At 66.8% G+C, this 115,343-nt stretch carries 103 protein-coding genes, 1 tRNA gene and 3 pseudogenes (2 of these 107 cut by a window edge); 46 read left to right on the top strand and 61 right to left on the bottom strand.

Features of this window, described 5'->3' with window-relative positions; genetic code table 11:
- Both ACWETB_RS07295 and ACWETB_RS07290 read right to left on the bottom strand, forming a co-directional pair.
- Positions 1-1,553, bottom strand: the 5' portion of a protein-coding gene (locus ACWETB_RS07295; RefSeq protein ID WP_449742676.1) for a 3-hydroxyacyl-CoA dehydrogenase NAD-binding domain-containing protein. Its footprint begins 619 nt before the window's first position; the window shows 1,553 of its 2,172 coding nt (coding positions 1-1,553); its start codon is at positions 1,551-1,553; its stop codon lies beyond the left edge, outside the window.
- Positions 1,554-1,658: 105 nt separating this feature from the next.
- Complete coding sequence (locus ACWETB_RS07290) at positions 1,659-2,870, bottom strand: acetyl-CoA C-acetyltransferase (protein WP_449742675.1); 1,212 nt, start codon at positions 2,868-2,870, stop codon at positions 1,659-1,661.
- Positions 2,871-2,999: 129 nt separating this feature from the next.
- On the opposite strand from ACWETB_RS07290, the gene ACWETB_RS07285 reads away from it, so the two are divergent.
- A complete protein-coding gene (locus tag ACWETB_RS07285) occupies positions 3,000-4,172 on the top strand; it encodes a TetR/AcrR family transcriptional regulator (RefSeq protein ID WP_452210247.1) in 1,173 nt (390 codons plus the stop codon).
- An 80-nt stretch (positions 4,173-4,252) separates the two neighbouring features.
- Positions 4,253-5,212, top strand: coding sequence for an adenylate/guanylate cyclase domain-containing protein (locus ACWETB_RS07280; RefSeq protein WP_452210245.1), 960 nt, complete (start codon positions 4,253-4,255; stop codon positions 5,210-5,212).
- Here ACWETB_RS07280 and ACWETB_RS07275 read toward each other — a convergent pair.
- The 4 genes from ACWETB_RS07275 to ACWETB_RS07260 are packed head-to-tail and all read right to left on the bottom strand — an operon-like array spanning position 5,149 to position 8,322.
- Positions 5,149-6,240 (bottom strand): sulfate/molybdate ABC transporter ATP-binding protein, encoded by a 1,092-nt coding sequence (locus ACWETB_RS07275; RefSeq protein WP_452210243.1) that lies wholly within the window; start codon positions 6,238-6,240, stop codon positions 5,149-5,151. The genes ACWETB_RS07280 and ACWETB_RS07275 overlap by 64 nt on opposite strands.
- A gap of 59 nt (positions 6,241-6,299) precedes the next feature.
- Entirely contained in the window at positions 6,300-7,082 is a 783-nt protein-coding gene (locus ACWETB_RS07270) for an ABC transporter permease (RefSeq protein ID WP_452210241.1), read from the bottom strand.
- 17 nt (positions 7,083-7,099) lie between these two features.
- The gene (gene modA / locus ACWETB_RS07265) at positions 7,100-7,873 is read right to left on the bottom strand and encodes a molybdate ABC transporter substrate-binding protein (protein ID WP_449742671.1); all 774 of its coding nucleotides are present in this window, start codon (positions 7,871-7,873) and stop codon (positions 7,100-7,102) included.
- A 32-nt stretch (positions 7,874-7,905) separates the two neighbouring features.
- Complete coding sequence (locus tag ACWETB_RS07260; protein WP_449742670.1) at positions 7,906-8,322, bottom strand: TOBE domain-containing protein; 417 nt, start codon at positions 8,320-8,322, stop codon at positions 7,906-7,908.
- Between the two features lie 184 nt (positions 8,323-8,506).
- Between ACWETB_RS07260 and ACWETB_RS07255 the strand changes: the two genes are divergently transcribed.
- Genes ACWETB_RS07255 through ACWETB_RS07245 form a run of 3 tightly spaced genes read left to right on the top strand, consistent with a single transcriptional unit; the run spans position 8,507 to position 11,117 of the window.
- Entirely contained in the window at positions 8,507-9,505 is a 999-nt protein-coding gene (locus tag ACWETB_RS07255; RefSeq protein ID WP_348806493.1) for an ATP-binding cassette domain-containing protein, read from the top strand.
- Positions 9,502-10,365, top strand: a complete 864-nt coding sequence (locus ACWETB_RS07250; RefSeq protein ID WP_348806494.1) for an ABC transporter permease — start codon at positions 9,502-9,504, stop codon at positions 10,363-10,365. Before ACWETB_RS07255 ends, ACWETB_RS07250 begins: the two co-directional genes overlap by 4 nt.
- Positions 10,366-10,373: 8 nt before the next feature.
- Positions 10,374-11,117, top strand: coding sequence for a hypothetical protein (locus tag ACWETB_RS07245; RefSeq protein WP_452210238.1), 744 nt, complete (start codon positions 10,374-10,376; stop codon positions 11,115-11,117).
- 86 nt (positions 11,118-11,203) lie between these two features.
- Here ACWETB_RS07245 and ACWETB_RS07240 read toward each other — a convergent pair whose 3' ends face one another.
- Together ACWETB_RS07240 and ACWETB_RS07235 are read right to left on the bottom strand one after the other, a co-directional pair.
- A complete protein-coding gene (locus tag ACWETB_RS07240; protein WP_348806496.1) occupies positions 11,204-11,749 on the bottom strand; it encodes an NUDIX hydrolase in 546 nt (181 codons plus the stop codon).
- Positions 11,750-11,785: 36 nt separating this feature from the next.
- Positions 11,786-13,078, bottom strand: a complete 1,293-nt coding sequence (locus ACWETB_RS07235) for an ROK family protein (RefSeq protein ID WP_348806497.1) — start codon at positions 13,076-13,078, stop codon at positions 11,786-11,788.
- 482 nt (positions 13,079-13,560) lie between these two features.
- Here ACWETB_RS07235 and ACWETB_RS07230 point away from each other — a divergent pair, with 482 nt between their 5' ends.
- Positions 13,561-14,637 (top strand): sigma-70 family RNA polymerase sigma factor, encoded by a 1,077-nt coding sequence (locus tag ACWETB_RS07230; protein ID WP_348806498.1) that lies wholly within the window; start codon positions 13,561-13,563, stop codon positions 14,635-14,637.
- A gap of 24 nt (positions 14,638-14,661) precedes the next feature.
- On the opposite strand, the gene ACWETB_RS07225 is transcribed toward ACWETB_RS07230, so the two are convergent.
- A complete protein-coding gene (locus ACWETB_RS07225) occupies positions 14,662-15,069 on the bottom strand; it encodes a VOC family protein (protein ID WP_452210235.1) in 408 nt (135 codons plus the stop codon).
- Positions 15,070-15,152: 83 nt separating this feature from the next.
- Here ACWETB_RS07225 and ACWETB_RS07220 point away from each other — a divergent pair, with 83 nt between their 5' ends.
- Positions 15,153-15,884 carry a histidine phosphatase family protein gene (locus ACWETB_RS07220; protein WP_452210233.1) on the top strand — a complete coding sequence of 244 codons (732 nt, stop codon included), beginning with the start codon at positions 15,153-15,155 and terminating at the stop codon, positions 15,882-15,884.
- Positions 15,885-15,905: 21 nt separating this feature from the next.
- Here the strand turns inward: ACWETB_RS07220 and ACWETB_RS07215 are convergent, their stop codons facing one another.
- From ACWETB_RS07215 to ACWETB_RS07200, 4 genes are all read right to left on the bottom strand, one after another.
- A complete protein-coding gene (locus ACWETB_RS07215) occupies positions 15,906-16,934 on the bottom strand; it encodes a phosphotransferase family protein (protein ID WP_449742664.1) in 1,029 nt (342 codons plus the stop codon).
- A complete protein-coding gene (locus ACWETB_RS07210; protein ID WP_452210231.1) occupies positions 16,931-18,148 on the bottom strand; it encodes an acyl-CoA dehydrogenase family protein in 1,218 nt (405 codons plus the stop codon). The genes ACWETB_RS07215 and ACWETB_RS07210 overlap by 4 nt, the downstream gene beginning before the upstream one ends.
- A gap of 139 nt (positions 18,149-18,287) precedes the next feature.
- Positions 18,288-18,926, bottom strand: a complete 639-nt coding sequence (locus tag ACWETB_RS07205; RefSeq protein ID WP_452210229.1) for a TetR/AcrR family transcriptional regulator — start codon at positions 18,924-18,926, stop codon at positions 18,288-18,290.
- Positions 18,923-19,645, bottom strand: a complete 723-nt coding sequence (locus ACWETB_RS07200; protein ID WP_449742662.1) for a TetR/AcrR family transcriptional regulator — start codon at positions 19,643-19,645, stop codon at positions 18,923-18,925. Before ACWETB_RS07200 ends, ACWETB_RS07205 begins: the two co-directional genes overlap by 4 nt.
- Positions 19,646-19,762: 117 nt before the next feature.
- On the opposite strand from ACWETB_RS07200, the gene ACWETB_RS07195 reads away from it, so the two are divergent.
- On the top strand, positions 19,763-20,695 hold the full coding sequence (locus ACWETB_RS07195; RefSeq protein WP_452210227.1) for an oxygenase MpaB family protein: 933 nt from the start codon (positions 19,763-19,765) through the stop codon (positions 20,693-20,695).
- Between the two features lie 56 nt (positions 20,696-20,751).
- Here the strand turns inward: ACWETB_RS07195 and ACWETB_RS07190 are convergent, their stop codons facing one another.
- Positions 20,752-22,029 (bottom strand): alpha-hydroxy-acid oxidizing protein, encoded by a 1,278-nt coding sequence (locus tag ACWETB_RS07190; RefSeq protein ID WP_452210225.1) that lies wholly within the window; start codon positions 22,027-22,029, stop codon positions 20,752-20,754.
- Between the two features lie 162 nt (positions 22,030-22,191).
- Positions 22,192-22,812: a LysE/ArgO family amino acid transporter gene (locus ACWETB_RS07185; protein ID WP_449742659.1), complete on the bottom strand. Its 621-nt coding sequence runs from the start codon at positions 22,810-22,812 to the stop codon at positions 22,192-22,194.
- 71 nt (positions 22,813-22,883) lie between these two features.
- Here ACWETB_RS07185 and ACWETB_RS07180 point away from each other — a divergent pair, with 71 nt between their 5' ends.
- A complete protein-coding gene (locus tag ACWETB_RS07180) occupies positions 22,884-23,807 on the top strand; it encodes a LysR family transcriptional regulator ArgP (protein WP_452210223.1) in 924 nt (307 codons plus the stop codon).
- Between the two features lie 19 nt (positions 23,808-23,826).
- Here ACWETB_RS07180 and ACWETB_RS07175 read toward each other — a convergent pair whose 3' ends face one another.
- Positions 23,827-25,233: an MFS transporter gene (locus ACWETB_RS07175; protein ID WP_449742657.1), complete on the bottom strand. Its 1,407-nt coding sequence runs from the start codon at positions 25,231-25,233 to the stop codon at positions 23,827-23,829.
- A gap of 103 nt (positions 25,234-25,336) precedes the next feature.
- Positions 25,337-26,263 (bottom strand): non-homologous end joining protein Ku, encoded by a 927-nt coding sequence (gene ku, locus ACWETB_RS07170; protein WP_452210221.1) that lies wholly within the window; start codon positions 26,261-26,263, stop codon positions 25,337-25,339.
- A 75-nt stretch (positions 26,264-26,338) separates the two neighbouring features.
- Here ku and ACWETB_RS07165 point away from each other — a divergent pair, with 75 nt between their 5' ends.
- Together ACWETB_RS07165 and ACWETB_RS07160 are read left to right on the top strand one after the other, a co-directional pair.
- On the top strand, positions 26,339-28,759 hold the full coding sequence (locus ACWETB_RS07165) for an ATP-dependent DNA ligase (RefSeq protein WP_449742655.1): 2,421 nt from the start codon (positions 26,339-26,341) through the stop codon (positions 28,757-28,759).
- A gap of 37 nt (positions 28,760-28,796) precedes the next feature.
- Entirely contained in the window at positions 28,797-29,567 is a 771-nt protein-coding gene (locus tag ACWETB_RS07160; protein WP_452210218.1) for a dienelactone hydrolase family protein, read from the top strand.
- A 5-nt stretch (positions 29,568-29,572) separates the two neighbouring features.
- Here ACWETB_RS07160 and ACWETB_RS07155 read toward each other — a convergent pair whose 3' ends face one another.
- Positions 29,573-30,745, bottom strand: coding sequence for a Fic family protein (locus ACWETB_RS07155; protein ID WP_452210216.1), 1,173 nt, complete (start codon positions 30,743-30,745; stop codon positions 29,573-29,575).
- Positions 30,746-30,822: 77 nt separating this feature from the next.
- Positions 30,823-31,668, bottom strand: a complete 846-nt coding sequence (locus ACWETB_RS07150) for an SDR family NAD(P)-dependent oxidoreductase (RefSeq protein WP_452210214.1) — start codon at positions 31,666-31,668, stop codon at positions 30,823-30,825.
- Positions 31,669-31,809: 141 nt separating this feature from the next.
- On the opposite strand from ACWETB_RS07150, the gene ACWETB_RS07145 reads away from it, so the two are divergent.
- Complete coding sequence (locus ACWETB_RS07145; protein ID WP_449742652.1) at positions 31,810-32,547, top strand: metallophosphoesterase; 738 nt, start codon at positions 31,810-31,812, stop codon at positions 32,545-32,547.
- A gap of 11 nt (positions 32,548-32,558) precedes the next feature.
- Here ACWETB_RS07145 and ACWETB_RS07140 read toward each other — a convergent pair whose 3' ends face one another.
- From ACWETB_RS07140 to ACWETB_RS07090, 11 genes and pseudogenes are all read right to left on the bottom strand, one after another.
- The gene (locus tag ACWETB_RS07140; RefSeq protein ID WP_452210212.1) at positions 32,559-35,357 is read right to left on the bottom strand and encodes a hypothetical protein; all 2,799 of its coding nucleotides are present in this window, start codon (positions 35,355-35,357) and stop codon (positions 32,559-32,561) included.
- The gene (locus ACWETB_RS07135; protein ID WP_452210210.1) at positions 35,354-37,123 is read right to left on the bottom strand and encodes an HSP90 family protein; all 1,770 of its coding nucleotides are present in this window, start codon (positions 37,121-37,123) and stop codon (positions 35,354-35,356) included. Before ACWETB_RS07135 ends, ACWETB_RS07140 begins: the two co-directional genes overlap by 4 nt.
- Before the next feature lie 590 nt (positions 37,124-37,713).
- Positions 37,714-39,270 carry an HNH endonuclease signature motif containing protein gene (locus ACWETB_RS07130; protein WP_348809673.1) on the bottom strand — a complete coding sequence of 519 codons (1,557 nt, stop codon included), beginning with the start codon at positions 39,268-39,270 and terminating at the stop codon, positions 37,714-37,716.
- 601 nt (positions 39,271-39,871) lie between these two features.
- A pseudogene (locus ACWETB_RS07125) lies at positions 39,872-42,133 on the bottom strand (SulP family inorganic anion transporter).
- A gap of 124 nt (positions 42,134-42,257) precedes the next feature.
- Positions 42,258-43,268, bottom strand: coding sequence for a YdcF family protein (locus tag ACWETB_RS07120; protein ID WP_452210324.1), 1,011 nt, complete (start codon positions 43,266-43,268; stop codon positions 42,258-42,260).
- Between the two features lie 143 nt (positions 43,269-43,411).
- Complete coding sequence (locus tag ACWETB_RS07115; protein WP_452210208.1) at positions 43,412-44,914, bottom strand: NAD(P)(+) transhydrogenase (Re/Si-specific) subunit beta; 1,503 nt, start codon at positions 44,912-44,914, stop codon at positions 43,412-43,414.
- Positions 44,911-45,216 carry an NAD(P) transhydrogenase subunit alpha gene (locus tag ACWETB_RS07110; protein WP_452210206.1) on the bottom strand — a complete coding sequence of 102 codons (306 nt, stop codon included), beginning with the start codon at positions 45,214-45,216 and terminating at the stop codon, positions 44,911-44,913. Before ACWETB_RS07110 ends, ACWETB_RS07115 begins: the two co-directional genes overlap by 4 nt.
- Entirely contained in the window at positions 45,216-46,295 is a 1,080-nt protein-coding gene (locus tag ACWETB_RS07105; RefSeq protein ID WP_348806522.1) for an NAD(P) transhydrogenase subunit alpha, read from the bottom strand. The genes ACWETB_RS07110 and ACWETB_RS07105 overlap by 1 nt, the downstream gene beginning before the upstream one ends.
- 265 nt (positions 46,296-46,560) lie before the next feature.
- Positions 46,561-47,976, bottom strand: coding sequence for a hypothetical protein (locus ACWETB_RS07100; RefSeq protein WP_452210204.1), 1,416 nt, complete (start codon positions 47,974-47,976; stop codon positions 46,561-46,563).
- An 81-nt stretch (positions 47,977-48,057) separates the two neighbouring features.
- Positions 48,058-49,578, bottom strand: a complete 1,521-nt coding sequence (locus ACWETB_RS07095; RefSeq protein ID WP_452210202.1) for a cutinase family protein — start codon at positions 49,576-49,578, stop codon at positions 48,058-48,060.
- A 149-nt stretch (positions 49,579-49,727) separates the two neighbouring features.
- Positions 49,728-51,299: a molybdopterin-dependent oxidoreductase gene (locus ACWETB_RS07090; protein ID WP_452210322.1), complete on the bottom strand. Its 1,572-nt coding sequence runs from the start codon at positions 51,297-51,299 to the stop codon at positions 49,728-49,730.
- A gap of 205 nt (positions 51,300-51,504) precedes the next feature.
- Here ACWETB_RS07090 and ACWETB_RS07085 point away from each other — a divergent pair, with 205 nt between their 5' ends.
- Positions 51,505-52,968, top strand: a complete 1,464-nt coding sequence (locus tag ACWETB_RS07085; RefSeq protein WP_449742645.1) for an FAD-binding protein — start codon at positions 51,505-51,507, stop codon at positions 52,966-52,968.
- 1 nt (position 52,969) lies between these two features.
- Here ACWETB_RS07085 and ACWETB_RS07080 read toward each other — a convergent pair whose 3' ends face one another.
- From ACWETB_RS07080 to nadB, 6 genes are all read right to left on the bottom strand, one after another.
- On the bottom strand, positions 52,970-55,249 hold the full coding sequence (locus tag ACWETB_RS07080) for a heavy metal translocating P-type ATPase (RefSeq protein WP_452210200.1): 2,280 nt from the start codon (positions 55,247-55,249) through the stop codon (positions 52,970-52,972).
- On the bottom strand, positions 55,249-55,422 hold the full coding sequence (locus tag ACWETB_RS07075) for a hypothetical protein (protein WP_452210198.1): 174 nt from the start codon (positions 55,420-55,422) through the stop codon (positions 55,249-55,251). Before ACWETB_RS07075 ends, ACWETB_RS07080 begins: the two co-directional genes overlap by 1 nt.
- Positions 55,419-55,622, bottom strand: a complete 204-nt coding sequence (locus ACWETB_RS07070; RefSeq protein WP_348806528.1) for a heavy-metal-associated domain-containing protein — start codon at positions 55,620-55,622, stop codon at positions 55,419-55,421. Before ACWETB_RS07070 ends, ACWETB_RS07075 begins: the two co-directional genes overlap by 4 nt.
- Before the next feature lie 34 nt (positions 55,623-55,656).
- Positions 55,657-55,950 carry a metal-sensitive transcriptional regulator gene (locus ACWETB_RS07065; RefSeq protein WP_348806529.1) on the bottom strand — a complete coding sequence of 98 codons (294 nt, stop codon included), beginning with the start codon at positions 55,948-55,950 and terminating at the stop codon, positions 55,657-55,659.
- Positions 55,951-56,087: 137 nt separating this feature from the next.
- The gene (locus tag ACWETB_RS07060) at positions 56,088-57,038 is read right to left on the bottom strand and encodes a hypothetical protein (RefSeq protein WP_452210195.1); all 951 of its coding nucleotides are present in this window, start codon (positions 57,036-57,038) and stop codon (positions 56,088-56,090) included.
- Between the two features lie 110 nt (positions 57,039-57,148).
- On the bottom strand, positions 57,149-58,816 hold the full coding sequence (gene nadB / locus ACWETB_RS07055) for an L-aspartate oxidase (RefSeq protein ID WP_452210193.1): 1,668 nt from the start codon (positions 58,814-58,816) through the stop codon (positions 57,149-57,151).
- A gap of 187 nt (positions 58,817-59,003) precedes the next feature.
- Between nadB and ACWETB_RS07050 the strand changes: the two genes are divergently transcribed.
- Both ACWETB_RS07050 and ACWETB_RS07045 read left to right on the top strand, forming a co-directional pair.
- Complete coding sequence (locus tag ACWETB_RS07050) at positions 59,004-60,401, top strand: ABC1 kinase family protein (RefSeq protein WP_348806532.1); 1,398 nt, start codon at positions 59,004-59,006, stop codon at positions 60,399-60,401.
- A 102-nt stretch (positions 60,402-60,503) separates the two neighbouring features.
- On the top strand, positions 60,504-62,024 hold the full coding sequence (locus ACWETB_RS07045) for a DUF3068 domain-containing protein (protein ID WP_452210191.1): 1,521 nt from the start codon (positions 60,504-60,506) through the stop codon (positions 62,022-62,024).
- Positions 62,025-62,299: 275 nt separating this feature from the next.
- On the opposite strand, the gene ACWETB_RS07040 is transcribed toward ACWETB_RS07045, so the two are convergent.
- Positions 62,300-63,256, bottom strand: coding sequence for an alpha/beta hydrolase (locus ACWETB_RS07040; protein ID WP_348806534.1), 957 nt, complete (start codon positions 63,254-63,256; stop codon positions 62,300-62,302).
- A 285-nt stretch (positions 63,257-63,541) separates the two neighbouring features.
- Between ACWETB_RS07040 and ACWETB_RS07035 the strand changes: the two genes are divergently transcribed.
- From ACWETB_RS07035 to ACWETB_RS07010, 6 genes are all read left to right on the top strand, one after another.
- Positions 63,542-65,200 carry an FAD-binding dehydrogenase gene (locus tag ACWETB_RS07035; RefSeq protein ID WP_348806535.1) on the top strand — a complete coding sequence of 553 codons (1,659 nt, stop codon included), beginning with the start codon at positions 63,542-63,544 and terminating at the stop codon, positions 65,198-65,200.
- A gap of 99 nt (positions 65,201-65,299) precedes the next feature.
- Positions 65,300-66,349 carry a Dyp-type peroxidase gene (locus tag ACWETB_RS07030; RefSeq protein WP_452210188.1) on the top strand — a complete coding sequence of 350 codons (1,050 nt, stop codon included), beginning with the start codon at positions 65,300-65,302 and terminating at the stop codon, positions 66,347-66,349.
- A gap of 89 nt (positions 66,350-66,438) precedes the next feature.
- On the top strand, positions 66,439-67,236 hold the full coding sequence (locus tag ACWETB_RS07025; protein ID WP_452210186.1) for a family 1 encapsulin nanocompartment shell protein: 798 nt from the start codon (positions 66,439-66,441) through the stop codon (positions 67,234-67,236).
- A gap of 14 nt (positions 67,237-67,250) precedes the next feature.
- A complete protein-coding gene (locus tag ACWETB_RS07020) occupies positions 67,251-68,534 on the top strand; it encodes an acetyl-CoA hydrolase/transferase family protein (protein ID WP_452210184.1) in 1,284 nt (427 codons plus the stop codon).
- A gap of 66 nt (positions 68,535-68,600) precedes the next feature.
- Entirely contained in the window at positions 68,601-70,334 is a 1,734-nt protein-coding gene (locus tag ACWETB_RS07015; protein ID WP_452210182.1) for an ABC transporter ATP-binding protein, read from the top strand.
- A complete protein-coding gene (locus ACWETB_RS07010) occupies positions 70,331-72,289 on the top strand; it encodes an ABC transporter ATP-binding protein (protein ID WP_452210180.1) in 1,959 nt (652 codons plus the stop codon). The genes ACWETB_RS07015 and ACWETB_RS07010 overlap by 4 nt, the downstream gene beginning before the upstream one ends.
- Before the next feature lie 90 nt (positions 72,290-72,379).
- Here the strand turns inward: ACWETB_RS07010 and ACWETB_RS07005 are convergent, their stop codons facing one another.
- On the bottom strand, positions 72,380-73,330 hold the full coding sequence (locus ACWETB_RS07005; protein WP_452210179.1) for a type IV toxin-antitoxin system AbiEi family antitoxin domain-containing protein: 951 nt from the start codon (positions 73,328-73,330) through the stop codon (positions 72,380-72,382).
- Positions 73,331-73,446: 116 nt separating this feature from the next.
- Positions 73,447-74,124: a hypothetical protein gene (locus tag ACWETB_RS07000; protein WP_452210177.1), complete on the bottom strand. Its 678-nt coding sequence runs from the start codon at positions 74,122-74,124 to the stop codon at positions 73,447-73,449.
- A gap of 38 nt (positions 74,125-74,162) precedes the next feature.
- On the opposite strand from ACWETB_RS07000, the pseudogene ACWETB_RS06995 reads away from it, so the two are divergent.
- A pseudogene (locus tag ACWETB_RS06995) lies at positions 74,163-74,399 on the top strand (YdeI/OmpD-associated family protein); the annotation flags it as partial.
- 10 nt (positions 74,400-74,409) lie between these two features.
- Here ACWETB_RS06995 and ACWETB_RS06990 read toward each other — a convergent pair.
- The 5 genes from ACWETB_RS06990 to rnhA form a co-directional block, all read right to left on the bottom strand.
- Positions 74,410-75,216: an SDR family oxidoreductase gene (locus ACWETB_RS06990; RefSeq protein ID WP_452210175.1), complete on the bottom strand. Its 807-nt coding sequence runs from the start codon at positions 75,214-75,216 to the stop codon at positions 74,410-74,412.
- A 75-nt stretch (positions 75,217-75,291) separates the two neighbouring features.
- Positions 75,292-76,281, bottom strand: a complete 990-nt coding sequence (locus ACWETB_RS06985) for an aldo/keto reductase (RefSeq protein ID WP_452210173.1) — start codon at positions 76,279-76,281, stop codon at positions 75,292-75,294.
- Positions 76,278-76,745: a MerR family transcriptional regulator gene (locus ACWETB_RS06980; RefSeq protein WP_452210171.1), complete on the bottom strand. Its 468-nt coding sequence runs from the start codon at positions 76,743-76,745 to the stop codon at positions 76,278-76,280. The genes ACWETB_RS06985 and ACWETB_RS06980 overlap by 4 nt, the downstream gene beginning before the upstream one ends.
- A gap of 57 nt (positions 76,746-76,802) precedes the next feature.
- Entirely contained in the window at positions 76,803-77,714 is a 912-nt protein-coding gene (locus ACWETB_RS06975; protein WP_452210169.1) for a D-isomer specific 2-hydroxyacid dehydrogenase family protein, read from the bottom strand.
- Positions 77,711-78,202 carry a ribonuclease HI gene (gene rnhA, locus ACWETB_RS06970; protein ID WP_452210167.1) on the bottom strand — a complete coding sequence of 164 codons (492 nt, stop codon included), beginning with the start codon at positions 78,200-78,202 and terminating at the stop codon, positions 77,711-77,713. The genes ACWETB_RS06975 and rnhA overlap by 4 nt, the downstream gene beginning before the upstream one ends.
- Positions 78,203-78,238: 36 nt before the next feature.
- Between rnhA and ACWETB_RS06965 the strand changes: the two genes are divergently transcribed.
- Positions 78,239-79,006 (top strand): methyltransferase domain-containing protein, encoded by a 768-nt coding sequence (locus ACWETB_RS06965; RefSeq protein WP_452210165.1) that lies wholly within the window; start codon positions 78,239-78,241, stop codon positions 79,004-79,006.
- Here ACWETB_RS06965 and ACWETB_RS06960 read toward each other — a convergent pair.
- On the bottom strand, positions 78,965-80,221 hold the full coding sequence (locus tag ACWETB_RS06960) for a citrate synthase (protein WP_449742631.1): 1,257 nt from the start codon (positions 80,219-80,221) through the stop codon (positions 78,965-78,967). The genes ACWETB_RS06965 and ACWETB_RS06960 overlap by 42 nt on opposite strands.
- 55 nt (positions 80,222-80,276) lie before the next feature.
- Here ACWETB_RS06960 and ACWETB_RS06955 point away from each other — a divergent pair, with 55 nt between their 5' ends.
- Both ACWETB_RS06955 and ACWETB_RS06950 read left to right on the top strand, forming a co-directional pair.
- Positions 80,277-81,416 (top strand): citrate/2-methylcitrate synthase, encoded by a 1,140-nt coding sequence (locus tag ACWETB_RS06955; RefSeq protein ID WP_452210163.1) that lies wholly within the window; start codon positions 80,277-80,279, stop codon positions 81,414-81,416.
- A 16-nt stretch (positions 81,417-81,432) separates the two neighbouring features.
- On the top strand, positions 81,433-81,972 hold the full coding sequence (locus ACWETB_RS06950) for a DUF1697 domain-containing protein (protein ID WP_449742629.1): 540 nt from the start codon (positions 81,433-81,435) through the stop codon (positions 81,970-81,972).
- 14 nt (positions 81,973-81,986) lie between these two features.
- Here the strand turns inward: ACWETB_RS06950 and ACWETB_RS06945 are convergent, their stop codons facing one another.
- From ACWETB_RS06945 to ACWETB_RS06930, 4 genes and pseudogenes are all read right to left on the bottom strand, one after another.
- Positions 81,987-82,475, bottom strand: coding sequence for a hypothetical protein (locus ACWETB_RS06945; protein ID WP_449742628.1), 489 nt, complete (start codon positions 82,473-82,475; stop codon positions 81,987-81,989).
- Positions 82,476-82,485: 10 nt separating this feature from the next.
- Positions 82,486-82,953, bottom strand: coding sequence for a MarR family winged helix-turn-helix transcriptional regulator (locus tag ACWETB_RS06940; protein ID WP_449742627.1), 468 nt, complete (start codon positions 82,951-82,953; stop codon positions 82,486-82,488).
- Positions 82,950-83,663: pseudogene (locus ACWETB_RS06935) on the bottom strand (hypothetical protein). The gene ACWETB_RS06940 and the pseudogene ACWETB_RS06935 overlap by 4 nt, the downstream one beginning before the upstream one ends.
- A gap of 23 nt (positions 83,664-83,686) precedes the next feature.
- Positions 83,687-84,103: a CoA-binding protein gene (locus tag ACWETB_RS06930; RefSeq protein ID WP_452210160.1), complete on the bottom strand. Its 417-nt coding sequence runs from the start codon at positions 84,101-84,103 to the stop codon at positions 83,687-83,689.
- Positions 84,104-84,127: 24 nt separating this feature from the next.
- Here ACWETB_RS06930 and ACWETB_RS06925 point away from each other — a divergent pair, with 24 nt between their 5' ends.
- A complete protein-coding gene (locus ACWETB_RS06925) occupies positions 84,128-85,024 on the top strand; it encodes an SDR family NAD(P)-dependent oxidoreductase (RefSeq protein WP_452210158.1) in 897 nt (298 codons plus the stop codon).
- A 6-nt stretch (positions 85,025-85,030) separates the two neighbouring features.
- Positions 85,031-85,627, top strand: coding sequence for a dihydrofolate reductase family protein (locus ACWETB_RS06920; RefSeq protein ID WP_452210157.1), 597 nt, complete (start codon positions 85,031-85,033; stop codon positions 85,625-85,627).
- A gap of 13 nt (positions 85,628-85,640) precedes the next feature.
- Here ACWETB_RS06920 and ACWETB_RS06915 read toward each other — a convergent pair whose 3' ends face one another.
- Both ACWETB_RS06915 and ACWETB_RS06910 read right to left on the bottom strand, forming a co-directional pair.
- Positions 85,641-86,060 (bottom strand): DUF2628 domain-containing protein, encoded by a 420-nt coding sequence (locus tag ACWETB_RS06915; RefSeq protein WP_452210155.1) that lies wholly within the window; start codon positions 86,058-86,060, stop codon positions 85,641-85,643.
- A gap of 134 nt (positions 86,061-86,194) precedes the next feature.
- On the bottom strand, positions 86,195-86,968 hold the full coding sequence (locus ACWETB_RS06910) for a LysR family transcriptional regulator substrate-binding protein (RefSeq protein ID WP_452210153.1): 774 nt from the start codon (positions 86,966-86,968) through the stop codon (positions 86,195-86,197).
- Positions 86,969-87,048: 80 nt separating this feature from the next.
- On the opposite strand from ACWETB_RS06910, the gene ACWETB_RS06905 reads away from it, so the two are divergent.
- From ACWETB_RS06905 to ACWETB_RS06885, 5 genes are all read left to right on the top strand, one after another.
- A complete protein-coding gene (locus ACWETB_RS06905) occupies positions 87,049-87,438 on the top strand; it encodes a DUF5997 family protein (protein ID WP_452210320.1) in 390 nt (129 codons plus the stop codon).
- A 133-nt stretch (positions 87,439-87,571) separates the two neighbouring features.
- Positions 87,572-88,129 (top strand): hypothetical protein, encoded by a 558-nt coding sequence (locus tag ACWETB_RS06900; RefSeq protein ID WP_452210151.1) that lies wholly within the window; start codon positions 87,572-87,574, stop codon positions 88,127-88,129.
- A 130-nt stretch (positions 88,130-88,259) separates the two neighbouring features.
- Entirely contained in the window at positions 88,260-89,666 is a 1,407-nt protein-coding gene (locus ACWETB_RS06895; protein ID WP_452210149.1) for a flotillin family protein, read from the top strand.
- A gap of 431 nt (positions 89,667-90,097) precedes the next feature.
- Positions 90,098-90,781 carry an alpha/beta hydrolase gene (locus tag ACWETB_RS06890; RefSeq protein ID WP_452210147.1) on the top strand — a complete coding sequence of 228 codons (684 nt, stop codon included), beginning with the start codon at positions 90,098-90,100 and terminating at the stop codon, positions 90,779-90,781.
- 310 nt (positions 90,782-91,091) lie between these two features.
- The gene (locus ACWETB_RS06885; protein ID WP_452210145.1) at positions 91,092-91,373 is read left to right on the top strand and encodes a transposase; all 282 of its coding nucleotides are present in this window, start codon (positions 91,092-91,094) and stop codon (positions 91,371-91,373) included.
- 287 nt (positions 91,374-91,660) lie between these two features.
- Here the strand turns inward: ACWETB_RS06885 and ACWETB_RS06880 are convergent, their stop codons facing one another.
- Positions 91,661-92,092: a MarR family winged helix-turn-helix transcriptional regulator gene (locus ACWETB_RS06880; protein ID WP_452210143.1), complete on the bottom strand. Its 432-nt coding sequence runs from the start codon at positions 92,090-92,092 to the stop codon at positions 91,661-91,663.
- Positions 92,093-92,145: 53 nt separating this feature from the next.
- Here ACWETB_RS06880 and ACWETB_RS06875 point away from each other — a divergent pair, with 53 nt between their 5' ends.
- Entirely contained in the window at positions 92,146-92,940 is a 795-nt protein-coding gene (locus tag ACWETB_RS06875) for an SDR family NAD(P)-dependent oxidoreductase (RefSeq protein ID WP_452210141.1), read from the top strand.
- A gap of 393 nt (positions 92,941-93,333) precedes the next feature.
- Here the strand turns inward: ACWETB_RS06875 and ACWETB_RS06870 are convergent.
- Positions 93,334-93,419 (bottom strand) — tRNA-Ser (locus tag ACWETB_RS06870).
- A 271-nt stretch (positions 93,420-93,690) separates the two neighbouring features.
- Here ACWETB_RS06870 and ACWETB_RS06865 point away from each other — a divergent pair.
- Complete coding sequence (locus ACWETB_RS06865; protein ID WP_452210139.1) at positions 93,691-94,665, top strand: NAD(P)H-quinone oxidoreductase; 975 nt, start codon at positions 93,691-93,693, stop codon at positions 94,663-94,665.
- Between the two features lie 4 nt (positions 94,666-94,669).
- On the opposite strand, the gene ACWETB_RS06860 is transcribed toward ACWETB_RS06865, so the two are convergent.
- Together ACWETB_RS06860 and ACWETB_RS06855 are read right to left on the bottom strand one after the other, a co-directional pair.
- Positions 94,670-95,149 carry a MarR family winged helix-turn-helix transcriptional regulator gene (locus ACWETB_RS06860; protein ID WP_449742734.1) on the bottom strand — a complete coding sequence of 160 codons (480 nt, stop codon included), beginning with the start codon at positions 95,147-95,149 and terminating at the stop codon, positions 94,670-94,672.
- Between the two features lie 89 nt (positions 95,150-95,238).
- On the bottom strand, positions 95,239-96,435 hold the full coding sequence (locus ACWETB_RS06855) for an aminotransferase class V-fold PLP-dependent enzyme (RefSeq protein WP_452210137.1): 1,197 nt from the start codon (positions 96,433-96,435) through the stop codon (positions 95,239-95,241).
- A gap of 92 nt (positions 96,436-96,527) precedes the next feature.
- Between ACWETB_RS06855 and ACWETB_RS06850 the strand changes: the two genes are divergently transcribed.
- From ACWETB_RS06850 to ACWETB_RS06830, 5 genes are all read left to right on the top strand, one after another.
- Complete coding sequence (locus tag ACWETB_RS06850; RefSeq protein ID WP_452210135.1) at positions 96,528-97,100, top strand: bacterial proteasome activator family protein; 573 nt, start codon at positions 96,528-96,530, stop codon at positions 97,098-97,100.
- Positions 97,101-97,171: 71 nt separating this feature from the next.
- Positions 97,172-98,032 (top strand): galactan export ABC transporter permease subunit Wzm/RfbD, encoded by an 861-nt coding sequence (wzm, locus tag ACWETB_RS06845; RefSeq protein WP_449742614.1) that lies wholly within the window; start codon positions 97,172-97,174, stop codon positions 98,030-98,032.
- A 7-nt stretch (positions 98,033-98,039) separates the two neighbouring features.
- Positions 98,040-98,882, top strand: coding sequence for a galactan export ABC transporter ATP-binding subunit Wzt/RfbE (gene wzt, locus ACWETB_RS06840; protein ID WP_449742613.1), 843 nt, complete (start codon positions 98,040-98,042; stop codon positions 98,880-98,882).
- Complete coding sequence (gene glfT1 / locus ACWETB_RS06835; protein ID WP_449742612.1) at positions 98,879-99,793, top strand: galactofuranosyltransferase GlfT1; 915 nt, start codon at positions 98,879-98,881, stop codon at positions 99,791-99,793. The genes wzt and glfT1 overlap by 4 nt, the downstream gene beginning before the upstream one ends.
- 140 nt (positions 99,794-99,933) lie before the next feature.
- Complete coding sequence (locus ACWETB_RS06830) at positions 99,934-100,812, top strand: TIGR03619 family F420-dependent LLM class oxidoreductase (protein WP_452210133.1); 879 nt, start codon at positions 99,934-99,936, stop codon at positions 100,810-100,812.
- Between the two features lie 24 nt (positions 100,813-100,836).
- On the opposite strand, the gene ACWETB_RS06825 is transcribed toward ACWETB_RS06830, so the two are convergent.
- The 5 genes from ACWETB_RS06825 to ACWETB_RS06805 form a co-directional block, all read right to left on the bottom strand.
- Positions 100,837-102,345 carry a glycosyltransferase family 39 protein gene (locus tag ACWETB_RS06825; protein WP_452210131.1) on the bottom strand — a complete coding sequence of 503 codons (1,509 nt, stop codon included), beginning with the start codon at positions 102,343-102,345 and terminating at the stop codon, positions 100,837-100,839.
- Between the two features lie 22 nt (positions 102,346-102,367).
- Positions 102,368-104,191 (bottom strand): glycosyltransferase, encoded by a 1,824-nt coding sequence (locus ACWETB_RS06820; RefSeq protein ID WP_452210129.1) that lies wholly within the window; start codon positions 104,189-104,191, stop codon positions 102,368-102,370.
- Positions 104,192-104,277: 86 nt separating this feature from the next.
- Positions 104,278-105,699, bottom strand: coding sequence for a phytoene desaturase family protein (locus tag ACWETB_RS06815; protein ID WP_452210127.1), 1,422 nt, complete (start codon positions 105,697-105,699; stop codon positions 104,278-104,280).
- 47 nt (positions 105,700-105,746) lie between these two features.
- Positions 105,747-106,250, bottom strand: a complete 504-nt coding sequence (locus tag ACWETB_RS06810) for a GtrA family protein (RefSeq protein WP_452210125.1) — start codon at positions 106,248-106,250, stop codon at positions 105,747-105,749.
- 41 nt (positions 106,251-106,291) lie between these two features.
- On the bottom strand, positions 106,292-107,122 hold the full coding sequence (locus tag ACWETB_RS06805) for an aldo/keto reductase (protein ID WP_452210123.1): 831 nt from the start codon (positions 107,120-107,122) through the stop codon (positions 106,292-106,294).
- Positions 107,123-107,260: 138 nt separating this feature from the next.
- On the opposite strand from ACWETB_RS06805, the gene ACWETB_RS06800 reads away from it, so the two are divergent.
- From ACWETB_RS06800 to ACWETB_RS06775, 6 genes are all read left to right on the top strand, one after another.
- Positions 107,261-108,493: an alpha/beta hydrolase family protein gene (locus ACWETB_RS06800; RefSeq protein WP_452210121.1), complete on the top strand. Its 1,233-nt coding sequence runs from the start codon at positions 107,261-107,263 to the stop codon at positions 108,491-108,493.
- A 48-nt stretch (positions 108,494-108,541) separates the two neighbouring features.
- Positions 108,542-109,765 (top strand): alpha/beta hydrolase family protein, encoded by a 1,224-nt coding sequence (locus ACWETB_RS06795; protein ID WP_452210119.1) that lies wholly within the window; start codon positions 108,542-108,544, stop codon positions 109,763-109,765.
- A 13-nt stretch (positions 109,766-109,778) separates the two neighbouring features.
- A complete protein-coding gene (locus ACWETB_RS06790) occupies positions 109,779-111,347 on the top strand; it encodes a phytoene desaturase family protein (protein ID WP_449742604.1) in 1,569 nt (522 codons plus the stop codon).
- A gap of 42 nt (positions 111,348-111,389) precedes the next feature.
- A complete protein-coding gene (locus ACWETB_RS06785; protein WP_452210117.1) occupies positions 111,390-112,814 on the top strand; it encodes an FAD-binding protein in 1,425 nt (474 codons plus the stop codon).
- A 28-nt stretch (positions 112,815-112,842) separates the two neighbouring features.
- On the top strand, positions 112,843-113,604 hold the full coding sequence (locus ACWETB_RS06780; protein ID WP_348807374.1) for a decaprenylphospho-beta-D-erythro-pentofuranosid-2-ulose 2-reductase: 762 nt from the start codon (positions 112,843-112,845) through the stop codon (positions 113,602-113,604).
- A gap of 173 nt (positions 113,605-113,777) precedes the next feature.
- Positions 113,778-114,245, top strand: a complete 468-nt coding sequence (locus ACWETB_RS06775) for a hypothetical protein (protein WP_348807373.1) — start codon at positions 113,778-113,780, stop codon at positions 114,243-114,245.
- Positions 114,246-114,411: 166 nt separating this feature from the next.
- Here ACWETB_RS06775 and ACWETB_RS06770 read toward each other — a convergent pair whose 3' ends face one another.
- Positions 114,412-115,071, bottom strand: coding sequence for a hypothetical protein (locus tag ACWETB_RS06770; protein ID WP_452210114.1), 660 nt, complete (start codon positions 115,069-115,071; stop codon positions 114,412-114,414).
- A gap of 98 nt (positions 115,072-115,169) precedes the next feature.
- Here ACWETB_RS06770 and ACWETB_RS06765 point away from each other — a divergent pair, with 98 nt between their 5' ends.
- On the top strand, positions 115,170-115,343 hold the 5' portion of the coding sequence (locus ACWETB_RS06765) for a galactan 5-O-arabinofuranosyltransferase (RefSeq protein ID WP_348809723.1). 1,767 nt of this gene lie beyond the right edge of the window; 174 of the gene's 1,941 nt are visible here — the first part of the coding sequence; it begins with the start codon at positions 115,170-115,172; the stop codon falls past the right edge of the window.

The raw sequence follows: 115,343 nt of genomic DNA, 5'->3' as shown, positions 1-115,343 counted from the left end.
TTGATGAAGGTGCCGATGACACGGCTGGTGAAGAAGCCACGGCTGTCGTTGACGACGATCGGGGTCTTGCGGATCTGCAACGTGTAGTCGATCACCTTGGCCAGCACCTCATCGGAGGTCTTCTCACCACGGATGATCTCGACCAGCGGCATCTTGTCGACCGGCGAGAAGAAGTGGATTCCGATGAAATCTTCCTGCCGCTTCACACCCTGAGCCAGGATCGTGATCGGCAGCGTCGAGGTATTGGAACCGAGGATCGCATTCGGCTCGACGATGTCCTCGATCTCCTGGAACACCTTGTTCTTGACCTCAACCGACTCGAACGCGGCCTCGATCACCAGGTCGACGCCCTTGAAGTCGGCGGCGTCGACGGTCGGATGAATCCGGCCCAGCAGCGCGTCGCTCTTCTCCTTGGTGGTCTTGCCACGCGAGAGAGCCTTCTCCTCGAGCTTCTCCGAGTAACCCTTGCCCCGCTTGGCGGCGTCGAGGTCGATGTCCTTGAGGACGACCTCCATGCCGGCCTTGGCCGAGACGTAGGCGATGGCCGCACCCATCATGCCGGCACCGATGACGCCGACCTTCTTGGCGGTGTACTTCGGGATGCCCTCGGGACGCGAGCCACCGTTGTTGATGTGCTGCAGATCAAAGAAGAACGCCTTGATCATGTTCTGCGCGACCTGACCGGTCACCAGATCCACGAAGTAGCGGGTCTCGATGATGTCGGCGGTGTCGACGTCGACGTAGGCACCCTCGACCGCGGCCGCGAGGATGTTGCGCGGTGCCGGCATGTTGGCGCCCTTGATCTGCTTGCGCAGCAACGACGGCAGGGCCGGCAGGTTTGCGGCGAACTTCGGGTTCTTCGGGTCACCACCGGGGATCTTGTAGCCCTTGACATCCCACGGCTGCACGGCCTCGGGGTTGGCCTTGATCCACACCTTGGCGGCGGGCACGAGCTCGTCGACCGATGCGACGACCTCGTCGACGAGGCCGATCTCCTTGGCCTTGGTCGGGTTCAGGCGCGGGCCCTGCAGCAGCACACCCATCAGGGCGTTCTGGATACCGAGCAGACGGACGGTACGGACCACGCCGCCACCGCCGGGGAGCAGGCCGAGGGTGACCTCGGGCAGACCGAGGACGTTACCCTTGACGTCGGCCGCGATGCGGTGGTGGGTGTGCAGCGCCAGTTCCAGGCCGCCACCGAGGGCGGCACCGTTGATGGCCGCCACGACTGGGCGACCCAGCGTCTCGAGGCGACGCAGCACCTTCTTCATCCCGTTGGTGCGCTCGGTGATCGCGGTGGCGATCTCCTCACGGGTCTGGGTGCGCTCGGCCGTCATGTCCTTGAGGTCGCCGCCGGCGAAGAAGGTCTTCTTCGCCGAGGTGATGACGACACCGGTGATGTCGTCGCGCTCCGCCTCGAGGCGGTCGACGATGGCCGCGACCGATTCCATGAACAGATCGTTCATGGTGTTGGCGCCCTGGTTGGGGTCGTCCATGGTGAGGACGACGATTCCGTCGCCGTCCTTCTCCCAGTTGAACATGTTGTCACTCATTGTTTTTCGAATGTCTTTCTGTAAGGAGGTTCGGTCCCTGAGGTGCGCCCTTCGATACGCTCGCAGGCTCGCTACTTCAGGACCTGCGGAGCGATCCTCGAAGGGTCAGACGCGCTCGATGACGGTGGCGATGCCCATGCCGCCGCCGATGCACAGGGTCACCAGGCCGTAGCGGCCGCCGGTGCGCTCGAGCTCGTCGAGGCAGGTACCGAGGATCATCGCGCCGGTCGCGCCGAGCGGGTGGCCCATCGCGATGGCGCCGCCGTTGACGTTGACCTTCTCGTGCGGAACCTTGAGGTCCTTCATCCACTTCATGACGACCGACGCGAACGCCTCATTCAGCTCGAAGACGTCGATGTCGTCGACGGTCAGGCCGGCACGCTTGAGGGCCAGTTCGGTGGCCGGGGTCGGGCCGGTGAGCATGATCGACGGCTCGGAACCGACCTGCGCGAACGACACGAAGCGGGCGCGCGGGGTCAGGCCGTTGCGCTTGCCCGCCTCCTCGCTACCGATCAGGACCGCAGCGGCACCGTCGACGATGCCGGAGCTGTTACCACCGGTGTGCACGTGGTTGACGCGCTCGACCTCGGGGTAGCGCTGCAGGATGACGTCGTCGAAGCCGGCCATCTCGGCCAGCCCGGCGAACGCCGGCTTGAGCTTGCCGAGCTGTTCGGCGGAGGTGCCGGGGCGGCGGTGCTCGTCGTGGTCGAGCACGATGACGCCGTTCATGTCCCGGACCGGAACCACGGACTTGGCGAAGAATCCACTGGTCCAAGCCTTTTCGGCGCGGGCCTGCGACTCGGCGGCGTAGGTGTCGACGTCCTCGCGGGAGAATCCCTCCATGGTGGCGATCAGGTCGGCGCCGATGCCCTGCGGGACGATGTAGTTCTCGTAGGCGGTCATCGGGTCGGTGAACAGTGCGCCGCCGTCGGAGCCCATCGGCACGCGCGACATCGACTCGACACCACCGGCGATCACCAGGTCGTCGAAGCCGGAGGCGACCTTCGCCGCGGCCAGGTTGGTGGCCTCCAGGCCCGACGCGCAGAAGCGGTCGATCTGGGTGCCGGGGACGTTTTCGGGCAGGCCGCTGTTGAGGGCTGCGGTGCGGGCGATCACGCCGCCCTGCTCGCCGACCGGCGAGACGACACCCAGGATGACGTCGTTGACCTGCGAGGCATCGAGGCTGCCGTGACGCGACAGGACCTCATTGATGATGCCGCTGGCCAAGTCGACCGGCTTGACACTGTGCAGCGCTCCACCGCGCTGCTTACCACGGGGCGTACGCAGCGCCTCGTAGATGAATGCTTGATCGGCCACGAGTGTGTTCCTTTCACATGAACCATCAGACGGTTACCCAGACAGGCTAACGCGGAATAACTTGTTTGACCATACCCCGAGGTCAAGACTTGATCTGATCCGGGGAACGTGCGCTATGGTCGATTCACCATGTCACCCTCCAGATCACCCCGACGCGCCCGCCCGGCCGATCGTAAGCAGCAGCTGGTCGACCACGCGGCGACGCTGTTCACCGAGCGCGGCTACGCCCAGGTCGCGCTGGCCGACATCTCGCGCGCGGCCGGGGTGACCGCGCCGAGCGTGTACCGGCACTTCGCCGACAAACACGCGCTGCTTGCGGCCGCGGTGATGGGCGGGGTCGACGAACTCGAATCCTGCACCGACCGCGTCCTGGTCGACGACACCGCGACCCTCGACGATCTGATCTCAACGGTCTGCGCCCTCGGCGTGCGCAATCCCGCCTCGACATCGCTGTGGCGTTCGGCGAGCCAGCATCTCGACGACGACGAGAACCGTGAGGTGGTGCTGCGGATCCGCGGCGTGGTGCACCGATGGGCCGGTGTCCTCGCCACCACCACCGCGATACCCGACCGCGACGCCGTCGAGGTGTGCTGGGCGACACTGTCGATCGTGGGCAGCCTCGGTGTGCACAGAACCCGGCTGTCCACCACCCGCGCCCTGGCGAGCATCAAATCCCTTGTGCACCAACTGATCACCCTGCGTCCGGATACCGCACCGCCGCTGGCGCCGACACCCTCGATGGGCATCGGCGAGCGAACCCGACGCGACGAGATCCTCGACGCCGCGGCCGATCTGTTCGCCCGGCGGGGTTACACCGGAGTCGGCGTCGACGACATCGGCGCGGCCGTGGGGATCACCGGCCCGAGCGTGTACCGGCATTTCAGCTCCAAACTCGCCATCCTGCTCGGCATAGGTCAGCGCAGCGCCACCCGGCTGGAGGCCGGTGCCATGGCGGCGTACGGCACCACCTCCGACCCGGCCAAAATACTTGCACTGCTGGTGGATTCGTACGTCGGCGTGATCACCTCCAGCCCGGATCTGTCGGTCGCGTTCAACACCTCCGCCGTCCTCGCCGGCCAATCGAGCGCCAACGACCTCCTCGATGTGCAACGCCGCTACGTCGCGCGCTGGGTGGAACTGATGACCCAAACCCATCCCGACATCCCCCGCGAACAGGCCACGGTCGCCGTGCATGCCGCGTTGTCGATCGTCAACGACGCCGTACGCGTCCGCCGCGGCACGTCGCGGCCCGAATTCCCGGGCCGGATGGCGTATCTGATGAAGGGCGTGTTGGGGATCTGAGGCTCGGCGCGAGTCCCACATGCCGTCCCCGTGGGCTTGCTAAACTCACCCGCGACCACGACGACGGGAGACCGCCCACGATGAGTACCGAGGACGACGAGCCCCGCTACTCCCGCGACGAGCTGATCGACTACCTCGGCGTCTCCCCCGAGTACGCACAGAAACTGTGGAACGCTTTCGGTTTCGCTCATCGTCACACCGACGACAAGATCTTCACCGAGAACGAGGCCGCGGCGCTACGGCTGTTCGCGAGCTCCGAGGAGACCCTGCCCGAGGGTGCCCAGATCGCCACCGCGCGAGCGATCGGCCAGACGATGGCGCGCCTGACCGATTGGCAGGCCGATCAACTCCTCGAACTCGACCGCAACCCCGGCGTCCCATGGTCGCAGGAGCAAATGATCATGGCGATGGACGTGATCCAGCGCCTCATCTGGCGACGCCATCTCAAGCTCGCGCTCGATGCCGACATCGCGCGGGAGTCCGACGAGGAACTCGATCTGGTCATCGGCTTCGTCGACATCGTCGGATACACCAGCCTGTCCCGCCGCATCGGGATGAGTGAGCTCGAGAAGCTCCTCGAGACCTTCGAGTCCCGAGTGTTCGACATCGTCACCGATCGTGACGGTCACGTCATCAAGACCCTCGGGGACGCGGTGATGTTCAGCTTCGTCGGCGGCGTCGACGCCGCCGACGCCGCGCTGGAGATCCAGAAGCTCAGTGACCACGACCCCATCCCCCCGTTGCGGGTCGGGTTGGCGAAGGGTGCGGTGCTGACACGTCTCGGCGATCTGTTCGGCGAGCCGGTGAACATCGCTGCGCGGCTGTGTGGTTCGGCCCGCCCGGGTACGATCCTGGTCGACGAGGCACTCGCCGGGGAACTCGTCGACGCTGAACCGTTCTATCTGAAATCCATGTCGTCGCTGTCGGTCCGCGGGTACCGTCGCCTCAAGGCATATGTGTTGGAGGCCAACAAGTATTACTCACCGGGCGGCGGCTCGGAGCCCGGCCCGGTCGCCGGTGACGCACCCGCCGCACCGTAGACCCGCACCTCGGTCGCCTTCACCGTCAGGTACACCGGCGCGCCGGGGCCGAGGCCCAGTTCGGCAACCGACTCCCAGGTGACCTCCGCGGCGATGACATGCCCGCCGCGGCGCGCACGGACCACCGCCCGATCACCACGCGGCAGGACCTCGTCGATCTCCGCGCGCCAGGTGTTGCGCGGGCTCCCGTGTGGTTGTTGCGGATACAGCGCCACCGCACGCGAGGAGAACGCGGCGGCGGCAGGAGAACCGACGTCGACGTCACCGATCCCGGTGCCGACCACTCGCAAACCATCTGCGCCGACGACCGTGGCCGGCTCGGCATACCGTCCGGTCACCAGGTTGACGCCGGACAGGGTTGCGGCGAAATGCGTTTCGGGATGCGCGAGAACCGTCGTCGTCGGTCCGGACTGCACGATCCTGCCGTGATCGATGACCGCCAGCCGATCGGCCAGACCGACGGCATCGACGAGGTCATGGGTGACCAGCAGCGTCGCACCCGCCCGTTCGGCGATCAGCCCCCGCATGAGTGATCGCATCTGTTGGGCCACATCCACATCCAATGCGGCGAACGGCTCGTCGAGGAGGAGCACATCGGGTTCGGTGGCCAGTGCTCGCGCGATCGCGACGCGTTGTGCCTGCCCCCCGGACAATCCGGCGGGCATGCGGTCGGCAAGGTCGGCGACGCCGACCGCTGTCATCCACCGCGCTGCCCGCTCCCGCACCGTTGGTTTCGGCAATCCCCGTGCTGCCGGGCCGAATTCGACGTTGCGACGCACCGACAGGTGCGGGAACAGCCGGGCTTTCTGCTCCAGCAGCACCACGTTACGACGGTGCGGCGCGACAAACACACCGTCGCCCTGCAGGATTCGATCGCCGAAGTACACCGTGGAGCCGGGGGTGCGACGCAATCCGGCCAGCACCGACAGCAACGTCGACTTCCCGGCGCCATTCGGCCCGAGGATACCGAGCGTGGTTCCGGGAGCCACCTCGATGTCGGCGGTCAGGTGTGGGACATCGCAGCGCACCCGAGCCCGGAGTACAGGCCCGCCACCTTCGGGATCAACTGATCCGTAATCCTTCTCACTCACGCGAATCGACCCGATCCGCGTTGCAGGTGAACCCCGATCACCACCAGCAGTGCCACCACCATCAGCACCAGTGCCAGCGGTAGGGCCTCGAGTGGGTCGTTGATCGAGTCGAGGTAGATCTTCAGCGGCGCGGTCTGCGTGGTACCCGGAAGGTTGCCCGCGAAGGTGATGGTGGCGCCGAACTCACCGAGCGCGCGGGCGAAGGCCAGTACGCCGCCGGCAATGAGCGCCGGCACCACCAGCGGCAGCGTCACCCGCCACAGAGTCCGCGTCGGCGATGACCCCAGCGTGGCGGCAACCTTCTCGAAATCGTCTCCGGCACTGCGTAGTGCACCTTCCACGCTGATCACCAGAAAGGGCAGCGAAACGAAGGTCTGGGCGATGACGACGGCGGGTGTGGTGAAGGCGATGGTGATCCCCGCCCGGTCGAGGTATTGCCCAACGATTCCGTACCGGCCGAGTGCGTAGAGCAGCGCGATACCGCCGACCACCGGCGGCAACACCAGCGGCAGCAGCACGAGGGCGCGGACGATGCGCACCGCCATCGAGTCATACCGGGCGAAGACGATGGCCATCGGCACCCCGAGGCAGACACAGATGATCGTGCTGATCACCGCGGTGACCAAGCCGAGCCGCAGCGCCGCAAGCGAATCCGGCGAGGTGGCCGACTCCCAAAAGATCCCCCACGGCATGCGCACGAGGATCGCGATCGGTCCGATGAGGATCAATCCGACACCGATGAGGGCGGGAATGTGGATCCAGACGGGAACGCGACGCACGAACGACCGGGGCCGACTCAGGCCGGTGAAGCGAAGCCGGCGTCGGTGAGGATCTTCTGCCCGGTGTCTCCGAGTACCAACTGGACGAACTCCTCGGCCAACTGCTGATGGGTGCTCGCCTTCAGTGTGGCGATCGGATAGTTGTTGACCACGTTGGTGAATGCGGGATCGCCGACCGCGGTGACCTTGGCGCCGGCGGCCTTGGCGTCGGTGACGTACACCAACCCGGCGTCGGCCTCACCGGAGGTCACCTTGGTCAGAACCGCGGTGACCGACGACTCCTCGCTGACCGGCGTGATGTCGACGCCGGTGTCGCGTTCCACCTGGGCGGTCGCCGCACCGCAGGGCACCTCGACCGCGCACACCACCGTCTTGATCGCCGGATTGGTCAGGCTCGCAAAGTTTTCCACGTGTGTGGGGTTCCCGGGCGCGGTGACGATCACCAGGGTGTTGCGGGCGAAGACCTGCGGTGAGTTCACCTTGCCGCCGAGCTTGGTCATCGTGGCCTCGTCCGCGGTGGCGATCACGTCGACATCGGCGCCCTGATTGATCTGGTTGACCAAGGCCGACGACCCGGCAAAGTTGAGTTTCACGTCGACATCGGGATGCTGCTGCTCGTAGGCCTTCTCGATCTCGGTGAAGGTCTGTTTGAGGGATGCCGCCGCATACACATTCAGCGAGGTCGTCGAACTGCTGTCGTCATTCGACGAGCATCCGGCGGCCGCGATGGTGACCGCGGCAATCGCGACCAGTACACCGATGACTCGACGCGTTTCTCCGAACCTGGACATGCACTCTCCTGTCATGATTGCCGACCGCCTCCTCAGAGGTCGGCCGCGTTGCGTTCGACGATGACCGTGGTGGCCTTGACGACGGCGGTCGCCACCACCCCGGGCTCGAGTCCGAGTTCGCGGGCGGCCTCGGCACTCATCAGCGAGGTCACCGAGAACGGACCGCATTGCATGCCGACCTTGGCCATCACGCCGTCCATCTCGACATCGGTGACCAGACCGGTGAATCGGTTGCGGGCCGATCGCAGCACCGGCGAGTCGTCGGCGGCCGTCCGCGCGCGCTCCACGGCGAGTTCGGCGAGGCGTGCGCCGTCGACCGTCGTCACCGAACCGTCGGCGGAGGACTTGTCGGTGGTCGTCGGTAACCTTCCGGCCGCAATCCATCGACGCACGGTGTCATCACTTACCCCGAGCAATGCGGCGGCGTCACGGATCCGAATGGAGGACATGCGCTCACCCTATCCGCAACTGAGAGATAAGTGGGGCTCACGGCACGCAGATGCGGCTAGATCACGCGATTCGCGCCGTCACCGATGAGTTCGGGCACCGGCCCGAGTCGGTCTCTGCGGATTGCACGACAACCGAAAAATTCACTGGCCAAACCACCCCTACCGTCGATTAGCGTGGAGACTCATGAGCGCACACCCCACACCTTCCGCCTCGCCCGCGATCGAGGCGATCGATCTCGTCAAGACGTTCGGTGATTTCACGGCCGTCGACGGGGTGTCATTCTCGGTGCCCACCGGCACGGTCCTGGGCCTGCTCGGCCCCAACGGCGCCGGCAAGACCACCATCGTCCGGATGATGACGACGCTGTCGCTGCCCACCAGCGGCACCGCCCGGATCGCCGGGTACGACGTCGTCGACTCGCCAGAAGCGGTGCGGCGCAACATGGGCCTCACCGGGCAGGCCGCCACGGTCGACGAGATCCTCACCGGCCGTGAGAACCTCAAGATGATCGGTGGTCTGTACGGCATCGGTCGGCGTGACCTGACGCGGCGCAGTGAGCGACTCCTCGAGCAGTTCTCACTCACCGAGGCCGGCGACAAGCAGGTGCGGTCGTATTCCGGCGGTATGCGCCGCCGCCTCGACCTCGCCGTCTCACTGCTGGCCGCACCCCCGGTGCTGTTCCTCGACGAACCCACCACCGGGCTCGATCCCCGCAGTCGCAACGAGCTGTGGGATGTGTTGCGCGAGTTGGTCGATGCGGGCACCACCCTGTTGTTGACCACGCAGTACCTGGAGGAGGCCGACCAGCTCGCCGACGACATCGTCGTCATCGACCGCGGTTCGGTGATCGCGCACGGCACGCCGATGCAGCTCAAGGAGCAGGCCGGCGCCGCCAGCGTCGTCATCACCCTGTCCGACGAGGACGCCCTCCCGCAGGCCCGAGAGTTGCTGGCCCGCACCGGCAACGAGGTGTTCGTCGACGCCGGCGCACGCACCGTCACCACCGCCGCGTCGGGGCTGTCGGATCTGACGCGCATCGCCGGCTGGTTCGACGAGTCGCAGATCGCCGTCGACGACCTCGGCCTGGTCCGCCCCAGCCTCGACGACGTCTTCCTGACCCTGACCGGCCACCGTGCCGAAGACACCGCCGACGACGCGTCGGAAACCGAAGGAGCAGCATGACCACCACCGCCTCCACCTCATCCACCGCGCCGTCGGCCACCGTCGACCGACCGGCCGTGCACCAGACCAATCTCGCACAGCAGTCATGGATCATGGTGCGCCGCAATCTGATCCACACTCGACGCATGCCGGAGATGCTGTCGGACGTGACGATCCAGCCGATCATGTTCGTGGTGCTGTTCGCCTACGTCTTCGGCCCGGCGATCAGCCTCGGCGTACCGGGCGTCAGCTACAAGGAGTATCTGCTGCCCGGCATCATGGGGCAGACCATCGTATTCACCGCGTTCATCGTCGCCACCGGCATCACCGCCGACCTCGAGAAGGGCATCGTCGACCGCTTCCGGTCGCTCCCCATCCGACGGTCGTCGGTGCTCGTCGGGCGCAGCGTCGCCAGCCTCATCCACTCGTCCATCGGCATTGTGGTGATGGCGATAACCGGTTTGATCATCGGGTGGCGCATCACCACATCGGTCGGTGAGGGCATTCTCGGATTCGCCCTGGTGCTGCTGTTCGGGTTCGGCATGATCTGGTTCGGCATCCTCATCGGGTCGTGGCTGCGCAGCGTCGAGGCCGTCAACGGTTTCATGTTCTCGGTGCTGTTCCCGCTGACCTTCGTCTCCAACGCCTTCGTGCCGACGCAGAACATGCAACCGTGGCTGCGTGCGATCGCCGAGTGGAACCCGATGTCGGCCATGGTTCAGGGCATGCGCGTGCTGTGGGGTAACGGGCCCGACGCACCCGCCGACGCCGCCTGGCCACTTCGCCACCCGGAGCTCGCCACCCTCATCTGGGCGGTGATCCTCACCGCCGTCTTCGCCCCGTTCGCACTGCGCAACTACGCCAAGCGCACCGCGGACTGAGGTCACAAGTGCTGGCGCTGCCCGAGTACGTGTCCGACGTGTCGCCCAGCGGCCTGTACGGCATCCACCGGGGACGGCCGGTCCCGGTGACCTGGGTTCGTGGGACGTTGTACCTGGTGGCGTGGGCCGATTCGCCGATGCCCGAGGGTTTCGACCCGATCGACGGGGTCGACCCGGCGACGGTCATGCCGAGGGGTCAGGCGATCGGGCGACGGGAGGTGTCCGAGGACGAAGTGTCCTCGCTGGTTCAGATCACCACCGTGTGCCAGTGGAAGAACACGAGCTGGAGCATCATCGGCATCAGCGACACCCGGTGTCACCTGCAGCGCGGCAATTCCTCCGGTGACACCGTGGACATGGCATGCCGGCCGGGTCCCGGCCGAGGAGCCTGGTATCACCGCTGGCCGGGGGTCGAGGCGATGAGCGAGGACCTGGCATTCACCACCATCGACCATGCCGAAGCGGCTGCGGTGCGGGTCAAGCGCCGCCCATGGCGCAGCTCGGGCCTCGCGACGGAGACGTTCTCCGTGCGGTCGCCTGCCAGGTCTCCGTACCTCGACCACGGCAGCGCCCTCGAGATGGCTCGGCATGACGCCGGCGTCGACACCGTCGAACGCATGCGGGATGGCTGGTGCTCGGTCGACGGCTCGGGTGTGGTGGTGTTCGCGGTCGCCGACACAGCAACGGTGTTGACGCCGGGCCGGTCTCGTGCGGAGACCGAGGCCCACGCGACCACCGTCTGCGTTCCGTAGGTGCCGTGACGTCCCGTGCGCTGAGCTCACATTCGCTCAGGTCCCATTCGCTCAGGTCCCATTCGCTCAGGTCCCATTCGCTCAGGTCACAGCAGATGCAGTAGCCCGAGAGCGGCGATGCTCAATGCGTCGCGCAGTTGGCCGGTGTCGAGTGCGCGGGCAATGTCATCGGCGGTCAGCCAGACGTACGCCCGAGACGACCGTGCACGGGTGTGCGGATCGACCTCGGTGACCTCATCGGCCAGAAAGATCCGGCAACGCATCTCGGTCAGGTGCGGCTGAGCTTCCAGGTAGACCGTGTGCACCGGCCGCGTGGACGTGAGTCCGAGTGCCGTCATCCAGCTGGTGTTGTCGACGGCACGCGTCCGATCGGTCACCATCGGCGTGCCGCCGCTGCCCAGATCGACGACGGTGATCGGCACCGTCAGCCGTGGTCCGGCGCACGGATAGAAGGCTGTGTCGGTGACCATCAGGACGCGCTGATGAAGGTCACGCGCGAGGTTGACCATCGCGTCCGGCGCTTCGACGACGCCATACGCTCGGTCGTTGCCGAACTCGTCGAGAACCGTATCCGCGCGGACGAGCAGATTGTTGGTGGCGTAGACGGGTCTCGAATCGACATGCGACAACATGCGCGTCAGTATCCACGACGCGCGTGCGGCCCAGCCCTACTCCGTCGCCGCCAACGCCGCGAGCGGGTCGCTGTAGATCGCGTCCAGCGCCACCGCACCGGCCGCCTGCTGCTGCACCGTCGCACCCGAATGTGACACCCGCACATCCCGATTCGGGATCACCGAGGTCTTCCGGAGCGCCGCGGCGACGGTCGGCAGGGTGGTCGGATAGTCGGTGAAGGCCTGGCCGCCGAGGATGACGTGATCGGGATTGAAGATGTCGGCGATCAGCGCGACGGTGCGCCCGAGCACCTGCGCACGCTCATCGAGCAGGGCGCGGGCGGTGGCGTCACCGCCACGTGCCAGCGCGAGGATGCCCTCGATGTCCTCGACGGGAAGGTTCAGCGACTGCGCGGCCTCGACGACGCCGGTGTCGCTCACCGTCGGCTCGAGTCGACCGGTGCGGTTCGGGTCGAGCAGAGTCGTGCCCGCGGCCGGGAAGTGACCGATCACCGGCGGACCGCCGGCCGGGGTGTGCACGGTACCGTCGACGCTGAACGCGATGCCGACCATTTCGCGGGCGTAGAAGTAGAGGAAGCTCGACCGCTGGTCGGCGTCGGCCTCGGAGGGATTGACGACGAGTTCGGCCGCCGCCATCGCCTCCACGTGTGAGGCCACCGACACCGGCAGACCCACCGACTCGGCGATGACGCGTCCCACAGGTGCCTGATCCCAGCCCAGTCGCGGATGGTCGACGAAGCCACCCGGCGACACGCGACCACCGATGGCCACGCCCGCCCACAGGATGCGGCGGTTGGTCCAGCGGCCGAGGAACCGTCGGGCGCTGTCGCCGATGGCCGACAGCGTCTGCTCTGGTGATTCGGCGACCGGGGTGGGGATCTGGATCGCGCCCACCACCCGATGCAGCAGATCGTGAGTGGTGATCGAGGTGACCTTGAAACCGATGTGGATACCGAGGGTGAGGTAGGTCGCGACATTGAGTTCGAACGGCAGCCGCGGGCGTCCGATGGCCCCGGCCGGTGCGAGATCGGCGCGTTCGCGCAGCAACCCGGCCTTCAGCAAGGCCCCGACCTGCCGGTTCACCGTCGAGATCGACAGGCCGGTCAGTTCGGCGGCCTCGTCGCGGAACACCGGGCCGGACAGCCGGGCGGTGCGCAGCACCAGAGCGGCGGGCTTGTTGGAGAGTTCGAGTTGCGGAGTCGCTACCTGAATGGCCCGACCCCCTTTACGGTGCGCCCGCTCCGGCGCCGGACCCGGAACCGGCCGCGGCCTCGTGGTGCGGATGGGGGCCGTTGCGGTGCGGGTGCGGTGATCGATCGTTGCGGTCATCAGAGTTGTGTCCTCGTGAATGTGCCACAGGCACCGAACGGCGTCCAACGAACGTTGATCGGCGTGGACCACACCGGAACGCGCGCACTCGGGGCTGTGGGATGGAAGTTGTCGCTGAAGGGGGGAATCAAGCCGGGCGTCGGATTCGCAACCGACGCATCACAGGGCGATTCAGGGCATTCGGCGACAACAACACAGGACACGAGCGAACGGCAGACGACATCCCAGGGCGGTGATCATGTAGGTCACCTCCGGGATACGGGTCTGCTCACTCGAAGCCATGAGAGAGAAGCTAGCAACGGCAGAGGCCACGAGGCAACCCTCACGGGAGTTCGTCACACGACATTTCGGTGGTCTGACCTGCGCACATACGCGTTCACCGGCGACAATAGGCCCGTTCGGCGTACTACACCCCGGTTACACGCACGGCGCGCAAAACTCGTCGGTAGAAGCTGTCGGTGGCACGACGTAGCCTTGATCACATGTCCGGCACCACCGCGACCCCCACGCCCTCGGCCACCTCCGATGCGGAGTTCCTGCAGGCCATTGAACCGTTTCGACGCGAGATCATCGCGCACTGCTACCGCATGATGGGTTCCCATCACGACGCCGAGGACCTCGCGCAGGACACCTTCCTGCGGGCCTGGCGCGCCTACGACAAGTTCGACGGCCGCTCGTCGGTGCGCACCTGGCTGCACAAGATCGCCACCAACACCTGCCTGACGGCCCTGCAGAGCCGGCAGCGCAGGCCACTGCCCTCCGGTCTGGGCGGCGACGCCTACGACCCAACCGACACCCTCGCCCAGGACCACGAGGTGCCCTGGCTCGAGCCGTACGCGGGCACCGTCAACGAGATCACCCCCGGCGACGACGCCGACCCCGCCTATGTCGTCGGGGCGCGTGAGTCCATCCGGCTGGCCTTCATCGCCGCTCTGCAGCATCTGCCGGAGCGTCAGCGCGCGGTGCTGATCCTGCGCGACGTCCTGCAGTGGAAGGCCGCCGAGGTGGCCGACACGATCGGCGTGAGCACCGCAACCGTCAACAGCCTGCTGCAACGCGCTCGTGAACAGCTGAAAAATGCCCGCCCCGAACAGGATTCACCGGCGCAGCTCGACGACGCCGCGCAACGCGAGTTGCTGGCGAAGTACGTGTCGGCCTTCGAGCGGTACGACGTCGACGCCATCGTCGACATCTTCACCGATTCGTCGATCTGGGAGATGCCGCCGTTCACCGGGTGGTATCTGGGTGCCGAGGCCATCGGCACGCTCATCCGCGGCAACTGTCCGGCGGAGAAGGCCGGGGATCAGATCCTGCTGCCGACGGTCGCGAACGGGCAACCCGCATTCGGTCTCTACATGCGCGAACCCGACGGCATCCACCGCCCCTTCCAACTACAGGTCCTCGAACTCGATCCGGTGTCCGGGAAGGTCGCCCACGTCGTCGCCTTCTTCAGTGACACGATGGTCGAGGACTTCGCCCGGTTCGGCCTTCCGCCGGCACCATATGACGCCCCGCCCGCCGACGGGCCCAGCGCGTATCACCAGGTGGGGCGGGACTGAGAGCCGGCGGACATCGAAACCGCCTCAGCATGCCGGAATCCGCGACCCGTCCATCCAGACGACCTCCCAGGCATGCCCGTCGAGGTCGCAGAAGCTGCGTGAGTACATGAATCCGAGATCCTCGGGTTCTCGCAGCACGGTGCCGCCACCGGCGAGTGCCCCGTCGACGTAATCGTCGACGTCTCGACGTGTCGGCGCGGAGAACGCGACCACCGTCTCCCGGGCCTGCCCCGGATCGCAGATCGGCGTCGCGGCGTATCCGGCGAAGCGGCCCCGCGCGTGCAGCACCACCATCGTCTGCCGGTTCACCCGCATACATGCGGTGTGCTGATCGCAAAACAGCGCGTCGAAGGAGAAACCCAGCCGGCCGAAGAACGCGCGGGAGCGGGCGACGTCGACGACCGGCAGGTTGACGAACAGCATCGGTTCCACGCGACCTCCTTTCGGCCTCTCACCGGGTACAGACCTGAGGGGCGCCTCAAATTCATCGATGCGGGCCCAATAGGCTTCACCGCATGGGTGTCATCTATCTGGTGCGTCACGGGCAGGCCGATCCGAAGGCGTATGGGGTGGTGGGCGCGGAATCGGCGAGCGCATCCGGTGAGGTCGGCGGATTGACCGAGGTCGGACTGGTGCAGGCCCGACTGACCGGGGCCCTGCTGGCCGGACGGACCGCAGCGTTCACCGCCGCCGTCAGCGGCGATCTCCCCCGGCAACGCGACACTCTCGCCGGTGTGACGAGCGCCTTCGACTCGACGCCGGCGCCGGCCGTCGATCCGCGCTGGAACGAGTACGAGATGCCCGCGCTCGTCGGCGAGGCGAGCGCGGCGGAGTACGCCGACGGCCGTGGTTATCAGCAACGCCTCGACGCGTCACTGGCGCATTGGATCGATCAGACGGGACATCCCGACGCGACCTCTGATGGCAGTGGTGGGATCGCCGTCTCCGACGGTAGTGGCGAGACGTACGCGCACTTCCGCGCCCGCGTCGACGCCGCCGGACGCGACGCCGCCGCGCTGGCCGGCAGCGGTCAGACGGTGCTGGTGGTGTCGTCTGCGGGTGTGATCAGCCAGTGGATCGCCGATCTGTGGGGCGTGCCCCCGGCGAAGTGGCCGGCGGTGTCGCGGGCGATGGTCAACGCGTCGGTGACCAAGCTGATCGTCGGCCGACGCGGGGTGTCGGTGGTGTCGTTCAACGAGCACGCGCACCTCGACGACCGCGACGGCGGTGTCGCCACCTTCCGGTAGGGGAACGTCAACGCGCCGGGGTTATCCGAGGTAGCGCAGCCCGTTGGCGATGAACTCGGCGGTGGCCTCCGACGCCTTCTCGGCGCCGGCCTCGGCCGACGCGCCGACGCGGGCGCGATGACTGATCCCCTCGGCGATGACGCCGAGCTTGAGACTGGCGAGTCCGAGGTAGAACTTCCAGTCGCCCAGGTCATTTCCGGTGGCGGTGACGTATCGCTGGGCGATCTCGTCGGCCGAGGGATACCGGGGCGAGGTCCACGCGGCGTCGAAACCGAGGACGACGTCGAACACCGGCTCCCGGTACACGCACATCAACGCCACGTCGGTGATGGGGTCGCCGAGGGTTGACATCTCCCAGTCCACCACGGCGGCAACCTTTCCCGGATCATTCGGATCGAGGATCGTGTTGTCGACGCGGTAGTCGCCGTGCACGATGGTGGCCCGCGCATCGTCGGGCACCCGCTCGGACAGCAGGGTCACCAGCTTCTCGACGTCGGACAGTTCCCGGGTCTTGACGATCCCCCACTGACGCGACCACAGTTTCACCTGTCGCGCGGCAAAGCCTGCGGGACGGCCGAATTCGCCGAGTCCGACCGCCGCGTAGTCGACGGCATGCAGCCGCGCCAGCGTCGTGACCAGGCCGTCGAGGTTGCGGGCGACGTCGTCGTCGGAGAGTTGGTCGAGTTCATCGGCGGTCCGGATCACCGATCCGTCGATGAACTCCACGATGGTGCACGGCGCTCCGAGGACGTCGCCGTCGGCGTCGAAGGCCACGGTGGGCGCCACCGGCACGTCGGTCTGCCCCAACGCCCGGGTCACCGTCCACTCGCGAGCCATGTCGTGCGCCGACGGCGTCAGTCCCCCGGTGGGTGGACGGCGCGCGATCCACCGCGTCACCCCGTCGGTCACCGAGAACGTCAGATTGGACTTGCCACCGCTGATCAGATCGATGCTGAGGTCGCCGGCGACATCGACACCGTTGTCCTCCAGGAACTTCCGGAGAACATTCGCGTCGAGAACCTGCCGCGGATCCACCGACGTCGCGCTCATCGCTTCGCCTCGGCGGCGGCAGCGGCCTTGCGGGCGCGGCCGATCGCCCGCCGCGCGATGGCCCAGCGGTGCACCTCGGAGGGACCGTCGTAGATCCGGAACGGGCGCAGTTCGCGCTGCAGGCGCGCGAGCGGCAGGTCATCGGAGACGCCCATCCCGCCACACATCTGGATGCTGCGATCGGCAATACGGGTGAATGCCTCGGCGGCAAAGGTTTTGGCGATCGATGTCTCGTTGGACGCATGCTTGCCCAAATCGAGTTCGGCGCACGCCTTCACCAGCAGGGCACGTGCGGCGGCCAGGTCGATCTCGTTGTCGGCCACCATCTGCTGGATCATGCCGAGATCACCGAGGGTGCCACCGAAACCCTCACGGCGGGAGACGTAGTCGACGGCGACGTCGTGACAGCGCACCGCCGAACCCATCCACCGCATCACGTGCGTCATCCGTGCGGGGCCGAGACGCACCTGCGCATACCGGTAGCCCTCGTCGACCTCACCGAGAACGTCGTCATCGGGGACGAAGACGTCGGTGAAGGTGACCTCGCAGTGCCCACCCACCATCGACCGGTCGGTGGTGTGGATGTGTCGCCCGACAACGATGCCCTCGCGATCGGCCGGGGCCAGGAACATGGTCGCGCCGCCCCGATCACCGGGCGAACCCGCGGTGCGGGCCATGATGATGAAGAAGCCCGCACCGTCGGCGCCGGTGATGAATCGCTTCTCGCCGTTGATCTTCCAGCCACCGTCGACCTTGACGGCCGCGGTCCGCAGAGCATTGGGATCACTGCCGGCACCCGGTGACGGCTCTGTCATCGCGAACGCCGATCGCACGTCACCGGTAGCGAGTGGCGCGAGATACCGATGCCGCTGCTCCTCGCTCGCGATGTGGGCGAGCATGTGCACATTGCCCTCGTCCGGCGCGCCGATGTGCAGGGCCACCGGGCCGAAGGTCGAGTAACCGGCGGCCTCGAAGACCGGTGCCCGGTCGGACATGTCGAGTCCGAGTCCACCGAACTCCGCCGGCGCGTGCGGTGCGAAGACGCCGGCCTCCTTGGCCTTGGCGTTCATCTGCCGGCGTACGTCGTCACCGCCGGCCGCCTCGATGTCGCCGCCGAACTTCTCCTCGATCGGCAGCACCTCCTCGCGGATGAACTGCGACGTCTTCTCGACGAGGTCGACGACGTCGGCGTCGTAGCTCAGGTCGATGGGCATGGGGTCTCCTCACTGGAGCCCGGCCGGCCACCGCGCTGGACTCGCGCTCGCCGACCGAGCGTTCGCTCCGTCGAGCAGACACACTGCCATCCCGACCCACGGCGGTCAAGTACCCCGTTGACGACCGTCGACGAAAGCGTCAGCCCCGACCGTAACCGACGATGTCGCGTGCAATCTTCAGATTCCGCTTGATCAACTCGTCGGCGTCGAGTTCCCCGTCGAGTTTGAACCAGGTGGACACCCCGACGCACATGGTGGCCACCGCGCGACTGGCGTCCTTGGGGTACTCGGTGGCGAAGTCGCCGGCGGCCACCCCGGCAAAGACGATCTCGTCGACCATCCGCTGCTGACGATCCCGGTGTCCGATGTAGGTCGACTTGTAGGAATCGTCGAGGCTGCGGATCTCGGTGGAACCGACAAACGCCTGCTCCCGGCGATACATGTGGAACCGCAACAACGATTCGACCACCGCGTCGAACTGATCGACCGGCTCGTCACCGGCCTCGACGATGGCCTGCTCCGAGCGCGCGAGCAGATCGGTCATGGTGCGTTCGAGCAACCCCTGCAACAGGGACTGCTTGGACGGGTAGTGATGGTAGAGCCCGGGCACCGACAGGTTGGCGCGCGCGGCGATCTCCCGGACGGACGTGCCGTGATAGCCGTGCTCGGCGAATGCCGCCAACGCCGCGGCCAGCGGAACCGGCAGTTCGGGCTCGCCGAAATCACGCCATGACGCCGTCGTTCGCGCGGCTCCGCCGGCCTCGACTCCGTCAGTCATGAGTCCAACATATCCTCACCGGGCTCAGTGGCCACACTCCTGGTGACCACCTGCACCAGCGACATCATCAGGCCGACACTGAGCTCGACCACCTCATCCCGATCCAGTGGGATCTCGCCGTCGAGCCACGTCGACAGCAGTCGGCCCAGGCCACCGACCTGAAACTGGGCCGCGGCGATGGCCCGCGGGCCCGCCTCGGCGTCGAGCGCGTCACTGGCCGCATGCAGGGTCAGCATGGCGAACAGAGAACTCGACTCGCTGCGTTTGGCCGCCAGCACCGGCGACAACAGCGACGGCGAGAACAGCAGAGATCCCTTGCGTCGGTCGTCGTCGATCACGTCGACGATGGCCCCGACGGCCCCGGACACCTTGTCGTCGATGCCGATGCCCGCGGCGAAGGCGGTCAGCGCCGAATCCGAGATCTCCTCGATCACCTGGTCGAATGTCGCCTCGACCAGCGCGTCGGCGGATTCGAAACTCTCGTAGAAGTATCGCGGATTGAGGCCCGAGGCCCGGCAGACGCCGCGCACGGTCACCGCCCCCTCGGTGTCGAGGAGCCCCAGAGCGGAATCGATCAGGGCCTCCCGCCGACGCGACACCCGCTCGTCGCCGTCGACGCCCCCGTAGGACCGCAGGACCGAGGACCGCTCGCCCTGGGTGGTTCCACGAGGATCGGGCGCCGGCCGGTCACCAACAGACGGGTCATTCACGCGTCCCATCTTGACACCTCCGGCATCGGCAAGGTTCAATCAAGGCCATCAGGAAACGTTCGTTTCCAGATAATCCGACGGCCTGAGGGGTGCCGACGGATCGATCGCACAACCGGAGGTCGGGACATGACAGTGCAGAACTCTGCCGCCGCGCGACAGGAATCGCCGGACGATTCGCTGAGCGCCAACCTGGCGGCCGAACAACCCGACACCGAGTTCCTGCCCCACGTGGCACGGATGTCGCGCGCCGAGCTCGACGCCCTGCCCGCCTCGAACATGGAGATGCTGGGCATCGCGACGCTGGCCGGACCGGCGAACGTCATCATGCAACTCGCGCTGCCCGCGGTCGGTTACGGCGTCTACGAGAGCCGCGTCGATTCCGGAAATCTCTTCAAACACCCGGTCAAGCGCACCCGGACCACGCTGAGCTATCTCGCCGTCGCCGCGAGTGGCGACCCGAAGATCCGCAAGGCCTACCGTCGCGCGGTCGGCCGTGCGCACGCCAAGGTCCGGTCCACCCCGGAGAGCCCGGTCGAGTACAACGCGTTCGACCCGAATCTGCAGCTGTGGGTGGCGGCCTGCCTGTACAAGGGGTGGGAGGACGTCCAGCGCATCTTCGGCGATCCCGCGGTCATCACCGAGGAGGCCTACCAGGCCGGTGCCGTCATGGGCACGACCCTGCAGATGCCGCGCGAGATGTGGCCGGCCACCCGCGCCGACTTCGACGTCTACTGGAACGGAATGATCGACTCGCTCGAGATCGACCCGGTGATCCGCGAACACCTGATGCAGATCGCCCGGATGGGCTTCGCCGGTTCGACGATGTCGCGGCTGTTCGGATGGCATTCGGAGATCTTCGCCATCGGCTTCCTCGACGAGGGATTCCGCAGGGCGATGGGTGTCGAGTTCAAGCCGTGGCAGCAGCGTTTCTTCGACGTTCACAACGAGATCGCCCGGGCGATGATCGCGCACTTCCCGAAGTGGTTGCGCGCCTTCCCGTTCAATCTGCTGCTCACCGACGTCAAGTGGCGCATCCGCACCAAGCGGCCGCTGGTCTGAGCATCACGCAAGCCACCTCGCCACTGTGAGGCCCTCGGTCACCCGTCCGGCAGGCCTCACAGTCGTTTCAGCACACCGGCATCGAGTTCCGCGACGCTGGTGTGCCCGGACAGTCCGAGGGTGAGGTCGAGTTCGGCGATGATGTTGGCCACCGCATCCTCCGCTCCGGAAGCACCGGCGATCGCCAGTCCGTACATGTGCGGGCGTCCGATGCAGACGGCGTCGGCACCGAGCGCGAGCGCCTTGAAAACGTCTGCGCCGGTATAGATCCCGGAATCAGCGAGAACAGTGCACCGCCCGTCGACGGCGGGTGCGATGTCGGCGAGCGCATCGATGGAACTGATCTCACCGTCGATCTGACGGCCTCCGTGATTGGAGACGATGATGCCGTCGATGCCGGCGTCGACGGCCATCCGCGCGTCGTCGGGATGCAGGACACCCTTGAGGACGATCGGCAGCGACGTCCGCTCCCGCAGCGACGCGATCTCGGTCCAGCTCAGCGACGGCCGCGAGTAGATGTCGAGGAAGGTCTGCACCCCAACGCGGGGCTCCGGCGCAATGATGTTGCGTAGCAACGATCCCGGCGTGTTCCGCGCGATGGAGAACAGGGTCTTGAGAGCACCGAGGGAGATCTCGGGCTTCTCCGACGGACCGGCGGCGCGCTCGGCGACGATCTCGGCGAAGCGCGGATCGGAGGTGTACTGCGCGATCCCCTCGGCCCGGGCGAAGGGCAGCGAACCGAGGTTGAGGTCCTGAGGCCGCCAGCCGAGCATCGTGGTGTCGAGAGTGACGGCCACCGCCTGCGCACCACACCGCTGTGCACGTGCGAGCAGCGAGTCGACGAGGTCGTCGTCGGTCGACCAGTACAACTGGAACCACCGGGGCGCCCCGGGTCGCACCCGGTCCATCTCGGCGGCCACCGTCTCCATCGGGGCGCTGCCCTGATTCGAGAAGATATAGGGCACACCGAGTTCGGCGGCGGCGTGCCCGATGTGGACGTCGGCATCACGCAGCGCGAGCCCACCGGCACCCACCGGTGCGAACAGGATCGGTGCCGGCAGCCGGGTACCGAAGAGGTCGACCTCCAGGCTGCGCTGCGACACATCACGCAGCACCCGCGGCACGATCGCCCACCGATCGAGGGCACTGCGGTTGGCGGTCATCGTCCGACCCTCACCGGCACCGCCCGCGATATAGGCCCATGCCCGTTCCGACATCGCCTTGCGGGCGCGGCGTTCGAGTTCGGCGAAGTCGGTCGGCACGACCGGCCGACGGTTATGGATACCGGCGGTGTAGATCTCGTTCTGACGTTCGCGTCCGGCGCCTGCGGTCATCGTCGACCTCCTGCCTCGATGATGGTGTGCGCACCGATCACACCACGGCATCGACGAACAGCGTGACATCGGGGCAGGACACCGGGGCAGGACATCGGGGCGGTGGCCCCAGTGCCGGGGCACCAGGGCGGTGACACCAGGGCAGGCATCGGGGTGCGCGTGTCACACAGACGCGATCAACGCGGCGCCCATACCGATCATGATGACGGCGACGACGGCGTCGAGGATGCGCCACGCGTGCGGTTTCGCGAACAGGGGAGCCATCCGCCGGCTTCCCCCACCGAGGATGGTGAACCACAGGATGCTCGCCATGCAGGCGCCGATGGCAAAGGCCCACTTGCCGTTTCCATGTCCGTTGGCGATCGCGCCCATGGTCAGCACGGTGTCGAGGTAGACGTGCGGGTTGAGCCAGGTAAGTGCCAGGGCGGTACCGATGGCCATCCAGCGCGACGTGTTCGCCGCCTCGCCGGTATCGGTGGTCATCCCGGTGCCGCTGCGCAGGCTGCGCTTGGCGGCCATCAGTCCGAGCACGATCACGTAGGCGCCGCCGAGGAGTGTGGCCACGGTGATCAGCGTCGGATGTGCGCTGACCAGGGCACCCAATCCGGCGACGCCCGCGGTGATCAGCACGACGTCGGACACCGCGCACACCGCCACCACCTGGGCCACGTGGGCTCGGCGCACCCCCTGCCGCAACACGAAGACGTTCTGCGGGCCGATCGCGATGATCAGACCCGCTCCGGTCAGTAATCCGGCCAGGGCCGGCATCCAGAATGCGCTCATGTCTTCGACGCTACGAGCGCGCCGAACCCGCGTACAGCGAATCTTTTTCAGGAATCATTAGAATCACTTATGTGGAGTTGGAACCGGACGGTCTGGAGACGCTGTCGGCGGTACTGCGTGGGGGAACCTTCGAGGCCGCCGCCCGGTCCCTGCACATCACACCGTCGGCGGTCAGTCAGCGCATCAAGGCGATGGAGCACGGCGTCGGACGTGTCCTGCTGAGACGGACGAAGCCGGTGCAGGCCACCCGCGACGGCGAGATCGTGATCCGGCTGGCCCGACAGTGGGAGTTGCTGCGCACCGAGGCGGAGCAAGAGCTGGTCGGCTCAACCTCCGGCGACCACCCGCCCGACGACCCGGCCGCCGCACCGCAGTTGATCCATCTGCCGATCGCCGCCAATGCCGATTCGCTGGCCACCTGGCTGCTGCCGGCGCTGGCGCGTTTTCATCACTCGAATCCGGGTGCGGTCGAGGTGATCCGCGACGACGAGAGCCGCAACTCCGACTACCTGCGCAGCGGCGAGGTGCTCGGCGCCATCACCTCACTCCCCGATCGCATCCGCGGCTGCCACACCCAGCCGCTCGGCTCGATGCGCTACATCCCGGTCGCCACACCCGGATTCCTCGCCCGCTGGATGCCGCAGGGCCCCACCGATGCCGCATTGGCGCGGGCCCCGATGGTGCACTACGACCGGCGCGACAACCTGCAACGCGAGGCGTTGCGTCTGCTCACCCGGATACCGAGCGATCCGCCCGCGATCTACATCCCGGCATCCACCGAGTACCACCGCGCCATCGAATTCGGGATGGGATGGGGCCTGACACCGCGCGTCCAGATCGCCGACGCACTCGATCACGGCAGGCTGGTGACCATCACCGACCGGCGCGTCGAGGTCCCGCTCTTCTGGCAGTACTGGAAACTCGCCTCGCCGTTGCTGTCGGCACTGACCGAGGAGATCACCCGATCCGCCGCCGAGCACCTCACCGACGACTGATCCGGGGTGCCGCAGAAACTCAGGGCGCGGCGGGCGGGTCGTCCCGATCCTCCTGTGACACAACAGTATCGGGCTCGACGGTATTCGGCTCGACGAACGCCGCACCGGTCATCTCGTCATGCACCACCGCCGCCGCAACCGCCTGCGCCTCGTCGGTGAGCGGATGAGCCACCTCGTCACGCCAGAGCCGGGCGGCCAGATAGAACCCGACGGCGACGGGGACCGGGATGAGTCCGCACAGCACGAAGGTGGTGGTCACGCCGATCGCGTGACTGACCGGAGCGACCAGCGCCATCGACACCGGCATCAGCACCACCGAGACGAAGAAGTCGAGGCTGGCCACCCGGCCCAGCAGCGCCGGCGGCACCCGACGTTGTAACAGCGTGCCCCACAACACCATCGGGCCGTCGTACAGGATGCCGGTGAGGAATCCGGCGACGATGAACACCCAGGTGTGTTCGGCCACACCCATCAGCACCAGCGGCACCGACGACAGACTCCAGATGCCGAACATCAGAGTGAGATATCGGCGCGGCATCGGAATCGACGCGAACACGAACGAACTCACAGCGGCCCCGACACCGAATGCCGCGAGCACCAGCGAGTGATCGCCGGCCCCACCATTCACCCGCTCGCGCAAGGCAAACGGGATGAGCACCTCGATCGGTCCCATCGTGGCCAGCACCAGCACGGTCGCGAAGAACAGCGTCGCCCACAGCCACGGCGTGCGCCACATGTACACGAATCCCTCGGCCAGGTCGGTGAGCACCGAACGGACCACCGGACCACGCAGGGTGGCCGGGTCGCGACGGACGGCGACCGGCCGCATCAGCAGATAGCACAGTGCCGCACCGACACTCGCGATCGCGGCGATGATGGACGCCTGCGCCGGGGCGGCCACCGAGATCACCGCACCGGCGACCATCGGGCCCACCGCCTGAAACAGCACCGGCCGCGCGATTCCCTCGATTCCGTTGGCCGCCTGCAGCTGTGCGGGTTCGACGATCGCCGGCAACAGCGCCGAGTACGCCGGGTAGTACATGCCGGTGGTGATGCCACCGAGAATCGCGGCGATCACCACGATCGGCAACGTCAGCACCCCGGTGAGTGCGCAGATCGCCACCATGCCGAACGCGATCATCTTGACGATCTCGAGGCCGACGATGATCGACCGCTGGGAGACGCGGTCGGCGAGTACGCCTCCGAACAGCGTCGAGATCACCATGCCGGTGGCCGCCAGGCCCGACGCCAACGACACCTGCCCGGGGCCGCCGCCGATCTCGATGACCTGCCACACCACCGTCACGGTCCACACGCCGTCGGAGAACAACGCCAGCATCAACCCGAACACCAGCCGCCGGTACTGGGCACCGGAGAACGGGCGCAGCACCCGGGGCAGCGACGAGGTGGACACCGAGGAACTCACCTCACGAGCTTGCCTCACACGTTCGGATCAGGACAGTCGATTTCCGGGCGCCGGGCCGGCGCAACCTCCGCGGCACCACCACCGCGGCACACCCTCGCGCCGGTCAGCTCGCCCGCCGGGAGGCCTTCTTGGCGGGCGCCTTCTTGGCCGCGGTCTTCTTCGCCGGGGTTTTCTTGGCGGGCGCCTTCTTCGCGGCGGCCTTCTTGGCCGGGGCCTTCTTCGCGGGCGCCTCGTCCCCGTCGGTATCGGCCGACCGGTCCTTCACCGACGCCCGCAGCGCCGCGAGAAGGTCGGCGACCTCGGAGTCCTCGTCGGTCTCGGAGTCGTCGTCGGACTCGGGGAAGGCCTGCTCACCGCCGGCCTTGGCGTCGATGAGCTTGCTCAACTCCTCCTGGTAGGTGTCGGAGAACTCGCTCGGGTCGTAGTCCTGGGCCATCGAGTCGATCAGCGACGACGCCATCTGCAGTTCCTGATCCCGGATCTCGATGTCCTCGCCGAGGAAACCGAAGTCGGGAGTGCGGACCTCGTCGGGCCACAGCAGCGTCTGCAGGGTCATCACACCGGGCTCGATCACGCGCAGCGCCGCCATCCGCGTCCGGTTGCGCAACGTGAACGACGCGATCGCCAGGCGCTCGGTCTCGGCCAGCGCCTTCGCGAGCAGCACATACGCCTTCGGGGATTTCGAGGACGGCTCGAGGTAATAGGGCTTGTCGAAGTAGATCGGATCGACCTGATCGACAGGGACGAACTCCAGGATCGAGATCTCCGGGCTCTTCTGCACCGGCAGCGACGACAGGTCGTCCTTGGTGAGAATCACCGTGTCCCCCGCCGACGACTCGTAGGCGTTGGCGATGTCGGAGAACTCCACCTCGGTGTCGGTGCCCTCACGCACCCGCCGATAGCGGATGCGGGTGCCGTCGGACGAGTCGACCTGATAGGACTTGCGGTCGTGACTCTCCGTGGCGGAGTACACCTTGACGGGCACGTTCACCAGGCCAAAGCTCAGATCGCCCTTCCATATCGAGCGCATGGTCGCCATTGTGCCATCCCCCGACGGCGTCCGCGGCCTGCCGCGCACAACAGATCGACGTGGCACGCTTGGTTCATGGTGGGTGGACAGAGCCTCGAGGTCGACGGTCGCACGATCACGGTGACCAATCTGTCCAAGGTCCTCTACCCGCAGACCGGGACCCGCAAATTCGATGTCATCGACTATTACGCACGCATCGCGCACGTCATGCTGCCGCATCTCGCACGCCGTCTGATCACCCGGAAACGCTGGCCCAACGGTGTGGATTCGACACCTTTCTTCGAGAAAACGGTGCCCGAAGGGGTACCCGACTGGGTGAGTCGGCACGGCGTCGAACACAGCAGCCGGATCATCGAGTACGTCATCGCCGACTCCCCCGCGACCCTGGTGTGGCTGGCGCAGATGGCCGCCCTGGAACTGCACACACCGCAGTGGCGGCTTCCCGAGCACGGACCCGCCGACGCCCCGGATGCGTGCAAGGCCAATCGGGTCGTCTTCGATCTCGACCCCGGTCCCGGTGTGCCGCTGCGTGAGGTCGCCGAGGTGGCCGGCGCCGTCCGCGAGATGCTCGACGACGTCGGAATCGCCTGCTATCCGGTGACCAGCGGCGGCAAGGGAATTCACGTGTACGGCCGGTTCAACACGCCGGTCTCGCCGGATTCGGCGCGCAAGGTCGCCCACCGGGTCGCGTCGACGCTGGAGTGGGAGCATCCCGACGCGATCACCGCGTCGATGTCGAAGGCCAAGCGCGACAACAAGATCTTCATCGACTGGAGTCAGAACAGCGCATCCAAGACCACACTCTCACCGTATTCGTTGCGCGGCCGCGAACAGCCGTGGGTGGCCGCGCCCCGCACCTGGGCCGAACTCGCCGACCGCGACATCACTCAACTGCTCTACACCGACGTCCTCGAGCGCGTCGAGGAGGACGGCGACCTGCTCGACGGACTCGACGACCCGTACGACGATGCCGACAGCACCGTCGCCGGCCACCACGATGACGACGACGCGGATGATGCCGACACGGGCGGCGGCACGGACGGCGACACGCCGCGTTCCGGCCAGGTCATCAACCTGCGCGATTACCGGCGCAAGCGTGACTCGTCGGCCACCCCCGAACCGTTCGGCGACGAGAACACGGCCCGGCGTCGCGCCCAGTCGACCGACACCGCCGCGGCGGAGCCGATCTTCGTGATCCAGGAGCATCACGCCCGCCGGCTGCACTACGACTTCCGCCTCGAACACGATGGGGTGCTGGTCAGTTGGGCGGTGCCGAAGAATCTGCCGACCGATTCCGACCAGAATCGGCTCGCCGTGCAGACCGAGGATCACCCGTTGGACTACGCCGATTTCGCCGGTGACATCCCGACAGGCGAGTACGGCGGCGGGCATGTGGAGATCTGGGATCGGGGCACCTTCGAGACCGAGAAGTGGCGCGCCGACGAGATCATCGTGCGACTCAAGGGCGATCGCATCCAGGGCCGCTACGCGCTGATCCGCACCGGCGACAAGAACTGGCTCGCCCACCTGATGAGCGACGAACCGCGCCCGATCCTCCCGGACAGCCTGCGTGATCCACGGCCGATGCTGGCCACCGACGAGCCGATCGACGGCCTCGACAACGAGAAGTGGGCATTCGAAGGCAAGTGGGACGGGTACCGGCTGCTCATCCGCTCGATCGGTGGCGAGTTCCGCCTGACGTCGCGTTCGGGCCTCGACATGACCAAGGACTTTCCCGAACTCGCCTCCATCGCCGATGATCTCGGTCTCATCGACGCGGTTCTCGACGGCGAGGTGGTGGCGCTGGACTCGTCGGGCCGCACCAACTTCACCCTCCTCGCCGGACGTAACGCCACCGACGCGGACTACACCCTTAAGCTGTATCTGTTCGACGTGCTGTATCTGAACGGAACGTCGTTGCTGCGCAAGCCGTGGTCGCAGCGGCGCGAGCTCCTCGAGGAACTCGCGCCCGCTTTCCGTCATTCGCGCTACGTCGAGGTGCCACCGCTGTTGCCGGGTCCGGGTGCGGTGGCCGCCGAGTACAGTCGCGAACATCAGATGGAAGGCGTTGTGGCCAAACGTCGTTCGTCGGTGTATCAGCAGGGTAAGCGATCGTCGTCGTGGCTCAAGCACAAGAACTGGAGTGACATCGAGGTCGTCATCGGCGGCTGGCGACCGGGGCGTGGCAACCGTTCACATACGATCGGTTCGCTGCTGCTCGGCCTGCCCGAGGAGACCGGGCTCCGGTATGTCGGCCGGGTCGGAACCGGGTTCACCGAAGCCCAATTGTCGTCTCTTGCCGAGGAACTCGAGCCGCTGACGATCAGTCGCTCACCATTTCTGGACAAGATCGACCGTCCGGTCGCGGCCAACGCCGTGTGGGTGCTCCCCAAGATTGTCGGCGAGGTGCGATTCATGGACTGGACCAGCACCGGCCACCTTCGCCATCCCAGCTGGCGCGGTATCCGGCGCGACAAACTTCCCGGGGATCTCTGACCTCCCGGTTCACATCACCGTTCGAAAGGAGACATCGATGTCCGCACCAACCGGCGAGATGATCACCCTGGCCATGCCCGACGGCACAGCCGAAGCCTATGTGGCACGCCCGGATTCCGCGCCGGACGGGTCCGTCCGGCGGGGCGTGTTGTTCTTCATCGACGCCATCGGGTTGCGCCCACAGACCCGCGCCATGGCCGACCGCATCGCCTCCTGGGGATACGTCGTGTTGGTACCCAACGTCTTCTACCGCAGCGGCACCGCCGCGCAGACCTCCCCGTCAGAGCCGCTGTCGGATGCCGACGCCCGAGCGGCGTTCATGGCCGAGGCGATGCCGCGGGTGCGTGATCTGACCCCCGATCTGGCCACGGGTGACATCGAGGCGTATCTGGATGCACTGCACGCACTTCCGCGTGTGGCTTCGGGACCCGTTGCGGTGACCGGCTATTGCATGGGCGGACGCCTGGCCCTGCTGGCGGCGGCAACCCGGCCCGATGACGTGGCCGCGGTCGGCATGTTCCACACCGGGCGACTGGTCACCGACGATCCGGACAGCCCGCATCTGCACCTGGACACCGTCACCGCCGAGATCCTGGCGATCCACGCCGACCACGACCGGTCGATGGATCCGGAGGCGATCGCCAAACTGGAACATGCGCTCACCTCGGTAGGCGTCACCCATCACACCTCCGTGTATCCCGGTGCGCCGCACGGATACACGATGGCCGACACCCCGATGTACAACCACGATGCGGCCGAGTATCACTTCGTCGAGCTGGAGAGACTCCTGGAACGCACGCTGGGGTGATCGGTTCAGCCGCGCCGGCCGGCCCGCTCGGCGAAGGCGTCCAGGGCATCGAGGACCTCCGGCGCGCGCCACGCGCGATTCCTGGACCGGTCGGTGAACTCGACGACGATCCCGGCATCGAGCAGCGGTCCCACGTGACGTCGCGGATGGTCCGTCGAGATACCGAGTTCATCGCGCAGCACGACACCATTGACGACGGGACGACGAACCAGCAGGTCGGCAACCCGCCACACGGCCGCATCCTTGCGTGCCGTGATGCTCTCACCCCAGCGCTCACGGATGTCGCGTAACTCCGTCACCAACTGCCGACCGTTGCCGACGGCGCGGATACTCGCGTCGGTGAACCGTTGCACGATCGGCACGAGGTCACCATGCCGAAATGCGGTCAGGGCGGCGAAGTACGCATCGGTGTCGGCGAGCAGCCCGGCGGACACCGGCACGGTGACCCGACGAGTGAGGTCCCTGTGACGCAGCATCGCCTGTACCAGGGCGCGTCCGGTCCGGCCGTTTCCGTCGGTGAAGGGATGGATGGTCTCGAAGTGCGCATGCGCGACCGCAATGTGGGCGAGAACCGGCGGATCATCGCGCCGGATGAATGCGAGAAGGTCGTCGATGGCCGCCGGCACCCGCGAATGGTCGGGCGGTACGAACGTCGCCGACATCGGACTGTTCCCACCGCCGATCCAGACCTGCTCGGTCCGCCACCTCCCCGGTGTATGGCGCGGCTCGTTGCGCATCAGCGCGGCGTGCATCGACAGAATCGCTTCGGCATCAAGGGAATCCGACAACGCGACCGCTGCCACCAGTGCTGCGGTGTTCGCCACGATGGACTCGGCGTTCGCCTTGCCCCGCCCGCCGGGCAACTCGGCCTCGGCAATCGATCGAGCCGACGCCGTCAGATTCTCGATGCGCAAACTGGCGGCCGACTCCGATCGCAACAACACCGCGGCGAACGGCGCGATCTCACCGCCGAGTTCGGCATCGAATCGCGCGACCTCATGCCCGGCATGCTCCATGTCGGCGCGAACATCGGCGGGCACGGCGATGTCCAGGTCGGCGATGTCCGGGGACAACGGCAGCCGAGTAGGGTCGGCCCTGCGTGAGCTGCGCCGGTACCCCTCGTCGAGCCGAGGAATCCATTGCGGCGTCTCGTAGGTGACCGGCTCAAGTGTCGCCATGTCTCCGCGACAGCGACAAATACTGCAGAAGTGTCGCCATCATGCCCGCCCGTGCCGCGATCGAACCTTCGCGATCCCTACAGACCCTGCCGTTTCCGTTGTCCGGCAACGAACCTCGCGGCCATCGTCTGCATCAGCCCCGGTGCGAGCCGGGAGAACCGCCACGCCATCCGCGCCTGGACGGGCACCACCAGCAGTGGGCGATTGCGGGCGATGGCATCGAGTGTCTCCGCAGCCAGCCGTGCCGCCGGGTACGGCGTCGAGATCCCCTGTCCGGACAGGTAATACGTGCGTCCATCGAAGCCGCCGACACCGTCGGCGTCGAGCATCGGTGTCTCCACCGCAGCCGGACACACGGCCAGCACCCCGACGCCGTGCGCGGCCGCCTCCGTGCGCAGCGCCAGCGACAGCCCCACCACCGCATGCTTGCTCATCACATAGCTGGTCAACAGCCCGGCTGCGGTCAGCCCGGCCATCGACGCGGTGTTGACGATATGCCCCGATCCCTGCCGGATCATGTGCGGATAGGCCGCCGCGACGCCGTGGATGACCCCTCGGATGTTGACGTCGACGACGGTGTCCCACTGCTGCGGCGTCAGCATCTCGGTGTTGCCGCCGAGGGCGATTCCGGCGTTGTTGAACATCAGATCGAGGTGCCCATGGCTCTCGACCACCGAGTCGACGATCCCGCGGACGGCCGCCGCATCGGTCACGTCGAGGTGTGCGGCGCCGACGGTGCCGGGTAGCGCGGCGCACGCCTCGGCGACCCGCTGCGCGGCGGCGAGGTCGACGTCGGTGCACACGACGTCGACGCCGGCGACGGCCAGTGCCGTCGTGAATGCCGCGCCGATCCCCGACCCACCCCCGGTGACGATCGCGGTCCGACCAGCGAAGGTGTCGCTCGCGCGTCGTCGTCGGACCATCGGCCAACTCTGACAGTGAGCCACACCACTGTCAATGTCGGCAGGTTGTCCATATCGCACTACGGGTGTCGCCCGACCCTCGGCGTGCCCGCACCAGGTCATACCGTTAGCCTCATGTGAGTCGAGGACCAAGGAGCTCGTGTGTTCGTTGTCGCCCACATCAGCGACCTTCACTTCAATGGGACGCGGTTCAACCGCGCCCGTATCGAGTCGGCCCTGAGATACATCAACGCACGCGCCGACGGACTCGATGTCCTCCTGGTGACCGGCGACGTCGCCGACGAGGGCAGTCCCAGTGAGTACGTCGAGGCCTACCGCGTGCTGGACTCGCCCCTGCCGATGCTCATCACCGCGGGCAATCACGACGAGCGCGGCAACTTCAGCGCCGAACTCGTCGGAGAACGGACCACCAGCGCCATCAACTCGTCGCTGCTCGTCGACGACGTCCTGCTCTTGTCGGTCGACAGTTCCATCCCCGGCCGCAACGACGGCTACCTCGACGACGACACCCTCGCCTGGATGTCGGTACAGATCGAGGCGGCGCCGCCGGACACCCGCGTGCTGGTGGCGTTTCATCACCCTCCGGTGACGATCGGTATGACGTTCATGGACACGATTCGTCAGACGGGCGAGGAACGTCTCGCCGAGCTCGTGGTGCGGTACCCGAACATCGTCGGATTCGTCTGCGGTCACGCCCATTCGGCATGCGTCACCCGGTTCGCCGACCGACCGCTGTGCATCGCACCGGGTGTGGCCTCCACGCTGAACCTGCCATTCGAGGGCACCGAGATCATCAACCGTGGTCAGCCGCCGGGGATCGCATTCCACCTGATCGACGGCGACCGGTTGATCACGCACTTCCGTGCAATCATGTTCTGACCCGTTCGGCGCTACTCGCCGTTCTGGGACTCCACGATGTACTCGCGGAACCCGAGTAGGTTCTCATCGTCGGGCGCATGCACGAGGGCTTCGTCGAGATGGGCGAGCGCCCGCGCGGTGTTGCCCTGTTCATGTTCGAGTCGGGCGCCGATGCGGCATGCGGCCACCACGACGGGCGTCCAGTCATTGGTTGCGCCAAACTCTTTCGCCCCGTCGATGAGGTTGCGTGCACCGTCGGGGTCGGAGAACTTGCGAACATCGGCGATCACCAGGTCGACCCGCACGCGCAGGGCGACGGTGTCGACGTCATCGGGCAGGGTCGCGAGGATATGCCCGGCCCGCGCCAACCGCGCTTCGGCGGTGGCGTGATCACCGATGTAGAAGGCGGCCGCACCCGCGCCCCGCAACGCATCAGCGGCGTCAAGTGATTCGCCGGCCTCCTCGAAAAGCACTGCCGCAGCGGTGTAATCGGCTCCCGCCGCGTCGTCGAGGTCGACCAGATCGTTCTCGTCGGCCCGGAACCGCAGCATGGAGGCCCGGATCGCGGCGGGGGTGTCGTCGGCCAGCGCATCGATGACCGCGGAGATCGTGGCGACCGCCTCGGTGTGCAGCCCGGCGCGCGCTTGGGCCGTGGCGATGACACGACGCCCGCGATCCGCAGATTCCAGGTCATCATGTGAGAGCAGCCGCTCGGTGGCCGGCACCGCGATATCGAGCACCGACCGCGGATCGTCTCCGCGGTCGAGCATGGTGCCCGCGAGATCGATGGCCACCGCGTCGGCCGGGTGGGCGAGGCCTTCCACGGTGAGCACGGCCTGTGCCTGCTCGGCGTCATCGATGGCACCGTCGAGATCACCTGTGGCCGCACGGATCTGGTGCCGGTACATCAGCACTTCGGCGCGCTGCACATAGCGCGAGTGGGCCAGCGCCTCGTCGAGCAGCGGCAACGCCCCCTGGAGATCGGTCTGCTGCTGTTCGGCCGTGGCCGAGCGAAGCACCTCGACGAGGCCGGTGCCGGCTTCGAGTCGTTGATCCGGAGTGGCGGCCGTGGCCAACGCGCGACGCGCGGCGACGACCGCGGCATCACTGTCCCCACCGGCGTCCTGCCCGGCGGCGTTGCGCAGATTCGCGCGCGTCCGCAACAAACCCGAGCGTATCGTCCATGCATCGCTCACCGGCGAGTCGTCCTCGTCGGTCAGTGCCTTCGCCTCGTCCGGGTCCCCGAGCGCGTTCAGGGCTCGATCGACGGAGTCCATCGCCCGGTCGCGGTCCCCGAGATTCGCGAAGACCATGGCTGCCACCTTCCAGATATTGGCCTGTCGTTGCGGTTCCCAACTCGGATCGGGACCCTGGAAATCGTCGAGGTCCTCGCGGGAGGCGGACCCCGATTCGATGGCCAGCGCGGTGGCGAGAAGGCGTGACTGCACCGCCCAATGCGGACGGCCCACCGCGACAGCACGATCGGCCGCGGCATGCAGTGCGGCGATCGCCGTCTCGGGATTCCCGCGCTCCTCCCAGGCAAAGTGGTTCTCCGCCTGCACCACATCGACGGGATCGAGTTCGTCGAGATGGTCTCGCAACCGTCGGGCACATTCCTCGGCGCGACGCATGGAGGAGTTGCGGAACGCGAATATCCCCGACAGCAGGCCACGCGCGTCGCGCCTGGAGACCGGGATGACGTCGGCGGCGGGGTGCCCCGTCGCCCGAATCGCCAGCACCATCTCGGTCTGCTCGGAGACGACGGTGCTGTGGTTGCGGACGTCGAACCGGGCGGCCAATGCGCGGGCCCGCCCGGCGAGGTCGTCGGCGAGCTCGGCCACCGGCCGCTTCTGCGGCGGCTCTGACAGCGACAGTCGTTGCGGCACCGTGGTATCCGGGTCGACCGCAGCGAGCGAGGCGAAGGTGGCCGCCAGCGCTGCCGCCTTGCGCAGCTCCTCCATCGGGCTGTACGGATTCACGAGGTCGTCAATGCGGCGCACCGCCAGTTCGTGTGCCGCGGCGAGTTCGTCGACGAGCAGCAACCCGACGATCGCGTCGGCGACGGTGGCGGGTGGTTGCGGCAGTCGACCGTAGACCTCGTCGATCGCGCGGGCCGCCCGGATCACGTCGCCCCGGCGGCCCTGCCGGGCGTAGGGCACGATGAGCGGTGCGTAGGTTTCGGCGGGAAAGAAGTTGCAGCGATTCCCGTCGTCGACGAGATCGGCCTCGACGAGGGCGATGGCCAACTCGTCGCGACCCATCCGGGCGTACAGTTCGGCGATCTCCGCCCGGGCCCCTGCCGCGCAGGTGTTCTCCGGTGCCGCGAGATACTGCGCATCGGCCAGCATCTCGATGGCGCGATCCGGATCTCCTTGGTACATGGCCATTCTCGCCTGGGTCAGACGCACCACCGATGCCGCCTCGTGCCCGTCGGCGGTGGCGCGCCGGGCCCAGTCGTCGGTGAGCGCGTGGATCTGTTCCACACTCATCTGCGGCAGTTCGTCGATCTGCTCGACGAGTCCGGTCAGGCGAATGTGCAGGGTGGCGATGTCGTCGGAATCCAGTTCCAGTGCAGGGCCTTTCGTGTCGATCTCACGAAGCAGCCAGGCGGACAGGGTGAGGACATCGGTCAGCCGGCCCGACCACTGAGCCGAGGCAACCGCCTCCAGGCGTGCATAGAACATCCAGTACGGATCGCCGATCGCGTCGGCGCGGGCGATCAGTGAGGGAAAAGGGGTGAAGTCCTCGTATCCGAACCGGGGGTCACCGTAGCGGGCGTACCAGAGGTCGCTGCGGAACTGGTTCAGATCGTCGGCGGCGTCGAGGGTCAAGACTTCTCCGTTCGGGTGGCGAGTTCGGCGAGGGTGGTCAGGGCATCGTCGACCTCGGCGGCCACCGAACCGCGAACCGGTCGTCGGGTGCGGATGGCGGCCTGTCCGTACAGGGTTCGCAGGACCGCGCCCTGCACCGTGGTGTCCGCAATGTGGTTGAGGCGTTTGATCAGCGGATTACCGGTGTTGAGCACCAACGCCGGCCGGGTGTCGACGGCGGGGGCGTCGTCCTCCAGGGAGGACAGCGCCGACAGCCAGACGTCGGGTTCGCCGTCGACCTCGGCGAGCATCTGCGCACGATCGTTGGCCAGTTGCGCCGAGTCGTCGGTGATGAGCAGCGAGGCAAGGGTTTCCGGCTCGAAGGAGCCCAGTTCCACGCGGCATCCGAACCGGAGGAGCGCGGTGCGGGCGGCGTCGAGGAGGCGGGCATACTCGTCGCGGACGTCGGGTGTCGGGGTGGCGATCGTATTGAGCAGATACTCCTGGCCGATCACCTCGCAGGACAGATCCGGGTTGGCGCGCACCAACTCTCGGAGAACACCCGACTCGAATGCGTGTCCGGCGTTGATGAGTCCGACGCCGCGGTGGGCGAGGATGTCGCCGAGCACCCGGAAGTCGTCGACGCTCGCCGTGTACCGCATCGTGGTGAACCTGGCCCGGAAGGCCGACGGAGCCATCGCACCGAAGTTGGTCTCGAACAGGCAGTGCCGGTCGACGAACCGTAGGAGCTCCGGTGTGCCGGTGGCGATCGCCTTGATGCCCATCTCGTGTACCGACAGGAAGCGTTCACGCACCGAGGTGTTGGTGCCCAGGCCGATCAACCACTCCTGGACCTGGGCGGCCAGGCTGTCCCGCACCTCGGTGAACAGTTCGTCCTTGACCAGGCCCTCGCGAGATGCGGTCAGCGAGAGCGCCGACGCGTCGACGACCAGTCGGACGAAGTAGGCCCAGTCGGGCAGCAGGTCCGGGACATCACCGACGGCCAGACCCTTCACATAACATCGATGGCCGGACCGGTGGGACGTGCCGGATGATCCCGGCCGCACGAACGCGACGCCGCGCAGTCCGGCCTGCCCGACCTCCACCTCGAACGATTCGAGCGGCGTGAAGCCGAATTCGTCCTGGCAGAACCCGATTCGACGGGCAGCGAGGTCACCGGCGTTCGTGCCAGGTCCAAAGGGGTTGGCCGGCATGGTGAGTGGCTCACCGTTGACCCGGATGGGAGTCGGGTGCAGACCCGCGTATTCGGTGGCGAGGGATCGCACGGCATCGGCACTCACCCACTTGTCCGAACCTCGCCGGACCCGAAGGGTGATGGTGGTCCCCGGTTCGGTCCGGTGTCCGGCATCGACCTCGAACGACCCGGTCATCGATCCCGTCCATCGCACCGGCGGGTGACCCGGCGCAAGCGAATCGACCGCTACCTCGTCGGCGACGAGGAACGCGCTGAGCATGCCGACACCGAATTGGCCGATGGTGTCCTCGGTGGAGAATCCGAGCTCGTCGCGTTTGGAGCTGCGACCGATGGTGCCGAGCAGGTCACCGATGACGTCGGGCGACATCCCCGTTCCCCGGTCCGTCAGTGTGAAGGTGTCGCCATCGACGTCGATGTCGATGGCGCTGGTCGACTTTCCGGCCACGGTCTGTGCGTCGATCGCGTTCTGCAGTAGTTCGCGGACGTAAACGCCTGGATTCGAGTAGAGATTGGTCCCCAACACATCGATCAGGGAGCGCAGGTCCACGTCATAGCCACCCCGAATGGTCATGCGGGCCATCCTAGGGGGTGGCCGCACCGACGCCCGATCGGCGTCCGTTCACCCGAATGAACCCACCGAGCTGTCGGCGCGCCGTCGGAGCCGCCGCATCCCGCCGGTCGAGCCGCCCACCCCCGGTCGAGCCGCCGCCGCCCATTCGCCGGTCGAGGAGCGAGGAGCCCCTGGGCGACGAGCCTCGAGACCACGCAACACGACGCTGGAACCCGATCACAGCACAGCACCACCCGACAGCAGGCCGAAGCCAGCCGCCTACCGCGGATTCGTGGTGATGGTTTCCCCGGACACGAGGTCACGCCACCCATCCGCCGGTCGAGGAGCGAGGAGCCCCTGGGCGACGAGCCTCGAGACCACGCAACACGACGCTGGAACCCGATCACAGCACAGCACCACCCGACAGCAGGCCGAAGCCAGCCTCTTACCGCGGATTCGTGGTGATGGTTTCCCCGGACACGAGGTCACGCCACCCATCCGCCGGTCGAGGAGCGAGGAGCCCCTGGGCGACGGGCCTCGAGACCTCGCAACATGGAGCTGGAAAGCGGTTGCAGCGCAGCACCACCCGGAGGCAGGCCGAAGCCGGCCTCTTACCGCGGATACGTGGTGATAGTCTCCCCGGTGACCGGGTCTCGCCACACCACAGCCCGATCGGTGAGCATGGTGGGGATCAACAACCCCATATGTTTTCGCTGATGGCACGCGATGCACAACGGCATCAGGTTGAACTCCACGGTCCAACCACCGGTCTTCGGATCGCGGTGCACAAACTTCACCACGTGATCGATCTGGCATTCACTGGCCGGCCGACCGCAATGGGGGTACCGGCAGGTGCCATCCAACTCGATGATCTTCTCCCGCAACCACGCCGGTATCCGATACGTCAACGCACCCTTCGGTGGGGTGAGGTAGCCGCCGTGCCCGCTCGGGTCAATCGGCGTTGCGGGGAACGGGATGTCGGGGCGGCGCCAGGCTGCGGGTACCCGATCCAACGAGGTCACGATGCCGGCGGTGCGCGGGATCTCCAGCCCGGGGAACTCCAAGACCTCGACCAGCCCCAACCGAATCAGGTGAGCGGCATGGGAATCATCGATCACCCCGAAGCCCGCCAGCCGGGCTTCGCGCTGCCCGACCGGATCGATGGCCAGATCCAGAAGCAGCTGCGCGTCGGTGTCGTCGTCCGAGTCTGCCGATTCATCCTCGCCCTCGGCGCCTGCATCGGCGTTGTCAATGGTGTCGCTCTCGGAGAAGTCCAGTTGCGCAGCGCGATCAGCATCAACATCATGCGGTAGATCGCCGGCCGGGTCGAGATCGGCAGGTTCCTCCGGCAACGGCACCGCGCGCGGGCAGTCGTCGAGTCCGCACTCACACGACAGATGCGCGCCGGGCAGTCCTTGGATCTCGGCGAACGCCGCGACCCGCTGCTGACCGCGGCGACGCGGATCACGAGTGCAGATGCGGACGTTGATCATCTTCGCGATGCGTGCCGCGAGGTGCGCGCCCATCTCCCCGGGCGCGTAGACGGAGATGTTGCAGTGCCCGTTGGTGTCTCGCCGCACCCGCACATTCTGGTCACGTTCGGCCGCGTCTTCTCGCCGGTCTGCGGCACCATCGGGGTCCAGCGCGATCACCATCTCGGCGACCTGATCCCGCAGGGTCGGATCGGCCTGATTACGTTCGGCGATCTCCAATGCGCGGGTTTCGGCGAAGGCGCGGACGTCGTCGTCGGAGAGGACGACGATCTCGTCGGCGATGATGCGGATGCGTTCCAACGAGTGGTCACCGTCGAGGAACGCTGCGGTCACCGTCGGGAGCGTCGACAGCACAGAGCTCAATGCCATCCAGGCTTTGGCTTTGGGGACTGAGACTCCAAGGCCTGTCGATATCTTGCTGGTGGCGGCTTTGTCGGCGCCGTCGTCGGTGTGGCAGTTGATCTCGTGGCCCGAGGTCAGCATGTCGAGGAAGACGCTCTGCCCGATCCGCGCCGCGGACAGGACTTTCCGAGCGATGACCTGTCGTTCCTGGCGTTGCAGGGAGCGGGCCAGGACGGTGGCGGCTTCGCCGGGGAGGTGATCGATCATGGCGGCGTCGTCGGGGGTCATCGACAGTTCTGGAACCTGCTTGGTCTGAATCATTGTGTCGGCCATGATGTTCACCTCCTCGGCTCGGTCGGATCAACTGAAGTGAGTCAAGTGTATCGGCGACCACCGACAACTTTCTCCGAAGCGGAATCGGTTGGGGGTGAATGCTGTCAGTTCTGTCACGCTTGGGTTCGGTTGGCAGTGGACCGGTTTCGCTGTCGAGTTGCGGAGGTCTCGACACGGCTCGTCGCTTGCGCTCCCCACCGGCTCGACCGGCGAGACGTGGGTTCGGTTGGCGGTGGCCCGGTTTCGCTGTCGGATTGCGGAGGTCTCGACACGGCTCGTCGCTCGCGCTCCTCACCGTCTCGACCGGCGAGAGGTGGGTTCGGTTGGCGGTGGACCGGTTTCGTCGTCGGGTTGCGGAGGTCTCGACACGGTCCTCCGCTATCGCTCCGGACCGGCTCGACCAACAGAAAGGGCCGGCTCGACCAACGGGGGAAGGGTCCCGCTCGAGACGGGGGTAGAGTGCCGGTCGGCCAACGGAAAGGGGCGGGCTCGGCCAGCGGGTGGGACGGCTCGACCGGCGGAAGGAGCGGACCGGCTTGACCGGTAAGGGAAGGGCTCGGCCGGCGGGGTTGTCCACCGCCGGCCGAGCCGTATCCGCCATCTATCCCAACGCGGGTTGAGCTTCGGCGGCCATTGGCTTCACGTGATGTCCCACCCCGGCGAGGTGGATGCCGGTCTGGGTGACCTCGTAGACCCGCGCGGCGCGAATGTCGTAGTAGAGACCGACGATCCGCAGGGTCGACTCGGCCGCTGCACGCCCGACGACCGGGTGCCTCGTCAGAGTCTCGACCTGCTTGGCGACGTTGACCACCGCGAGTTGGTCGACGTCGTCGAACCCGAGGGCGGCCGCCGCCCGGCCGGCCGGATGCCCGAGTCGCTGCGCGGCGAGACTCGGGAATGCACGATCCAACCAGCGCTGCAGTGCGGAGTCCGGGTTGCTGCCGGTTTCCGACGCCGCGAGGGCTCGCATCGCCCCGCACGAGGAGTGGCCACACACCACCACCGACGTCACGCCGACCTCGGAGACCGCGAACTGCAGTGCCGCCTCGGTGGATTCATCGGAACCGCCCGACGGTACCAGGTTGCCGACGTTGCGGACGGTGAACAGATCCCCGGGGCCACTGGAGGTGATGATGTTCGGCATGATCCGTGAGTCGGCACAGGTCAGGAAGAAGCCGTCGGGCCGTTGGTAGTCGACGACGTCGGCCAGGTGTGCGCGCATCACCTCGGCGTGGTCGCGGTGATACTCGGTGACCCCGGCCATGATGGACCGCAACGCCGGCGGGACGTCGGCGACCTGCGAATCGGACCATGTTGCTCGGCTTCGCCACGGGGTCAGCCCCACCACGCCACCGGTGTGCCGCTTCGGTGGTGCCTGCGCCGCGTCCGCCAGCCGGGCCTTTCCGCGTTCGAGTATCTGAACCGTCGCACCTCCACTGCGGCGCAACCGAATCCAGTCCTCCAGCATCTCCGATGCCGCGTGGTCGAGGAAGTCGGTGTCGAGTTCGACGGTCACCGGCACGTCGTCGGGGATGCGGCGCAGCACACTGTTGACCCGCGGCAGCGACAGGAAACTCAGTGACCCACGAATCCGGATGACGTGGGTGTCGTCGGGCATCTCGTCGACATGGATGTCGGCGCGGATCACCCGCCACAAGACCAGTGCCACCGCGAGTGCGAGCCCGATGGCGACGCCCTCGAGCAGGCTCAGGAACACGACCGAGACCACGGTGACGCCGTACACCCACAGGTCACCGGTGCGCAGTGCGGTCTTCATGTGCGCGAGCTTCACCAGCTGCATGCCGATGACGACGAGCAGGCCGGCAAGCGCTGCGGTCGGGATCTGCTCCACCAATGCGGTGAGGAAGACCGCGAACACGAACACCCAGATACCGTGCAGCACAGCGGACCACCGGGTACGGGCACCGGTGTTGACGTTGGTCGTGCTGCGCACGATCACCCCGGTCACCGGCAGGCCGCCGAGTGCGCCGGAGAGCATGTTCGCGCTGCCCTGCCCGAGGAGTTCGCAGTTGAAGTCGCTGCGCACCCCGTCATGCATCTTGTCGACCGCGACCGCCGACAGCAACGATTCGACGCTGGCGATCAGGGCGACGGTCAGGGCTCCGAGCACGAACCCCGACCAGTTGTCAGTGGGCAGCTCCGGCAGACTGATGGATTCGAAGAAGTTGCCGTCCAACGTGATCCGCTGGATGTCCGGGCCTGTGACAGCGGCGACGACGGTGGCGATCACGATCGCGCCGAGCGGTCCGGGCACCTTCCGTATCGGCGCGGGCAGATACTTCTATCCGACCAGCAGGGCGATGACGAGGAAGCCGATGAAGGCCGCCGACCACTGTGCGTGGTTGACCCGATCAGGCAGTTCGGTCAGGTTGGTGACGGCAGAACTCGATGACGAACCGCCGAACAGTACGTGAATCTGTTGCAACGCAATGGTGATGCCGATGCCGGCCAGCATGGCATGAACGACTACTGGTGCGATCGCCAGCGCGGCGCCGGCAATCCTGCTGAGCCCGAAGATGATCTGCAGGATGCCCGCGCACACCGTGATCGCGCAGGTGACCTTCCAGCCGAAGTTGGCGACGAGTTCGGCGACCACCACCGTGAGTCCGGCCGCCGGCCCCGATACCTGCAGCGGGCTCCCGCCGATCAGTCCCGCGACGATGCCGCCGACGACCGCGGCGATCAATCCCGCCATCACCGGCGCACCGGAAGCGATGGCAATACCTATCGAAAGTGGCAGCGCCACAAGGAAAACCACCATCGATGCCGGTAGGTCGTAGCGGACCACGTCTCGTATGGTCGTATGCGCATGTTGTTGTCGGATTCCCCCAATTGATCCCATATGCCCGAAGGTACCGATTTCTCGTGACATCAAGGTTTCGGCGCAAAAGGCGGCGACGTGAGAATCGCCGCGAACCCCGTGGCGACGTGGGCTGCGTCACGACGCCGGTGTCACCGTGCTCAGCTCATCCGGCCGAACCCGAAACTCCCAGTTGCTCAAGGATCTTGCCGCCGATATCGCCGATCAGGCCCGGTCCGACGTCGGGCAGTTGATCCGACGGCAGCAGCGGTTGCCGCGACGCCGGCAGCCCGGCGGCGCGGGTGGCCTCCACCCGGATACCGGTCTGCTTGTCCTTGCTCAGCGGCGTCGCGTACTTTGTCAGGTCCGTCGGTGTGGTGACGGCACCGGTGACCGAAAGTCCGGCCGCGGCGAAATCCGCTGCGGCACGACGGATGTGATTCGGTGACGTCACGAGGACGACCGAGCTGATGCCACGGGCGGCCAGGATGGTGGCACTGTTCTGCGCATTGGACATCGTCGAGACCGACCGGTCCTCGGTGACGATCCGGGAGGCGTCGATCCCGTTGTCCACCAACCAGGTACGCATCGCGGCGGCCTCGGTGAGGCCGTTCTGCGGCTTGCCGCCGGTGACCACGATCGGAGCCGTCGGGTCAGCCTGCGCCTGAGCTTTTCCGGCCGCCAGGCGTTTGATCAACTCCGGTGCCATCTTCCCTTGCGGACTGAGCCCGAAACCGAGGATCACGATCGCCGGATTCCCGGACGTGGCAGCGGATTCGGTACTCGGCACGATCGCCGCGGCATCGGTGACCCCGGTGATGACCCGCCGCGCTGTCGCCACCAGCAGCGGGTTGACCACGGTCAGCCGGTCCAGGGCGGTGCGTCCGGAGTCCGCGTCATCGATCTGGTCGGCCCAGATGGCCTGCAGCGCCAGGGATTGGCCGTCGCCGGGCGAGAGGGTGAGTAGCTGCCGCAACTCCGTCAGGCCGCCGGCGACATCTCCCGCGGCGAATCGTTGTTGCGCGGAGTTGTACAGCGACGACGGGTCGACGCTGACCGCGACCGGTCGCAGGCCACCGTCGTCGGTCGGCTGCGTGGCCACGACGACCCCACCCAGTGATGCAACGGCGACGGCACCGATCGCCAGCCGTCGGTACCGCCGTTTCACCTGAGTCACACCAGTCACTTCAGTAACAGTAGGTGTGAGCGTCGCGTCCTACCACCTCGGCGACGTTTCGTCTCGATAACAAAGCTCTCCACCACACACAGACAGGCGGCAGGGGAAGATGACTTCCCCTGCCGCCTGTCAGGACGAACGTGTCAGAGCGCCTTGAGTTCCTCGATGATCGACTCGACGGACTTCTTCGCGTCACCGAAGAGCATCGACGTCTGGTCGAGGTAGAACAGCGGATTTTCGATACCGGCATAGCCGGAGGACATTCCGCGCTTGAGGACGATCACCGATCGGGCCTGATCGACGTTGAGGATCGGCATGCCGTGGATGGGCGACCCCGGATCGTTGCGAGCAGCCGGGTTGGTGACGTCGTTGGCGCCGATGACGATGGCGACGTCGGTGCGGCCGAACTCGCCGTTGATGTCGTCCATCTCCTTCATCGCGTCGTACGGCACATCCGCTTCGGCGAGAAGCACATTCATGTGTCCGGGCATACGACCGGCGACCGGATGGATGGCGTACTTGACCTCGACACCCTTGGCCTCGAGCAGCGACGCCATCTCCTTGACGGTGTGCTGCGCCTGGGCGACGGCCAGGCCGTATCCGGGCACCACGACCACTTGGTTGGCGTACGACATCTGGATCGCGGCGTCGGCGGCCGAGGTGGCCTTGACGGTGCCTCCGGCCGCTCCGGCAACTCCGGCGCCGCCTTCGTCACCGCCACCGAACGAGCCGAACACGATCGCCGGGATGGAACGGTTCATCGCCTTGGCCATCAGGTTGGTCAGGATCGAACCGGAGGCACCCACGATCATGCCCGCGACGATCATCGCCTGGTTGTTCAGCGCCAGACCGGCTGCCGCAGCCGACAATCCGGTGAGCGCGTTGAGCAGCGAGATGACCACCGGCATGTCGGCGCCACCGATCGGGAACACCACGAACAGCCCCATCACACCGGCCACGACGAGCAGCGCGACGATCCAGAACCACGGGGTCGCCGAGGTGGAGTCCGCCGACACCCCGATGTAGACCGCGATGGCGATCGCCGCGATGGCCAGGATGATGTTGGCGAACTGGAAACCCTTCGCGGCGGCGACGAGCTTCTTCTCCAGATTCTTGTTGAGCAGTTCCTGCAGCTTCGCGAAAGCGACGAGCGAACCCCAGAACGACACCGAACCGATGATCGCGGCGAACAGCGAACCGACGATGACATGCACGTCGGGGGTCTCGTGCAGGGCGGTGAAGCCGTCGGACTCGATGTACTCGGCCCACGCGATCAATGCGACGGTGCCACCACCGACACCGTTGAACAGTGCGACCAGCTGCGGCATGGCCGTCATCTTGGTTTTCAGCGCCGGCGGAATACCCAGCGCCACACCGACAGCCAGACCGACGACGATGAGAATCCAGTTGATCGACGGGACGCCCGCGTCACCGGCGTTGTTGTAGACGCCGATCAGCGTCGCGACGATGGCGATCCCCATGCCGACCGCGGCGATCCAGTTGCCACGCACCGCGGTCTTGGGTCCGGTCAGTCCCATCAGGCCGTAGATGAACAGCGAGAAGGCGACGATGTAGAGGGCGGTGACGCCGTAGCCGAGTGCCTCGGAGACCTGTCCGGACTCGGCGGCGAGAATTGCGGCGCTCACTTGGCGGACTCCTTCTTACCCTTGAACATTCCCAGCATGCGGTCGGTCACGGCGAAGCCGCCGACCACGTTGAGGGTTCCGAAGACCAACGCGACGAAGGCGATGATGCGCACACCCCACCCGGCGTCGGCGGGCAGAGAGCCCAGCACCACCAGCGCGCCGAGCACGACGATGCCGTGAATCGCGTTGGTACCCGACATGAGTGGGGTGTGCAGGGTGTTGGGGACCTTCGAGATGACCGCGAAGCCGACGAAGCCGGCCAGGACCAGAATGGCGATATTCGCCAGAAGTTCGGTGTACATCAGGCCGCCGCCTCCTTGGTGACACACGACGCGGAGATGACCTCGTCGGTGAAATCGGGTGTGAGCGCGCCATTCTCATCGAGCATCAGGTCGATGAGGGCGAACAGATTCTTCGCATACAACTCGCTGGCATGTTCGGGCATGGTGGCCGGCAGGTTCAGCGGCGAGGTGATCGTGACGTCGTGTTTGACGACGGTCTGACCAGGCTCGGTCAACTCGCAGTTGCCACCGGTCTCGCCGGCGAGGTCGACGACCACGCTGCCCGGCTTCATCCCCTCCACCGCGGCGGCGGTCACCAGCCGCGGTGCGGGACGGCCGGGTACCAGCGCTGTGGTGATGACCACGTCGAAACCCTTGATCGCGTCCTCGAGCGCCTGCTGCTGCTTCGCACGTTCCTCATCGGTGAGTTCGCGGGCGTATCCGCCCTCACCGGCGGCGTCGATGCCGAGGTCGAGCCACTGCGCACCGACGGAGCGGACCTGCTCGGCGACCTCGGGGCGCACGTCGTATCCGGTGGTGCGCCCGCCGAGACGCTTGGCGGTGGCCAGCGCCTGCAGGCCGGCCACGCCGACACCGAGCACCAGCACCGTCGCCGGCTTCACCGTGCCGGCAGCCGTGGTCAGCATCGGGAAGAACCGCGTCGACAGGTCGGCGGCCACGACGACCGACTTGTAGCCGGAGACGTTGGCCTGCGAGCTCAGCGCGTCCATCACCTGAGCACGCGAGATACGCGGGATGGCCTCGACGGCATACGCCTCGATCCCGGCGTCCTTGAGCGCACCGATCTTGTTGTCGGCATTGCGCGGGGCGAGGAAGCCGATCAGCTTCTGTCCACTGCGCAGTTTGCCGATCTCCTCATCCGAGGGCGGCGACACCCGCAACACGACGTCGGCGGAATACGGATCGCCGATCGTCGCGCCGGCTTCGACGTATGCTGCGTCGGGAATCAACGCGCCCAGCCCGGCGCCCTCCTCGACGATGACGGGGACCTTCTTGCCCACCAGTGACGCGACCACCTTCGGGACAAGCGCCACCCGACGCTCACCCGGGGCCGTTTCGCGCACGACACCCACACTCATTGTTTTTGCTGTCTTTCGCCTCGTCGGTGCCGCCGCACGGGGCGGCACACCAATCAGTCGGTTTCACACCGGCGACGACGACTCGGCCCGGTCGGTTCGCGGATCGGCCGTGCCGCGGTGATGCTTATCGTGTGCGGCGACGGATCACATCACCGCATCGGGAAAAAACGTGCGACGAACATAACATGACCTCAGTCGATGAGGATCACCACGTTGGGTTGGTCACTTTTGCTTGACGCGGGCCGTACTGGTCACATGACGCAGGTCACGATGCCGGAGTGGCGGAGGTCACGGCCGACGTGGCGGATGTCGAAGCGGGGGCGTCGTCACCGGTGCTGCTCGGAGCAGGCGCCGGAGCGGATGACCCGGTCACCGTCGTCGAGCCGACCGCGATGGTCGCAAGTCCCGAGAGCACATCACCCAGACTCTGACGGTCGGTTGTTGTGACCGGCGTGGTGGTGGTTGTTGCGGCCCGGCCGGTGGTGTTCGCCGAGGTGGTGATCGGTGTGGTGGTGCGCGGTGTGGTGGTGAGCGGGGGCGCCTTCCACGTCTGCCCTGCGGCGGCCATCGCGTCCGGATCGGTCACCGGGACCGGCAGGCCGAGTTTCGCAGCGATCTGTACCTGCAGTTCACGCGGCGTGGGGATGTCGACACCGTTGACGGTGGACCTCTCCCCCGGCATCGGCACCGGGACCAGCTCGTCGAGGGCGTCGTCGAAGGCGGTCGGCACCGGTATGCCCATGCTGCGCAAGAAGATCCCCCACGGGTTCCCGCCGTCGAGGACGACATAGGTGGTGGCACCGACCTGGGTCTGCGAGATGACGTCGTACTGGTTGACCAGATCGCCCTTCTGGCCGTGGATGGTGGCGCCCGGCCCCAGGTAGAAGAGCGTGGCGAAGGGATGCGCGAGCGGATTTCCCAAGCCGCACACCGCATCCCCGCGAACGCAATAGGAGATCACCCGGATGTCCCCGGTGGCCGACTCGTCGCGGGGACCGTTGGTGTAGACGCCGTCGATGATGCTCGGGAAAACGCTTTCGATGCCGGTGTTGGGGAATCGGGTGTCGGCGCCGTTGATGACGACGACGTCGGCGTCGGGGATGGCGTCCGGGTCGCCGGCGAGTGACTTCTGATGCAGGAGGTAGGCGACGTTCATCGCGACGGGCACGCTCTGCGAGTAACCGTTGAGGATGATCGTCCCGGTCTTCCCCTGCGCCGCCCAGGCGGCTTCGGCGGCGGCGAGACCGGCGACGGTGCCCGCATCCACGGAGTCGTTGTAGGTGCCGGTGCCGACCAGGTTGAGCGTGGTATCGCCGACGACGAAGCCGAAGGCCTGCGGGTAGTCGACGAAGCGGACCTGCGGATCGTTCGGGTCGTAGAACCCGATGCTCACCGTGCGTTCGTACTGATCGCCACCGACCGCGGAGCTCCCGCCGACGATGTCGTCGCCGGTGACCTCGGTGAAGTCGGAGGTTCCGGGTACCAGGATGACCGTCGCATCCCGACTCAGGTCGGCGGGCAACCAGGACGGCCGCTCCCGGATGACGGGCGCCTCGTACCAGGACGTCGGAAACAACCCGGCTCCGAGTGGGGCCGCGGCGGCCGCGCCCGTGTCGGGTGCCGATGTCAGAACCAGGGCGGCCGCGCAGGCGGTGACCGCAGTCATGGTCAGTCGACGCACTCGGACTCCCCTACCGATGAGATGCCGTCCGCGACACGTGGTGCGCGGGCCTTCCGGGTGGAGTGTCCCGGCGGTGCGATGCTAACCGGCCGCGGTCGCGCTCGCCACCTGCGTGCCGGAATCCGGAACCGGGTCGTCCGCGTCCGGGGCGGTGGTCGGTGCGGCGGCAGTAGTCGGCGCGGCGGCAGTGGTCGGCGCGGCGGCAGTGGTCGGCGCGGCAGCGGTGGTCGGTGCGGCGACGGTGGTCGGTGCGGTGATGGCGCCGGTGGCCGGAGCCGATGCGGTGGCGGCGATCCGGGATGCGGCGGAATCGCTCTGCGCCACTTCGGTTGTGGCGACCGTGGCGGTCGATGATGTGGTGGGCGGACCACTCTCGATGATGCCGACCGCGTCCGCGGTTGCTTGCGGATTCGGCGCGTAGTCCGCCCGGCAGGCCGACGGGCTGATGTCGCAGGTGTCCGAGTCGTGGACGGGAACGTCGATGCCGAGCCGATCGGCGACGAGTTGTTGCAGCTCACGCGGCGTCGGGACGTTGTAGGCCGACAGGCGTTGCCGGACGTCGTCCGGCAACGGCAGCCGAAGATCCGCGAGGGTCGACTGCTGGCCCGGCATCGGCACCGGAATGAGCGCGCCGAGAACATCGTCGAATTCGGTGGGCACGGCAATGCCCAGGTCCCGCAACATCATTCCCCAGGGGTTGCCGCCGTCGTAGACGATGTAATGGGTGTTGCCGTCCTCCCACTCGCGGGCGATCGAGTACTCGTTGATGCGGTACTCGAGGAAGGCGTGGACGTAGAACCCCGGAATCAGGTAGAAGAACGTAGAGATCGGGTTGACCAATGGGTTGCCGACTCCGCAGGTCGCGTCGCCACGCACGCAGTAGGAGTAGACCTTGATGTCGCCGGTGGCGTCCACATCGCGGTCACCGTTGGTGTACATCCCGGGCAGGAAGCTGGGCACGATGTTCTCGACCCCGGTGTGCGGGAAGCGGGAATCAGCGCCGACGATGACGACGATCTGATCATCGGGGATGTCGCCGTCACCCTCGGTGTTCTTGCGATGCAACAGATATGCGACGTTCATGGCGATCGGGGCACTCTGCGAGTAACCGTTGATGACGATGGTGGCGTCCGGATTACCCGCGTGGACCGCCTCGGCCGCGGCGACGCCGTTGACCGTGCCGACCTGCACCGAGTGGGTGAAGGTGTCGCTGCCCGCGAGGTAGATCGGGATGCCCCACGGATCGATCCCGAAGGCCGCCGGATAGGAGACGACCGAGATGGCCGGGGTCTGGGTCTCATCGACGCGGACGTCGTCCCCGGTGCCGACGACCCCGCCGAACAGTCCGATGCCCAGGGTCCGTTGGGTCTGATCGGTTCCGTCGTAGTCGGTGGTTCCCGGGATCAGGACCACCGCGTCGCCGGCCGACAGTGGCGGCGCCCAGGAGGGGGTCGCGATCACCGTCGGACGGGCCTGATCGATGGTCGCGGGCGGGTTGACATCGGGAAAGACGATCGGTCCGATCTGGAGCGCCCGTGCCACACCCGGGTCGACGCCCGGTGCCCAGAACATCGTGACGGCGACGACGGTCAGGACCATCATACGTCGGAACCCCACCAAATCTCCCCGCACCAAATCTCCTCTGCGCCAACCCGACCGGCCGCCTCCCGGCCGATCACCACACCGACGGCCCCGAAACCGACCGGCACAGTGTACGACGCCGCAGCAAGCAAGCAAGCAACAAGCGACGATCAGGTGACCGTGTAGCTACGGCTGTCCAGGCCGGTGGCGCCGTCGGGAATCGGGTCGGCGTTCTCCGAGGTCTGGACCTTGCCGTCCTTGCCGATCGCACGGCAGGAGATCTGGTGGGTTCCCGACGTCGCCGACCAGGTGTACTTCCAGAGTCGCCAGGTGTCGTCGCTGTAGTCGGCGGCCAGAGTCGCCTCCTGCCAGGGGCCGTCGTCGACGCGGACCTGGACCTGCGCGATGCCCACGTGCTGCGCCCACGCCGTCCCGGCGATGACGACGTCACCGGCCGACACCTCCGCCGCGGACGGGCGGTCGATGCGGGAGGCGATCTTGATCGGACCGGTGGCCGACCATCCGCGCGTCGTCCAATACGCCTGCGCCTTCGAGAATGTGGTGAACTCCCAGTCCACCACCCACTTGGTGGCCGAAACGTAGCCGTAGAGACCGGGAATCACCTGTCGCACCGGGAAACCGTGCTCGACCGGCAGGGGCTCACCGTTCATGCCGATGGCCAGCAACGCATCCCGGTTGTCGGTGATCGCCGACACCGGGGTTCCACAGGTCCAGCCGTCGGAACTGGTGGACAGCAACATATTCGAGCCCGGTTGGACGCCGACGCGGTCGAGGATGTCGGTCATCCGGACGCCGAGCCACCGCGCATTGCCGATCAGGTCGCCGCCCACCTCGTTGGACACGCAGGTCAGGGTGACCAGCCGTTCGGTCATCGGCATCGCCAGCAACTCGTCCCAGGACAGGGTGATCTCCTCGTCGACCATCCCGTGCACCCGCAAGTGCCAGTCCGCCGTGGTCAGATGGGGCACCTGCAGCGCGGTGTCGATGCGGTAGAAGTCGACGTTGTTCGTGACGAAGCGGTTGGCCCCCTGCACCCCGAGGTCGGCGTCGGGCGGTACCGGTGGGGCCGGGTCGGCGGGTGTCGGGAGCAGGATCGCCTTGCGATCGGCGATGGTGCGCGACGCGCCCGCGAGCATGGTGCGGCCGAGTGCTCCGACGGCGACGGCGGCGGCCGCGATGCCCCCGGCGGTCAGCAGGAAACGTCGTGACACCGGCGCGCGCCGAGCGGAATCGGGCTCCGCTGCATCGGAATGCGCTGTGTCGGAATCCGCTGTGTCGGAATCCGCTGTGTCGGAATCACGGTCGAGCATTCCGATCAGCACGCGGAGCACCACCACGCCGACTGCGCCACCCAGGATCGACGGCAGCATGTACGACCCGGTGGCCCCGGCCCGACCGAGCGCCGCGACGGCTCCGAGAACCGCGAAGACGATGATGATCACCGAACCGATCGGCGGGCGTCGACGTTCGGCGGCACCGCTGCCGGCGGCGATGATCGCGATGACCGCCCCCATCACGACGAACAACACGAGTTTGTCGGAGGTGCCGAAGGTGGCGATCGCCCATTCGCGCACGGCCTGCGGCGTGTGGTCGACGACCCAGGAGCCGACCGCGAAGTACGGGGAGGAGTCCGGCGAGACGAGGGCGGCGACGAGTTCGCCCACGCCCAGCGCCGCGCCGACGGCGATGACGCCGGAGAGCGCACCCAGCGGCGGAGTCAATCCCGGGTGGGTGTGTGCCGACGCATTCGCGTCGTCATCGAGATCGGTGCGGGTTGGACGGGCCACACTCCTTGATACCTCGAAAACCTGCCGCGGCGTGCGTCCCGACGCATGTCAGGTCGGTCGGACAGTCGATGGGCCGGCCCGGAGAGCAAATCATGGAAGCACTAGAACGTGTTCTAGTTTGTGGGTTAACCTGATGCGCATGGCAGGTGACACAGCGATCCCCGAGACAATCGCGGTGGGGTCGATCGACGAGTTCAGCGACGACGTCGACGTGGTGGTGATCGGTCTCGGCATCGCCGGCGGATGTGCCGCGGCCGAGGCCGCGGCCCACGGAGCGCGGGTCCTCGTACTCGAACGTGCCGCGCAGGCCGGCGGGACGACGGCGCTGGCCGGTGGGCACTTCTATCTCGGCGGCGGCACCGCGGTCCAGCAGGCCACCGGACATGAGGACTCGGCCGAGGAGATGGAGCGCTACATCACCGCGGTCTCCCGGGATCCGGAACCCGAGAAGATCCACGCGTATTGCGTCGACAGCGTCGACCATTTCACGTGGCTCGAGGACCTCGGATTCACCTTCGAACGCAGCTATTACCCGGAGAAGGCGGTCGTCCAGCCCGAGACCCAGGGGCTGATGTACACCGGCAACGAGAAGGTGTGGCCGTTCAACACGATCGCCAGGCCCGCTCCGCGCGGGCACAAGGTGCCGGTCCCCGGTGACACCGGCGGCGCGGCGATGGTGGTGGAGTTGCTGGTGAAGCGTCTCGCCGAACTCGGCGTCGAGGTGCGCTACGAGGTCGGGGCTCGGGCGTTGGTCGTCGACGCCGACGGGCAGGTGGCCGGCGTGCGCTGGCGCGGCCTCGACGGTGCAGAAGGGTTCATCCGGGCGCGCAACGTCGTCCTCGCGGCGGGTGGGTTCGTGATGAACTCCGAGATGGTCGCGGAGAACGTGCCGTGGCTGGCCGAGAAGCCCTTCGTGTTGGGCAACACCTACGACGACGGCCTCGGCCTGCGCATGGGTGTCTCCGCGGGTGCGGTGCTCAAACACATGGATCAGGCCTTCTGTACCGCACCGGTGTACCCGCCGTCGATCCTGCTCACCGGTATCGCGGTGAACAAGAACGGCGAGCGCTTCGTCGCCGAGGACTCCTATCACTCCCGGACATCGGCTTTCGTTCTGGAACAACCGGATTCGACGGCCTACCTCATCGTCGACGAGGCGCATATGAAGCGGCCGCGGATGCCGCTGGTGCCGCTCCTCGACGGCTACGAGACCGTCGAGGAGATGGAGGCGGCGCTCGGTATCCCGACCGGGAAGCTCGCCGCCACCCTGGAGCGTTACAACACCCACGCCGCACGCGGCGAGGACCCCGACTTCCACAAGTCACCGGAATTCCTTGCCGCACAGGACAAGGGACCGTGGGCGGTCTTCGACATGAGTCTGGGCAAGGCCATGTACGCCGGGTTCACCATGGGCGGCATGGCGACGTCGGTCGACGGTGAGGTGCTCGACGCCGACGGCGCACCGATCGCCGGCCTGTATGCGGCGGGCGCGTGCGCGGCGAACATCGCGCAGGACAGCAAGGGATACGCCAGCGGTACGCAGCTCGGGGAGGGGTCGTATTTCGGCCGACGTGCCGGACGGCACGCGGCGGCGCGCGACTGAGTCACCTCACCGCCGAACGAAACCCCCGCAACCGCAGGCTGTTGGCGACGACGAACACCGACGAGAACGCCATCGCCGTGCCGGCGATCATCGGATTCAGCAACCCGGCCGCGGCGACCGGGATGGCGGCCACGTTGTAGCCGAAGGCCCAGAAGAGGTTCTCGTGGATCATGCGAAGGGTCCGACGCGACAGCCGGATGGCGTCGACGACCTTGCGCAGGTCACCGTCGACGATGGTGAGGTCGGCGGCGGCGATCGCCACGTCGGTACCGGTGCCCATCGAGAGTCCGAGGTCGGCCTGGGCAAGCGCGGCGGCATCGTTGATCCCGTCGCCGACCATGGCGACCGAATGTCCTTGCTGCTGAAGATCTCTGATGAGAGATGCCTTCTCCTCGGGGCGAACCTCGGCGTGCACCTCGTCGATGCCGACCTGCGCGGCCACATGTCGGGCCGCCCCGAGATTGTCACCGGTCAGCAGGATGGGGGTGAGTCCCATCGCGGTCAACTCGGAGATGGCTTGCGCGGAGGTCGCTTTCACTTCATCTGCGACCACGATCACGCCGAGTCCGGACTCACCGCCGCCGTCGATCGTGACGATCACCGCGGTCGAGCCGCGCTCGTGGGCCGAGTCGACGGCGGCGGCCAGCGGCGCCGGTAGTGCGGCACCGAATTCACGTGGGCTGCACACCCGCACCTTCTCGTCACCGACGATGCCGGTGACGCCGGCACCCTTGACGGCGACGAAATCGACGACCGCGTCGACCGGTCGGCCGTTCACCGAAAGCTCGTGCGCAGCATCGACGATGGCTGCGGCGATCGGATGTTCCGATGCGGCTTCCACGGCCGCGGCGACCGCCAGGAGGTGGTCGGCGTCGGCGCCGTCGGGTACCGCGATCGAGTCGAATCGCATCACGCCGGTGGTGACCGTGCCGGTCTTGTCCAGGACGATGGTGTCGACGCGGCGGGTGTTCTCCAGCACCTCTGGACCCTTCAGCAGGATGCCCAGTTGAGCGCCCCGGCCGGTGCCCACCATCAGCGCGGTGGGCGTGGCCAGGCCGAGCGCACAGGGACAGGCGATGATGAGCACCGAGACCGCCGCTGTGACGGCAAAGGTGATCGACGTTCCGGTGGCGATCGCCGATCCCATCCAGAATCCCAGGGCGGCAACGGCAATGGTGATGACGATGGGGACGAACCAGGCGGAGATGCGATCGGCCAGCCGTTGCGCCGCCGCCTTGCCGGCCTGCGCGTCGGCGACCATGGTGGTGATCTGCGCCAGCGCGGTGTCGGCACCGACGCGTGTGGCACGCACCCGAAGTCGCCCACCGGCGTTGAGGGTGGCGCCGGTCACCTCGTCACCGACGGCCACCTCCATCGGCACCGACTCACCGGTCACCATCGAGGCGTCGACCGCCGACACCCCTTCGACCACAACACCATCGGTGGCGATCTTCTCGCCGGGTCGCACGATGAACTCGTCACCGACGGCGAGCTGTTCGATCGGTACCCGCGTCTCGACGCCGTCGCGGAGCACCACGGCGTCCTTCGCCCCCAACTCCATCAGGGCCCGCAGGGCGTCACCGGCGGTGCGCTTGGCGCGGTTCTCCAGGTATCGCCCGAGTAGCAGGAAGGTGGTGACACCGGCGGCGGCCTCGAGATAGATGTTCGACGCCCCATCGGAGCGTTGCGGGATGAGATCGAAGCCGTGCGTCATCCCCGGCTCGCCCGCGGTGCCGAGGAACAGGGCGTAGAGCGACCAGCCGAATGCGGCGAGGGTGCCCATCGACACCAGCGTGTCCATCGTGGTGGTGCCGTGACGCAGGTTGCGCCACGCGGCCCGGTGAAAGGGCCACGCACCCCAGACGACGACCGGCGCGGCCAGCGTCAACGACAGCCACTGCCAGTAGGTGAACTGCCAGGCCGGCACCATCGCGAGTGCCACCACCGGAATCGACAGCGCCGCACAGATGATCACCCGCGAACGCAGCGTGGCGAACTCGGCGTCACGGGCGTCGTGGGAGTCCCTCGACGCTCCCGGCTCACCCGCGGCCGGGCGATCCACCACCGGCGCGGCGTCGTAACCCGCCGCCCGGATGACGTCGATCAACTCGGCGGACGCGATCTCGGCCGGATGGTCGACGTGTGCACGTTCGGTCGCGAAGTTCACGCTGGCCTGCACGCCGTCGAGCTTGTTCAGCTTGCGCTCGATGCGGTTGGCACACGACGCGCACGTCATGCCCGAGATGTCGAAGTCGACTCGCTCCCGTTCGGTCGCGGCCATCAGTGACCTCCGTGCTGATCCGTGTTCTCTGAATGCTGCATGTCGGTGTGGTGATCGGTGCCGGCGGTGGGCGCCCAGGCGTGTCCCACCGCGAAGGCGATGGCGAAGACCGCCGCGAGCGCCACCACGAAGGCGGTGATGCGCGCGGCCGTGTTCGCGGCCCAGCTGTTCATACCAGTTGGTAGCCGGCCTCGGTGACGGCCCGCTCTACGTCGGCACGATCGAGCGGCGCCTCGCTGGTCACCTCGACGCGGCCGGAATCGACCGCGACCTCGACACCGGTGACACCGGCGATCTCCTCGATCTCCTCGCGCACCGATGCCGCGCAGTGCCCGCAGGTCATACCGGTCACGGTGTAAGTCTCATTCGTCATCGAACTCTCCTTTTTTGTCGACGTGATGGATGTGTCAGGATCGGACGAGCCGGCTGATCGCCTGGACGGCCTCGTCGAGCTTGGCCCTGCCCTGCTCCTCGCCCTCTTGGGCGGCCTGCAGCACACAGTGGTTCATGTGCTCCTCGAGCAATCCGAGACTGACCGCCTGCAGGGCCTTCGTCATCGCCGAGACCTGCGTGAGGATGTCGATGCAGTACTGCTCTTCCTCGACCATCCGCTGCAGCCCCCGCGCTTGGCCCTCGATCCGGCGCAGGCGACGCAGGTAATCGTCCTTGCGCTCGATGTACCCGTGTTCGGCGTGATCCATGACAACTCCGTTCTATACCCCCTACAGGTATACCTTAGGCGGCCATGGAACGGTACCCCCCTAGGGTAGGTGACGCGACAGTGTCGGGCGCCACCGCATCGGGCGGGGTCGAGCCGGGGATGGTGCCGGGTTGTTGGTCAGCTCCGACGCAACGCGTCGGCCAGGCGGGACAGCGCGGCGGCGACATCGCTCAACGCGTCACTGACGGCGTCCAGCGACGGCCCGGCCGAATCCGTGCCCGGGATGCCGGTGCTCGGGATGCCGGTGCTCGGGATGCCGGTGCTCGGGATGTCGGTGCTCGGGATGTCGGTGCTCGGGATGTCGGTGCTCGGGATGTCGGGGCTCGGGATGTCGGTGCTCGGGATGTCCGCGCCCTGGACGTCGGGCGCTCCGATCGGCGATGCCGCACCGGCCGTCACCACGACCGGATCCTCGTCGAATCCGTGACGACGTCCCTGATAGGGCGGCAGACCGTCGGGTGGGGCGGAGTCGGTGGACCGGCGGCCGCCGCGGTAGGCACCCAGTCCGTCGATCTCCGACGAACCCGTCGGCCCGGACACCATCGGCTCGGACACATCGGCCGGGCCGGACACCAGGTGATCAGGCATCCGGTGTGCACCACTGTGCCCGGCGGCCATGACCGGCAGGTCACCGGTGGACGGACCGCTGTGAACCGGCTCGGCAGGCGACGGCGGGAAGCCGGGCGACGCATGGTGATGCCCGCCGGACGGACCTTGTGCCCCGGCGGCCGCGATCCCCGTCAGCGCCGTGGGGGCGTGCCCGTTGGACCGGACGAAACCGTGGGGGCCGGGATGGCCGTGGAAGTACAGACACGGCGCGTTCTCCGGGGAGGTCACCGGGCACGGATTGCGTTCGATGAGCGATTGCGCGTGCGGATCGAAGTCGTTCCACTCCAGCCAGTACCGGCGGTCGGCTCGCGGATGCGCACCACCATCGGTAGCGTGGTTGCCCCGGTGCCCGATCCCCAAGCGGCACTGCAACATCCAGCCCGCCGAATCGGGGAGTCCCAACGCGCGCCGTTCCGCGGTCGAACTGACCACCGTCGACCAGCAACCTTCGCCGTCCATCGAGCCTCCATTCGCCCGGCCGTGCCGCGCAGTCCAACGATGGAGTTCCCGCCCATGACAGCGTCACACACAACCCCGCGGGTCAGTGTACGAAAGGACCCTCGATGCGGCTACCCCGAAAGGGGGACGGCCTCCCCGGTGCGCATCTCCCCAGGCCTCATCTCCACGGGGCTCAGCTCGGTCACCTGATCGCCCACGAGCCGAAAGACGCGTGACCGCGCGGTGGCCGCGGTCTCCGGATGATCCGACCGCACGTGGCAGCCGCGCGATTCGGTGCGGGCGGCGGCAGCGGCGACCACGGCCCGCGCGGTCATCGTCAACGCGGCGTCCTCGGCCGCCCGCACGGAGTCGAGCGGCACCGGACGGGCGCCCGCGAGCAGCGTGGCGACCTCGGTGAGCCCAGACGCGTCGCGTTGGAGCGCCACATGCCGACCCATCGCATCCTGCAGCACGGCTCGATCGAGCACCGGTGCGCTCATGACGGCGCTGTCGGGCGCGGCAGCGGCGTCGACGGTCGGCGATCGGCGCTCCCCGCGTGCCGTCGTCGCCACCCCGGCGGCGCGGATGCCCATCACGACGCCCTCGAGCAGGCTGTTCGACGCGAGACGGTTGGCGCCGTGCAGCCCGGTGCGGGCCACCTCACCGGCGGCGAGCAGTCCGGGGACCGCGGTGCGGGTGTGGATGTCGGTGACCACGCCGCCACACTGGTAATGCGCGCCCGGGACCACCGGGATGCGACCCGAACGCACCGACAACCCGGCCGCCGCGACCCCCGCGGTCACCGTCGGGAATCGGCGCTCGACATCGGCGATCCCGCTGATATCGAGGTAGACGCAAGGGTGTCCGGTCCGATCGATCGCGGCGATCGCGGCGTTCGCGACGACGTCACGCGGCGCGAGGTCACCCTGCGGATGCACGCCCGCGGTGACCGACCGGCCGTCGACGTCGACGAGCCGGCCGCCCTCGCCACGGATGGCCTCGGTGATCAGTGTGCGACGGCCACGTTCGCCAGGCGTGTAGAGCATCGTCGGGTGGAACTGGATGAACTCGAGGTCGGCGACGTGCGCACCCGCCCGCAACGCCAGCGCGACCCCGTCGCCGGTCGCGCCGGCCGGGTTGGTCGTCGCCGGATACAGGTGGCCGGCGCCGCCGGTGGCGAGCAGCACCGTCGGGGCCGCCACCGCGTGGGATGCCCCGTGACGCAGGTAGGTGACGCCGGTGACCCGTCCCTCGCCGGCGGTGAGCACCTGCGTGACGACGGCATCGTCGATGATCTCGATCGTGCCGTCATGTGCCGCGCCGGTGAGCGCGGCACCGAGCGCGCGTTGGATCGCGGCCCCGGTGGCGTCACCGCCGGCATGCAGGATGCGGCGCACGCTGTGCCCGCCCTCTCGGGTGCGGGCCAGGGCGCCTCGCGGGTCGCGGTCGAATCGGGTGCCCCACGCCATCAGTTCGGTCACCGCGGCCCAGCCGGCATCGACGATGGGTCGGGTCGCCAGCCGATCAGTCAGGCCCGCCCCGGCGGCGATGGTGTCGGCGACGTGGAGGTCCACCGAGTCGTCGGGGTCGGTGGGCGTCACCACGGCGATCCCGCCCTGGGCGTAGAAGGTCGAGGTCGCCTGTTCGGCGCGATCGGGGTTGCAGGCCTGCCCCTTGTGCAGCACCGTCACCCGCAGTCCGGCGGCGTGCGCGGTCAGTGCGGCGGTGATCCCGGCGATGCCGGCGCCGACGATCACCAGGTCGGCGTGCGCGGGCACGGGCGCAAGTGCAGCGGCCATCGGACTTGCCTTTCTCGGGTACCCGATCCTCGGGCGTCTGCCGAACTCAACCATCCGGGGATGTTTTCGATTCCCAGTCGAAAACCTCTGCCACGCACTCTACGCGTCCCGGAGGTGACCGGGGTCTCTCGGTACACTGGCCCGCGGTGACCGCTCACGCCCCGCGGCCCACGCGGGATAATCCCCGATGACGACGGCGGCACCCACCGATATGAACACTTCTCAGATCAACAGCCCGGACGTCACCGGCCTTGGACCGGTGTCACCATTGACCGAGGCCTACCGGTTCGGCTCCACCGCGGCGCACGCGACCGCGGGCGTCATCCGCTTCGCCGTCGGCACCGCGGTCGATGCACTGCACCTGCGGCCACCCAACGCCGCCCGCGCCGCACACGAGGTGCGGACGACGTTCGAACACCTCGGGCCCACCTATGTGAAGCTGGGCCAGCTCATCGCATCGAGCCCCGGCGTCTTCACCGAGACCCTGGCAGGCGAGTTCGAGTCACTCCTGGACCGTGTGCCCCCTTCCGACCCCGACGACATCCGCCGCCTCTTCGTCGAGGAGTTCGGCCGCGCACCGGAGGACGTCTTCGCCACCTTCGATCCCGTGCCGATCGCGTCGGCGTCGATCGCGCAGGTCCACACCGCCACCCTGGCCGACGGCACCGAGGTGGTGGTGAAGATCCAGCGGCCCGGGATCGGCGACCGACTCGCCCCCGACGTGGCGATCCTCGACCGGCTCGCCGGCCTGGCCGAACTCTCCGAATACGGGCGCATGCTCAGCGCCCGCCACGTCGTCGAGGACTTCGCCGACGGGCTCGCCGCCGAGCTGGACTTCCGCAACGAGGCCACCACCATGCGGGAGTGGTACGAGTGCCTGAAACCGGGACCGTTCGGCGATCGGGTCCGCGTCCCCCACGTCCACGACGAGTTCACCACGGCCCGGGTGCTCACCATGGAGCGCATCTACGCGATCCGCATCGACGACGCGAAAGCAGTCCGCGAGGCCGGTCACGACGGCGTCGCGCTGTGCCGCACCCTGCTGCTGTCCCTGCTGGAATCGGCCTTCCACGGCGGGCTGTTCCACGGCGACCTGCACGCCGGCAATGTGCTCGTCGACGACGCGGGTCATCTGGTGCTGCTCGATTTCGGGATCGTCGGCCGGTTCACCCCACGGACCCGCCGCATCCTGCGTCAGCTCGTCGTCGATCTCATCGTCCGCGGTGACTACGAATCCGCCGGGCGTGGGATCTTCCTGCTCGGCGCGGTCCGCAATCCCGGGTCCACCGCGCAGGGCGGCGTCGACATCGAGAAGGTCGCCGCACCCCTGTCGGGGACCGATCTGGGGGCGATGAGCTACACCGATCTGGGCCGGCAACTCGCCGCGGTCGCCCGGGCCCACGACGCGCGGCTACCACGTGAACTGGTCCTCGTCGGCAAGCAACTGCTGTATGTGGAGAAGTACATGAAGCTGCTCGCACCGCGGTGGAAGGCGATGAGCGACCGCGAGATCTACGGGTACATGGCCGGGATCATGAGAGAGGCCGAACGGGACCGGCGCGCCGAGGGCGCGCACACTCGCTGACCCGTCCTGGGTGGGTCCACCGGCCTGCGCCATTAGGGTGGTGACACGAAACCCGAGCGAATCCCGATCCCGCTCGACGGCGCCGACCCAGGGAGTCGATTGATGAAGCGAGTGTTGCCGGCCGTGCTGGCATTCCTCGGCGTGGCCTGTATCACGGCGGCGATCGCCGTTCCGCTGTGGTTGGTGCCGCAACTGAAGGTTGTCCCGCTCGACCTCGACATCACCACCAACGCCACCTCGGTGAGCGCGGACGGCTCCCCCGGTGACCGTTTCCCCGCGGTGATTTTCGACCGTTGTTCGGTCAACGAGTCGCGGGCGCGGACCCTGCAGGCGCATCTCACCCAGCAACGCCGGTCGGTCATTGTCGATCCGTCGGATCGCCGTCAGGCCACCATTCAGGCCGCCCAGACCGTGCGGATCGACCGCACCCGTGACGCGAACGGCGACGAGAATGTGCCACCGGCCCCGGCGTCCGGTGGCGAACTCGAATGCGACGACGGCCTGCTGACCGCCAGCATCGACAAGGTCTCGGTGAACCGCAAGACCTCGGTACCCAACGGAACCGTGAGCTCCGTGCAGGTCGAGGCGGCACCGGAAGGCGTCGACCCCAAGGACGTGTCGGTGCAGCTGACCAACCGGCAGGGCTTCCAGTACAAGTTCCCGTTCAACACCAAGAAACGTGCGTACCTGTACTACGACCTGAACAGCAGGCAGGACACCGAGGCCAAGTTCGTCGGGGTGGAGACCATCGACGGCGTCGAGACCTATCACTTCCAGACGCAGGTGCCCGAGAAGGATCTGTCCTCACTGCCCAACCCGCAGAACGAGGCGGCCCTGGGCACGATGCTGACGATGCCCGCCCGATGGTGGGGCATCAGCGGACGCGGGGTCCGCCCGACGCAGCAGGTCTCCATGCACCGGTATGCCACGGTGACCCGGGATCTGTGGGTGGAGCCGCAGACCGGCACGATCGTCGACGGCCGCGAAGACCAGCACCAATACTTCCGTTCGCCTTACCAGGATGACGAGGCGACGCCGGCCGCGGTCCGCGAGTTCCGGCTCGACGCGCTGAAGACCACGTTCGAGTTCACCGACGCGACGGTCTCCGAACAGGCCACCAAGGCCGCAGGCTACAAGGACGAGATCCGGCTGGGCGGTTTCTGGCTGCCGCTGATCCTCGGCGTCGTCGGTGCCGTACTGCTGCTCGCCGCGGTGTTGCTGTTCCTGCGTGGTCGGCGGGCGCGTCGCCGCGATGGTGGCGACGATGACAACGACCTCGACGATGATCTCGAGAACACCGACTCCGACACCGAGATCGTCGATCGACCCGACACCACCGAAGATGCCCCGGAGTACACCGGCTCCGAGGAACCCACGGTCGTCGACCGGCCGCGCGGATCGCATGCCGAGGCAGCAGCGGCGGCGCCGACCGCCGTCATCGCCTCACAGCGGGCGCGGCACCGTAGTCCGGCCGAGCCGGTGGACGAATGGTCCGACGAGGACGAGGCCAATGCCTACCTGTGGGACAGTCCGACGCAACGGATTCCGCGCGTGGAGGGCTCGGCCCCCAAGATCGACGGTGACGAGGACTTCCGGCCGGTGGACGGGGATCAGTCGAGGTAGCGCCCCGCAACCGGTCGGCAGGATAGGGCACCCGCCGATCGAGGCGACCCCCCTCCGCCGATCGAGCCGGTGAGGAGCTCAACGCACGCAGACACTGGCGAGGTGACGCCGGTACCCACCGCCGGCACACGCCGAAAGCGGAACCAACCCACACGACAGTCACACAACGACAGTCACACACAACGACAGTCACAGACAACGACGAGGGCCGGTGATCGTGATGATCACCGGCCCTCGTCGTGAACTGTGTGGGTTCTCTGGTTCCTATCCGCGGATCAGAAGAACGCGGGAGCGAACGTGGTGGCCCAGGACTGCTTGAAGGTGTCGTCCCAGTAGGTCCACCAGTGATCGCCGTCCGGGGTGATCCGGGTGGTCAGGTGGATCGGCAGGGTGCGCAGCCGGGCGATGTAGATCTGGCTGCTGGTCGACGCGGCGACCTCGAGCGGCACCATCTGGGCGAAGTGCACCGGGTTGAAGTTGGCGCTGCCCGGGGTGATGGACGAGTCGTACTTGCTGCCCATGCCGGTTCCGGCGGAGACGTAGACATGCTTGCCGGACAGGTTGCCCGCCGACAGGAACGGATCGTTCTGGAACCATTCGCCGGCCGGGTAAACGCCCCACATGTTGTTGGGGTTGCCGCCCATGTCGGCGACCGAGGCCTGGATGCCCTGGGTGAAGCCGGGCATCGTGACGGTCGGGTAGCCCGAGTAGGACGCGACCGCGTCGTAGAAGCCGGGGTGCCGCGACGCGAGGTTCAGCGCCGAGGTGCCCGACATCGACAGACCGGCGATGCCGTTGCGACGGTTGTCACTGCCGTGGTTCTTGGCCATGTAGGCGGGCAGCTCGCGGGTCAGGAAGGTCTCCCACTTGTTGACGCCCAGCTTGGGGTCCGGGGACTGCCAGTCGGTGTAGAAGCTGCCGCCGCCGCCGAACGGGATGGCGACGTTGGTGCCCTTGCCGGCCATCCAGCGCGCGACGTTGGTGTTGATCAGCCAGCCGCTGTTGTTGTTCGGGGCGCGCAGACCGTCGAGCAGGTACAGGGTGGGCTTGTTGCTACCGCCGGCAGAGACGATGCACACCGGCACACTGCGGTGCATGGCCGGGGAGTACACCCGCTCGACACTGCAGCCGTTGGCTGCGTGTGCGGCCGGCGCGGCGACCGTGGTGACACCGCCGATGGCGGCGACCGCCACCATTGCGGCCACCAGGCGCTTACGGGCGCGAGTCAGCATGAGATTCGATTTTCCTTACGATCGTGACCCGAGCGGGCGCGTTCATATGGGCATGGTGCGGGGGTACGGCGGCGTGCCGCCCGGGACGAACCCCGTCGCGGCCGATAGTAACGGCTCGATAACACAGCGGCAAAGGCAGGAAAGTGAACTCCGCGTGCTTTCTCCGATCCTGCCGCACCCGGGTGACCGGCGTCACCTGCAGCTATCACGGTTTCGCGTCGACTTGGTCACACCGGTTCCGGGCACCCCGATAAGGTCATGATCGACCCTTCCAAAGGAGATCCAGTGACCGAGCAGCAGGCCGATGCAGTCGTCGTGGGGGCCGGATTGGCCGGACTCGTCGCCACCTATGAACTCACCCAGGCCGGGCGCCGGGTGATCCTCATCGATCAGGAGAACCGCAACAACCTCGGTGGCCAGGCGTTTTGGTCACTGGGCGGGTTGTTCCTGGTCGACACCCCGGAACAACGACGCCTCGGTGTCCACGACTCGGCGGAGTTGGCGCTGCAGGACTGGATGGGATCGGCCGGTTTCGACCGCGACGACGAGGACTACTGGCCGCGGCAGTGGGCGCGCGCCTACGTGGAGTTCGCGGCCACCGAGAAGCGCCAGTACCTACACGACCTCGGACTGCGGGCACCGGTGGTGGGCTGGGCCGAGCGAGGCGGTGGCTTTGCCGACGGTCACGGCAATTCCGTACCGCGTTTCCACCTCACCTGGGGTACCGGCCCGGAGGTCGTCCGCATCTTTGCCGAACCGGTGCTCCAGGCCGAACGTCGTGGGCTCGTCGAATTCCGTTTCCGGCACCGCGTCGACGAGATCGTCGTCGACGACGGCGTGGCGGTCGGCGTGCGCGGGGCCGTCCTGGAGCCGACCGACCTCGAACGCGGGAAGGCGTCGAGCCGCGAGGTGATCGGCGATTTCGAGGTGCGCGGCGACGCCGTCATCGTCACCTCCGGCGGCATCGGCCACAACCACGACCTGATCCGCGAGAACTGGCCCGTCGAGCGGCTCGGTCCGGCCCCGCGGTTCATGATCTCGGGGGTGCCCGCGCACGTCGACGGCCGGATGCTGGCGATCAGCGAGTCGGCCGGTGCCAGCCTGGTCAACCGCGATCGCATGTGGCATTACACCGAGGGCATCATCAACTGGGACCCGATCTGGCCCGATCACGCGATCCGCATCATCCCCGGCCCCTCGTCGTTGTGGCTCGACGCCAACGGTGATCGCCTGGCGCCGCCCAACTTCCCCGGTTTCGACACCAATTCGACGATGAAGGCCATCCTGTCGACCGGATACGACTACTCCTGGTTCATCCTCACTCAGTCGATCATCGAGAAGGAGTTCATGCTCTCGGGATCGGAGCAGAATCCGGATCTGACCAACAAGGACCTGAAGTTCGCCGCCAAGAGCCGCCTCGCCAGGGGCGCACCCGCTCCGGTGGCGGCGTTCGTCGAGCACGGCGAGGACTTCGTGGTGGCCGACAACCTCGCCGCGCTGGTCGCGAAGATGAACACGATCACACGCGGTCCGGATCTCGATCTGCAGAAGATCGAGCGCATCATCTCCGCCCGCGACGCCGACGTCGACAACAAGTTCTCCAAGGACGCACAGCTGATGGCCATCACCAACGCCCGTCAATATCTCGGTGACAAGGTCGCCCGCGTGGCCAAGCCGCACAAGTTGCTCGACCCGGATCACGGCCCGCTGATCGCGGTGCGCCTGAACATCCTCACCCGCAAGACCCTCGGCGGACTGGAGACCAATCTCGATTCGGCGGTGATGCGCCCGGACGGCACCGTCTTCGAGGGCCTCTATGCGGCCGGTGAGGTCGCCGGTTTCGGTGGCGGCGGGGTGCACGGCTACAACGCACTGGAGGGAACCTTCCTCGGTGGCTGCATCTTCTCCGGCCGGGCCGCCGGACGCGCGGTGGCCCGGGGATGAACCACCGATGTACGCCCCGAAAAGGATTGCCTGGCCTCAACTTTCACAGGGTGCCCTGAGTGACCACGCGACCCGTACCACTCCGATAGGCTGAATTACGTGCCTGTGCCGCAGACGATCCTGACCCGCAAGACCAAACAAGCCTTGTTCCTCGTCATGACGATCAACGAGGGCGGCGAGAGCACGGTCCGGGATTTCCTCGGCGAACTCGGCTCGCGGATCAACTCGGTGTCGTCGCGGGCGCCCGAACAGGCACTCGCCGGGATCGTCTCGATCGGGTCCGACGCGTGGGACCGACTCTTCGCCGGCCCGCGGCCACGCTCACTGCGCCCCTTCGTCGTCTACGAGGGCGAGGTGCACACCGCACCGGCGACACCCGCGGACCTGCTGCTGCACATCAAGGCCGATCAGATGGACCTGTGTTACGAGTTGGGCCGGCTGGCGATGACGGCGCTCGGTGACGCGGTGACAGTCGTCGACGAGGTGCACGGCTTCCGGTACTTCGATCTGCGCGATCTCATCGGATTCGTCGACGGTACAGAGAATCCCGTCGGGCAGGCCGCGATCGACGCGATCACCGTCGGCGACGAGGACCCCGGTTTCGCCGGCGGCAGTTATGTGGCCATCCAGCGGTATGTCACCGACTTCGCCGCGTGGAATGCGCTTTCGGTGGCCGATCAGGAAGACGCGATCGGCCGCACCAAGTCGGACAACATCGAGATGTCGGACGACGTCAAGCCGAGCAACTCGCACATCGCGCTCAACGTCGTGGAGAACGCCGACGGCGAGGAGATCGACATCGTCCGCGACAACATGCCGTACGGGGACGTGTCGGGTGCGGGCGAGGCGGGCACCTACTACATCGCCTACTCCGCGGGCCCCGACGTGACCGAGGAGATGCTGCGCAAGATGTTCATCGGTGATCCGCCCGGCAATTACGATCGCCTGCTGGACTTCACCACCGCGGTCACCGGATCGCAATTCTTCACTCCGACAACCGATTTCCTCGACGATCTGCCCGCCGCGCCACTGGCCGAGGCCGCCGACGAGGACGACCACCCCGCCGACACCGCCAGAACCGGTGAACCCACGACGCCGAGCGCCACCCGCCCAGCCGACGGTTCGCTCGGCATCGGATCCCTGCACTGAATCACGATGCGCGCAACCACGATGCGCGCAACCACGTTGCGCAACCGGCACATCCACCACATCCCGACCCGACAACCAGGAGAGTCACCATGAACAACCTGCATCGCGAACTCGCCCCCATCTCCGACTCGGCGTGGGCGGCCATCGAGGAGGAGGCGACGCGGTCGTTCAAGCGCAACAGCGCCGGCCGGCGAATCGTCGACGTGAAGGGCCCCCTGGGCCTCGAGGCCTCGTCGGTGACGCGCGGCCACCGCTCCAAGATCGATTCGCCCGCCGACGGCATCCTGGCGTTCCAGCGCCACGTGCAGCCACTGGTGGAACTCAAGGTGCCGTTCACGGTGACCCGCGAGGCGATCGACGACGTCGACCGCGGCGCCGAGGATTCCGACTGGGATCCGGTGGTCGAGGCGGCCCGGCAACTCGCCCTCGCCGAGGACCGCGCCATCTTCGAGGGGTACGACGCCGCCGGGATCAGTGGCATCCGGTCGGCCACCGCCACCCCGATCGCGCTGCCCGAGGATGTCCGGGACTATCCGGAGGCGTTCAGCCAGGCACTCTCCACCCTGAAGCTCGCGTCGATCGACGGGCCCTACTCGATCGCGGTATCCGCCGGCGTCTACAACCTGATCAACGAGACCTCGAATCACGGCTACCCGATCAGCCAGCACATCAAACGCCTGATCGACGGCGAAATCGTCTGGGCTCCGGCCATTTCCGGTGCGTTCGTGGTGTCCACCCGGGGTGGCGACTTCGAGCTGACGATCGGCCAGGACGTGTCCATCGGATACGACTCGCATGACGCCGACACCGTCAACCTGTACTTCCAGGAGTCGTTCACCTATCTCACCTACACCGGCGAGGCCGCCGTCGCACTCACGAGCGCCTGAGTCACACGCAACGCATGACGCCCACCTCAGCCGTGGCCATGCCGGTGGAGCCCGAGCGGGTTCTCGAACACATCCCGCCGGGCGCCAACCTCATCGCCCCGCTCTACGCGGCCGAACCGACCGCCCTGCTCGATGCAATCGAGGCCGGGAACGAGCAACTCACCGGGGTCCGGGTGCACCGGATGAGCGCGATCGCCGAACGCGCCTACATCCGCGGCGAGTTCGGCGATCGACTGCGCCACGTCGACTACTTTCTGGCGCCGGCCACCCGTCAGGCGTTCTGGAACGGCACCTGCGACCTGGTGGCCAGCCACTTCTCCGAAACACCCACGCTGATGCGCGCGCTCACCGGCCCCAAGCTGGTGATCACCAGCGCGAGCATGCCCGACGAGCACGGCTACTTCTCATTGGGCACCAACGCCGAGTACTGCGCGGCGCTGATCGGTGAGATGCCGTTCTTCCTCGAGGCCAACGAGCAGATGCCGCACACCTACGGCGAGAACCACATCCACATCAGCCAGATCGTGGGGTGGACGGCGGTGGATCGCCCTCTCTTCGAGGCACATTCGGCCGGCGACGACCCGCGCGATCATGCCATCGCCGAGAACATCGTGGACCGGATCCCGGACGGCGCGTGCATGCAATTCGGTATCGGAAACGTGCCCGAGAAGATCGCCGAGCTGCTGTCGGGCCACCGCGATCTGGGGATTCACACCGAGGTGTTGACCGACGGCGTGATGCGTCTGGTGCAGTCCGGCGCGGTCACCGGAGCCCGCAAGCGACACCACCGGGCCAAGCATGTGGCCACCTTTTGCCTCGGCTCCCGGGAGCTCTACGACTGGATCGACCACAATCCCGGCATCGCGCTGCTGCCGGTGGATCAGACCAATGATCCGCGGCTCATCGGCGACGAACCCAATGTGGTCTCCATCAACGCGACCACCGAGGTGGATCTGATGGGGCAGGCGGCCAGTGAGACGATCGGCGGCCGCTACTGGTCGGGGTCGGGCGGTCAGGTCGACTTCGCCCGTGGCGCGCAGTATTCCGACGGCGGACAGGGATTCCTCGTCACCCGGGCCACCACGTCGAAGGGCAAGAGCCGAATCTCGGCGCAACTGAGTCCCGGCAGCGTGGTGACCACCCACAAGAACACCATCGACAACGTGGTCACCGAGTACGGGATCGCGGAGTTGCGCGGCCGGTCACTGCGGCAACGCGCCGCGGCCCTGATCGCCATCGCCGCCCCCGAACACCGCGATCAGCTCACCAAGTCGGCCCACGAACTCGGGTTGCTCTGAAGGGTGCCCGGCAAACCATTCGCAGAGATGGCGGGCCTGTTGCTAGCGTCGTGAGGTGACCTGCCCATGCTGACGCGACTGATCCGGACATACCTGGCGCGGTACCCGGTGAACATCGTCGCGGTGATCGTGCTGCAACTCGTCGCGACCGCAGCGATGCTGTTCCTGCCGACCCTCAACGCCGACATCATCGACAACGGTGTCTCGCGCGGCGACACCGAATACATCCTGCGCATCGGCGGGGTGATGCTGGCCGTCGCGTTCGCGCAGATCATCTGCACGCTCATCGCCCAGTACTACGGTGCCCGCGCCGCCCTCGGCGCCGGTCGCGACATCCGCCACGACCTGGTGCACCGCGTCAACACATTCTCCGCACGCGAGATCGGCACCTTCGGTGCACCGTCGCTGATCACCCGCACCACCAACGACGTCCAGCAGGTGCAACTGCTGATCGTGATGAGCACTGCCATCCTGGTGATGGCCCCGATCATGTGCATCGGCGGCATCGTGATGGGTGTCTATGTGGCGCCCGGCCTCTCGTGGGTGCTGCTCATCGCGGTGCCGATCCTGGGTGTCACCATGGCGATGATCATCGCGCGGATGATCCCCGGGTTCCGCGCCATGCAGGAACGTCTGGACACCGTCAATCGCGTACTGCGGGAGCAGATCACCGGTATCCGCGTGGTCCGCGCCTTCGTCCGGGAACGGTATGAGACGCAGCGTTTCGGCGTGGCCAATGACTCGCTCAGCGACGCCTCCCTGCGGGTCGGCCGGATGATGGCGTTGATGTTCCCGGTGGTCATGGTGATCACCAATGTGACGATCGTGGCGATCATCTGGTTCGGCGGGCACGCCGTCGTCAACGGCGGCACCGAGATCGGCGCCCTGACCGCGATGATGAGCTACGCCATGCAGATCATGATGTCGGTGATGATGGCGTCGTTCCTGGCGATGATGGCGCCACGCGCGGCCGTCTGCGCCGAACGCATCTGCGAGGTCCTCGACACCGAGACATCGGTCCGGCCACCGGCCGAGGCGACCGGGTTCGCGGCGGCGCCGTCGTCGGTGGAGTTCGTCGGCGCCGAGTTCCGCTACCCAGGTGCCGACGAGAACGTGTTGAGCGACATCGGTTTCGCCGTGTCCGCCGGCACCACCACCGCCATCGTCGGATCGACCGGTTCGGGCAAGACCACCCTGATGGCACTCGTACCGCGCCTCATCGACGTCACCGACGGCGCGGTACGCATCGGCGGCACCGACGTCCGCGACCTCGACCCCGATGAGTTGCGGTCGGTCATCGGTTTCGTGCCGCAGCGGCCGTACCTCTTCTCCGGGACGGTCGCCTCCAACGTGCGGCACGGCAAACCCGACGCGACCGAGGAGGAGATCTGGGCGGCGTTGCGGATCGCGCAGGCCGAGGAATTCGTCCGGGCCATGCCCGACGGGCTCGACACCGCGATCGCGCAGGGCGGCACCACCGTGTCCGGCGGGCAGCGGCAGCGGTTGGCGATCGCGCGGGCCCTCATCCGCCGGCCGGCGGTGTACCTGTTCGACGACTCGTTCTCCGCACTTGATCTCACCACCGACGCGAAACTGCGTGCGGCACTGCGGCCGGCCACCGCGGACGCCGCGGTGATCATTGTCGCCCAACGCATCTCGACGATCGTCGATGCCGACCAGATCGTCGTCCTGGACCGCGGTCACGTCGTCGGGCTCGGTCGGCACGACGACCTGCTGACCTCGTGTGAGACGTACGCGGAGATCGCGAAGTCGCAGCTGTCGATCGGAGAACCGGCATGACCCGCCCCGGACCCGGCTCGGGACCCACGGCCGGTCCCGGCCCGGGACGCGGCCCGATGATGGCCGGACCCGTTCTGCAGAAGGCGCATTCGTTCGGCCCGTCGATGAAGCGTCTGGTGCGGCTGCTGATGGCCTACCCGTTGCGGATGGTGACGGTGCTGACCGCGATCGTCGGGTCGGTGATCCTGCTCGCCATCGCACCGCGCATCCTCGGTCACGCCACTAACCTGATCTTCGACGGTGTCATCGGCAAGGCACTGCCCGAGGGGATCACCAAGGCGCAGGCCATCGACGGACTGCGCGAGCGGGGGCAGGACACATTCGCCGACATGATCTCGTCGATGGATGTGACGCCCGGCGTCGGCGTCGATTTCACCGCCGTCGGACAGACGCTGCTGATCGTGCTCGTCTGCTATGTCGCGTCATCGTTGCTGTCCTGGGTCGCGGCGTATCTGCTGAACATCGTCGTGGTGGCCACGATCCGGCGGCTACGTGCCGACGTCGAGGACAAGGTGCACCGACTTCCGTTGCGCTACTACGACACCAGCCCCCGCGGCGATCTGCTCAGCCGCGTCACCAACGACCTCGACAATCTGTCGCAGAGTCTGCAGCAGACCATCTCGCAGTTTCTCAACTCGATTCTGACGGTGATCGCGCTGCTGGTGGTGATGATCTGGATCTCGCCGCTGATGGCGTCGATCGCGGTGATCACCGTGCCCCTCGCGGTGGCGGCCACCGCGATCATCGCGCGACAATCCAAGCCGCACTTCATCGCTCAGTGGTCGTCCACCGGAAAGCTGAACGCACAGATCGAGGAGGCGTTCACCGGCGCCGAGTTGGTCAAGGTGTTCGGCCGCCAGGCCGAGGTGGAGGCGGTCTTCGACGAACGCAACGAGAAGCTCTACCAGTCGAGTTGGCGGGCGCAGTTCATCTCCGGCATGGTGATGCCGACGATCATGTTCCTCGGCAACCTCAACTACGTGGCGATCGCGGTGGTCGGTGGGCTGCGGGTGGCGTCGGGCAATCTGAGTCTCGGTGAGGTGCAGGCCTTCATCCAGTACTCACGGCAGTTCACCCAACCGCTCACCCAGATCGGGTCGATGATCAACCTGATGCAGAGCGGTGTGGCCTCGGCCGAGCGGATCTTCGAGATCCTCGACGCCGACGAACAGACCCCGGACCCGATTCAGCCCGCTACACCGGCAGAGGACAAGGGCCGCATCGAGTTCGACGATGTCGCCTTCCGCTACGTCGAGGACAAGCCGCTGATCGAGGATCTGTCGCTGGTGGCACGGCCCGGGCACATGGTGGCCATCGTCGGGCCGACCGGCGCGGGCAAGACCACGCTGGTCAACCTGATCATGCGGTTCTACGACGTCGATTCGGGCACCATCCGCCTCGACGGCGTCGAGACCCGCGACATGACCCGCGACGATCTGCGCGAACGCACCGGCATGGTGCTGCAGGATTCGTGGCTGTTCGGCGGCACCATCTACGACAACATCGCCTACGGCGACCCGACCGCCTCCCGCGAGCAGGTCCTCGAGGCCGCGATGACCGGTCACGTCGACCACTTCGTGCGTACCCTGCCCGACGGCTACGACACCGTCCTCGACGACGAGGGTGGCGGCGTGAGTGCCGGTGAGCGACAACTCATCACGATCGCCCGGGCCTTCCTGGCGCGGCCGACCATCCTGATCCTCGACGAGGCCACCAGTTCGGTGGACACCCGCACCGAACTGCTCATCCAGCAGGCGATGGCGAATCTGCGGGCCGACCGGACGAGTTTCGTGATCGCGCATCGTCTTTCGACGATCCGCGACGCCGACACCATCATCGTGATGGAGGACGGGCACATCGTCGAACAGGGCGATCACGAGGAGTTACTCGCGGCGCAGGGCGCGTATTGCCGGCTCTACCGCAGCCAGTTCACGGGTGCGTTGGACACAGAATAAAGGGACTAACCGGCCGCGCATGCCTACCTGCATGCTGAACTCCCACGTGCACGCAATGCATTCCGCGCAGGTGGGAGTTGCGCGCGCAACTCACTTCTTGAGGATCCCAACCGTCTGCAGGTTGTGCGTCAACCGCGGGATCATCCGGTTGCCGACGAGATCGGTCCACACCCAGCGTTCCACCATCGGCCCCAACCGGCGCACAGCATCCTCCCTGCGCTTTTCCCTGACCACCACGGCGGTCACGTCCTCACCCGGCTTGAGCAGCTTCTGGTACTTGACCTTCCCGTCGAACTCGCCGACGAGTTTGCCCTCCCAGTCGTAGTCGCACCGGGCCACGAACTCACCGCGCTCGTCGAGGTAGACACGTTGGAGGATCGGAAGCGGCAGGTGTTCGACGATCATCTGCCCGCGGCCCCAGGATTCGCCCGGGTTCTCCGACAGCCCGTTCGCGTGCCCGAGCGCAAAGCGCGCAAGACCCACCCCGGATCGTCGTTGCTCCAGCGTCTCGGCCATCGCCTCGGCATCGGCACCCAACCGCAGGGCGGAGTCGAACACCGCCAACGCCCGAGCGAATTCTCCTACCCCACAGGCAAGATCGATGGCGGTCAGCTCCAGTGACGTCGTCGGGAATCCGTCGACGAGGACGACGTCGGACTCGTCGAGCACTCCGCTGTGCAGGTGCCGGTAGGAATCGACCCGGCCACCCGTAGCCGTCCCGGTGCGCTGATGTACACGACCGAAATCCGGCATCAGCATGGACAGCCCGTGCAGTACCGCCGCCGACGTATGGCTGGCCACATGGTCGGTGGTGCTACACGTCATCGCCGCGATGGTGCGGACGCGGTGGAGCGGCTCGTGGTCGAGAACCGTCGAGGACGGGAGGAACGCGCCCGGCCAAATCCGCCGAAGGTGGCCCTGGTCCACCGCACGTGCGAGCTGATTGTCGGTGATGCCGCGCTCACGTGCGGTCTTTCGATACACGATGCCGTGCGGGTCGGTTGGGAAAGTGATGCGGGAAGGCGCCGGTGAGAGTGTCATGCAGGATTGGACGCACGCCGCGGCGTTTCGGTGCCATCCGAATCCAAGTGCATGCTGAACTCCCAGATACACACAATGCATTCCGCGCAGGTGGGAGTCCCGCGCGCAACTCCCGCTCAGGACTCGCGGCCGCGCTCCAATTCCCCGGCGATGCCCCGCTCGAGTTGCTCGGCGGCCGGTTGCGGGACGTCGATGAGGCCGTCGAGTTCGGTGCGGGCCTTGCGGTAGGCGGCCTGACGTTCGGCCGGGGTGGCCGCGGCATCGGCGGCCACCGCGATGAGTTTGCGGGCGCGGTCGAGGGTTTCTCGCTCGATGGGTGAGAAGTCGGACTGCTTACGACGACGGGCCTCGCGTTCGGCGGCGTCGAACGACGCCGCGTACACCTGCACGGCGTCGCGGTAGTCGGCGAAGGTCTGCGGATCGAGCGTCTCCCCCGTCGCCGGACGCAGGTCGTCGGCGCGCACCTTGGCCTGATGGAACGCCAGGGTCAGCGGTTCCCGCATGTCGATGAGCATCGGGTATTCGATGAGGGTGGCCAGGTCGAGTTCGTATTGGAACCACTTCTCGTTGATCTCGTCGTGACGGCGCGTCACCTTGGTCACCTGGGCCTTGTCGGCCTGGGTGATACGCATCTGTTCGGTCGTCGCGGTCGCCTTGATCCGGGCGAGTTCGATCTTGTCCTTGCGACGCTTCTCGTTGTACCGGGCGATGTGACCGGCCCAGCCCCCGACGACGCCACCCACCGGGAAGATCAGCCACCAGTAGTCCGTCGCGTAGTGGAGTATTTGGTCCACCCGACCAGGGTACCGACGTCGTCGATTCGGCGTTACCTTCCTCGGCCGGTGTCTGGTTGGTGCTCTGGCGCAAGGACTCCGGACGCGAACCACTCGATTACGACGAATCGGTCCGTGAGGCGTTGTGCTGGGGACAGGCCGTCATCGACGATGCCAAGGCGCGTGGCCTGTGGTCGTTGCTCGACGACGCGGAGGCCGGCATCGAGCATCCGGAACTCACCGCGGCACTCGACGCCGTGCCCGACGCCCGGGCCCACTGGGACGCCTTCCCGCCGCGCGCGCCGGCTACAGATCCGGGATCGGCAGATCCAGGTTCGGGGTGACGATGCCACCGTCGATCTCGAGGATCTTGCCCGTCACATACGATCCGGCGGGCGAGGCGAGGTAGATCGCGGCGGCGGCGATATCCGCCGGCTCACCCAGTCGATGCAACGGGGTCGCGGACTCCACCGCAGTGCGCATCCCGTCATCACCGGCCACGATCTGCAACGCGGAGGTCAGGATCGCGCCGGGCGCAATGGCATTGACGCGGATGCGTGGGTTGAGGTCCATCGCGGCCAGGCGCGTGTAGTGGGCGAGCGCCGCCTTGGCGGTGCCGTACGCCGCATACGCGCGACCGGGAACACGCCCGACCGCCGAGGTGACGTTGATGATCGATCCGGCGCTGTTCCCCGGACCCTCGGTCGTGGCCAGCAGATGCGGTACCGCCGCGGTGGTCAGCGCGTGCGCCGTCGTCACGTTGAACGTGAAGGCATCGGTCATGTGGTGCGCCTTGGTGTCGAGTAACGGCCGCGGCATGGCACCACCGACATTGTTGACGACGGTGTCGAGGCGGCCGAACTCGTCGACGGCGGTCTGCGCGAGGCCGGCGACCGTGTCGGGATCGGCGAGGTCGGCGACGACGACGTGCGCACGGCGACCTCGTGCGGCGACCTCGTCGGCCACCTTCTGTAGCTCGTCCCCGGTGCGTGCCGCGATCAACACGTCGGCGCCGGCCTCGGCGAATCCGGTGGCTATCGCGGCACCGAGGCCGCGGCCCGCGCCGGTGACGATGGCGACGGTGTCGGTGAGGAGAAAGCGGTCGAGGATCACGCTCCTGAGCCTGCCACACGAACTAGAACATGTTCTAGAATTTCGCGGTTCTGTTACGTCGCGGCCACCGGCAGGCTACGCCGAGCGCCCGGCCACCCACGTCATGTCCGGGTAGCGATCGCCGGCCGGGCGTAGCGCGGCGAGCCGGGTCAGGTGCTCGTCGGACAATGCCACCGCGCTCGCCCCGATGTTCTCGTCGAGGTAGGTGCGCCGCTTGGTTCCCGGGATCGGCACCACGTCGTCGCCCTGTGCCAGTAGCCACGCCAGTGCGACCTGCCCGGCGGTGGCGCCGACCTCGGCGGCCACCGCACGAATCTCGGCGACCAACGCCAGATTGTGCTCGAGGTTGTCGGCCTGCCACCGCGGCAGGGTGGATCGGAAATCGCCGTCACCCGGCGCTGCCGCGGCCGCCGACCCGGTCAACATGCCGCGTCCGAGTGGGCTGTAGGGCACGATGGCGGCGCCGGCCTCCCGCGCGGCGGGGACGTCGGATTCCTCGACGTCGCGGCTGAACAGCGACCACTCCGACTGCAGCGCCGCGATCGGATGAACCGCCGCGGCACGACGAATCGTCTCGGCGTCGGCCTCGCTGAGCCCGATCTCGCGGATCTTGCCCGCGGTCACCAGTTCGGCCATCGCCCCGATTGTTTCTTCGATGGGTCGGGCGGGGTCGATGCGATGCACGTAGTAGAGGTCGATGACGTCAACGCCGAGTCGCCCGAGTGAGGCGTCGACGGCACGGCGGACGTAGTCGGGCGATCCGTCGACGTCGCCGGTGGGATAGCCGGTGTCCTCGTCGACCAGGATGCCGAACTTGGTGGCGAGGACGACCTCGTCGCGACGCGTGGCGAGCACCTGCGACAACAGTCGTTCGTTGTCCCCGCGGCCATACATGTCGGCGGTGTCGAGCAGGTTGACTTCCGCGTCGAGGGCGTGATGCAGGGTCGCGATCGATTCGTCCCGATCGGCCGGCCCGTAGGCGAAACTCATTCCCATACAACCCAATCCGATGGGAGAGACCTCGAGCGAGCCGATGCGGCGAGTGGTGGTGCGCGGCGTGGTCATGGTTGGGTCCGTCCTCCGTAGGTGGCGATCTTGTATTCGGTGGCCGCCAGCGACAGTGTGAGTTCGGCGATCTGGCGGCGGATGGTGTCGCGATGTTCGAGCAGCATCTCGAGGCGTTCGTCGACGGTGCTCTCGCCCTGGTCGACGAGGGCGACGTAGTGTTGCAAGTCCCGGATGGCCATGCCGGACAAACGCATTCGCGTCAGGAAGATCAACCGGCGAATGGCCGCATCGTCGTAGAGCCGGTTGCCCACACCGTCACGCCCGACGGCCACCAGGCCGATGCGTTCGTAGTAGCGCAACGTATGGGGCGAGACATCGAGCAGGTCGGCGGCCTCGGCGACGGTCAGCGGCTCGGCGATCTCGCCGGCGTCGACGAGTTCATGGATCACCTCGACCGACATCGGTCCGTCGAGTTCCCGCAGGGCCGCGAGCGCTTTGCGCATCAGGTGATCGGTACTCATGAGGATCACGCTAGGCCTTCGAGCGCACTCGAAGGCAAGACACGATTCGGTGAGACCTCAGTAATCCCGCCCCACTGGCACCACCGAGATCAGTTCCTCACCGGCGGCGAAGCGGCGAATGTTGCCTGCCACCCACGGTGCGAGTTCGCGGGTCAGCCCCGACGCCGGGTTGGCGATGTGCGGGGTGATGATGCAGTTGGGCAGCGACCACAGCGGGTCGTCGTCCGCCGGCGGCTCCGGGTCAGTGACATCGAGTGCGGCACCTGCGATTTCGTTGCCACGCAGTGCCCAGTACAGTGCCTGCTGGTCGATCAGCGGACCGCGCGCGACGTTGACCACCCACGCATGGCCGGGCAGGGCGGCGAGGCTGCGCGCATTGATCAGGTGATGGGTTTCCGGCGTCGAGGGTGCCGCGAGGATGACGTGATCGGTGGAGGTCCACACCTCCTCCATCCGCGACGACGGCAGCGTGGTGTCGGCCCCCTCGACCGGGCGGCCCGACCGGTTGACCGCGAGAACCTGTGCGCCACAAGCCTTCAGGCGCGGCATCAGCGACGCGCCGATGCCGCCGGCGCCGACGATCGCGACCGTCGCCCCGCGCAGTGTGCGCACGGCGGTGTCGATGCGGTCCTTGTCCCAGCCGTCGCGGATCGAGGTGTGGATCTGCCGCAGCCCGGTCAGCAACAGCGCCAGGGCATGTTCGGCCACGTTCTCGGCGTAGAAGCCGGACGCGTTGGTCCAGATGCGCTTCTCATCGAGCACGCCCGCGTCGACGAACCCCTCGATACCCGCGGTCTTGAGCGCCACCCATTCGACGGTGTCGGGCAGATCGGGAAATCCGGTGGGGTCGCCGAGCCAGACGAGCACCCGGGCGTCGGCGAGGTCGACGACCCGCGCGCCGGTGGATTCGACGGCGGCCACCACATGCTCGTCGCGGAACGGCTCGACGGCGACCGCGAGGTCACTCATGACCGAACTCCGGAGATCTCGCGGGCCGCCGAGGTGGCCAGACGGTCGGCGATCTCGTTGTAGTGATCGCCGTTGTGGCCCTTCACCCAGCGCCACGTCACCTGATGGCGCTTCTCCTCCTCGATGAGCCGCTTCCACAGATCGGAGTTCTTGACAGGCTTCTTGTCGGCGGTCTTCCAGCCGTTGCGCTGCCATCCGGCGACCCACTTCATGATGCCGTTGCGGACGTAACTGGAGTCGGTGTACAGGATCACCGTCGACGGCCGGGTGAGCGCCGCAAGCCCCTCGATCGCCGCCTGGAGCTCCATCTTGTTGTTGGTGGTGTCCGGGGCGGAGCCGGAGATCTCCTTCTCGGTGCCCTTGTACCGCAGAACCGCACCCCAGCCGCCGGGTCCGGGGTTGCCGAGGCAGGCGCCGTCGGTCGAGATCTCCACCACGGAGTCGTCGGTTGCCGGGTCGGGTGCGGTGTCCTGCGGGTCGCTCGCCATTCCTCAGAGGTTACCCAGCGGGTCTAGGGTGAAACCATGCCCGTCTGGGACCCCGATCGTTACCTCCAGTTCGCCGACTCTCGCACCCGGCCGTTTCTCGACCTGATCGCCCAGGTGCCCGGCGCACCAGCCTCGATCGTCGACCTCGGCTGCGGCCCCGGACACCTCACCCGGTATCTGCGGGCCCGCTGGCCGCAGGCACGGATCCTCGGCATCGATTCGTCGGCGGAGATGATCGACGAGGCGATCCGGTCCAACTCCGATGCCGTCGCCAACTACGACGCGGTCGATGTGACCACGTGGCAGCCGAACGGGCCCGTCGATCTGTTCGTGTCGAATGCGATGTTCCAGTGGGTTCCCAATCAGCTCGAGGTGATCGCCCGTCTGCTGCAGTTCGTCGCTCCGGGCGGCACCTTCGCCGTGCAGGTGCCCAACAACGCCGACTCGCCGACGCATGTGACGCTCGCCGAGGTGGCGCAGCAGGAGCCCTTCGCCGAACACCTCACTCACACGCGTCGTCTGCCGACCACGGACCCGGGGCTGTACCTGGAGTTCTTCGCCGACCGCGGCTATCTCGTCGACGCCTGGGAGACCACCTACCTCCACGTGCTGCCCGGTGTGGACCCGGTGTTCGACTGGATCTCGGGTACCGGTGCCCGGCCCTATCTGCAGGCGCTGCCCGACGATCTCGTCGCGCCGTTCACCGACGAGGTGAAAGTTCGCCTGCGCGAGGCATATCCAACCCATTCCTGGGGCACCCCGCTACCGTTCCGACGTACCTTCGCCGTCGCCACCAGGCCCTGATCCGGGCCGGATACCGGTGTAGACACCTTCCGGACGGAAGCGCAGCCGCGGCTCCCGGTACTCCTCGAGCGCATGCGCGGTCCACCCGACCATCCGGGCGAGCGCGAAGATCGTCTCGGCGGCATCGGGGCTCATCCGGTACCGCAATGCGATGGCCGCCAAAGCGAGATCGGAGTTCACGAACTGTCTCGGACCGATGTGATCGACGATGGTCCGCACCGCGGGCATCACCCGCCGGTCTCCGCCGCCCATGGTGCCCAGCCTGTCGATGATCTCCTCGGCCCGAGGATCGGAGTGCCGATAGATCACGTGACCGGTCCCGGGGATCGGGGTTCCGGTGTGCAGTGCATCGGCGAGGGCCGCGGTCGGGTCATCGAGGGCACCCGCGAGGAATCGGTAGGCCAATGTCGTTGCGCCGCCGTGGCTCGGGCCGTCGAAGGCGCCGAGACCGGCCCCGATCACCGCGTAGACACTGCCGCGTGCACTCGCGGCGACGCGTGCGGCGACCACACCGGCCGAGAGGTCGTGATCGGCGAGCAGCACCAGCGCGGCATTCACCAACGACACCGTCCGACGGGTGGCGGGTTCATCGGTGAGACGCGGCCAGAGCCGTTGCGCGACAGCAGCTTCGGATGGACCGTCACCCAGCGCTTCAACGGCAGCGGCAATCGCGGACACGGCCTTTCCGGTCACCGCATCGGGATCGATCTGGTGACGCAACGGATCTCGCGCCCCGGCCAGGTCGACCGCCAGTCGGATCCGGTCCACACCGCGCGCCCGGACACCGGCGACCCGTCTCACTGCGGCCCCGATGGCCCGCTGGTCTGCCGGCGACGACGGCGAGGTCCACGGCCGATCCCACAGCAGCGCGGCGACATCCTCGAAGGACGTGGTACGGGACAGCTCGACGACGTCGCGGCCACGATAGTGGAGCCGGTCGCCGCTCAGGAAGGTGAGCTGGGTGCGGATGCGTTCGGCGACCCCGGTCGGCGGACGATGGCGGGTGCGGTCGAGGAGCCCGTCGACCTCGTCGACCGGAAACATGCTGCCGTCGTGGCCGTCGATGCGCCGGCTGCTCAGACGCCCGCGGCTGACATACGCGTAGACGGTGGACACCTTGACCCCCAGCATCTTTGCCACCTGCTCGGTGGTCAGATAGTCCCGCCCGTCGTGGTGGATGGGCGTCGGATAGCGGCGGGTGTGGGTGCGGGTCACATATTGATTGAATCAACATTGACCGGCCGGCTCAATACGGTTCATCGTCGTGGGTATGACCGAGCAACTCATCGCCCCACCCGGATTGCAGAACGTGATCGTCGCCGACACCGAGATCGGTGACGTCCGCGGCGCCGAGGGCTTCTTCCACTACCGCCAGTACTCGGCGATCGAGTTGGCACGCACCCGCAGCTTCGAGGAGGTCTGGTACCTATTCGTCCACGGCCATCTCCCCGACGCCGACGCGTTGGCCGAGTTCATCACGCGCACAACCGCCCTGCGCACGCTGCCGGACGAGCTCGCCGGCATCCTGCGCACGGCAGCGCTGCTGGGCGGTGAGCGCGAATCCCTCTCCGGCCTGCGAACGGTCCTCTCGGCCACCGGACCCGCGACCGGGGCCCGCCCACTCTGGGATGCCGACCCGCGGCAACGCGTCGACGACGCCCTGCACGCAACGGCCCTCACTCCGACGATTCTGGCCGCCCTGCATCGCATCCGCGCCGGTGAGAGCCCCACAGAGCCTCGCGCGGACCTCGGTGTGGCCGCCAACTGGCTGTATCTGATCTCCGGCCGGGAACCGACGGCGCAGGAGGCGCGAGCCATCGAGCACTACCTGATCGCCACGATGGATCACGGATTCAACGCGTCGACATTCACCGCCCGGGTGATCGCGTCGACCGGAGCCGACGTCTTCGCCGCGGTCTGCGGCGCGTTGGGCGCCTTCTCCGGCCCGCTGCACGGCGGGGCCCCGGATCGGGCCCTCGATGCCCTCGACGAGATCGCCGCCCACGGGGATGCGCGTACCTGGGCGGCGGAGCAGGTGGCCGCACACCGTCGCATCATGGGCTTCGGGCACGCCGTCTACCGCACCGCCGACCCTCGTTCGATGATGTTGCGCGCCATCGCACTCGGGTTCGGTGGTCCACTCGTAGAACGGGCCGTGGCCGCCGAGGAGGCCATCACCGAAGTTCTCGCGCAGGCACATCCGGAGCAGCCGCGGTATGCCAACGTGGAGTTCTACGCCGGCGTCGTGATGGAATGCTGTGGGGTGCCCCGTTCGATGTTCACGCCGACGTTCGCGGTGAGCCGGATGGTCGGATGGTGCGCCAACATCTTCGAGCAGGCGCAGAGCCGCAAGATCATCCGGCCCGCGGCGCGCTACGTGGGCCCGAGTCCCGACGCACAGCGGCCGTGACATGCCACACTGGGGCATGGCCTCGCTCCCCCACATCTTCCTGATCCGCGCGATCAACGTTGGTGGCGCGAAGTTGCCGATGGCCGACCTTCGTTCCGAGGCAACCGAACTCGGTGCCACCGAGGTCCGTACACATATCGCGTCGGGCAACCTGATCTGTGTCCCACCAAACTCACCGGCGGCATTCGCGAGCGCCCTCGAGGAACTGATCGAAGCGCGCCACGGATTCTCCCGCGAGGTCATCGCGCGGTCGGTCGACGAGTTGCGGAATGCGGTGGCGGCCTTCCCCTTCGAGGCGGACGACGAGAAGTTCGCCCACCTCTACTTCCTCACCGGTATCCCCGACCCGGACAAGACGAAAGCCTTCCTCGACATGGACTTCGGCGATGATCAACTCGCCGTGATCGGCGCCGATCTGCACATCTACTACGCCGGCGGCGTCGGCAAGAGCACACTCAGCTCACCGAAGATCGCGCGCGGGCTCGGCGTCGCGGGCACCGGACGCAACCTGCGGACGGTGCGGACACTGATCGAGATGGCCACCAGACAAACCTGAACGCCCGAGGTGGTTCAGTACACCACCCGATCGATCGCCCCGATGACCGAATTCATATCGTCGCGTTGCTGGGCGAACGGCGCTTCCCACAACTGCCGGGGCAACTCTTCGAGCGCCTTGACGGCGGTCTCGAGTTCCTCGAGTCGTTCGGTCTTCTCGTCGCCACTCGACGAGGCGGCCGCGATGAGCTGGTCGTCGAGATCGAAGACCTTGTCGTCGAGCCGATCTCGCACCGCAACGGTCTCGTCATCGTGCGGGATGGCCGGATTCTGGTGCACGTCGGCGATCGCGTAGCGCACCCGTCGGTGCAGCAACGCCTCCGGGCTGGTGTCCGTCGTCCACTCCTTGGGCGCACGACTCGGTTTGCCGGGGATCAAATCGGTGGACCGGGCGAACGCGCGGATGCGTTTGTCGGAATCCCAGGCGAACCAGATCGCACCACCGAGGGTGAACAACGCGACGGCAACAATGACGACGATGACGATGATCGCGACGGGCGACATGACCTCGACCCTATCCCTCGGCCCGGGCCGCGGGCCGTTCGGCGCGCACGGCGGCGGCATTCACCCGGGTCAGGACGCCGTGGAGTTCTTCGAGGTCGGCGATGTCGACCCCGAGGGCGGCGACGACGGCCGGCGGGATGTCGAGGGCCTTCGTACGCAGTGCGCGTCCGGCGTCGGTGAGGTCGATGTCGACGTTGCGTTCGTCGTTGTCGCGCCGACGCCGCTCGATCAGTCCATTCGCCTCGAGCCGTTTGAGCAGCGGTGAGAGCGTCGCCGAATCCAGTTGCAGCACCGCGCCGATCTCCTTGACGCCGCGCGGGGCCGATTCCCACAGCGCGAGCATCACCAGGTATTGTGGGTGAGTGAGTCCGAGTGGATCGAGAAGTCGCCGGTAGATCCGCAGCACCGAACGGTTGGCCACGGCCAAGGCGAAACACACCTGCCGTTCCAGCAGCAGCGGATTGTCCGGTTCGGTCATTCTCCCATCGTAGGCTTGCCCGCCACCAGGTCCTCCACGTCGAGGCCCCAGCGACCGAAGCGGGCGTCGAAGGCGCTCGCCCGGTCGCGAGCGCGTTGCTTCTTGGCGTCGGAGTAGTGACGGCGCGCCCACCGCGAACCCGGCCGGGCGAGGCGTACCGCCCCGATCCATCCGACCGGCGGGATGAAGGCGGCCACCGCGGCGGTCGAGTACTTGCCCTTCGCCACGCACACCAGCACGCAGGCGATGTGGACGGGTAGTACGACGAGGAGGCCGAGGTGCCCGACCGCGGAGAGATCGTCCTCGGTGAAGGGATCGATACCCAGCGCGAGAAGACCGAGGAGTGCGACGGTCAGGCTCACCACCTGCACCGACAGCTATCCCTCTTTGGTCCAGTACACGTCGGTGAGGTGCAGGATCAGCGCGAACTCGTCGAGGACGAGGCTGGCGCCGACACCGATGAGGACCGCGGCGATCAGCGATCCCGGTGCATGCCCGGCCACCGCGACCGACGTCACCGCACCGATCAGCAGCAGGATCAGACCGGGGACCGCGTGGTGGATGTGTACCCCACCCTCAATGTTGTTGCGGAACGGACCCTTACCGGCCCGGATCAGCCGCGTGATGGTGCGGGTGATCAGGAAGGTCACCAGGAAAGCGACGAACAGCACCGCCAACGGCACCTTCGGTTCATTCCAGAACGAGTCCACGTCGGCAACCCCTGATCGGTGGATCAGTGCCCGGCGGTGATCCCGGTGCGGGCCTGTTCGATCTTGAGGCAGCGGTCTTCGACGTAGAGCAGACCCGCGCCCTCGGCGATCTGCCGTGCCTCCGGCGAGGTGATACCCAGTTGCAGCCACAATGCGCCCGCCCCGGCGGCGACGGCCTGCCGGGCGATCTCCGGGGCGTCGGCCGACGGCCGGAACACGTCGACGAACCCGACCTGCTCGGGCACGTCGGCCAGGGTCGGATACACCCGCTCGCCGACGATCTCGGTGGCCGTCGGGTTCACCGGGATGATGCGCCAGCCCTTGTCCTGCATGAGCGCGGGAACCTCGTTGGCCGGCTTGTGCGGATTCGCGCTGGCGCCGACGACGGTGATGGTGTCGTAGGTGCTCAGGATCTTCTCGACGATGTCGTCTGTGCTCATGGCGACGAGTCTATGGTCGAATCCATGAGGCGCACCACGACCGACCCGTTCGCCGATCTGGACCTGGCCGCCCTGGCCGGGGCCCGCGCGGTGGTCACCGGAGCGACGAACGGGCTCGGCATGGCCACCGCGCGAGCACTCGCCCGGGCCGGCGCGTCGGTGGTGATACCCGCCCGCAACGTCGAGTTGGGTCGAGCGCGTGCGGACGAATTCGGTGGGGATTGCACGGTGATACCACTCGATCTGGCCGACCTGGCCTCGGTGCGTGCGTGCGCCGGAGCAATCGACGGGCCGATCGACTTCCTGATCAACAATGCCGGGGAGTTCCCGACCGGTCGCGGCGAGACCGTCGACGGCTTCGAGCGAACCATCGGAACCAACTTCCTCGGCCCCTTCGCCCTCACCAATCTACTTGTCCCCCAAGTTCGTCGGCGGATCGTATGCGTGGCCTCCGACGCCCACAAAGCCGCCCGGATCGATCCCGATGATCTGAATCTCACTGCGGCACAATGGAGCCCGCCGCGGGCCTACGCCCGATCCAAGCTGGCGGTGATGTTGTGGGGTCTCGAACTGGACCGCCGGTTGCGGTCGGCGGGCTCACCGATCGAAACCATGCTGACCACTCCCGGCTGGGTGGCGTCCAACATCTCCAACAAGCCGCACCTGGGTATCGCCCATCGGATCGTGCAGGGCGGGGCGCGATTACTGGCCAACGATGTCGACGCCGGCGCGGCGACGACCCTGTACTGCCTGACCGAACCGATCGCGACCGGCAGTTACGTCGGCGTCGACGGATTCGGCGCATTACGTGGTGCGCCGGTGCTGTTCGGCAGGTCGCGCACCGCATGCGACTTCGGGCTCGCGGGCCGGTTGTGGGATGCGGCCGAGAAAGCCACGGGGACCAGGCTTTCCGTACAGTAGGTCACCATGCGTCCACTGATCTATTACGTTGCAGTCAGTCTCGACGGCTTCATCGCCGATCCCGCCGGAAACTTCGACGCTTTCGACGCCGAGGGCGATCACATGGCGACCATCCTGTCCGAGTTCGCCGATGCGCTACCGCAACCGGCACTCGCCGCGCTCGGTGTCACGCCCCCGAGAACCGTGTTCGACACCGTCCTGATGGGCAGCGCCACCTATGCCGTGGGCGCCGACGTCGGCCTGTCCAGCCCGTACCCGCATCTGCGGCAGTTCGTCTTCTCACGGTCGGATCGTGCGGTCCCCGACGAGGTGACCCTCACCGCCGAGTCGCCATCGAACATGGTCGGACGACTCAAAAGTGAAGAGGGTCAAGGTATCTGGTTGTGCGGTGGTGGAGTGTTGGCCGCCTCACTCATCGATGACATCGACCGGCTGATCCTCAAGGTGAATCCGATCCTCCTCGGCGCGGGCATCCCGCTGTTCGCCGGTGCCCGGCCCGGGGTGTGGGGCTTCGACCTCACCCGCAGCCGGGCCTACGAGTCCGGGGTGCTCATCAACGAGTACCAGCGAACGGGACCGGCCACAGAGCCCGAACCCCGGTGACGCGGGGATCGTGTCACCGACCGCGTTTCGTCCCACTCATTCCCTCAAAAGGGTTCCAGGAGTGCGAGTTCGCGCGGATATGCAGATAGTAGGAGTAGTTCGCCGTTGAGCCGGCGAGCGCTCCCATCGCGGCAGCAACCGGCGCATTCAGCCCCGCAGGCGCGTTGACGAGTTCCATGACAATCCCGACCGCCACGCCGATGGCGAGCAACGTGAGTCCCTTGCGCCACATACCTTTGACCGCGAAGTAGATCGGGCCGAACAGGAAAGCCAAGACATTGAAGGACAACCGCATTCGCCGGCCGAACGGCAGTACCCGAAATACTGCGCGTCCGGCGGGGTCGGCCGGGTTGCCATGGGCGTCGTAGAACGCGAATCGGGTCTGCCAGCGCGACGGGACAGATGGTGAGCGTGAATAGCCGACATTGGTCATCAGTTTGCCTCCATGATTAGGAGAATCAACATATCAAACTGCATCGAGTACTCCCCGACTCGAGTCCGTGCGGGGTTTTGGGCGCGCGGTTACCTCCTCCGTCGGCGGCCCAGATCACCTGGTGCATCATCGGCTCATCTCGAGCCACGCGACCGATTCCCCGAACGCCTTGTCCCCGAACGTCCGGCACGCGGCACCTTTCCGGCCGCCTCCCGGGCCGCCCGTTTGGCGGCCGCCTTCTCCTTGGCCGACCGTTTCGGCGGTGCGTCGGTGGCGCCACGAGACGAGGTGGCTTTGCGGCCGCGGACGATCCCGATGAACTCCTCGGCCCCCTCCGACGTCGGATCCGGCCACAGCAGTCCGACGGTGCTCGTCGGCAGACCCGCGACCGGTCGATAGTCCAGGTCTCGGCGGTGATGCAGCCGCGCCAGCGACTGGGGCACCACCAGCAGTCCGACACCGGCGGCGACGAGTTCGATGGCGTCGGCAGTGGTTTCGGGGCGATGTTCGATCGCGGTCCCGGGACGGTCGGTAACACCGAGTGGTTCGTCGAGCGGCCACAGCAGAGGCTCGTCGGCGAGGTCATCGGGCTGTAGTTGGTCGCCCGCGCTGAACAGATGGTCCTTGCCGAAGATCACCACCGTCGTCTCCTCATAGAGCGTGATCGTGTGGTGCGGCCCGGGATCGGCGTGGGTGAGCGCATCGGGCAGGCGGGTGATCGCCATGTCGACGTCGCCTCGGCCGATCACCGAGGCGGTGTCGGCGACCTCGACCGCGGTCATCTGCAGCGGGATGTCCGGGTGGCGCTCACCCCAGATCCGCACCCATTTCCCGGGCGTCGTACCCGGCACGTAGGCGAGGCGGAACACCGCCGGGCTCGACGGGTCGGCATCTGCGGGCGGATTCACGCCCCGAGGCTACCCCGGAGCTTCACCGCCTCGGAGAATCACGGCAACGGCGATACGCTGCGAGCATGAGCTCGCAGTCGATGAAACCGGCCACCGCCGCCAAGAAGCTTGACGTCTACCTGCCGGCGACGCCGGAGGAGTTCCGCGCCGGCCCGATCACGCGGGCGGAACTGGCCGCACTGCAGGCCGACCCGCCGCAATGGTTGCGCGACCTGCGCGCCAACGGTCCGCACCCGAAGAATCTCGTCGCCGCCAAACTCGGGATCTCGAACTCCGGCCTGATCCGGGGCGAGATCACCGAGGCGCTGACCACCGACCAGATCAACGCACTCCTCGACGACATGCCCGACTGGCTGGCAGCCGAACGCACCAAGCACGTCGAGGTGCTGCGCGAGGAGCGTCGCGTCAAGTCGCTGCACGCGGACCGCCGACGCGACAGCGAGGCGCAATCCGGCGACGACCTGCCCTGAACCGGGCCCACCCCAACCGTATCGAACGATCGACCGACCCTCGCGGCTCCGCCATCTATCGTGACCACCAGATGACGCCGCACGGCTCGTCGTAACCAAAGACGCCGGGAACGCTGGGAGGAGAACCGGGCACATGGATCCCCTGACCATGCTGCTGCTCATTGTGGCCGCTACCGGATTGTGCCTGAGCCTGCTGTCGCTCATCGGTCTGGATCTGGGGCCCATCGATGTCCACATCGGGGATTCCGGTGTCGGCCTGCTCGGCCTGCTCACCCCCGGCATCACCATCGGCGCCGGCGTGAGCGGACTCATGCTCCTGGGGGACACGGCACCGACGATCGGAGCTTTGGCAGTGGGTGCGGCGGCGATGGCCGCCACCATGGCCCTCATGTACCCGGTGCTGCGGATGTTGCTGCGCGCCGGCAAGGAATCCGAGACCACCGAGTTGGCCGGGCACAAGGTCAGCATGGTCGACGGTCTGGACTCACCGCAACGTCTGGGCCAGGCCGAGGCCATCACACCCAACGGCTCGCAGCTGATCACGGTGTGCCTGGACCCCGAAATGACCGCGCGCGGCCTGACCCTGCGACCGGGTGACACCGCGTACCTGGTGTCGCCGAAGAACCCCGACGACCAGATCTGGTTCGCCACGTCGCTCTGGTCGATCGATCGCCGAGACGAGGGGTTCTGACACCGACTTGCAGGCGATGACGTCGCCTCTGCCGAAGCACTACCCGTGACGGAACGATCGCGCCGAACCGTCCGAGAAATCAACTCCGAGAAATCAACTCCGAGATAACAACCCACAGAAGGAAGCACTGTTGTCCAGCATCATCGTCACCATCGGGGTGGCCGTCGCCGCACTCGTGGTCCTGATCATCGCCCTGATCTCACGCTATCGCGTCCCCGGTGCGGACGAGGCCTTCGTCGTCACCGGCACCGGCAAGGGCCAGACCGGCAAGGTCTATCGCGGCACCGGCACCTTCGTGCTGCCGGTGGTCCAGAGATCCACCCGCGTCTCACTGAGCTCGGTGCAGGCCACCCTCAACACCTCGACCCCGGCCAACGACGGCATCGAGCTGGCCGTGTCGGCCACCGCGGTCGTCAAGGTCGGCGACGAGCCCGAGGACGTGCTCAAGGCGGGTCAGCGCTTCCGCGACGACACCAACAAGATCAAGTCCTTCGTCACCCAGCAGCTCTCGGGCGAACTGCGCTCGATCGTGGGCACCATGACGGCCAAGGCCATTCTGGTCGACCGCAAGGCGCTCATCGATCAGGTCGCCGAGGCCATCAAGACCAATCTGCGCACCCAGGGTCTGGCCCTGGACTCGTTCTCGATCAACGAGGTCTCCGACGCCGACGGCCGATACTTCCAGGACCTGGCAGCAGCCGAGCGCGCCGAACAGTCCCGGATCGCCCACATCGCCCAGGCGAACGCCGAGAGCGCTTCGGCCATCGCCAAGGCCCAGGCCGAGCGCGAGGCCGAGCAGGCACGTATCGCCAATCAGCAGGCCGTGATCGAACAGCAGCGCCAGCTCGACGTCGAACGCCAGGAGGCCCGCAAGATCACCGAGCGCGCCGCTGCCGAGGCCAATGCCGCCGGCCCCCTGGCCGAGGCCGAACGCAGGCTGATCCAGACCGAGAAGGACAACGAGGTCGCCGCCAGGGCCGCCGAACTGCGCCAGACTCAGCTCGACGCCGAGGTCAAGCGCCCGGCCGAGGCCCGTCGCTTCGAGACCGAGCAGAACGCCGCCGCCGAGAAAGCCCAGCGCATCGCCGAGGCCGAGGCACAGGCCCGCACCGTCGAACTGCAGGGTGAGGCCCAGAAGAAGGCCAAGATCGCCGCTGCACAAGCCGACGCGCAGAGCACCGAGCTGCGGGGTCGTGCCGATGCCGAGGCCACCCGGTTGCGCGGTGAGGCCGAGGCGCAGGCCATCGAGGCCCGTGCCAAGGCGCTGGCCGAGATGGACACCGTCGGTCAGCTCGAACTGATCCTGACCAAGATGCCCGACATCGTCGCGGCCGCGGCCAAGCCGCTGGCGGGAGCCTCGGTCACCCTCATCGGCTCCGACACCGATGGCCTCACCCAGTCGGTCACCAAGAGCGCCGTGGGCGCACTGGAGACGATCCGATCGACGACCGGTATCGATCTGGCCGAGATGCTCGGCGGAATCAGCAAGACTGCCGTACCGGCTCCACAACAGGTCCGCAGCGACGACCTCGGCTGAGTCGACCCCGTACGGCAACACCCCGTGGTACCTGGTGCCGCGGGGTGTTGTTTCTTCTCCGATACGAGGAGCCGGTCTGATCCGAACGCTGAGTGAACTTGCAGACGCCCGCTTTGCAAAGACCTCGTCTGCATGCAGCAGACGCGTTTGGCCGGCACCCCGACCAAGCCAGACGCATTCCTGGGTCATCTCCCCAACTACGACATTGACGACCAAACGAAAGGAAACTTCTGATGCCCAGTAGATGCGCGGAGCAGTTGTTGGAACACACTGTCACTGCCAGTGATGGCGCTGAGGTGCCGGTATCACGGCTTCCCGCGAGAGGGGGCATCCCGGTTGTCCTCGTGCCGGGGATGTGCGATAACCGCCGCATCTACTGGACTACTCACGGAACAGGACTTGCGAACCACCTTCGTAGCCGTGGATAGGACGTGTGGATCGTCGAGCGCCGCGGGACTCAAGGCCGACATGTTCCGCCAGGTGTGCGACGCGGATGGAACGAGGCGGTGCACAAGGATCTGCTATCAGCGCAGCGCTTCATCAGCGCGCAATCTGCGACGCCGGCAGTATGGATTGGCCATTCCTACGGCGGCACCATCATTTCGCGTGCCCTTGGTGAGCACACACTCACCCACGACACCATTGCCGGTGTGGTGCTTGTCGGCAGTGCCATCGATGTGCCGCTGATGCGCTCACGCCTGCTACGGAAACTCGCCCGCGCCCGGTTCTGGAATGACCCGCTGCCCACCCACATCCTCGGATTCGGCCCAGAAGACGAGTATCGAGATCAGCTTGACGACATGTTCACCAGCTGCGATATCGAACGCGTCGCCGGTCATACAGCGGCCACCCTGGCTACCGTCACAACACCGCTACTGACAATGCCTGGTCGGTGGGATCTGTTGAGCCCGCCAACAACATGCGATCGACTAGCTCATAGCTACGCGTCCACCGACAAACAACGCATCCAAATCTCCCGACGCAACGGCTTCACCAGCAACCTAGGACACGACACCCTGCTGATGAACAACCGCCACCCGCGCATCGACGTCTTCGACGCCATCACCACATGGATCGAGACCCACACAACCGCCATCACAGAAGACCCGCAATGAATATCGCACCAACGAACACTGACCGTCCACCAGATGCCGCGTAGTCTTCGGCGCGAGCGAGCTGCGCGACATGGTGGACAGGCTTGCCCGACGAACGACTTCTGGTCGATCTCCGGCCGGGCGCTTACTGCATTCGGTGCGGCGCTCGGCATCGCAGGGCTGTACTACTGGTCCATCAAGCCGGTTCAGATCTCTGTCTGACTGCCGTGGACCAATTCCTGGCTGGCGAGTGGCAGGTCCCCGATAACCGGTCCAGGCAGTTCTAGAGCCCTGATTGCCCTGATGAGCGCACGAAGGGACGATAGGGATCATGGCAGGACGGAAGCGTCACTCCGCCGAGGACATCGTGCGCAAGTCGCGCAGGGCCGACGAGTTGGCGACGGAGAGACAAACCGGCGAGGAGATCGCCGCCGACCTCGAGGTGTCGGCCGCGACGTTGTGCAACTGGCGCCGCCAGTACGGCGGCATGGACGCTGATGCCGCCAAAGAGCTCAAGGAATTGCGTGAGCAGAACAGCCGGCTCAAGCGACTGCTCGCCGATGCGGAGTTGGAGAAGGACGCACTGCGGGAGATCGCCAAGGGAAAATGGTGAGCCCAACCGCCAAACGCGCCGCCATCGACATGCTCAAGGACGTGATGAACATGTCAGAACGTATGGTGTGCAAGGTAGTTGGGCTTTCCCGCTCAGCCTATCGGCAGCTGCCGTTAGCGCAGACGCCGGCCGACCCGGACGCGGAGGTCCGTTAGCAACTGCGCACCTACGCCCGCAAGAACCCTCGTCACGGATTTCGTCGGGCGTGGGCGCGAGTGCGGTGTCCCCCATGCCCAGAACCGCAGATGAGTACGGGCAGACGTTTCCGATTCAGTAGCACGCCAGGCTCAGGTCTCAGAGGCTGCGGATCGACAGGCGGCGAGGAGTCGACGCAGTGTTTGGCGTTCCTGGGCGGTGAGGGCATCAAAGACTCGCTGTTCCACCCCCACAGCTACCTTGTCAGCCTTCGCGAGGAGCTTCGTTCCCTCGTCGGTGAGCCGCGAGGTAAGGGTGTTGCGGCTCCAGTCGTCCCGTGCTCGCTCAACGAGCCCCTTGCCCTCCAAAGTCTTCAACGTCGCCGCTGACGCTTGAGGAGTGACCAGGCAAGCCCGAGCGAGTCCAGCCCCGCTGATACCCGGGTGCTCCCGCAGAGTCAGGAGAGCGGCGTACTGCGCAACGGTAAGCCCAAGATGTCGCAGACCATCGGACTTCGCAGACATCAGTGCGACCTCTGCCGCCTTGATGTCGAATCCGAGTCGCTCGTCGATCCGTAGTGCCACCGCATCAGCGTACGCGACTTGATCAATATCAAACTCTTGATGATAATCAAGTTATGAATCTTGCGTTGGTGACAGGCACGACCCGAGGCATGGGACACGAGATAGCGCTCGACCTCCTACGACGCGGATGGACCCTCATCGCACCAGTCAGGCGGGAAGACCAGGCAGCCTCGCTAGTCGATGCAGCCGAGCGTATGAACGCACCTCGCCCCGTCGTGCTCGGATGCGACCTCGCCGACCACGACGCTGTGCGCCGCATGTGCAGCGAAGCCGCAGCGGTTGGAGCGCTCGATCTCGTGATCAACAACGCAGGAATCGGCGGCGGGATCGACCCGTCGGTGCGCGAGACCAACGACGCGGGAGTTGAGTTGCGCATGGCGGTCAACGCGGTCACGCCTCACCTGATCGCACGAGAACTCAGCGACTCCCTTTCTGTATCGGGCAGGATCGTCCAGGTCGGCAGCGTCGGACAAGCACCCGTAGACCTGAACGATCTGAACTTCGCGGCCGGGTACGACGGGGTGCAGGCGTACTGCCGCAGCAAGCTCACGCTGATCATGTCCGCCTTCGAACTGGCCTCGCAGGGGCTGCCCGTCAACGTCGTCCACCCTGCGCACGAGATGCCCACCCAGATGGTTCTCGACAGCGGCTTTCCTGTGTCATCCACCCTCGACGACGGCGCACTCGCAGTCCTCCGCGTGGCGCTCGACACCGAACTACGGGATGTGCGCGGAACCTACTTTCATCGTTTCGAACGAGCGCGGCCCCACGAGCAAGCGCTGGAACCCGAGGCGCGCACTCAGGTGGTCGATTGGCTTGAAGACGTTGGAGGTATACGCGGGACGTGACCACACAGACCTCCTCCGTGTCGGTGCTGCCGTCCACCATCAAGTGCATACCCAACTTGGATCAGTACCTGGCCGAGAACGGCTCCGCGATGCGCGCTCGTGACCGCCCACCCCTACCTGGCAACAGGCACTGGGTCGCCGAATCCACCTGTCCCGCGCCGAACTACGGCGCAGTCGCAGGGAAGAACAGCGCGCGCCTCGCCGCGAGCTGGGTCTGTCCGCATCCACGGTCGCCTCCGCGACGGGGATCGAGACCTGGGAACTCGAACGGGCCCCCAACATGCTCACTGCCACCGCGTAATCCCAGGTCGAGTGGGGGGGTGATAGACCACGCGTTGTGGGGAAATGACTCGGGGCAGGTCCGTAGACCACCCCGAAACCCCCATCTACCTGCGGAAGCGGAGGGATTTGAACCCCCGGTGCTGTTTAGGCACGCTCGCTTTCAAGGCGAGTGCATTCGGCCGCTCTGCCACGCTTCCCTGCGCAAAAGGGTACGTGAGTGGTCACAAGGGGACCGAATCGGCTCCCGACCCCAGCACCGCGATCCGGGCCGAGACAAGGCCCAGGTACGGCGACTACCAACGTGAATTCCGCTGGGGCGCAATCGCTCACGCGACACGTCCGCACTCACGCCCGCAGTGCAACGACCGCGCGCACGCGCAGGCACCGCGCGACCTGAGGGCCACCGCGTCAACGACCGGACGCGCAGTCCGGGGCTGCCGGCCAACACCGATGTGCCACCATCGACTCATGCGCGCGGTCACCGTCTCCGACTCCGGCGAACTGAGCATCGCCACCATCGACGATCCGGTTGCCGGCTCCGACGAGGTGGTCATCGACGTGGTGTCGGCCGGCGTGAACCGCGCCGACGTGCTGCAACGACGCGGCCTCTATCCACCACCACCCGGGGCGCCCGACACCCTGGGGCTCGAGGTGTCCGGACGCATCCGGGCGGTCGGCTCCGATGTCGTCGGCTGGGCGCCCGGCGACGAGGTGTGCGCGTTGCTCGCCGGCGGCGGCTACGCCGAGCAGGTGGCCGTGCCCGCCGCCCAGGTCCTGCCGGTCCCGGCCGGGGTGTCGGTGGCCGACGCCGCCGCTCTGCCGGAGGTGGCCTGCACCGTCGTCTCCAACGTCATCGAAGCCGCCCACCTGGTCCCCGGCGAACTCCTGCTCATCCATGGCGGGTCGAGCGGGATCGGTACGCACGCGATCCAATTGGCGCGGGCGCTCGACGCGCGTGTCGCAGTGACCGCGCGAACCGCCGACAAACTCGACCGTTGCCGCGAGCTGGGCGCCGACATCACCATCAACTACGCCGAGCAGGACTTCGTCCAGATCATCTCCGAGCAGGGCGGCGCGGACGTCATCCTCGATATCGTCGGCGCAAAATACTTGGCGCGCAACATTTCCGCGCTGCGAACGGGTGGGCGGCTGGTGATCATCGGGATGCAGGGCGGAACGAAGGCCGAACTGTCGATCGCAGCGCTGATGGCCAAGCGGGCCTCGGTCATCGGCACCACGTTGCGTTCCCGACCGGTCGACGGCAACGACGGCAAGGGACATGTGGTCGCGCGCACCCGCGAACTGACGTGGCCGCTGATCGAGGCCGGAAAGGTCGTCCCCGTCATCGACAGCGTCTTCGGACTCGACGACGCCGACGCCGCCCATCAGCGCCTCGACAGCGGCGAGTCGATCGGGAAGGTCCTGCTGCGGGTGTCGGACTGAAGAATCAGTCGCAGGCCTTGCGGATCCGCTCGAAGGCATCACCGATGGATTCGTACTGCTCGGGTGCCACCACGTCGACGACGAGCCGTTTGATCAGACCGTCGCGCACGCTCATCTGCCGGTCGAGTTCCACCCGCCCGGCCTCGGTGATCCGCACCAGCCGGTGCCGGGCGTCGGCCTGCGACGCCACCCGCTCAAGGGTTCCGTCGTCGATGAGTCGACTCACGATGCGCGACACCGTGCTGACGCCGGCGTGCAGGGTGGCAGCCAGTTCGCTGATACCGATCGAGTCGCGGACCGCGAGGATCTCCAGCAGGCGCATGTCGGTCGCCGAGAAACCTGCCGCGGCGAACCCGGCGGTCACCTGAGCCATCAGTGCCCAACCACCGTCGACGAAGTTATGCCAGACCTGCTGCTGGCTCTCGGTGAGACGGCACGGACCACCTGTGGACGCGTGGCCGCGTCCCGACTCGGGCTCCCGCATATTCACTGTGTCGAAGATAGTGCGGTGTGCGTCAAATTACGAAACGGTGTGGGTCGTCCGACCGACAACCCGTCGCGCACCGTGGCAATTCAGGCGAGGGAGCCGAGTGTCCTGACCAGATGATCCACTTCGTACGGGGTGGAGTACGGCCCGAGGCCCACGGTGACCGCACCGCCGAAGTCGCCGGCACCCATCCGGGTCAGCGCCCGGCTGGGAAGGTCGGCCAACGCGCAGATCCCGTTGTCGGCGAGCCGACGGACCACGGTGTCGGCACCGACCCCGTCGACGGCGAAGCTGACGAGCGGGACGCGGTTGTCGCTCTTGCCGATGACCGAGACGTGATTGAGCTGGTCGAGTGTGGTCACCAGATAGAACCCGAGCCGTTGCAGGTACTCCGACACGCCGTCGAGGGCCGCGACGACGCGTCGTCGGCGTTTACCGAACGCATCGGGGTCCAGGGCGGCCAGATGCTCCACCGACGCCACCAGACCTGCGAGCAACGCACCCTGGTGTTCGCCCACCTCGAGACGTTCGGGTCCGACGGCATGGGGATTGGACGAGAGTGACGAGAGGTTGTCCATCGCCCGCGGGTCGGCGAACACCATCGCCGCCACCCGCGGACCGCCCCACCGTTCGGCCGACACCACCAACACGTCGGCACCGAGTTCGGTGATGTCGAGGGGCACGTAGGGCGCGGCGCTGGTGGCGTCGACGACCAGCCTGGCACCGACCGCCCTCGTGCGTTTGGCGATGTCGGCGACGTCGGTGAGAGTGCCCAACGTCGACGACGCCAACGGGACGGCGACGACGGCGGTGCGATCGTCGATGAGGTCGTCGTACTGCCAGGTGGGCAGTTCGCCGGTCTCGACGTCGATCTCCGCCCAGCGCAGCTGGCCACCCACCCGACCGAGGGCGCGCACCCACGGCAGGATGTTCGGCTCGTCGTCCTGGCGGCTGACGACGACATTGCCTGACAGCCACGTGTTGGGTTTGATCGCCTCGGCCAGCGTCCACAGCAACAGCGACCGGGACGGGCCGAGGACCACCCCGGAGGCCTGCGCGGCCACCATGTCGGCGATCGCCCGACGCGCACCGTCGAGGGCGTCGGCGGTGGCGCGGGCGGCGGGATATCGCCCCGACGGCGCCGCTCCGAGCTGGCGAAATCCGGTCGACACCGCACTGGCGACCGAATCCGGGATCACCATGCCGGCCTGCGGATCAAGACGGATCCAGCCGTCACCGAGCGACGGGAACAGTCCGCGCGCATGGGCGACATCGAAGGCCATGGGCCCCACCATAGACGGGCGTCATCGCGTCTCAGCGAGGTATCGCCGCGGGTATCGCCCCGACCCGTCGACGGCTTGGGCACAATGGGGGCATGGTCATCGACGGCACACCTGCGAGCCCCTTCGGTAGTCCCGATCACGACGGCGCGTCCGAACCCGGCAACGATTCCATCGTGGTGGTGGGTGCGGACGCCCCCCTGGGCACCGCCGCCGCCTCCGCCGAGTCGTCGGACGACGGCACGAGCGTCGCCGACATGGTGGAGCAGCCCGCGAAGGTGATGCGCATCGGCACCATGATCAAGCAGCTGCTCGAGGAGGTGCGGGCGGCACCTCTCGACGAGGCGAGCCGCAACCGGCTCCGCGAGATCCACGCGTCGTCGATCCGCGAACTCGAGGACGGGTTGGCGCCGGAGCTGCGTGAGGAACTCGAACGTCTGGCGCTGCCCTTCACCGACGACACCACCCCTTCGGACGCCGAACTCCGCATCGCCCAGGCACAGCTCGTCGGCTGGCTCGAAGGCCTCTTCCACGGCATCCAGACCGCACTGTTCGCCCAACAGATGGCCGCCCGGGCGCAGCTCGAGCAGATGCGGCAGGGCGCATTGCCGCCGGGAATGATGCCGGCTTCGGGGAGCGGACACGGAAGTACCGGGCAGTACCTGTAGGGCACCTCGGCAGCTCCCCCGAGAACCTCTGTGCCGGGTGACCACATGAGCGCTCTGTATGCTCAAGCCTCGTGTCAGCGGAAGTGATCGAGGGGCAGGTGCCACCGCCCCCGCCGGGCGCGGGATCTCGGTCGATGAGCCGGGCCTTCGGCGACCTGGCCGAAGGCATACGGTCGCGGGAGCTGTGGCTGCATCTGGGGTGGCAGGACATCAAACAGCGGTATCGCCGCTCGGTGCTGGGCCCCCTGTGGATCACCATCGCCACCGGCGTGACCGCCGTGGCGATGGGCTTGCTCTACGGCGAGCTCTTCCACATGGACATCAAGACCTTCCTGCCGTACGTCACGCTCGGGTTCATCTTCTGGAACTTCATCCAGAACTCCATCCTCGAGGGGGCGGAGGTCTTCGCCAAGAACGAAGGCCTGATCAAGCAGCTGCCCGCGCCGGTGAGCGTGCACGTCTACCGGATGGTGTGGCGGCAGCTGATCATCTTCGCCCACAACATCGTGATCTACATCGTGATCCTGATCGTCTTCCCGCAGCCGATCAATTGGACTGTGGTACTGGTGATTCCGGCGATCATCCTGTACGTCATCAACGGCGTGTGGGTGTCGATCGTATTCGGCATTCTCTCCACCCGGTTCCGTGACATCGGGCAGTTGCTGACGACGGCGGTGCAGTTGGTGTTCTTCATGACACCGATTATCTGGACGACGCAGAGCCTGAGCCAGGTCGGCGGGGAGAATCCGCGCCTGCGGCTGGTGGAACTGAACCCGATGTATCACTACCTCGACATCGCGCGGGGGCCCCTGCTCGGCCAGTCGGTGGCGTTCTATCACTGGGCGATCGTCATCGGCTGCACCGCGATCGGGTGGCTCGCCGCGTTGGCGGTCATGCGTAACTACCGGGCCCGCGTGGCGTATTGGGTGTGATTGGGCGATGAGTAATACCAGTTCGGTACGCGTGGACACGTGGGATGCGTGTGTGGATTTCCCGATCTTCGATGCGAAGACCCGGTCGTTGAAGAAGTCGGTGATGGGTGCGGCCGGCGGGGTGATCGGCGCCAACGACTCGAACGTCATCGTCGTCGAGGCCCTGAAGAACATCAACCTGCACCTCGAACACGGTGACCGCGTCGGTCTGGTCGGCCACAACGGTGCCGGCAAGTCGACATTGCTGCGTCTGCTGTCCGGGATCTACGAGCCGACGCGTGGCGCCTGCCGGGTGACCGGACGGGTGGCCCCGGTGTTCGACCTCGGCGTCGGCATGGATCCGGAGATCTCCGGCTACGAAAACATCATCATCCGCGGCATGTTCCTGGGACTGACACGCAAGGCGATGCTGCGCAAGATCGACGAGATCGCCGACTTCTCCGAACTCGGCGACTACCTGCAGATGCCGCTGCGAACCTACTCGACGGGTATGCGGGTGCGACTTGCCCTCGGCGTGGTCACCAGCATCGATCCGGAGATCCTGATCCTCGACGAGGGCATCGGCGCGGTGGACGCCGAATTCATGAAGAAGGCCCGAATCCGGTTGCAGGCCCTGGTCGAACGGTCCGGCATCCTGGTGTTCGCCAGCCACTCCAACGAGTTCCTCGCCCAGCTCTGCGATCGTGCGCTGTGGATCGATCACGGCGAAGTCCGGATGGACGGCGGAATCGAAGAGGTGGTCGGCGCCTACGAGGGTCCCGACGCTGCCGCGCATGTGCGTGAGGTGCTGGCCGGGATGAAGCGCGACGAGGCTGCCGGCGAGGGCACCGACGGGGACACGCCGACATGAGCACCGACACCGTGGTGGCGGTGGTGGTCACCCACCGTCGCGCGGAGCTGTTGGCGGCGTCACTGAAAGTCCTGGCCACGCAGTCACGTCCGGTCGACCACATCGTCGTCGTCGACAATGCCGACGAGGCTGTCGTCGCCGACCTTGTTGCCGCACAGCCGGTTCCGACAACCTATCTCGGATCGAGGCGAAACCTCGGCGGCGCAGGCGGATTCGCCCTCGGCATGCTGCATGCCCTGGCACTCGGTGCCGATTGGGTCTGGTGCGCCGACGACGACGGCCGGCCCGAGGGCAGTGAGGTTCTCGCGACGCTGATGGACTGTGCGATCACGCACGATCTCGCCGAGGTCTCCCCGGTGGTCGCCAACATCAACGACCCGGAGACTCTCGCGTTCCCGTTGCGCCGGGGAGTCGTGTGGCGGCGCAAGCGATCCGAGTTGTTCGAACCCGGCAACCCCGACGGCGACCTGCTGCCCGGGATCGCGTCGCTGTTCAACGGCGCACTGTTCCGCGCGGCGACGCTGGAGATGATCGGCGTGCCGGACCTACGGTTGTTCTTCCGCGGCGACGAGGTGGAGATGCACCGTCGGTTGCAGCGATCGGGTCTGGCCTTCGGCACCTGCCTGAGCACCGCATACCTGCATCCCTACGGCACCGACGAGTTCCGGCCGATCCTCGGTGGGCGGATGCACACCCAGTATCCGGACAACCCGACCAAACGCTTCTTCACCTACCGCAATCGTGGCTATCTGATGAGCCAGCCGGGGATGCGCAAGCTCCTCCCCCAGGAGTACGCCCGCTTCGGCTGGTACTTCCTGGTGCAGCAGCACGACGTCAAGGGCTTCGCCGAGTGGCTGCGGTTGCAGCGCCTCGGCCGTCGTGAGCGGTTCGTCCGGCCGGACTCTGACTGACTTACCAACTGCCGGTCGCTTCCCGGATACTCGCGGGCCGGCAGCCCACGGACCATCGGATTCTCCCCAGATGCAACCACAAAACTAGAACGTGTTCTACCCTGAGTGGGCTGGTCTACGAGTACCAAAGGGGCACACCGATGCGTTTCACCTTCGCCGAGGCGATGACCGACCCGGCCTACTACGCGCCACTCGCGCAGGCTGCGGAGAAGGCCGGGTATGCAGGATTCACCATTCCCGATTCCCTCGCCTACCCCGAGGAATCGGACGCAACCTATCCCTACACTCCCGACGGCAATCGGGAGTTCCTCGAGGACAAGGCGTTCATCGAGACCTTCATCCAGGCGGCGGCACTCGGCGCGGTCACCTCGACCATCCGCTTCACCCCGTTCGTCCTCAAGCTTCCGGTGCGTCCGCCTGTGCTCGTGGCCAAGCAGGCCGCGTCGGTGGCCTACCTGACAGGCAACCGCCTCGCGCTCGGCGTCGGCACCAGTCCGTGGCCGGAGGACTACGAGATCATGGGTGTGGATTTCCGTCGCCGCGGCAAGCGGATGGACGAGTGTATGGACATCATCCGCGGACTGACCTCCGGCGGGTACTTCGAGTTCCACGGCGAGTTCTACGACATCCCCACGATCAAGATGGCACCGACCCCCACCGAACCCATTCCGCTGCTCGTCGGCGGTCACGCCGAGCCGGCGCTGCGCCGGGCAGTGATCCGCGGCGACGGCTGGATGCACGGCGGCGGACCGGCCGAGGAACTCGACGCCCTGCTCGAGCGGATCGCCGACCTCCGCAGGGCCGAAGGAAGAACGAACGACCCCTTCGAGATTCACGTCATCTCTCTGGACGCCTACACCGTCGACGGGGTGAAGAAGCTGGAGGACAAGGGGATCACCGATGTGATCGTCGGATTCCGGCTGCCCTACGTCGTCGGCCAGGACACCGAACCACTGCAGACGAAAATCGACCATCTCAACTGGTACGCCGACAACGTCATCGACAAGTTCAACCGCTGAGCCGCAACGCGATCGGCGCGTCCACTATCCAGAGCTCTGCATCCGGACCACCTGCGAATGACAGAATTCGGTGCGGTCGGTGATGTGCAGACCCGCCTTCGACAACTCGCGATACAGGGGCGTACCGGTGAAGTGGAACGGCTCGAAGTACCAATTCAGCGTGCCGCCCGGCAATTCGACGAACGGCACGTCACGCTCACCATCGGTGATCACCCACATCACCTCGCACGACTCCGCGAATGCCCGGTAGGCGGTGACGGGCTGGTCGACATCCCACAGCCGACCGGCCCGTGCCGCGTCGACGGCCGGACCGAGATCACGGAGGCCGACGAAGTCGGCAGGTCTGGCCGACATCACCACGCGCTGCGACACCGGACTCCAGGAGGGGGCCGAGTCGAACGCCACACAGGCACCGGGTTGCGCGTGCTCGCCGATGTAGTCGGCAACCGCGGAGAAATCGCTGCCACCCATGTGGCCGTAGGTGCCACGGCCCGCCACATATCCCGGTGCTGCAGCCACCGCCGGGATCAGCACGACGAGCAGGGAGATCCAACGGCTTTCCCGGGCGATGTGCATGGCCGACCATGCCAGTAGCAACGCCACTCCCGGCGTCGTGAACGCCAGGTACCGCGGCGTGTACAGCGGCTCCCCGATGACCGAGATCAGCCACACGAGGCCCGCGGGCACGACGAGCCAGCACAGCGACAGAACCAGCACCCGATGTCCCTCGTGCGTCCAGGACATCATCGACGCAACCACACCCACCACCACGACAAGCAGCGCCGTCACCGCGAAGGGCCATGACCCGTCGAAAAACTCCCATAGGGCATAGACCGCAACGGTCCGGTCCGTGGTATCCGGAATCCAATCGATCTGCGCGCGCTGCCCGCTCACCCACCAAACGAAGGGCGACAAGACGATCGCCACGCCGACCGCCGTCGCGAACAACCACGGCCATGCCGAGCGTTTGGTCAGCAGCACATACATCAGGTGCGCGACAACAAGTGTCAGCGAAAGCAGAAACCAGATCCCGGCAATCCCCGCGACGAACCCATACGCCACCCACCACCATCGTCCGCGATCAAGTGCGTACAACAGCACGAGGCACAACGCGATCGACAGAAAGACGGTTCCCGCATACGATCTCGCCTCCATACCGGCCCACGTGATTCGTGGGACGGTGAGAAGTGCGAGCGCGGCGAGGACGCCGAACCAGGTGCTCCACAACCGATTTCCGAGTACCACCAACAGGGCCGATGCGCCCCCGATCGCCATCGCCGACGGGAACCGCAGTGAGAATTCGGAGATCCCGAACACCGACGCCCACGCCTTCGTCACCATGTAGTAGGCAGCGTGCACCCCGTCGGTGTGATGGACCAGCGACAGCAGTTGCGGATAGCTACGATCGATCGCGGACACCGTGGCCGCCTCGTCGTACCAGAACGACGGACGCCACGACCCGGACGCGGAGAGAACGACCCCGAGAAGCCCGACGGCCAGCGACGCACCGAGTAGCCACCGGCGACCAGTCACCGCCCGATCAGTCACCGCCCGATCAGTCACCGTCGAAGAGTCGCTGCCAGTTCTCATGGCTCGTGAGTCGCGGCACGGCGTCACGCCACTGCTGCGCGATCTCCGGCGCCCGTCGTCGCAATATCCACGACAGGCGCGCCAACTCGCGGCCCTGCCGGACAGCGATGTCTTTGTCACGGCGACGCACCCGAACCCCGGTCTGCGACGCATCGGTGACGACGGCCTCACTGAACAACCCGACGTGCCACCACCGCGCATCGTGCGCCGAGATGGCCACCTTCCCCGGCGCCACCCGACCGAGGAACTGCTTGACCACGCGCTTGGCGAGCACCTGATCGAGTTTGTCCTCCTTCGGTTCCGGGCCGCGCATCACGATCCGCGGATCGTCGGCCAACGCTTCAGTGGCCTCGCGCCGCACCGTGTCGGGGTAATGCGAGCGCAGCTCCGCGAGCTCGGCGAGTTTGCTGCGTCCACCGTCGGCCAGAATCGTTGGGCCAGAGAGAAAATCGCGTACCGCCAGGAGGAACGTCTCGGCCAGCCCGTACTGCATGGAGACGATGTGACTCGTGATCTCCCGCGCGACAACAGCACTCACGGTCTTCGGATCGAATCGATCATGAATCGCCGCGACGATCAGGGCATTGCGCCAACTGAAATACCGCGACCAGTCGTCGTAATCCTTCAGATGGAAATCGGCATGCCACACACCGGCGTTGGGCAGGGTGATGGTGGGGAACCCGGCCTTGCGGGCACGGATTCCGAACTCGATGTCGTCCCATTGGAAGAACAGCGGCAGCGACAATCCCGCCTCCACCACCGCCTCAGCGGGGAGAAGGCATGTCCACCAACCATTCCAGCCGGCATCGGTGCGCGGGTCCTGCTGCTTCTCGAGCGCGTTCAGCCCGGCCTTGCCACGCGGCCCCGGGCGACCGGCCTTCAGCTGATCGAGGGCTTCCCACTCGCTGGTCATGTGCACTCGGTAGGTCTCCGACAACAGCAGCATCTGCGAGCCGACCAGGACCGGACGAGTTGCGTTGTTGGCCATCGCCGACAGACGCACCACCGACTCCGGCTCGCACAGGATGTCGTCGTCCATCACCACGATGTCGGTGTCACATGACCCGTTCTTGGTGAGTTCGTGCAAACCTCGGTTGAATCCCCCTGCACCGCCCAGATTCGGCTGGATCAAGTACTGCAGGCGTGGTCCGAGCGCATCTTTGACCAACGGGAACTGTTCATGCGAGTCAACACGCTGCGTTCCCTGGTCCACCACGTACACCGCGTCGATGAGTCCCAGTGCGACGGGATCACCCGCCAAGGTCAGCAGCGTCGAGATGGCGTCGGCTGGGCGGTTGTGTGTACATATCACCACCGAAATGGCGCGGTTGCGTTCCGGACGGGTCACCGACCACGTCACGTTCGACACGCTCGCTGCGCCACCAATCGCTGTGGCGTCAAACCAGATCGCGCCTCCGTCGAGGAATCGTCGGACCTCGACATCGACCGTCGCCCGGCCATTGCCGGTGACCTCGATGACGTCCACGGGGCGCCGACGGCCACCCGCATCCGAGGCGTTGACCTCGACACGCAGACACCCGCCCTCGGCGACGCGATGGTCGAACTCGAGCCGCACGGAATCAATGGCGGTATATCGCTGCCAATAACTCGCGGCAAATCGCCCGAAATACGTATTCGTACTCAGGATGGCACCCGGCTCCATCCGGACCTCGGTCCGGTCCGGGCGCACCATCGCCATGTTGGCGTCGACGTACATTCCCGGGACCACACGGGGATTGGGGCCGGCGAACAATGTTCGCTGGACCAATACCAGGGCTTCTTCCTGCATCACACCTCTGCTATCGCGCGGACCGATGTCGATGTTGCGGCCCGATTCCCGTCGAGACTAGCTCACAGCGACCTGCCAGCCGGAAATCACGCGCGCGTAGTCAAGTGATCCAGTGCCGTTTCGGCAGCGTGAAATCCACACATTCCGTGCACGCCACCTCCGGGCGGCGTCGCCGAGGAACACAGGTACACCCCGGCGACACCGGTGGCGTACGGCGTCGTCGTCGGCCGTGGCCGTGCGATCAAGTGCAGCAGGTCATTGGGTCCGCCGCCGATGTCACCGCGCACATAGTTCGGATTGTCCATCTCGAGTTCACCCGGGGTTCGCGCCCGGACGTCGACGACGCGGTCGGCGAAACCCGGCGCGAATCGCTCGATCTGCGCGGTCACCAGCTCGGTGACCGGGCCGTCGAATCCATTGGGCACATGCGCATACGCCCAGAGCGGACGCAGCGAACCCGCGGCGCGACCCGGGTCGGCCAGCCACTGCTGTCCCACCAGAACGAAGGGACGCTGCGGCATCCGCCCGGTCAGCACGGCCCGCTCGGCGTCGGCGATCTGCGCGGACGTGCCGCCGACGTGGACGGTGCCCGCCCGGTCACAGCCGGGCGCCGTCCACCCCACCTCGCCGTCGATCACATAGTCGACCTTGAAGGCTGCGGTCGGATGCTCGATCGCCCGCAACGCGCGGCCGAGGCGAGGCGGAATGGCGGTGCCCAGCAGATCCGCCGCGAACTCCGGCGCCGTGTCCAGGATCACGATGTCGGCGTCGGCGACGTCGCGGTAACGGTCGATTCGCCGGCCCGTCACCACCTCGCCCCCGAGTTCGGCCAGTAGAGCGGCCATGGCCGATGCGATGGCCGCCGACCCGCCTTCGGCCACCGGCCATCCGGCGTGATGCCCCGCCGCGACCAGCATCACCCCGGCCGCCGAGGAACCCGGCCGGTCCAGTCGGGTGAACCCGTGCGCGGCCATCCCGGTGAACAGCGCCCGCGCGCCCGGTGTCCGCATCATCCGCGCCAGCATCGTCGCCGGGGCGAGGGCACGCACACCGAATCGGGTCAGCATGATCGGATGTCGGGGCACGTGGGCGAACGGCCGCAGGATGTCGGTACCGATGGCGTCGAATCGTGCCGCGAGCGGCCCGAACAAGCCCTTCCAGCGCGGACCGTCGACACCGAGGCCGTCGGCCGTCTCATCGATGTCGCGGTACAACAGCGCTGCGGTGCCGTCGTCGAGGGGATGCGCACAGTCGATCTCCGGCCACCGCCACCGCAATCCGTGCCGGTGCAGCGGCAAGGACGCCAGAAAAGGTGACGTGACCCCCAGCGGATGGAATGCCGAGCAGTGATCATGCAGGACGCCGGGCACCATCAGTTCACTCGATCGCGTCCCGCCACCGATCTCGTCGGCGGCCTCGTACACGGTCACCGCCACCCCGGCCTGGGCCAACCGCACCGCAGCGGCCAACCCGTTCGGCCCCGAGCCGACGACCACCGCGGTCCGCATCGATCCGCCGCTCGATCGTCCCCCGCGTCGGCCGAGTGACACCGTCGCTACCGAATCTTGAAGATGACGGCCCGCTGGACCACGAAGTTGATGATCGTCGCCAAGCCCTGCGCGATGACGTACGCGATGAGGCTGTACATCAGCTCGTGCGGCCACAGACGCGACAGCCACACGTAGACACCGACGTTGACGAAGAAGGTGACGCAGTAGAGGACGGCGACCGCGATGAACCGTGCCATGCTCGGCTCGGCGCGGAAGGTCCACCGCCTGTTGAAGTAATACGCGGTGGTGGTGCCACAGATGAAGCCGATCGCCTTGGCCAGGCCGGCCGGCAATCCCGCCACATACTGCAACACTGCGGTGAGACCGAAGTCGATCACACCCGACCCGGCGCCGGTGATGACGAACCGGATGATCTGTGTCATCAGCGGGACGTCGGTGGAGGCCTCCCCGTCGTCGAGGGGCAGTTCCGGCGGCATCGGCGCATGACGCGTCGCGAACTCGTCATGCGTGTGCTTCGGCTCGTCGGAACTCTGGTCTACCACGGCCATCACCCTAGGTCATGGCGCTGAGAATTCACGCGGCCACCGGGTCAGAATTCTTCTTCCACATCCGAGTCGCGGGCTGCCTTCTCACCGCGATCCAGGCTCGCGAGGTCGGCCATGTCGGCCTCGGTCAATTCGAAATCGAACAGGTCGGCGTTCTCGAGCTGGCGTCCCTGGTGTGCCGATTTGGGCACCACACCGATGCCCTGCTGCACCGACCAACGCAGCGCGATCTGGGTGGGCGACTTGCCGTACTTGCGGGCCAGCCGGATGACGACGGCGTCGGCGAGCATACCATCCTTACGGCCGGTCGGATGCCAGGCCTGCGCATGGATTCCATTGCGCTGCATGAACTCTCGCAGATCATCGCGCGCCAGCGCGGGTGAGCACTGAATCTGGTTGAGCTCCGGCCACTTCCCCGTCTCGTCGTAGAGTGCCTGCAAATGATGGGCCTTGAAGTTCGAGACGCCCGGCACCCTGATGAATCCCTCCTCGGCCAGGGTCAACAATGCCTTCCACGACTCGACCATCGCGCCGAGACTCGGGCACGGCCAGTGGATCAGATAGACGTCGAGGTAGGCCACGCCGAGTCGGCGGGCACTGTCCTTGGCCGCGTTGATCGCCTCGTCGAAGCCCTGATCGCCACCACCGAGTTTGGTCTGCACCACGACGTCGGCACGATCGATGCCCGACTCCTCGAGCCCCATCCCGACGCTGCGCTCATTGGAATAGCGTGAGGCCGTGTCGAGCAGCCGGTACCCGGCGCCCAGCGCATGCGAAACAGCATGCGCGCAGGGCATTCCGAGCATGTCGTAGGTGCCGAGGCCGACCAGCGGCAGCGAAAAACCGGATGCGAGCGTGACCGAGGGGATCTCCACTACCTAAGAATATGGGCCAACCGTCGATCGGTGTCGGGTAGAGCGCCCAATAGGCGTGCGCCCACGTCCCGAATCGAACGCCCGCACGGCACGAACTCCCCTATCCGGAACCGGGGTGTGCACCCTACTCTTCGCCCCATGCTCTCCCTCATACGTCGGATGCGCCGACGGACCCACGCCGTTGTACCCACGGTTCTGGTCGGCGTACTGGCCGCCGCCGCGATCATGTCCGCCACCGGTTCCGCACACGCCGACGACGAGGTCGTCGTCGGAACACCCAACTGGTCGGGGTTGGACGTGACGGACTACTCAGGACCCATCCCGGCGCCCGGCACCCTGATGGCGAAGGTACCGCTGGCACCGTCGGTGTCGCTGCCCGCAGCGAGTTCGGCATATCGCGTGCAATTCGCCACGATCGACCAGCACAACAGGAAAGCGACCAGCACCGGTGCCGTCTTCGTACCGAAGGGCACACCCCCGGCCGGTGGTTGGCCGGTGATCTCGTGGGCGCACGGCACCGTCGGCATGAACGACGACTGCACCCCGTCGGCACTGCCGCGCAGCCAGCGCGACATCGAGTACCTCGGGCACTGGCTCAACCAGGGCTATGCGGTCGTCGCCGCCGACTACGTCGGACTCGGCACTCCCGGCCTGATGGCCTACCTCGACGGCAAGGCCGCAGCACATTCGATCGTCGACATCGTCATCGCGTCACACCACGCCGGGCTGCCGCTGGGCCCGAAGTGGGCGATCATCGGCCAATCGCAGGGCGCTGCCGCCGCCCTCAACGGCGCCCGCTACGCCACCGAATTCAGCCGTGGCTCCGGCCTCGACTACCGCGGGGTGATCGCGACCGGGATTCCGGCCAACCTGGAAAACCTGTACCAGCTGATGGGTCCCGCCGTCCCTCCCGTGGCTCTGCCCGGCAGCCTCAATGCCTACACCGCCTTCATCCTCGCGGGCTTCAATGAGACCAGGCCGGACATGCACGTCACCTCGGTCATGAACACCACCGGACTCGCACGCCTGGAACAGGGACGCACCACGTGCTATCCGGTCCTCAAGAACGAGCTGTCCGGCGACCACGTCAACACCTGGTTCGCCAAGCCGCTCATGTCGATTCCCGGACTCAGTGCGGCGTTGCGCGAGTACATGATGACGCCGTACAAGGGCTATGACCGTCCGATCTTCCTCGGCCAGGGCCTCAAGGACGCCGATGTCCCGGCGCCGTCGGCGCTGTCCCTGTACGCGCAGATGAAGGCCAACAACCAGCCGGTGACGCTGCACGTGTACCCCGATCAGGACCACTCGGGAACGGTTCTGGCCTCCGTGCCCGATTCCACGCCGTGGCTCGCCCGGATCATGCGCTGAGTCCCGATCGCGGCCGCCACGTGGGAGGGGCGGGTTATCGTCGAGATCATGGTGACGCGCCGCCGAGTTGCACCCGCGACCCTGAGACTCCTCACGTTCATCGTGTCAGTGCTTCTCGCCGGACTCACCGCGGCCCTCCTCCCCACCGAGGCACGCGCCGACGGCCCACCGCCCACCGAGACGCCGATCGATTCGGGTCTCGACGCGGCCGGCTATTCCGGTCCCATCGGTGCGCCCGGCACCCTGATCGCGCAGGTCCCGCTCGCGAGTCCGCTCACCCTGCCGTCGGCCGGACGCGCCTACCGCATCCTCTACGCGTCCCGCGACGTGCATGGCAGGCCCGCGGTGAGTTCCGGTGCGGTGTTCCTGCCGAAACGCCCCGCACCCGCCGGCGGTTACCCGGTGATCGCGTGGGCGCACGGCACCACCGGACTCGGCGACGACTGCGCCCCGTCGGTGCAGCCGCGCAGCTCCCGCGACACCACCTACCTCGATCATTGGCTCGATCAGGGCTATGCCGTCGTCGCCACCGACTACGTCGGGCTCGGCACCCCGGGGCTGATGAACTATCTGAGCGGGGTGGCGCAGGCACAATCGGTCGTCGACTCGGTGATCGCCGCGCATCAGATGGGCCTGCCGTTGGCCCGGAAATGGGCGATCGTCGGACAGTCGCAGGGTGCGAGTGCCGCCCTCAATGCCGCGCGCCGCGCCACCGCACTCTCGGCCGGTTCCGGACTCGACTACCGCGGCGTCGTCGCCACCGGAACACCCGCCAACATCGAGCAGATCGTCTCCCTCGCCCCGCCCGCACCCGTCGCGCTGCCCGCGGCCCTGACCGTCTACACGGCCTACATCTTCGCCGGATTCGCCGAGGCGCGGCCCGACATCGACATCGCGCAGGTCCTCGGTCCGAAGGGCCGCGAACTCGTCGCCGACGCGCGCACCATCTGCGACCCGGAGATGACTCCGCTGGCGTCCGGGGTTCGGCTGGATCAGTTCCTGTCCCGGCCGGTCAGCTCCATCCCCGGTATCCGCGAGGCATTGACGGACTACATGGGCACCCCGTCGTCGGGCTACGACCGACCCATCTTCCTCAGCCAGGGCCTCCTGGACTCCGACGTCCCGGCCCCGTCCGCACTCTCGCTGTACGCACAGATGGTGGCGGCCGGGCAGCCCGTCGAACTGCACGTCTATCCCACGAAGGATCACTCCGGCACGGTGCTGGCCTCGATCGCCGACTCCACCCCGTTCCTCTCCCGGATCATGCGTTGAGGCCGGCGGCACCGTGAGGACCTACGACGACGTCATCATCGGGGCCGGGCACAACGGGCTGACCGCGGCGGCCTACCTCGCGCGCGCCGGCCGCAGCGTCCTGGTGCTGGAATCCGCCGATCACGTCGGGGGTGCGGCGGTGTCGGCGATGCCGTTCCCCGGGATGGCCGCCCGCCTGTCGCGCTACTCGTATCTGGTGTCGCTGATGCCGGCCCGGATCATCACCGATCTCGACCTTGACGTCACCCTGATCCGGCGCCGATACTCGTCGTACACACCGCTGCCGACCGACCCGGCGCGCGGGGTCCTCGTCGACACCGACGACGCCACGGCCACCGCGCATTCCTTCGCCCAGGCCACCGGCAGCGACACGGAATTCGGCGCGTGGCAATGGTTTTACGAGCGGATGAGTGAGATCGCACGCGCGGTGTTCCCCACCCTCATCGAGCCGCTGCGCTCGGCGCAGGAGATGACCGATCTCGTCGTCGACGGCGACTCGTCACGCGCCGAACTCTGGGAGATGCTCACCGAACGCCCCCTCGGCGAGCTGATCGAAAGGTACTTCGACGACGACCTGATCCGCGGCATCGTCGCCACCGACGGCCTGATCGGCACCTTCGCCGACCTGCACGACACCTCCCTGCGGCAGAACATCTGCTTCCTCTATCACCTCATCGGCGGTGGCACCGGCGACTGGGATGTGCCGGTCGGCGGCATGGGTGCGGTCTCCGGTGCGCTGTATCAGGCCGCACTGGCCGCCGGTGCCGACATCCGCACCACCAGCACCGTCGTCGGGATCGACCCGGGTGACGGGCTCGTCGAATACCTCACCACCGATCACGGCAGTTCCCGGCAACGCGTGGCCACCGTCCGGGGCGAGATGGTGCACGGGGCGTGCGCGCCGGACGTGCTCAACACCATGCTCGACGAACCCCTCGACACCGAATCGGGCACCGCGGGCGCGCAACTCAAGATCAACCTGTTGCTCGACCGGCTGCCCGAACTGCGGGACCCCACGACGTCGCCGACCGCCGCGTTCGCCGGCACCTTCCACATCAACGAGTCCTACGACCAGCTGCGGACGGCCTGGCAGCAGGCCCGCAACGACGAGGTGCCGACCCTGCCGCCGTGCGAGATCTACTGCCACACCCTGTCCGATCCGTCGATCCTCGGTCCCGAACTGGCCGGCAAACACACGTTGACGCTGTTCGGCCTGTACATGCCACCGACGGTGTTCGCCGCCGGCGGCGCCGCCAGTCAAGCCGTCGAGGCGACCCTCGCATCGTTGAATTCGGTTCTGGCCGAACCGATTGCGCGCGTCATCTCCCACGACGTCCACGGCAATCCCTGTCTGGAGGCCAAGACCCCACTCGACCTCGAGACCGCACTGGGCCTGCCCGGCGGCAACATCTTCCACCGCTCGTTGCAGTGGCCCTGGGCACCCGAGGCCACCGAGGTGGGCACCTGGGGTGTCCAGACCCGCCATCCACGACTACAACTGTGTGGCGCCGGGGCCCGGCGCGGTGGTGGCGTCAGCGGAATTCCCGGCCGAAACGCCGCGGCGGCCGTCCTGGGGTGGTGAACGCCGCGGGCCGCACATTCGATTCGAGTATTCTCTTCAGCGATGTCTACAGATGAATTGCTGCCGATCACGACCCGTGAACTGGTCGGATGGTCACGCACCACACCCGTACACGCTCACGTGCTCTCGACGCCGTATCCCGAGGTCATCGCCGAGGCCGTGGCGCGTGTCGCCGACGACAACGCAGACAAACCCGACTACCTCAAGCGTGGTGTGATCGCGCGCGGACTCGGACGTTCCTACAACGAGTCCGGGCAGAACTCCGGTGGCCTCACCGTCGACATGACGCCGCTGACGCGGATCTACTCCCTCGACGAGGACACCGGCATCGTCGACGTCGACGCCGGACTGTCCATCGATGCCCTGATGCGGGTCGTCGTGCCACGCGGTTTCTGGGTGCCGGTCATGCCGGGAACGCGGCAGGTCACCATCGGTGGCGGCATCGCCCACGACATCCACGGCAAGAATCACCACGCGACGGGCACCTTCGGCGATCACATCGTCGAGATGCACCTGCTGGTCGCCGACGGCCGGATCCTGATCCTGACGCCCGAGGGATCGGCGGATGATCCCGACGGCACCCTGTTCTGGGCCACCGTCGGCGGTATCGGTCTGACCGGCATCGTGCTGCGCGCCAAGATCGCGCTCAAGCGCACCGAGACCGCGTACTTCCTCGCCGACACCTTCACCACCGCGAACCTCGACGAGACCATCGACCTGCACCTCGAGCAGCGCTACGAGGACGGCTTCGAATACGCCTCGGGGTGGTTCGACACCATCAGCGGCGGATCGAAGCTGGGTCGCGGTTCCTTCAGCCGCGGCAACCTGGCCACCCTCGACGAGTTGCCCGCAAAACTGCGCGACAAGGCACTGAAGTTCGACGTCAAGCCGCTGATCTCGCTGCCGAATGTCTTCCCGCGCGGCCTGGACAACAAGTTCGACTTCTCGCTGATCGGCGAGCTGTACTACCGGATGGGCTCCAACAAGCGCGGCATCATCGAAAGCCTGCCGCAGTTCTATCACCCGCTCGATCTGATCGGGAACTGGAACAACGCCTACGGCCGCGGTGGCGCGTTCACCCAGTACCAGTTCATCGTGCCGACCGGCAACGAGGGCGACTTCAAGCAGCTCATCCTCGACATCCAGGCCTCCGGGCACGTCAGCTTCCTCAACGTGATCAAGCTGTTCGGCGACGGCAATCGCGCGCCGCTGTCCTTCCCGTTCCGGGGCTGGAATGTGTGCCTGGACTTCCCGGTCCGCAAGGGGCTCGCGGAGTTCCTCAACGACCTCGATCGGCGCGTCATGGAGATGGGCGGGCGCCTCTACACCGCGAAGGATTCGCGCACCTCGGCGGAGAACTTCCACAAGATGTACCCGCAGATCGACGAGTGGATCGCCACCCGCCGCACCATCGACCCGACCGGTGTGTTCATGTCCGACATGGCCCGGCGCCTCGAGCTGGCCTGACCCGATCCGATCTGAAAGCAGAGAAACCTTGTTCAACGCCGTAGGCGCCCCCCAGTCCATCCTCATCCTCGGCGGCAGCTCCGAGATCGGCCTGGCCATCGCGAGTGAGTTCCTCACCCGCGGCCCGGCGCGGGTCGTTCTCGCCGTCGTCCCCGGCGATCCGACCGCCGAGGCGGCCGTCGCCACCATGAAGACCGCCGGCGCCTCCGAGGTCGAACTGATCGACTTCGACGCGCTGGCACCCGACACCCACGCCGCCGTCATCGACAAGGCGTTTGCCGGTGGCGACATCGATCTCGCCATCGTCGCCGCGGGTGTGCAATTCGACGACGAGGCCGTCTGGCAGGACCAGAAGAAGGCGGTCACCGAGGTGACCATCAACTACACCGCCGCGGTCAGCGTCGGCGTGCTGCTCGGCGAGAAATTCCGCGGGCAGGGACACGGACAGATCGTTGCGATGAGTTCGGTTGCCGGAGAACGTGTTCGGCGGTCCAACTTCCTCTACGGCTCATCCAAGGCCGGTCTGGACGGCTTCTACCTCGGCCTCGGCGAGGCACTCGCACCCGAGGGCATCGGCGTCCTCGTCGTCCGGCCGGGCCAGGTGCGTACCCGGCTGTCGGCCAACGTCGCCGAGGCACCGCTGACCGTCAACAAGGATGACGTCGCGCGGGCGGTCGCAAAGTCGGTCGATGCCGGCAAGGAGATCGTGTGGGTCCCCGGAACGTTCCGCTTCATCATGATGGTGCTGCGCCACGTCCCGCGGAAGGTGTTCCGCAAGCTGCCGGTATAGAGCGGTCTAGAGGTGCCATCTCAGCTCGTCTCCGAGGCGTGAGAGCGATCCCGACGTCACACGACCACTGGACTCGATCACTCGTTCCTACCGTTGAGTGATCGCCAACTGGCCTCGGCCTGCGGGAATCTACCGGATCCTGGCGCCGTGGTTCGATGGTTCGCATGGGCAGAATGAAATCCTTCTTGAACTCGTCGAATCGGGTTTGGTTCGCTGATGGCCCCACTGGTATCAAACCCACAGAAGGGTCGGCCTACTGGTGGTCACTTGACGATGGAAGCGATCTATGGCTCACCACCGCACATGAGGCTGACGTACATCGGAACGAGTATGCGTGGCGTGAATTTCCCAGCGATCCCGTAATCATCCTCGAGACAGTGATCCGGCGTGCGTCAGCGGACGAATCGGTCAGACTGCCTGCCTCCGTCTCCCGCTATCTTGGAATCAGAGACCGGCCTGCTGAGCAGTATCTTGACGACTTTCACATTGTTCCTGTAGAGATCAATCAGGAATTGTTCCTGGGCGTCGGAATTTCGTTCGATTCGCACAATTATATTGCGAGTGTGTTCAATGCGAATTGGGTCTGCGCGCTGTACCCCGGCCCAGAACGCTTCCTGCGGCTGTCAGTTACCGTCTCCTGACCGCCCGCTGGGAGGCAGCGGGGCAGCATCGCAGCGGGGAACGAATCCACGAACTAGCCCTGTGCGGCAGCAACTTTCACCACAAAGTCGCTGTGACCCACGTCCCTGAACCAGCCGGTCAGCGTTCCCCTGCCGAACACCGTTCAGCGGTACCGGATCCGAGCTTTCACGCCCCACAATCGGGTGAAGGCGCTCCAACCATGCACCAGGTGAGCGGACCGCCGGTGTCTCCGAGCCCATCGGTGAGCAGGACCGTCGTGTTCGACGAATCGCCGGACAGGCGGGCGGTGAACGTCTGTCCGGTGTGCAATCCGACGCCGGTGCCCGACCGGTCGATCTGCGTGGTCAGGGTGCCGACGATGTGGGTGTCGGAGTCGGTATCGCTACGTTCCCAGGTGAAGTTCCACTTCTCGTCGTCGATCGCGGACGCCCCCATCAGAAGTGTTCCGGTGAGTGTGGTGTCCAGGGACGACTCGTGGCGTTGCCAGTGACCGGCGAAGGCCGAGATGCCGGTCCCGTGGCCGGGCGGGAGGGTGTGCGTGGGGTCTGTCGTCGACGTTGTGGTGTCGGCGGGCCTTGTAGCGATGGGCCTCGTGGCAGTCGTGTCGGTCGTCACCGTGGCGGTGACAGTATCGGCGACCTCGGCGGGCGCTGCCGCAGAGGTGTGAATGGTGGTCGACGTCGGGTCGTTGGGCGAACTCAACGCCCCGCATCCGGTGAGCAGCAGGGCGGTGGCCAGCGATGCCGTGGCGCCGGCGACGGTGAAGCGAGTCCTCGTGATCGTCCTTCCGGGTGGTGGATGGGCCTCGCGAGTTATTTCGCACACCTAACGATGCCCATTACCGACGTCCCCTCTCCGAATGACTGTCGCGTCTTGCTACAACTGACTGCGTGACTGCGCAGACCCGAGAGCGGCAGACCCGAGTGCTGCGACAGATCAGACCCCTCCTCTCCGATCTCGCAGACCTCGTCATCGCCGTGACCCTCGGAGTGGTGATTTCCGTCGTCGGCCTCAAGGTCATCGACGCGGTCCAGTGGCCGGCGTTCAACTCCTCCAACGTGACGCGTGCACTGACCACGGTCGGCCAGGTCATCGCG

The organism is Gordonia sp. NPDC003950, assembly GCF_053605205.1.
This window is presented reverse-complemented; position numbering and strand designations above follow the sequence as displayed.

Excerpts from the sequence above, each read along its gene's own strand:
- ku (WP_452210221.1), bottom strand. The coding sequence starts at position 26,263 with ATGCGCTCGATATGGAAGGGCGATCTGAGCTTTGGCCTGGTGAACGTG.
- ACWETB_RS07160 (WP_452210218.1), top strand. The coding sequence starts at position 28,797 with ATGTCCGCACCAACCGGCGAGATGATCACCCTGGCCATGCCCGACGGC.
- ACWETB_RS07005 (WP_452210179.1), bottom strand. The coding sequence starts at position 73,330 with ATGACACTCTCACCGGCGCCTTCCCGCATCACTTTCCCAACCGACCCG.
- ACWETB_RS06945 (WP_449742628.1), bottom strand. The coding sequence starts at position 82,475 with ATGTCGCCCGTCGCGATCATCGTCATCGTCGTCATTGTTGCCGTCGCG.
- ACWETB_RS07110 (WP_452210206.1), bottom strand. The coding sequence starts at position 45,216 with ATGTACACCGAACTTCTGGCGAATATCGCCATTCTGGTCCTGGCCGGC.
- ACWETB_RS07185 (WP_449742659.1), bottom strand. The coding sequence starts at position 22,812 with ATGAGCGCATTCTGGATGCCGGCCCTGGCCGGATTACTGACCGGAGCG.
- ACWETB_RS07255 (WP_348806493.1), top strand. The coding sequence starts at position 8,507 with ATGAGCGCACACCCCACACCTTCCGCCTCGCCCGCGATCGAGGCGATC.
- ACWETB_RS06800 (WP_452210121.1), top strand. The coding sequence starts at position 107,261 with ATGCTCTCCCTCATACGTCGGATGCGCCGACGGACCCACGCCGTTGTA.
- glfT1 (WP_449742612.1), top strand. The coding sequence starts at position 98,879 with ATGAGCACCGACACCGTGGTGGCGGTGGTGGTCACCCACCGTCGCGCG.
- ACWETB_RS06955 (WP_452210163.1), top strand. The coding sequence starts at position 80,277 with ATGACCGAGCAACTCATCGCCCCACCCGGATTGCAGAACGTGATCGTC.
- ACWETB_RS06875 (WP_452210141.1), top strand. The coding sequence starts at position 92,146 with ATGAATCTTGCGTTGGTGACAGGCACGACCCGAGGCATGGGACACGAG.
- ACWETB_RS07025 (WP_452210186.1), top strand. The coding sequence starts at position 66,439 with ATGAACAACCTGCATCGCGAACTCGCCCCCATCTCCGACTCGGCGTGG.
- ACWETB_RS06965 (WP_452210165.1), top strand. The coding sequence starts at position 78,239 with ATGCCCGTCTGGGACCCCGATCGTTACCTCCAGTTCGCCGACTCTCGC.
- ACWETB_RS06860 (WP_449742734.1), bottom strand. The coding sequence starts at position 95,149 with ATGCGGGAGCCCGAGTCGGGACGCGGCCACGCGTCCACAGGTGGTCCG.
- ACWETB_RS07135 (WP_452210210.1), bottom strand. The coding sequence starts at position 37,123 with ATGACCATTCGGGGTGGCTATGACGTGGACCTGCGCTCCCTGATCGAT.
- ACWETB_RS07065 (WP_348806529.1), bottom strand. The coding sequence starts at position 55,950 with ATGGATCACGCCGAACACGGGTACATCGAGCGCAAGGACGATTACCTG.
- ACWETB_RS07095 (WP_452210202.1), bottom strand. The coding sequence starts at position 49,578 with ATGATGGTCCTGACCGTCGTCGCCGTCACGATGTTCTGGGCACCGGGC.
- ACWETB_RS07200 (WP_449742662.1), bottom strand. The coding sequence starts at position 19,645 with ATGGGACGCGTGAATGACCCGTCTGTTGGTGACCGGCCGGCGCCCGAT.
- ACWETB_RS07190 (WP_452210225.1), bottom strand. The coding sequence starts at position 22,029 with ATGACCGCAGGCGCCGGACGCGAACGTCAGAACGAGATCTACACCGCC.
- ACWETB_RS07040 (WP_348806534.1), bottom strand. The coding sequence starts at position 63,256 with ATGCTGACTCGCGCCCGTAAGCGCCTGGTGGCCGCAATGGTGGCGGTC.
- ACWETB_RS07260 (WP_449742670.1), bottom strand. The coding sequence starts at position 8,322 with ATGTCCTCCATTCGGATCCGTGACGCCGCCGCATTGCTCGGGGTAAGT.
- ACWETB_RS07015 (WP_452210182.1), top strand. The coding sequence starts at position 68,601 with ATGCTGACGCGACTGATCCGGACATACCTGGCGCGGTACCCGGTGAAC.
- ACWETB_RS06795 (WP_452210119.1), top strand. The coding sequence starts at position 108,542 with ATGGTGACGCGCCGCCGAGTTGCACCCGCGACCCTGAGACTCCTCACG.
- ACWETB_RS07060 (WP_452210195.1), bottom strand. The coding sequence starts at position 57,038 with ATGGACGGCGAAGGTTGCTGGTCGACGGTGGTCAGTTCGACCGCGGAA.
- ACWETB_RS06920 (WP_452210157.1), top strand. The coding sequence starts at position 85,031 with ATGCGTCCACTGATCTATTACGTTGCAGTCAGTCTCGACGGCTTCATC.
- ACWETB_RS06850 (WP_452210135.1), top strand. The coding sequence starts at position 96,528 with ATGGTCATCGACGGCACACCTGCGAGCCCCTTCGGTAGTCCCGATCAC.
- ACWETB_RS06815 (WP_452210127.1), bottom strand. The coding sequence starts at position 105,699 with ATGCGGACCGCGGTGGTCGTCGGCTCGGGGCCGAACGGGTTGGCCGCT.
- ACWETB_RS07250 (WP_348806494.1), top strand. The coding sequence starts at position 9,502 with ATGACCACCACCGCCTCCACCTCATCCACCGCGCCGTCGGCCACCGTC.
- ACWETB_RS06985 (WP_452210173.1), bottom strand. The coding sequence starts at position 76,281 with ATGACCACGCCGCGCACCACCACTCGCCGCATCGGCTCGCTCGAGGTC.
- ACWETB_RS07155 (WP_452210216.1), bottom strand. The coding sequence starts at position 30,745 with ATGGCGACACTTGAGCCGGTCACCTACGAGACGCCGCAATGGATTCCT.
- wzt (WP_449742613.1), top strand. The coding sequence starts at position 98,040 with ATGAGTAATACCAGTTCGGTACGCGTGGACACGTGGGATGCGTGTGTG.
- ACWETB_RS07240 (WP_348806496.1), bottom strand. The coding sequence starts at position 11,749 with ATGTTGTCGCATGTCGATTCGAGACCCGTCTACGCCACCAACAATCTG.
- ACWETB_RS06820 (WP_452210129.1), bottom strand. The coding sequence starts at position 104,191 with ATGCAGGAAGAAGCCCTGGTATTGGTCCAGCGAACATTGTTCGCCGGC.
- ACWETB_RS06940 (WP_449742627.1), bottom strand. The coding sequence starts at position 82,953 with ATGACCGAACCGGACAATCCGCTGCTGCTGGAACGGCAGGTGTGTTTC.
- ACWETB_RS07010 (WP_452210180.1), top strand. The coding sequence starts at position 70,331 with ATGACCCGCCCCGGACCCGGCTCGGGACCCACGGCCGGTCCCGGCCCG.
- nadB (WP_452210193.1), bottom strand. The coding sequence starts at position 58,816 with ATGGCCGCTGCACTTGCGCCCGTGCCCGCGCACGCCGACCTGGTGATC.
- ACWETB_RS06830 (WP_452210133.1), top strand. The coding sequence starts at position 99,934 with ATGCGTTTCACCTTCGCCGAGGCGATGACCGACCCGGCCTACTACGCG.
- ACWETB_RS07220 (WP_452210233.1), top strand. The coding sequence starts at position 15,153 with ATGGGTGTCATCTATCTGGTGCGTCACGGGCAGGCCGATCCGAAGGCG.
- ACWETB_RS07215 (WP_449742664.1), bottom strand. The coding sequence starts at position 16,934 with ATGAGCGCGACGTCGGTGGATCCGCGGCAGGTTCTCGACGCGAATGTT.
- ACWETB_RS06975 (WP_452210169.1), bottom strand. The coding sequence starts at position 77,714 with ATGAGTGACCTCGCGGTCGCCGTCGAGCCGTTCCGCGACGAGCATGTG.
- ACWETB_RS06775 (WP_348807373.1), top strand. The coding sequence starts at position 113,778 with ATGAAATCCTTCTTGAACTCGTCGAATCGGGTTTGGTTCGCTGATGGC.
- ACWETB_RS06930 (WP_452210160.1), bottom strand. The coding sequence starts at position 84,103 with ATGAGCACAGACGACATCGTCGAGAAGATCCTGAGCACCTACGACACC.
- ACWETB_RS07165 (WP_449742655.1), top strand. The coding sequence starts at position 26,339 with ATGGTGGGTGGACAGAGCCTCGAGGTCGACGGTCGCACGATCACGGTG.
- ACWETB_RS06785 (WP_452210117.1), top strand. The coding sequence starts at position 111,390 with ATGTCTACAGATGAATTGCTGCCGATCACGACCCGTGAACTGGTCGGA.
- ACWETB_RS07195 (WP_452210227.1), top strand. The coding sequence starts at position 19,763 with ATGACAGTGCAGAACTCTGCCGCCGCGCGACAGGAATCGCCGGACGAT.
- ACWETB_RS06810 (WP_452210125.1), bottom strand. The coding sequence starts at position 106,250 with ATGGCCGTGGTAGACCAGAGTTCCGACGAGCCGAAGCACACGCATGAC.
- ACWETB_RS07280 (WP_452210245.1), top strand. The coding sequence starts at position 4,253 with ATGAGTACCGAGGACGACGAGCCCCGCTACTCCCGCGACGAGCTGATC.
- modA (WP_449742671.1), bottom strand. The coding sequence starts at position 7,873 with ATGTCCAGGTTCGGAGAAACGCGTCGAGTCATCGGTGTACTGGTCGCG.
- ACWETB_RS07085 (WP_449742645.1), top strand. The coding sequence starts at position 51,505 with ATGGCAGGTGACACAGCGATCCCCGAGACAATCGCGGTGGGGTCGATC.
- ACWETB_RS06905 (WP_452210320.1), top strand. The coding sequence starts at position 87,049 with ATGAAACCGGCCACCGCCGCCAAGAAGCTTGACGTCTACCTGCCGGCG.
- ACWETB_RS07285 (WP_452210247.1), top strand. The coding sequence starts at position 3,000 with ATGTCACCCTCCAGATCACCCCGACGCGCCCGCCCGGCCGATCGTAAG.
- ACWETB_RS06915 (WP_452210155.1), bottom strand. The coding sequence starts at position 86,060 with ATGACCAATGTCGGCTATTCACGCTCACCATCTGTCCCGTCGCGCTGG.
- ACWETB_RS06950 (WP_449742629.1), top strand. The coding sequence starts at position 81,433 with ATGGCCTCGCTCCCCCACATCTTCCTGATCCGCGCGATCAACGTTGGT.
- ACWETB_RS07105 (WP_348806522.1), bottom strand. The coding sequence starts at position 46,295 with ATGAGTGTGGGTGTCGTGCGCGAAACGGCCCCGGGTGAGCGTCGGGTG.
- ACWETB_RS07070 (WP_348806528.1), bottom strand. The coding sequence starts at position 55,622 with ATGACGAATGAGACTTACACCGTGACCGGTATGACCTGCGGGCACTGC.
- ACWETB_RS07075 (WP_452210198.1), bottom strand. The coding sequence starts at position 55,422 with ATGAACAGCTGGGCCGCGAACACGGCCGCGCGCATCACCGCCTTCGTG.
- ACWETB_RS07210 (WP_452210231.1), bottom strand. The coding sequence starts at position 18,148 with ATGCCCATCGACCTGAGCTACGACGCCGACGTCGTCGACCTCGTCGAG.
- ACWETB_RS07235 (WP_348806497.1), bottom strand. The coding sequence starts at position 13,078 with ATGACCGCAACGATCGATCACCGCACCCGCACCGCAACGGCCCCCATC.
- ACWETB_RS06885 (WP_452210145.1), top strand. The coding sequence starts at position 91,092 with ATGGCAGGACGGAAGCGTCACTCCGCCGAGGACATCGTGCGCAAGTCG.
- ACWETB_RS07205 (WP_452210229.1), bottom strand. The coding sequence starts at position 18,926 with ATGACTGACGGAGTCGAGGCCGGCGGAGCCGCGCGAACGACGGCGTCA.
- ACWETB_RS07130 (WP_348809673.1), bottom strand. The coding sequence starts at position 39,270 with ATGGCCGACACAATGATTCAGACCAAGCAGGTTCCAGAACTGTCGATG.
- ACWETB_RS07045 (WP_452210191.1), top strand. The coding sequence starts at position 60,504 with ATGAAGCGAGTGTTGCCGGCCGTGCTGGCATTCCTCGGCGTGGCCTGT.
- ACWETB_RS07230 (WP_348806498.1), top strand. The coding sequence starts at position 13,561 with ATGTCCGGCACCACCGCGACCCCCACGCCCTCGGCCACCTCCGATGCG.
- rnhA (WP_452210167.1), bottom strand. The coding sequence starts at position 78,202 with ATGGCGAGCGACCCGCAGGACACCGCACCCGACCCGGCAACCGACGAC.
- ACWETB_RS06980 (WP_452210171.1), bottom strand. The coding sequence starts at position 76,745 with ATGAGTACCGATCACCTGATGCGCAAAGCGCTCGCGGCCCTGCGGGAA.
- ACWETB_RS07150 (WP_452210214.1), bottom strand. The coding sequence starts at position 31,668 with ATGGTCCGACGACGACGCGCGAGCGACACCTTCGCTGGTCGGACCGCG.
- ACWETB_RS07020 (WP_452210184.1), top strand. The coding sequence starts at position 67,251 with ATGACGCCCACCTCAGCCGTGGCCATGCCGGTGGAGCCCGAGCGGGTT.
- ACWETB_RS06855 (WP_452210137.1), bottom strand. The coding sequence starts at position 96,435 with ATGGCCTTCGATGTCGCCCATGCGCGCGGACTGTTCCCGTCGCTCGGT.
- ACWETB_RS06900 (WP_452210151.1), top strand. The coding sequence starts at position 87,572 with ATGGATCCCCTGACCATGCTGCTGCTCATTGTGGCCGCTACCGGATTG.
- ACWETB_RS06865 (WP_452210139.1), top strand. The coding sequence starts at position 93,691 with ATGCGCGCGGTCACCGTCTCCGACTCCGGCGAACTGAGCATCGCCACC.
- ACWETB_RS07080 (WP_452210200.1), bottom strand. The coding sequence starts at position 55,249 with ATGGCCGCGACCGAACGGGAGCGAGTCGACTTCGACATCTCGGGCATG.
- ACWETB_RS06925 (WP_452210158.1), top strand. The coding sequence starts at position 84,128 with ATGAGGCGCACCACGACCGACCCGTTCGCCGATCTGGACCTGGCCGCC.
- ACWETB_RS07050 (WP_348806532.1), top strand. The coding sequence starts at position 59,004 with ATGACGACGGCGGCACCCACCGATATGAACACTTCTCAGATCAACAGC.